Raw genomic sequence first — 111,906 nt, forward strand, 5'->3', positions numbered from 1 at the left:
GCCATGCGGGTGCACGTCCTGATCCGTTTCGGCCGCTGGGCGGACATCCTCGCCCTGCCGCTGCCGGCCGACCCGCGCCTGTACTGCGTGACGACCGCGATGCTGCACTACGCCCGTGGCGTCGCCCTCTCGGCCACCGGGCGGGTGGCCGAGGCGGAGGCCGAACGCGCACTGTTCCGCGAGGCGGTCGCCCGGGTGCCGGAGTCGCGCACGCTGTTCAACAACACCTGCGCGGACCTCCTCGCCATCGCCTCGGCCATGCTCGACGGTGAACTGGAATACCGCCGCGGCGACCACGCCGCCGCCTTCGCCGCCCTGGAGCGCTCGATCGAGCTGGACGACAACCTGCCCTACGACGAACCCTGGGGCTGGATGCAGCCCACCCGGCACGCCTACGGCGCCCTGCTCCTGGAGCGGGGCCGGATCGCCGAGGCCGAGGCGGTCTACCGGGCCGACCTGGGCCTGGACGACACCCTGCCCCGCCCGCTCCAGCACCCGAACAACGTCTGGGCCCTGCACGGACTCCACGAGTGCCTCGTACGGCTCGGCAGGGCGGGGGAGGCGCGGATCGTGGCGCAGCAGCTGAAGCTCGCCGCCGCGCTGGCGGACGTGCCGGTCGAGGCGTCCTGCTTCTGCCGCCTCGGCACCGCCCGCGCCGCCCCGGCCGCCGACGGCGGCACCGGCTGCTGCGCCACGGACCACTGACCCCCGGAGTCCGGGTCAGACGTTGACGCCGAAGTCCGCGGCGATGCCCGCGAGACCCGAGGCGTACCCCTGCCCGACCGCCCGGAACTTCCACTCGGCACCGTGCCGGTACAGCTCGCCGAAGACCATCGCGGTCTCGGTCGAGGCGTCCTCGGACAGGTCGTAGCGGGCGAGCTCCTGGTTGTTCGCCTGGTTGACGACCCGGATGAAGGCGTTGCGGACCTGGCCGAAGCTCTGGCCGCGGTTCTCCGCGTCGTGGATGGAGACCGGGAAGACGATCCGGTCCACCTCGGCCGGGACCGTGGCGAGGTTCACCTTGACCGCCTCGTCGTCGCCCTCGCCCTCACCGGTGAGGTTGTCACCGGTGTGCTCGACCGAGCCGTCGGGGCTGGTCAGGTTGTTGTAGAAGACGAAGTGTCCGTCCGACAGCACCTTGCCCGCCGCGTCGAGGAGCAGCGCGGAGGCGTCGAGGTCGTAGTCGGTGCCCGTCGTGGTCCGCACGTCCCAGCCCAGACCGACCAGCACGGCGGTCAGGCCGGGCGCCTCCTTGCTGAGCGAGACGTTGCCGCCCTTGGCCAGGGAAACTCCCACTGCGTTCTCCTTCGTCGAGTTGGTCGTACTCCGTGTTCCCGGTTTCAATCTACAACACTGTAGAAGAAAGCCTTCTATACGATGTCGCCTCGGAAGACGATCGGCGGCGGAAGGAGGCGGGCGGTGACGGATGACCGGCGTCCGCGGCGACGGGGCCAGGGTGAGCTGGAGGCACTGGTGCTGTCCGCGCTGCGCGGGGCGGACGGGCCCGCGACGGCCGGCTGGGTGCAGGAGCGCCTCGGCGGCGACCTCGCCTACACCACGGTGATCACGATCCTGACCCGGCTGCTCGAGAAGGGCGCCGTCAGCCGTGAGCGCGCGGGCCGGTCCTTCGCCTGGACGCCCGCCTCGGACCAGGCCGGCCTGGCCGCGCGGAAGATGCGCAAGGTCCTGGATGCCGAGAGCGACCGGGAGGCGGTGCTGGCCAGCTTCGTCACGGGCCTCGACCCGGACGACGAGCGCCTGCTGCGCGCGCTGCTCGGGCACGCGCGCGCGGCGGAGGACGGCTGACACCGCATGGGCGTCTTCGTCTTCCTGCCCCTGGTCCTGCCGCTGACGGCGTGGCCGATCGCCAGGCTGGCCGAGCAGCACCTGCACCCGCGGACCGCGACCAGGCTGCTCACCGCCGTCGCCGCCGTGATGGCCCTGTGCAGCACGCTGTGCCTGGCCCTGGTGATGGTGGTCGGCACCGCGCAACTGCCGGGCAACCCGCTGCCCGACGGCTGGTCGGACCCCGAGGTTCGGGCGGCGGTGCCCTACGACGAGGTCGTCGGCAAGGCGGCGATTCCCGCGCTCTGCGCGGTGGTCGCGGCCTCGGCGCGGGCCCTGTGGCGACACGGCAGGGTGCGCCGCCGCGCCCACCGAGCCCTGGCCGGGCTGCCGGGCACCGGGGTGGCCGTACTGCCGGACGACGTGCCCTACGCGTACGCGCTGCCCGGTGGGCGCCGGGACCGCGTGGTGGTGAGCACGGCCCTGCTCGACTGCCTCGAATCCGGCGAACGGCGCGCGCTGTTCGCCCACGAGCGGGCCCATCTCGCCGCCGGGCACCACCGCTTCCTGCTCGCCGTCCGGCTCGCCGCGCTGGCCAACCCGTTCCTGCGCCCCCTGCGGACGGCCGTGTCCTACACGGCGGAGCGGTGGGCGGACGAGGCGGCGGCACGGGCGGTCGGCGACCGCCGCGCGGTGGCGACCGCGATCGGCAAGGCGGCCCTCGTCTCCCGCGGCACCCCCGTCGCCACCCTCGCCGGCCTCGCGGCGCCCGGCCCGGTGCCCCGCCGGGTGGCCGCCCTGCTGGGCCCCGCCCCCGCCGTCCGCACCTGGCCCCCTGCGTTCACGTCGGTGGGGCTGGCGGCGTGGGCCGCGGCCGCCGGAACCGCCGTCTCGGCGATGTCGTCCGCGAACGCCGCCGTCACGATGTTCCTCATCCTGCGGGCCGCGACGCCGTTCTGAGCGGCCCTCACTCCCTGACGGGCGGGATCGGGATTCCAGAAACGTGCAGGTCGCAGAGGTGTTGCCGAAACTTCCTCACTCGATCGGGTGAGGGACCAATCCGGGCCGGTGCCTGCTCCGGATTCCCCGTGTGAGGGAAGAACCGAGACCGTGCCGACAGCGAACCGGCGGCTGACCCCGGACCCGGGTCGGCCGGCCGCCACGTAACGGCACCGCGTACTCGGCGGCCCGCCGCACACCACTTCAGCTCTGTACCACGACTCCGCACCAACGCAGCCTTCGCGCTGCCCGTTTTCAGGGAGATTTTCCATGAACGCCCGTATTCGTCGCTCCACCGTCGCCGTCGTCGCGGCCGCCCTCCTGCCCCTGTCCCTGGCCGCCTGCTCCGACGACGGCGACTCCTCGGACTCCGCGCAGGCCGCCTCCTCGGCCCCCGCGGCGACCGACGACCAGTCGGCCGACGCCTCCGGCGGCATGGCGGACTCCGACGAGCCGTTCGGTCCGGCCTGCTCCACGGTGCCGAAGGAGGGCGCCGGTTCGTTCGACGGCATGGCCAAGGACCCGGTCGCCACGGCCGCCTCGAACAACCCGGCCCTGTCCACGCTGGTGACCGCGGTGAAGAAGGCCGGTCTGGTCGACACGCTCAACAACGCCGAGAACATTACCGTGTTCGCGCCCACCAACGACGCCTTCGCCAAGATTCCGAAGGCCGACCTGGACAAGGTCCTGAACGACAAGGAGATGCTCACCAACATCCTGACCTACCACGTCGTCGGTCAGAAGCTCGCGCCCGAGGACCTGGAGAACGGCTCCTTCGAGACGCTTCAGAAGTCCAAGCTGACCACCTCGGGCTCGGACGAGTCCTACAAGGTCAACGACTCCGCCAAGGTCGTCTGCGGCAACGTGAAGACCGCCAACGCCAACGTGTACATCATCGACACGGTCCTCATGCCCAAGAGCTGACGCGCGGGCCCCGGGAGCGGGTCGGGCAGTGGCCCGCTCCCCGGCGGGGCGGTGGCCCTGTGGTAGCTTGCGGAAGCCAGTCGAACCCACCTGGTGGGTCAGGGAATCCGGTGCGAATCCGGAACTGACGCGCAGCGGTGAGGGGGACGGGCGGAACACGGGCCACTGGGCGGCGCAGGCCGTCCGGGAAGGCGTTCCGTCCGGTCGAACCCGAGTCCGAAGACCTGCTGGCACCCGTGCCGCGTGCGGCGCGGGCCGCATCGTACGGACGGGCTTCGCGCATGAGCCCTCGACGCCAGAGGATTCTCCTTGCCCGCAGCACGCCCCGCCGGCTCCCGGCGACTGCTCCATCCCCGGCTTTCCCGGCTTCCCCGGTTCTCCCGGTTTCCCCGCCGTGCCCTCCGCGGCCCCGTACTGCTACTGACCGGCGCCCTGCTGGCCTCCGGCTGCGGCTCCGGGGCGGCCACCGACGGCGCGGGTGCCGCGTCCGGCGCGGCCGGCTACCCGCGCACCGTCCGGGACTGCGGGCACGACGTCCGGGTCACCGCCCCGCCGCGACGGGCGGTCTCCCTCAACCAGGGCACCACGGAGATCCTGCTGTCGCTCGGCCTCGCCGACCGCATGGCGGGCACCGCCACCTGGACCGACCCGGTCATGAAGGGACTGGAGAAGGCGAACGCCGGTGTCCCCCGGCTCGCCGACGACATGCCGTCCTTCGAGACGGTCCTGGACGCCGAACCCGACTTCGTCGCCGCCTCCTTCGCCTCCACCCTCGGCACCGGCGGCGTGGCCACCCGGGAACGGTTCACGGAACTCGGCGTGCCGGCCTACCTGTCCCCGTCCGACTGCGTGGGCAAGGACAACAGCGGCGACGGCGACGGTGTCCGGGACCAGGCCCTGACCATGGACACCGTCTACGGCGAAGTCCGCGACCTGGCCCGCCTCTTCGGCGTGGAGCGGCGCGGCGACGAACTCGTCGCCGGCCTCGAGTCCCGGATCGACAGGGCCACCTCGGGCATCGACGCCTCCGGTGTCTCCCTCATGTACTGGTTCGCCAACTCCACCTCGCCCTACCTGGCGGGCTGCTGCGGCGCACCCGGCGTCATCACCCGCGCGGTCGGCGCCGAGAACGCCATGGACGACACCCACGAGGAGTGGCCGCAGGTGGGCTGGGAGACCGTCGCCGACCGGGACCCCGACGTCCTGGTCCTCGGCGACCTCACCCGCAAGTCGCAGACGGCCGAGACGGCGGCGAAGAAGATCGAGTTCCTGGAGTCCAACCCCGTGACCAGGAACATGACCGCCGTCCGCGAGAAGCGCTACGTGCTGCTCAGCGGGCAGGCCATGAACCCCACCATCCGTACCGTCGAGGGCGTGGAACAGGTGGCGGCGGCGCTGCGCGAGTTCGGGCTCGCCGAGTGACGTCCGCGAGCGGGGCGGCCCCCGCCTCCGTCCCCGGCGTCCGCGCCCCCCGCCGCGCGCCCCTAGCATGGGCTGCGGCCGGGATCCTGGCGCTGGCCGCATCCGTGGCCGTGGCCGTCACCATCGGCCCGGCGGACATCGGGGTCGCCGACGTGTGGTCCGTGATCGCCGCCCACCTCGGCGCCGGCACCACCGCCGGGGAGGTGTCGCCGATCCGCGACGGCATCGTCTGGGACCTGCGGCTGCCCCGCACCCTCCTCGCCGCGGTGTGCGGTGCCGGACTCGCCGTGTGCGGGGCCGTGCTCCAGTCCCTGCTGCGCAACCCGCTCGCCGACCCCTTCGTCCTGGGCGTCTCCTCCGGCGCCTCGACCGGCGCCGTCCTGGTCGTCGTGCTCGGCGTGGGCGGCGGTGCCCTGTCCGTGCCGGGCGGGGCCTTCGTCGGGGCGGTCTGCTCCTTCGCGCTGGTGCTGCTGCTCAGCCACAGCCTCGGCGGCACCACGGACCGCGTGGTGCTCGCGGGCGTGGCGGCGATGCAGCTCTTCTCCGCGCTCACCTCCTTCGTGATCATGACTGCCGCCGACGCCGAGACCACCCGCGGCGTGCTGTTCTGGCTGCTCGGCTCGCTCGGCGGCGCCGGCTGGAGCGACGTGTGGACGACCGCCGCGGTCCTGACCCTGGTCCTGACCGTGTGCCTCGGTCACGCCAGGACGCTGGACGCCTTCGCCTTCGGCCAGGACGCGGCGGCCGCGCTCGGCGTCCGGGTGGCCCGCACCCGGCTGGTGCTGCTGTGCGCCACCGCCCTGCTCACCGCCGCCCTGGTCGCCTCGGCCGGCGCGATCGGCTTCGTCGGCCTGGTGCTGCCGCACGCGGTACGGGCGCTCACCGGGCCCGGTCACGCCAGGCTGCTGCCGGTCAGCGCACTCGCCGGCGCCGTGTTCCTGGTGTGGGTCGACACCCTGGCCCGTACCGTCCTCGCCCCCCAGGAGGTCCCGGTGGGCGTGGTGACCTCGCTGATCGGCGTGCCGGCCTTCGTGCTCGTCCTGTACCGGGGCCGGAGGACACGGTGACCCTGAACGCCGAGCGGGTCTCCCGCACCACCGGTGGCCGGCTCATCCTGGACGGCGTCGACCTGAGCCCGCGCACCGGCGCCACGACGGGGCTGCTCGGCCCCAACGGCTCCGGCAAGTCCACCCTGTTGCGGCTGCTCGCCGGCGTACTCGCCCCGACCGCGGGCCTGGTCACCCTGGACGGACGCCCCCTGGACCGGGTGGCCCGCCGGGACGTCGCCCGGCGTGTCGCGGTGGTCGAACAGCAGACGGACACCCAGGTGGAACTGACGGTCCGGGACGTCGTCCGGCTCGGCCGCATCCCGCACCGCCGCGCCTGGGCACCGGCGTCGGCGGCCGACGAGGAGGCGGTCCTGGACGCCCTCGACCGCACCGGTCTCACCGACCGGGCCGACCGCCTCTGGCACACCCTCTCCGGCGGCGAACGCCAGCGTGTCCAGATCGCCCGCGCCCTCGCCCAGCAGCCGCGCGAGCTCCTGCTCGACGAGCCGACCAACCACCTCGACATCCAGCACCAGCTGGACGTGCTGGCCCTCGTCGCCGCCCTGCCCGTCACCGGCGTGATCGCCCTGCACGACCTCAACCTCGCCGCGATGTACTGCGACCACCTCGTCGTCCTCTCCGAGGGACGGGTCGTGGCCTGCGGAGAACCGGCGGAGGTGCTGACGACGGACCTGGTCGCGAAGGTCTACCGGGTCGACGCCGAGATCACCGCCACCGGCCCCGGCGGCCGCCCGCACGTACGCTTCCTGGGCACCCTGCCCGGCTAGGGCTCCGCGCGAGCGGTCACCCGGGGCGGTGGCAGAGCACGGGGACCAGTCGTCCATCGGGCCGACGGCAGGGCCCGAGGATCAGTCGTCCATCAGACCGGCGGCGAGCGTGGCACCCAGCTCCCAGCAGGCTTGCAGGTCGGCCTTGCCCGGCTCCCCGGCCACGGTCACCGCGGGCGCCGCACGCTGCCAGCCGAGGCCGGTCGTGACCGACTCGATGCCGCGGACCGCCCCCGTGGTGTCGCTGCCGCCGTGCACGTAGTAGCCGAAGGGGCGGCCACGCGTCTCGTCCAGACAGGGGTAGTAGACCTGGTCGAAGAAGTGCTTGAGCGCACCCGACATGTAGCCCAGGTTGGCCGGGGTGCCGAGCACGAGGCCGTGCGCCTCCAGCACGTCGACGGCCGTGGCCGCCAGGGCCGCCCGCCGGACCACCCGCACCCCCTCGATCTCGGGCGCGGTCGCCCCGGACACGACGGACTCCAGCATCGCCTGGCAGTTCGGCGACGGCGTGTGATGCACGATCAGCAAAGTGGCCACACCGGCAGCCTGCCGCCCGGCACCCTCCGACCGCAAACGGACACCGTGCCACCTGGCAGGTCCGCCCCCGCCGGCGCCCTACTCCTCGGGCGCCCCCGCCTCCGTCAGCTCGCCGCCGGCCAGCCCCAGCCATCGGCCGACACCGATCTCGCGCAGGAACCGCCGGTCGTGGCTGACGACCACGAACGCACCCCGGTAGGAGTTCAGGGCGCTCTCCAACTGGCCCACACCGACCAGGTCGAGGTTGTTCGTCGGCTCGTCCAGGAGCAGCAGGTGCGGCGCCGGTTCCGCGCACAGCACGCAGGCCAGCGTCGCCCGCAGCCGCTCGCCGCCGGAGAGCAGGCCGACCGGCAGATGGGCGCGGGCGCCCCGGAAGAGGAAACGCGCGAGGAGGTTCATCCGCTCGGCCTCCGGCCGCTCGGGCGCGTAGGCGGCGAAGTTCTCGGCGACGGTGCGCTCCTCGTCCAGCAGGTCGAGCCGCTGGGAGAGGTACGCGACCCGCCCGTCGGCGCGCCTGATGTCGCCGCCCTCCGGCTCCAGGTCGCCGTTGAGCAGCCGCAGCAGCGTGCTCTTGCCCGCGCCGTTGGCCCCGGTCAGGGCGATCCGCTCGGGCCCCCGGACCGTCAGGTCGACGCCCTGCGGGGCGAACACGTCGCGCTCGCCGAGCCGGATCCGGAGCCCCTGACCGAGGAAGAGGGTGCGGCCCGCGGGGACACGGGTCTCCGGCAGGTCCAGCGTGATGCGCTGTTCCTCCCGCAGTGACCGCTCCGCCTCGTCCAGCCGCGCCTTCGCCTCACCGACCCGGTTGGCGTGGGTCTGGCCCGCCCGGCCCGCGGACTCCTGCGCCCCGCGCTTCATGTTGCCCGCGAAGATGCGGGGGAGCCCGGCGCTCTTGAGATTGCGGGCGGCGTTGCTCGCGCGGCGGTCGGCCCGCTCACGGGCCTGCTGAAGTTCCCGCTTCTCCCGCTTCAACTCCTGTTCGGCGTTGCGGACGTTCTTCTCCGCGACCTCCTGCCCGGCGCGGACGGCCTCCTCGTAGGCGCTGAAGTTGCCGCCGTGGAAACGCAGTTCGCCGCGGTCCAGTTCGGCGATGCGCTCCATGCGGTCGAGCAGCTCCCGGTCGTGGCTGACCAGGAGCAGGCAGCCGCTGTAGTCCGTGAGCACGTCGTGGAGTCTGCTCCGGGCGGCCATGTCGAGGTTGTTGGTGGGCTCGTCGAGCAGGAGCACGTCGGGCCGCTTCAGCAGTTGGGCCGCGAGTCCCAGGGAGACGACCTGACCGCCGCTGAGCGTGCTCAGCCGCCGGTCCAGGGCCAGGCCGCCCAGGCCCAGGCGGTCGAGCTGGGCGCGGGAGCGCTCCTCGATGTCCCAGTCGTCGCCGATGGCCGTGAAGTGCTCCTCGGCCACGTCCCCGGACTCGACGGCGTCGATGGCCCGGATCACGGCGTCGACGCCGAGGACCTCGGCCACGGTCAGCCCGCCCGTGAGGGGCAGGGTCTGGGGCAGGTGGCCGAGGACACCCGAGACCGCCACGGAACCCGCGGTGGGCCGCAGCTCGCCCGCGATCAGTTTGAGCAGGGTGGACTTGCCCGCCCCGTTGGGAGCCACCAGACCCGTACGGCCCGCGCCCACGGTGAACGACAGGTTCTCGAAGACGGGGGTGTCGTCGGGCCAGGAGAAGGACAGGCCGGAGCAGCGAAGGACGGCGTCGGACATGGAGACGACCTCGTGGAGGTGAGGGGCAGGGAACAGACCTCTGCCCGGGAAGCAGGACAGGAAAAAGGGAACGACGACGGGGCCACTGCGACGGCGCTCGAAAACGCCCGCTGCGGCCTACCGGAACCGGGTCTCACCCGGAGATGTCGTCGTCACCCACCATGTCCGCGACTCCTCGCTGCACGATCAACGTCTCCACCAGCCTAACAGCCGGGCTCCCGCACCGGCCCCGGCGCCTGCGGCCGGTCCGGCGGATCATGCCGTGCCGGGTGGAGAACCGGCGGCTCGGCCGCCGAGAGGGCCCGGACGAACAGCTCGCAGGGTGCCGCTTCCGGCGCGAGCAGGTGGGAGACGGCCGCGGTCGCGGTGCGGTGCCAGCCGGCATGGTGGCGGAGCATGGCGTGGTCGCCGTCGGCCACGAGCAGCATGCCCGCCCGGGCCCCGGCGGCGCGGGCCCGGGAGACGTACGCGACGGACTCGGCGGGGTCCGTGACACGGTCGCGGTCGCCGTGCAGGACGAGTACGTCCCGCCCGCTCAGCTGGGCGACGGGCTCGCCCGGCGGACACCAGGGAGCCAGGGCCACCACCCCGCGCACCCCGTCGGCGCCGGCCGCGCGCAGGGCCGCCCGGCCACCCATGGAGTGGCCGAGCAGCACCACCGGTACGTCACCGACGAGGCCGCGCAACTCCGCGAGGGCACGCCGGGTGTCCCGCAGCGGCTCCGCGGCGGCGCCGTTCCAGCCGCGGCTGCGGTAACGCACCTGGCCGAGGAACACGTCGTCGCGGCCGGTGGCCGCCTCCAGCGCCCGCAGGAACGGGTGCATCCGCAGCGCCGCGAGCTGCCAGGGCCGTGCGGCGCTGCGGCTCTGAGCCCGGCCGCCGTGCAGCACCAGCACGGCGGCCCCGCTCCGGGGCGGCCGGCGCCGCACCCGCAGCGCGCCACCCGTCGACGGCTCGTCCTCAACGCCCATGCCCGTCCCGTTCCCTTCCGCTTCCCACCACGTCCCTGCCCCCGTCCTCCCTGATGATCCGTCGCCGACCCGCCCCCGGACTGGTGATGCGCCGGAAACGGTCCGCAACCTGCTCCAATCCGCCCGGCCCACGGCTCCGGATTACCCACGCAAGCGTTGATCACAGTGGGGTGGAGGAGCAGCGAAATGCCGCGAGCATCAGGGGAGGCCGGGCGCCGCACCGCCGTCGTCGGCAGCGGAGTGGCGGGTCTGACCGCCGCGTACGTACTGGGCCGCGAGCACCGCGTCACCCTCTACGAGGCGGACGACCGCCTTGGCGGGCACGCCCACACCCACGACCTGACGGCGCCCGACGGCCGCGTCCACCGGGTCGACTCGGGGTTCATCGTGCACAACCGCCGCACCTACCCGAACCTGCTGCGCCTCTTCGGCGAACTCGGCGTGGCCACGCAGCAGTCGGAGATGAGCATGTCGGTGCGGTGCGAGGGCTGCGGCCTCGAGTACGCCGGCGCCCGCGGCCCCGCGGGACTGCTCGCCCGCCCCCGCAACGCCCTGCACGGCCCCTACCTGCGGATGCTCGCCCAGGTGCCCCGGTTCCACCGCGCGGCCCGCCGACTGCTCGACGGCGGTGCGCACGACCCGGAGCCCACCCTCGGCGAGTTCCTGGACCGCGAGGGCTTCTCGCCGTACTTCCGCGCCCACTTCATGACGCCCGTGGTCTCGGCGGTCTGGTCCTGCGACGCCGCCACCGCCCTGCGCTACCCGGCCCCCTACCTGTTCCGCTTCCTGCACCACCACGGCATGCTCGCCGTCGGCGGCTCCCCGGTGTGGCGCACGGTCACCGGCGGCTCCCGCTCCTACGTCGACCGGATCGCCGAGCGGCTGCCCGACGTGCGCACCGCCACCCCGGTCCGCTCGGTGGCCCGGCACGCGGACGGCGTGGACGTCACCGCCGCCGACGGCACCACCGACACCTACGACCACCTCGTCGTCGCCGTCCACCCCGACCAGGCACTGGAGTTACTGGCCGACCCCACGCCCGACGAGAAGGAGGTCCTCGGCGCCCTCCGGTACTCCCGCAACGCCACCCTCCTGCACACCGACACCGCCCTGCTGCCGCGTGCGCGCGGCGCCCGTTCCTCCTGGAACTACCTCATGCCCGCCTGCGACGCGGGCGCCGACCGGGTCCGCGTCAGCTACGACATGAACCGGCTGCAGCGCCTCGACGCCGCCGACACCTACGTCGTCACCCTCGGCGGCGAGGACCGCGTCGACCCCGGCCGGGTACTGGCGCGCATGACCTACGAACACCCCGTCTACACCCCCGAGTCGGTCGCCGCCCAGCGCCGCCTGCCCGAACTGCGCACCCCGGTCACGGCCTACGCCGGCGCCTACCACGGCTGGGGGTTCCACGAGGACGGCTGCCGCTCGGGGGTGGAGGCCGCCGCGGCCCTCGGAGTCACCTGGTGACCCCCGCCCCGACGGCACGACCCGGCCTCTACCCGTGCGAGATCGGGCACATACGCCTCGACCCGATCCGGCACACCCTGCGCCACCGCACCTACATGTGGCTCGTCGACCTCGACCGTCTCCCCGAACTGCCGCGCCCCCTGCGCCCGCTCGCGGGCTTCCGCGCCCGCGACCACTTCACCGGTGACGCCCCCTCGCTGCGCGCGGGCCTGGACCGCTTCCTCGCCTCCCACGGCGTCGACCTGGAGGGCGGCCGGGTGCTGATGCTCACGCACGCCCGCGTCCTCGGACACGTCTTCAACCCGCTGACCCTGTACTGGTGTCACGGCCCCGACGGCACCCCGCGCCGCGTGGTCGCCGAGGTGCACAACACCTACGGCGAACGCCACGCCTACCTGCTCGATCCCGACGAGGCGGGCGTCGCACACGTCGACAAGGCGTTCTACGTCTCGCCGTTCAACCCCGTCGACGGTGCCTACCGCATGCGCCTCCCGCTGCCCGCGGACCGCCTCGACCTGACCGTACGCCTGGACCGGCCCGGCACCCGGCCGTTCACCGCGACCGTACGGGGCACCCGGCGCGAGGCGACCCCGGCCGCCCTCCTGGGGCTGGCCCTGCGGCACCCCTGGTCGACCCTCGCGGTGTCGGCCGGCATCCGCAAGCACGGAATCCGTCTCTACCTGCGCGGCCTGCCCGTCCAGCCGCGCCCGAGTCACCGCACCACGGAGAAGGCATCATGACCGCAATCCACCCACGTCCCGCCGCCGCGCCCCAGGTCCCGGGAGTCCGCGGCACCCCGGTCGACCCGCACCGCTGGCCCGACGTGGCCGCCCCGCCCCGGGCCTCCCGGCTCCGCCGCGCCACCGCCGCCGCCGTCGTGCGCCGCGCCCTGCACCGGCTGCCGCTGCGGGTCCGGTTCGCCGACGGCGCCACCGTGGGCCTCGGCGGTCCGCTGGTGGAGGTCCACGACCCCGACGCCTTCCACGGGCGGATCGGCGACCAGGGCCTCATCGGCTTCGGCGAGTCCTACATGGCCGGCGAGTGGGACGCCCCGGACCTGGTCGGCGCCCTCACCGTGCTCGCCGCCCACGCGGCCGACCTGGTCCCCGCCCCGCTCCAGCGGCTGCGCGGCCTGTGGCACCAGCGCCAGCCCGCCGCCCGGCGCAACACCCCCGAGGGTGCCCGGGACAACATCAGCAGCCACTACGACCTGTCCAACGACCTGTTCGCCCTCTTCCTCGACGACACCCTCAGCTACTCCTCCGCCGTCTTCCTCGGCTTCCCGGCCCGCCGCGAGTCCCTCGTCGCCGCCCAGCAGCGCAAGATCGACCGGTTGCTCGACCTCGCCGAGGTCCGCGACGGCACCCGGCTCCTCGAGATCGGCACCGGCTGGGGCGAACTCGCCCTGCGCGCCGCCGCGCGCGGCGCCCACGTCACCTCCCTCACCCTCTCCCGCGAGCAGCGCGACCGCGCCCTGGAACGCGCCCGCGAGGCGGGCCTGGCCGACCGGGTCCGGGTCGAACTCCGCGACTACCGCGAGGAGAAGGGCACCTACGACGCGATCGTCAGCGTCGAGATGATCGAGGCCGTCGGCGCCGAGTTCTGGCCGGTCTACTTCCGCACCCTCGACGAGCGCCTCGCCCCCGGCGGTCGGGCCGCACTCCAGGCCATCACCATGCCGCACGACCGCCTGCTCGCCGCCCGCCACACCCACACCTGGATCCAGAAGTACGTCTTCCCCGGCGGCCTGATCCCGTCCACCGACGCCATCGAGGAGACGGTCCGCGACCACACCGGCCTGCGTCTCGCCCGCCGCGACGGCTTCGGCGCGCACTACGCCGAGACGCTGCGGCTGTGGCGCGAGCGGTTCACCGAGCGCGCCGACGAGGTCGGCGCCCTCGGCTTCGACGCGACCTTCCGGCGCCTGTGGACCTTCTACCTCGCCTACTCCGAGGCCGGCTTCCGCGCCGCCTACCTCGACGTCCAGCAGTACCTGTTCACCAAGGAGGACCCCGCCCGATGAGCACCGTCCGCACCGCCAGGACCGGCGCCGCCCACCGGCTCGCCGCGCTCGTCGAGGACGCGCTCGGCGGTCCGCTCCCCGTCCGGCTGCGCGCCTGGGACGGCTCCGAGACCGGCCCCGCCGACGGTCCCGTGGTCGTCGTCCGCTCCCGGCGCGCCCTGCGCCGCCTGCTGTGGCAGCCCGGCGAACTGGGCCTGGCCCAGGCCTACGTCACCGGCGAACTGGACGTCGACGGCGACCTGGCCGACGGCCTGCGCCGGATGTGGGCGGCCACCCGGGAACGCCGGCTGCACCCGCCCCGGCTCTCCCTCGCCGACCGGGCCCGCGCGGCGGGCACCGCCGTCCGCCTCGGCGCCGTCGGCCCGCGCCCCGCGACACCGGACTCGCAGGCCCGGCTGCGCGGCGGCCTGCACACCAGGTCCCGCGACCGCGCCGCCATCAGCCACCACTACGACCTCTCCAACGACTTCTACCGCCTCCTCCTCGACGAGACCATGGCCTACTCGTGCGGAGTGTGGGCGGACGAGTACACCGACGCGAACGCCGCCGACGCCCAGCGCGCCAAGCTGGAGCTGATCTGCCGCAAGCTGGGCCTCACCGCGGGCTCCCGCCTGCTCGACATCGGCTGCGGCTGGGGTTCGCTCACCCTCCACGCGGCCGAACGGCACAAGGCGAAGGTCACCGCCGTCACCCTCGCCGGGGAGCAGGCGGCGCACGTCCGCGAACAGGTGCGCGAGCGCGGCCTGGAGGACCGGGTGGAGGTCGTCTGCCAGGACTACCGCGACATCACCGGCGGGAGCTACGACGCCGTCTCCACCGTCGAGATGGGCGAGCACGTCGGCGACGCCGAGTACCCGGCCTTCACCGCCTCGCTGCACCGCATGGTCCGCCCCGGGGGACGCGTCCTGGTGCAGCAGATGTCCCGGGGCCACAACGCCCCCGGCGGCGGCGCCTTCATCGAGGCGTACATCGCCCCCGACATGCACATGCGGCCCCTCGGCGAGACGGTGCAGCTCCTGGAGGACGCCGGTCTCGAAGTGCGCCACGTCGAGTCGCTGCGCGAGCACTACGTCCGCACGGTCGCCGCGTGGGAACGCACGCTGGAGGAGCGCTGGGACGAGTTCGTCGCTCTGGTCGGGAAGGAGACCGCGCGAGTGTGGCGGCTCTACCTGGTGGGCGGCGCCCTCGCCTTCGAGCAGCGGCGCATGGGCGTCGACCAGATCCTGAGCGTCCGGCCCACCGCCGAGGGCGTCAGCGGCATGCCCGCGACGCCGGGGGAGTGGTACGAGCGGCTGGACCGCCCGTGAACGGCTTCCCGTGGGGCGCGTTCGCCGCCGGTCTCGGCTGGGCCGCGGCGGCCGCGCTCGCCGTCATGCTGGCCACCTTCGCCGTCGCCGTGCGCAAGGGCGTGCACCGGGTCGTGGACGTGGCCTGGGGTCTCGGCTTCGCCGTCGTCGCCGTCGTGACCTGCGTGGTCGCGGCGGCGGGAGGGGAGGGAGACCCGGGGCGCCAGACGCTGGTGGCGGTCCTGACCGTCGTATGGGGTCTGCGGCTGGCCGCGCACATCGCCCGGCGCGGCCGGGGCCACGGCGAGGACCCGCGCTACGACGCGATGCTCGCCAAGGCCCGCGGAAACCGGAACCTCTACGCCCTGCGCATGGTGTACCTGCTCCAGGGCGCCCTGGTGTGGCTGGTGTCGCTGCCGGTGCAGGCCGCCTCGTACGGGTCCGGGTCGCTGTCGGTCCTGGCCTGGGCCGGGGCGTCCGTGTGGGCGGTCGGGCTGGCCTTCGAGACCGTCGGAGACGCCCAGCTGGCCCGGTTCAAGGCGGACCCGGCCAACCGGGGCCGCCTCATGGACCGCGGACTGTGGAACTGGACCCGGCACCCCAACTACTTCGGCGACTTCTGCGTCTGGTGGGGCCTGTTCCTGATCGCCTGCGACGCCGGCCCCGCCGCCGCGGCGGTGTCCGTCGTCTCCCCGCTGGTGATGACGTACCTGCTGATCGGCGGCAGCGGGAAACGGCTGCTCGAGCGGCACATGGCGGACCGGCCGGGATGGTCCGCGTACGCGGCGCGCACCAGCGGCTTCTTCCCGCGCCCGCCGCGCCGGTCCCCGGCCGCACACAACTCCACCCGTGAATCCCGCCCGTGAACTCCGCCCATGAGGGGTGAGGGCCGCGGCCCTCACCCCCGTCAGGCCGGCACGCTCAGCAGCGCGATCGGATCCGAGGTCGGCTGCTTCGACCCGCCGGCCGGCTCGACCGTGATGCCCACGCCCGCCGCACCGTCGACGGGGCCCTCCATCAGCACCGCCTGACTGGTGCTCCGCGGGTCCATCAGTCCCGCCGGGCGCATCGTGCCGTGGTCGTCGAACCAGAGCTGGTACACCTTGCCGCTCGGCGGCTCGGCCATGCCCGAGGCGAGGAAGACCGCCCGGTCCTGGCGTCCGGAGACGACCAGCGTCCCGCTCGCCCCGCCGGCCAGCCGCGCCGTACGGGACTCGGCGTCCGGGGCGGCCAGCACCCCGGCGAGGGTCTCGGCCCGCTGCTCGGCCCGCGCGGCCCGCTCCCCGGCGTCCTGCGCGCGTTCGTACTGCCATGCCGCCGTACCGCCGAGGCCCGCCGCGGCGGCGAGGCAGGCGGCCAGCGCCCAGCGGGCCAGACCGCCCCCGCGCGGCACGGCACGCCGCGCCTTCTCCACGGTGCCGCCGCCCGGCGGGACCTGGCGCACGGTGGTGATGCGGTGCAGTACCCGGTCCTTGAGCACCGGTCCGGGCACGACCGTCGCGGCCAGCCCCAGCCGGGCCGTCGCGGCGGCGAACTCACGGGTCTCCTGCTCGCAGGTGGCGCAGCCCGCGAGGTGGCGCTCGAAGGCGTCCCGCTCGTCGTCGGGCAGGGCGTGCAGGGCGTAGGCGCCCGTCAAACTGTGCAGGTCCTCGGTGCGCATCACGCGCTCACCCCCAGGCAGTCACGGAGCCGGATGAGACCGTCGCGCAGTCGCGTCTTGACCGTGCCGAGCGGCAGCGCGAGCGCCTCGGCGACCTGCCGGTAGGTCAGGCCGCGGTAGTAGGCGAGGGTCACGGACTGGCGCTGGATGTCGGTGAGGGTGCGCAGACAGCGCCGCACCTGCTCCCGCTCCAGCCGGGTCTCGACCTGCTCGGTCACCTCGTCGTACTCCGGCGTCCGGTCGAGCAGGGCGGCCTTGTGGTCACGGGCCGCGGCGGCCTCCACCGACCGCACCCGGTCCACGGCCCGCCGGTGGGCCAGGGTCAGGATCCAGTTGACCACCGTGCCGCGCTCCGGCCGGTAGCGGGGCGCCGTGCGCCACACCTCCACCAGCACCTCCTGCGCGACCTCCTCCGACTGCGCCTGGTCGCGCAGCACCGCCCGGGCGACCCCGAGCACGGACCCGGCCACCGCGTCGTACACGGCGGCGAAGGAGTCCTGATCGCCCAGGGCCACCTCACGGATCAGCTGCTGCAGATCGGGTTGGGACGATGGATTTCTGCCGATGTGTACGGCTTCCTTCACGACGGTTGCTCCAAAAGAATGTGCGACGGGCGGGGATCTCCCCGCGTAATCCGTGGCCGAGCGGTCCGCGGATTGGTCCCGCGCTCCGGAAGGCCGCGGTGACCTCGCCCGACGCACACCTTCCCACGCGGCAGGGCGGTGTACAGTGGGCGCCGTTCGCGTTCGACAGAGCTCCATGGGAGCGGAGGAAAGGGAGGTGAGGTTGATGACCGTGCTCAACGCTGCCCTTCGCGGCGCCCGGATCTCCCTCGCGTCCCGAGCGGCGGCCTGACCCCGCATCCCACGAACGCAGACCAGAAACGGATCCCAGACCCGTCATGACCCTTTCCTGGAACACCCGCGCCGAGACCGGCGCCGACGTCTCCGCCATCCGCGACATCGTCCGGGCCGCCTTCCCCACCCCGGAGGAGGCCGCCCTCGTCGACGCGCTGCGCGCCGACGCCGAGGCGTGGATCGAGGGCCTGTCCCTCGTCGCGGTGGACGACGCCGACCTCCCGGTCGGCCACGCCCTGCTGACCCGCTGCCACATCGGGGACAGCCCGGCGCTGTGCCTGGCCCCCGTCGCCGTCCGGCCCGAGCACCAGAACAGCGGTGCCGGAACGGCCGCCGTCCGGGCCGGGCTCCTCGCGGCCGAGCGCCTCGGTGAGCACCACGTCGTCGTGCTCGGGCACCCGGAGTACTACCCGCGCTTCGGCTTCGGCCGGGCCTCCGCCCACGGCATCGGGCTGACCATCGACGTCCCGGACGAGGCCCTGATGGCCCTCACCCTGGACGCCGACCACCCGCTGCCCGCGGGCACCGTCCGGTACGCGGCACCGTTCGGCATCTGATCCGACACCCCGTGGGCGGCGGGAGCCTCTCCCGCCGCCCACGGGCACTTTCCTCCGCGCAACCCCTTGACCCGACGTCCCCGGTCCTTCACATTACTGGTTAATGCGCATGAGGTAATGCGCATTAACGGCGTCGGCGCGACGGAGGGAAGCAGTGGTGGCGAAGGAAGCCGCAGGGCGGGCGAGGCCGGGGAGGGCCCCCGCGCCGGCCGGCCGGCGGGCCCGGCCGAGGCAGGCGGAGGTGGCCCGGCTCGCCGGTGTCTCGCAGGCGACGGTGTCCCTGGTGCTCTCCGGGCGCGACCTCGCGACGGGGCGGCCGATCTCGGCCGAGACCCGCGCCAAGGTCCTGGACGCCGCCCACAGCCTCGGTTACGTCCCCGACCCGGCGGCCAGCCGCCTCGCCGCGGCCCGCAACAACCTGCTGGGCGTCTTCAGCTTCACCGCCACCTTCCCGACCGACGTGCGGCACTCCTACTACCCCTTCCTCGTCGGAGTGGAGCAGGAGGCCGCCGCCCAGGGCTACGACCTGGTGCTGTTCACCGGGTCGAGCACCGGGGGAGCGGGTGCGGGCGGAGCCGGCGCCCTCAACCGCGTACGGCTGGCCGACGGCTGCCTCTTCCTGGGCCGCCACGCCCCCGCTGACGAACTGCGCCGACTGGTGGCCGACGACTTCCCGGTCGTCCACGTCGGCCGGCGCGACGAGCCGGAGGGCCTCGCCTGGGTCGGTGCCGACTACGTCAGTGCCAGCCGCGAGGTCGTCACCGCACTCGCCGCGCTCGGCCACCGCCGAGTCCTGCTCGTCCGCGAGGACGACGACGCCCCCGCCTCCACCGACCGTGAACGCGGCTTCCTGGACGGGCTCGCGGCGAGCGGCCTGCCCGCCGGGCCCGAGGCGGTCTTCCGCTCCGGTGACCCGCGTCGCGACCTCACCGCCGACCGGGTCCGGGCCTGGGTGGCCGACGGCGTCACCGCCTTCGTCGCGGAGGAGACCGACACCGGCGCCGCCTGGCGTGCCCTGCGCGCCGCCGTCGACGCGGCGGGCCTGGACTGCCCCGGCCAGGTGTCCCTCGCACTGCTCGGCAGCCCGCCCGCCGACCTCGCGGACGGTCCGGCGCCGATGGGCTTCGACATCCCGCGCCCCGCGCTGGGCGCCGAAGCGGTACGGCTGCTCGCCGCCCGTATCGCGGGCGGTCCCGCCGAGGGCACCCTCGTCGCCTGCGCCTTCCGGCCCGGCGCGACCGCGGGGCCACCGCCCGCCCCCTGAACCGACCGCACCCCACCGCACCGACCGCACCCCACCGCACCGACCGCACCACCTAAGGAGCAGCAGCGTGATACCGGAACCCGACATCCTCGTCGTCGGCGGCGGCCTCGGCGGCGTCGCCGCGGCCCTCGCCGCCTGCCGGGCCGGCCGCAGTGTCGTCCTGACCGAGGAGACGGACTGGATCGGCGGCCAGCTCACCAGCCAGGCCGTGCCGCCCGACGAGCACCCGTGGGTCGAACAGTTCGGCACCACCGCCACCTACCGGCGCCTGCGCGAGGGCATCCGCCAGTACTACCGCCAGTGGTACCCCCTGCGCGCCGAGGCCGCCGCCCTCACCGACCTCAACCCCGGCGCGGGCCGGGTCAGCAAGCTCTGCCACGAGCCGCGCGTCGCCCTCGCCGTCCTGGAGGGCATGCTCGCCCCGCACCGCGCCGCCGGACGGCTCACGGTCCTCACCGAGCACCGTCCGGTGGCCGCCGAGGCCGACAACGATGTCGTACGCGCCGTCACCCTGGAGGACCTCCGCGACGGAACCCTGCGCACCGTCCCGGCCCGCTACGTCCTGGACGCCACCGAGACCGGTGAACTGCTGCACCTCGCGGGCGTCGAGCACGTCAACGGCGCCGAGTCCCGCGCCGAGTTCGACGAACCCCACGCCCCCGACGAGGCACAGCCGGGCAACCAGCAGGGCATCACCGTCTGCTTCGCCCTCTCCCACCACGAGGGCGAGGACCACACCATCGACCGCCCCGCCGACTACGACTTCTGGCGCGACTACAAGCCCGACTTCTGGCCGGGACCGCTGCTCGGCTTCGAGGCCCCCGACCCGCGCACCCTGGAACCGGTGCCGCGCACCTTCGAGCCCAACCCCGACCTCGACCCGCTGGCCGTCAGCGCCGACCAGAGCGCGGACGCGGGCGACAAGGAGCTGTGGGGCTTCCGCCGCATCCTCGCCCGCAAGCTGCACACCGACGGCGCCTTCGACTCCGACATCACCCTCGTCAACTGGCCGCTGAACGACTACTGGCTCAAGCCCTACATCGGCCAGGAGGAAGAAGCCCTGCGCGAGGCACGGCAGTTGTCCCTGTCGGTCCTGTACTGGCTCCAGACCGAGGCGCCCCGCACCGACGGCGGCACCGGCTTCCCCGGGCTGCGCCCGCGCCCCGACGTCACCGGCACCGCCGACGGCCTCGCCAAGGCGGCCTACGTCCGCGAGTCCCGCCGCATCAAGGCCGTCACCACCGTCACCGAGCACGACGTCTCCATCGACCTGCTCGGCCCCTACGGCCGCACCCGGCACCGCGACACCGTGGGCGTCGGCAACTACCGCATCGACCTGCACCCCTCCACCGGCGGCGACGGCTACGTCGACATCGGCTCCGTGCCCTTCGAGATACCGCTCGGCGCGCTCGTCCCGCGCCGGGTGCGCAACCTGCTGCCGGCCGGCAAGAACCTGGGCACCACCCACATCACCAACGGCTGCTACCGCCTGCACCCGGTGGAGTGGAACGTCGGCGAGGTCGCCGGAGCCCTCGCCGCGCACTGCCTCGCCGAGGACGTCGAGCCGCACCAGGTGCAGGCCGAGGACAAACGGTTCGAGGAGTTCGCCAGGGTGCTCGACCGCGACGGCGTACAGCGTCACTGGCCCGACGTCAGGGGCTACTGAACGACCCCGCGCGCCAGGCGAGTTCGGGCGGGGCAGCACCACCTGCCCCGCCCGGTGACCGCCCGCGTGCGGACCGACCCAGCACAAGGAGGTGCCCGGACATGACCACCCACCGCATCCGCGTCGGCATCGACGTGGGCGGAACCTTCACCGACGCCGTGGCGGTCGACGCCACGACGCTCCGGCTCGTGGGCCAGGTGAAGGTCCCCACGAGCCACCATCACGAGGACGGTGTCGCGCACGGCATCGTCGAGGCGCTCGACCGGCTGCTGACGCAGACCGGACACGCACCCGCCGACGTGGCCTTCCTGGCACACGGCACGACCCAGGCTACCAACGCCCTGCTGGAGGGCGACGTCGCCACCGTCGGCCTGCTCGGCATCGGCACCGGCGCGGGGACGTACTTCACCCGCAGGCTCGCCACCCTCGCCAAGCTCGAACTCACCCCCGGCAAACGGCTCCCGCTGCACTACGCGCACGTGCCCGACCCCGAGGACGCCCCCGCCGTACGGGCCGCCGTCGAACAGCTCACGGCCGCCGGTGCCCAGGCACTGGTGGCCAGCGAACCCTTCGGCGTCGACCGCCCCGAGGGCGAGGAGGCGGTCGCCGACGCGGCCCGCACCACCGGCCTGCCGACCACCGCCGCGCACGAGATCACCTCCCTGTACGGGCTGCGCAAGCGCACCCGCACCGCCGTCGTCAACGCGGCGATCCTGCCGCGCATGCTGGCCACCGCCGACCTCGTCGACGCCTCCATCACCAAGGCGGGCGTCACCGCGCCGCTGATGGTGATGCGCTGCGACGGGGGAGTGATGTCCCTGGACGAGATGCGCCGCAGGCCCCTGCTGACCGTGCTGTCCGGCCCGGCCGCCGGGGTCGCGGGCGCGCTGATGCAGGAACGCGTCAGCGAGGGCGTGTTCCTGGAGACCGGCGGCACCTCCACCGACATCAGCGTCGTCAAGCGCGGCAAGGTCGCGGTACGGCACGCCGTGCTGCTCGGCCGGACCTCCTACCTCAACGCCCTCGACGTCCGTACCGTCGGCGTCGGCGGCGGCTCCATGGTCCGCGTCTCCGGCGGCCGGGTCACCGGCACCGGCCCGCGAAGCGCGCACATCGCCGGGCTGCCGTACGCCTGTTACGCCGACCCGGCCGATCTGCGGGACGCGAAGCTGACCACCATCAGCCCGCTGCCCGGCGATCCCGCCGACTACGCCGTCCTCGACGCGGCCGGCGGCCGGTTCGCGCTCACCATGACCTGCGCCGCCAACGCGCTCGGCCGGGTCCCCGAGGGCGACTTCGCCCACGCCGACCCGGACACCGCCCGCGCCGCCCTCGCCCCGCTCGCCGCCGCCCTCGGTACCGACGTGGACACCGCGGCCGCCCGGCTTCTGGACGCCGGCACCGACCAGGTGAAGTCCGTCGTGGACGACCTCGTACGCGAGTACCGCCTCGACACCGACACCGCCGTCCTGGTCGGCGGGGGCGGCGGTGCCGCCTCGGTCACCCCGCACCTGGCCGCCCGCACCGACATGACCGGCCGCATCGCGCAGCACAGCGAAGTCATCAGCCCCATCGGCGTCGCCCTCGCCCTGGTGCGCGAACAGGTCGAGCGGATCGTGCCGGGCGCCACCCAGGAGCAGATCCTCGCCGTCCGCGCCGAGGCCGAGCGCGCCGTGGTCGAACAGGGCGCCGCCGCCGACGGCGTCGAGGTCGAGGTCACCGTCGACCCGCAGACCAACGTCGTACGCGCCGTCGCCACCGGTGCCACCGAACTGCGCACCCAGGACCGGGCCCACCGCGCCGACGACGCCGAACGCCTGCGACTGGCCGCCACCAGCCTCAAGACCGACCCGTCGAAGGTGCACGTCCTCGCGGGCACCCCCGCCCACACCGTGTACGGCACCGACGTCCACCGCCGTTTCCGGCCCGTCCGCCACCCGGTGCGGGTCGTCGACGCCGACGGGGTCGTCCGCCACCACGCGCCCGACGCCCGGGTCGAGGCGACCACCGTCGCCGCCGCCCCCGAGGTGCTGGCCAAGCTGGTCGCCGAGCACACCTCCTACGGCGACGGAGGCGTCCGCGCCCCCGCCGTACGGCTGCTGCTCGGCTCCCGCATCGCCGACCTCTCCGGCGTCCTGGACCCGCAGCCGCTGCTCGCCCTCGCCCGCAGCGAACTGCGCTCGCGCGCTGCCGACGAACCGTTGGTCGCCGTACTGGAGGTGCGGGAATGAGCGCGTCCCGGGCCCCGGTGACGGACGGTCTCGCCGCCACCGACGACATCGGCTGGGCCGTACGGCTGCTGGCCGCCACCCCGACCCACGAGCACCGCGACCCGGAGCTGCTGCGCCGGTGGGCGCGGGCGGCCGACGCGTTCGGCGCCGCGCTCGCGCCCGTCGGATGCGAGGCGAGGGTCGTGGAGCGCGACGGCGGTCTGGAGCTGGGGCTGCTCGCCCGCTACACCTCCAGACCGCCCACGGTGGAGCTCTTCACCGACACCCTCGCGCTCGCCGAACGGGTCGTCGACGCCCGGGGCTGGCGCGACTGGTATCCGCCCGGTTCCGTACGGGCGGCCGCCCTCGCCCACGAGGCGGTGCACGTCCACCTCCACCATGGCCCCGCGAAGGCCGCCCTGAAGCACGCCCTGGGCCACAGTGCCCTGCGCCTGGGCCGCCTGCGCGTACCCGGCCACGTCGCCGGTGCCGAAGAGGTGGCCGCCCACGCCTACGCCCGTACCGTCTGCGGACTCGGCCGCAGCCCCCTGCTGCTGACCGCCGCCCTGGCCGCCGAGGCCGAGGCCCGGTCCGGCTCCGCGAACGGGAGCAACCCACCACCCGCACGTGACGCAAGAAGAGAGAACTGACCCATGGGTGTCGTCATCCTCCTCGTCATGGCGGCCGGCGTCGCCGCGATGCTCACCCGCAAGCTGCCCACCGCCTTCGCGCTGGTGCTGCTGGCCGTGGTCATCGCCTTCCTCTCCGGCGCGCCCCTGACGGGCAAGAACAGCGTCCTGGACACCGTGCTCCAGGAGGGCGCCCCGGCGCTCGCGGCGACGATGGTCGCCATCATCCTCGGCTCCTGGCTCGGCAAGCTGCTCGACGAGACCGGCATCGCCGGCACCCTCGTCCGCAAGATCGTCGAGTTCGGCGGCGACCGGCCCACCGTCGTCGCCCTCGGCGTCCTCGCCGTCTCCGCGCTCGTCGGCACCGTCACCGGCTCCGCGCCCGCCGCGATGCTGGCCGGGATCATCGGCATCCCCGCGATGGTCGCGGTCGGCGTGCCCAAGGTGACCGCCGCGGGCACGGTCCTGATGGGCATCGCGGTCGGCGTCCCCTTCGAACTGCCGGTCTGGCAGTTCTTCTCCACCGCGCTCGACCTGCCCGTCGACACCGTCCGCGGCTTCATGGTGAAGCTCTTCCCGTTCGCCCTGGTCGCCGCCGTCGCCTACGTCGTCATTGAGAACCGGCGCCGCGGCACCGAGCACGCCTGGTCGCTCAAGTCGGTCTCCGCGCGCCCGGCCCCGCGCCGCGAACGCCTCGGCGACGCACCCTGGTACGCGCTGCTCGCCCCCGTGGTCCCGCTGGTCCTGGCCCTCGGCCTGGACGTGGCCATCATCCCCTCGATGCTGGCCGGTGTGCTCTACGCGCTGGTCACCACCACCCGGCCCGGCGAGATGAACAAGCGGCTGCTGCGCACCCTGTACGGCGGCTTCGAGGTGGCCGCGCCGCCGCTCGCCCTGTTCGTGGCGATCGGCATCCTGCTCGCCGCCGTCAAACTCCCCGGCGCGGTGGACGCCCTGGAGCCGCTGATGAAGGCGGTCAGCCCGCAGAACCCGGTGCTGTTCGTCATCGTCTTCACCGTGCTGGTGCCGCTGTGCCTGTACCGCGGCCCGCTCAACGTGTTCGGGCTCGGCGCGGGCATCGCGGGCGTCCTCATCGCCACCGGCATCTACCCGGCCGTCGCCGTCCTCGGCATGGCCACCTCGTACAACCAGGTCTTCGGCGTCGCCGACCCGACCAGCACGCAGACCGTGTGGGCCGCGCAGTACGCGGGTGTCAGCCCGCAGCAGGTCATGGTCCGCACCCTGCCCTACGTGTGGCTGGTCGCCCTGGGCGGCATGTGCGTCACCGCCGCCCTGTACCTGTGACACATCCGTACGTGTGACCTCCCCCCTCACCCAGGAGTCGACATGCACGAGCCGCACCTCGACCGCCGTCTGTTCCTGAAGGGCACGGCCGCCACCGGCGCCGCCCTCGCCCTGGGCGCCACCGCCGCGCCCACCGCCTCCGCGGCGCCCGGCGGATTCCCCGACTACACCTACGTCCGCACCCTGCTGACGCCGTCCAAGCTGGCCTACAACCCCACCGGCGAGATCATCTTCCCGACCGTCCGGGGCGTCTACGACCGGCTGCCCGCGAGCGGCCGGCTCGGCCGCTACTACCTCTACTACGCCCCGCACGACGCGCCCGGCGGCATCTGCCTGGCCTACGGCGACTCACTGGAGGGGCCGTTCACGGAGTACCCGCACAACCCGATCGTCTCCAACAAGTGGTCGCCGCACTACTCCGTCAGCCACGTCTCCTCGCCGCACGTGATGTGGCACGCGGGGCGGAAGGAGATGTGGCTGTACTTCCACGGCGAGAACACCACGACCAGGCTCGCCCGGTCCGCCGACGGTATCCACTTCACCTACGACAAGGTCGTGCTGACCACCTCGATGCTGCCCTCCGGCACCACCGAGACCTCCTACGCTCGGGTCTTCCCGCACGAACTGCCCTCGCGCGGCGCCCACTACGTCATGGTCTTCATGGTCAACAACACCACCAACCACCGTGACATCGGCTGGGGCTGGTCCGCCGACGGCCGTTCCTGGACGTTCGCCCAGGAGCCCCTGGTGCGCCACGGCGACGTCGGCGCGGTCAACGTCGGCGGCCCGCACCTGCTGCACCGGAACGACAGCACGTACGTCGTCTACAACAAGGACAAGGAGAGCGGCGGCGACCTGATGATCACCGAGGTCGGCAACGACTTCTCGCTCCGCAGGCACCTCGGCGTCTTCTACGACTCCCGCGGCTCCGCACCGGAGAACGGCCGCGCGGCGTCGCCGAGTTTCGGCACCGACCACGGGGTCCCGTACATGATCTACGAGGCGGGGGAGCGGCTGGCCGGCTCGATCGCGATGGCCCGGGGCTGACGGGCGCCCGACACGACAGCGGGGCCGCCCGTCCGGACAGGACGGGCGGCCCCACCGCGGTCGGGTGCCTGCTACGCGACGGGCGCCGCCGGGTCCTTGTCGGCCGGTGCGGCCGGGCCCTCGCCGGACTCCTCGGCCAGACGCTCCATGCCGCTGGTGGTCTTCAGCGGCTTCTCCTTGATGAACACCACGGCGACCAGCGCCAGCACCGCGAACGGCGTGGCGATCAGGAACAGGTCGGCCGTGGCGACCGCGTAGGCGTGCTCCACGATCGTCCGCATCGGGGCGGGCAGCGTGGACATGTCCGGGACGCTGCTCCCGCCGGAGCCCTCTCCACCCGGGACGGTGATGCCCGCGTCGCTCAGTCCCTTGGTCGTCTCGCTGGCGACCCGGTTGGCGAGGATCGCGCCGAGGACGCTGACGCCGATCGTGCCGCCCATGCTGCGGAAGAACGACAGCACGGAGGTCGCGGCGCCCAGGTCGGCGGCCGGCACGTCGTTCTGGGCGGCCAGCACCAGGTTCTGCATCAGCATGCCGACGCCGACGCCCAGGATCGCCATGTAGAGGCTGAGCAGGCCGAAGCTGGTCTTCGCGTCGATCGTGGCCAGCAGCGCCAGGCCGACGGCCATGATCACCGCGCCCGCCACCAGGTACCGCTTCCACTTGCCGGTCCGGCTGATCACCTGTCCGGCGACGGTGGAGGACACCAGCAGGCCGAGGATCATCGGCAGGCTCATCAGACCGGCGACGGTCGGCGACTTGCCCAGGGAGATCTGGAAGTACTGCGAGAGGAAGACGGTCCCGCCGAACATGGCGACACCGACCAGGAGGCTGGCGACGGTGGTGAGGGTGACCGTGCGGTTGCGGAAGATGCCGAGCGGGATGACCGGCTCGGCGGTGCGGGCCTCGACGAACACCGCCGCGACCAGCAGCAGGACGCCGCCGACCGTGAGGGCACCCGTCTGCCAGGACGCCCAGTCGAACTCGTTGCCGGCCAGCGACACCCAGATGAGCAGCGCGCAGACACCGGCGACGATCAGGAAGGCGCCGAGCCAGTCGATGCGCGCCTCGCGCTTCACGGTGGGCAGGCGCAGGGTGCGCTGGAGCAGGGCGATGGCGAGCAGCGCGAACGGCACGCCGATGAAGAAGCACCAGCGCCAGCCCAGCCACGAGGTGTCCACCAGGACGCCGCCGACCAGCGGCCCGGCCACGGTGCCCACCGCGAAGACGGCGCCGAAGATACCGGCGTACTTGCCCAGCTGGCGGGGCGGGATGACGGAGGCCATCACGACCTGCGCGAGGGCGGTCAGACCGCCCGCGCCGATGCCCTGCACGACCCGGCTGAAGATCAGCAGCCCGACCCCGTGCGAGAAGCCGGCCAGCAGCGAGCCGACCACGAACATGCTCAGCGACAGCTGGAGCAGCAGCTTCTTGTTGAAGAGGTCGGAGAGCTTGCCCCACAGGGGCACCGTCGCGGTCATCGCGAGCAGCTCGGAGGTGACGACCCACGTGTAGGAGGACTGGCTGGCGCCCAGGTCGGCGATGATCGTGGGCAGCGCGTTCGCCACGACGGTGCCGGCCAGGATCGCGACGAACATGCCGGCCATCAGGCCCGACATCGCCTGGAGTATCTGCCGGTGGTTCATGGAGGTGGGCGGCGCGTCGGCAGGCGCCTGTGCAGCGGTCACGGCTTCTCTTTCGGTGGTGGTCCTGTGGGGTCGCGAGCCCGGCGCGGAGGCTACGCGGAGGGTGCCGGGAGTCCGGCGGCGAGGAGGGTGAACACCTCGTGGAAGACGTCGAGGAAGGCGGCTTCCTCCTGGTGGGCGGACCAGTGGTCCATGCTGGTGCGCACCGCGGCACCCGCCACCGCGGCCAGCAGCCGAGGGTAGAGCCCCGGCCCGTCCCCGCCCGTGTCGCCGTCCCCGCGCAGGCGCAGGGCGATGGCGTCGGCCAGGTCCGCCTCGGCCGCCATGTGGGCCCCGACGCCGCGCGCCAGGAGGTGCGGTGAGGCGTGCAGGACCTCGGCGTGCAGCCGCCACAGCTCGTGCTGCTGTTCCGCCTCGGCCAGCTCCGCCGCCATGGCCTCGCGCAGGGCTGCCAGCGGGGAGAGGTGGGCCGGTGCTTCCAGTACGGCGTGCCGCATGCGCGCGCCCGCGTCCGCGTCGATGACCACGAAGGCCTCGTCGCGGCTGTCGAAGTAGTTGAAGAAGGTACGCACCGACACCCCGGCCGCGGCGCTGATGGCCTCGACGGTGACCTTCTCCGCCCCGTGTTCGGCGGCGAGCCGTACCGCGGCCTCGGACAGGGCGGCCCGCGTGGCCCGCTTCTTCCGCTCCCGCAGACCGCCCCCCGCGGCACCCTTCTCCGACATAAGTTGCATGGTATGCAAAGATGCATGACATGCAAAATTGGCGGGCGCCGACCCCGGAAGGGATCGGCGCCCGCCGTCGTCGGTGCGGCTCAGGCGGCCAGCCGGGCCAGCGTCTCCTCGAAGGAGGTGACGTCCCCGGTGGGCCGGTTGTGGGGCAGCCGGGCCAGTGCCGCGGCCATGCCGCAGGTGTTGGTCACTCCGGAGAACACCAGTCCCGCGCCTATCGCGCCGGACAGCCAGTGGGCGGGCCGCCAGAAGCGTCCGGCCACGAAGCCGGCGGCGACGAGCGTCCCGGCCGCGAGGCGCACCTGCCGGTCCATGGGCCACGGCGTACGCGCCCCGGCCGGACGCTCGACGGGGTGACCGGCCGCCGCCCAGGCGCTCGTGCCGCCCTCGAGGGTGGCCGCCGCGACGTCCCGCGCCGCGAGTTGCGCGCAGCCCTTGGCGGACCGGTTCCCCGAGGCGCACACGAGCAGCAGCGGCCCGCGGGCGGCGGCCGCCGCCAGGGTGCCGGCGGCCTCGTCGAGGCGCTCCAGCGGAACGTTGTGGGCGCCGGGCAGGTGGCCGCCGGAGTACTCGCCGGGGGAGCGGACGTCGACGACGGTGAACTCGGCCAGGCGGGCCGCCGCCTGCCCGGTGGTCAGTGAGGTGGCGGGAGCTTCGGGGGTGTTCACGGAGCGAGACCTTTCTCGTTGTTCGTCCCCCCGCGCGGTAGGATACCCGCGGGGGTATGTGGGGTTCGGTGAGGTATCGGGTGGAGGAGAGGGAGAAGCGTGGAGCTCGACATGTCGGCCGACGAACTGAAATCGGCGCTGAACCGGCTGCGGCGCGCCCAGGGGCAGCTCGCGGGAGTCATCCGGATGATCGAGGAGGGCCGGGACTGCGAGGACGTGGTCACCCAGCTCGCCGCCGTCTCCCGAGCCCTGGACCGGGCCGGGTTCTCGATCATCGCCACGGGGCTGCAACAGTGCATGACCAGTGACGACCCGGAGGTCCGGGACTCGGCGCAGATGCGGGCCCGGCTGGAGAAGCTCTTCCTCTCCCTGGCCTGACGCCGGCAGGCGGGCCGGGCGGTGGGCGGGACGGCGGGTCACAGTGCCGCCGTCACGCCCATCGCCACGGCCACGGCGAGCAGCACGGCACCGAAGACGCGCCGCAGCGTCCCCGGGGAGACCTTCGCGGCCAGCCGCCTGCCGTCCCACGCGCCGAGGACCGCGGCCGCCAGGAACGGCAGGAGCAGTGTGAGGTCCAGGTGCACGGAGGAGTACGCCCGGGCGGCGAGGGCCACCAGCGCGTTCGCCCCGACCACCAGCAGGCTCGTGCCCACCGCCGCGCTCATCGGCACCGCGAGGACGGTCACCAGCGCCGGCACCGCGAGGAAGCCGCCGCCGACCCCGAGGAAGCCGGTCACCGCGCCGAGACCGGCCCCGGCCCCGGCCGCGCGCGCACCCGACACGGTGCCCTTCTCGCGTGGCGTGCGCCGGCCCAGCATGTGCAGGCCGGCCAGCGCGGCCAGCGCCGCGAACAGCAGGGTCAGCACCGTCTCCGGGACCCGTGCCGACAGGGCTCCGGCGCCGGCGGCGGGCAGTACACCCGCCGCCGCGAACAACAGCCCGGCCCGCCACCGCACGGCCCCCGCCCTGGCGTGTGCCAGCAGCGCGGTGACCGACGTGACGATCACGACGACCAGGCTCGCGGTGGTCGCCGCCGCCGGGGTGAAGCCGAGCAGGTAGATGAGCGCGGGCACGGTGAGGATGCTGCCGCCCGCCCCCAGCGCGCCCAGGGACACGCCGGCCGCGGCGCCGGCGAACAGCGCGAGGATCAGCGGCGTCATGCGGCGGCGTCGTCCGAGGGCGTCACGAGCGGCAGACCGGCATCGGCCGCCGCGGCGAAACCGTCGTCGACCGCGACCACCTCCCGGCCGGCGGCGTCCAGCACGGAGGCGGCGACCGCCGCACGCATCCCGCCCGCGCAGTGCACCCACACCGTGCCCGGCGGCACCTCGTCCAGGCGCCGGTGGATCTCGTGGACGGGCAGGTGCACGCTGCCCCCGACCCACCCCTGGGCGCGTTCGGCGTCCCGGCGCACGTCCACGACCACCACGTCCCCGTCGTGCCGCCGCGCCGCGGCCAGCTCGGCGAAGGTGGCGCGGCGGAACGAGGCCGGCCGGTCCCCGTCCGCGACCCAGTCGGCCGGCGAGCCCACCGCCGCCGCGGCCGGCCGGTCGATGCCCACCCGGGCCAGTTCGCGCTGGGCGCGGGCCAGGTCGTCGGCGCTGTGCGCGAGCAGCGTCACCGGCCTGCCCCACGGGACCATCCAGGCCAGATACGTCGCGAGCTGACCGTCGACCTCGAAGTTGAGCGACCCGGCGACGTGCCCGGCGGCGAAGGCCACCCGGGAGCGCAGGTCCACGACCCACTCGCCGGCGGCGAGACGCCGCGCTATGTCGTCCGCGTCGGCGCGCCGGGGTTCGGTGAGGTCCAGCGGGGCGGGGCCGTCGGTGTTCACCGGCGCCATGTGCGCGTAGTACGCCGGCACGTCGTCCAGCCCGGCCAGCAGCTCCCGCACGAAGGTCTCCACGTCCTTGACGAGCGCCGGGTTGGCGGCCCTCTCGGCGCCGATGGTGCTGTGCTCGCCGCCGGAGGCCGAGGAGGAGCAGAAGCTGCCGAAGCCGTGCGTGGGCAGCACGCTCACGCCGTCCTCGAGCTGACCCGCGAGACGGTGTGCGGAGGCGTGCTGCGCGCGGGCCAGCTCCTCGGTGAGCCGCGGCTCCACGAGGTCGGGCCGCCCCACGGTGCCGATCAGCAGCGAACCGCCCGTGAAGGCGGCCACGGCCCGCCCCGCCTCCTGAAGGACGTACGAGGTGTGGTGCGGGGTGTGACCCGGTGTGGCCACCGCCCGCAGCTCCAGCCCGGCGTCGACCGGCTCCACGTCGCCGTCGGCCACCGCCACGCGCGCGTACGCCACCTCGGCCCCGGCCGGCACCAGGTAGCGCGCGCCGGTGAGGCGGGCCAGCTCCAGGCCGCCGGTGACGTAGTCGTTGTGGACGTGGGTCTCGGCGACGGCGGTGATCCGTACCCCGCGCCGGGCGGCCGCCGCGACGACGCGGTCGATGTCCCGCGGCGGGTCCACGACCACGGCCGAGCCGGGGCCGCCCGCCAGGTAGCTGCGGTTGCCCAGGCCCTCGGTCTCCAGGACGTCGACAAAGAACACGGCACGCTCTCCTTCCGTTTCCGAATTACCCCCTGGGGTATCTCCTTCCGGCCACCGTAACAGATATACCCAGGGGGGTATTCTCGGCTGCTCGCGGGGCACGTCACGGGCGCACCGCGCCGCCGGCCCGGGTCCCTGCCGCGAACTCGGGGCAACTCCCGTGTGCGACAGAGAAGTTGGGGTACCCGGTGTGTCGGCACGGTCGACACCGGGGTCGGCGCCGGTGACGGCCGTGCTGCTCTCGTCACGCACCGCCGCCCGCCGCACCGCGGCAACGGCGCTCCGTGACCCGTTCGGAACACCACGTGACCCGAACGGCCTTCTCGGGTACCCGCCCGGTCGGCGCAGGGTTGGGATGTGCACGGGCACCCCGTGCCCGCGCGCCCCGACCGGCTGTCCCGACACGGAAGGACCACCGATGTCCGTCGACACGCAGCAGGCGCCCACCGAACTCACCGACGAGGAGCTCGCCGGCCTGGACGCCCACTGGCGCGCCGCGAACTACCTCGCCGTCGGCCAGATCTACCTCATGGCCAACCCCCTGCTGGCCGAACCCCTGCGCCCCGAGCACGTCAAGCCGCGCCTGCTCGGCCACTGGGGGACCTCACCCGGCCTCAACCTGGTCCACACCCACCTCAACCGGGTGATCAAGGCCCGCGACCTCGACGCCCTCTGCGTCTGGGGCCCCGGCCACGGCGGGCCCGCCGTGCTGGCCAACGCGTGGCTGGAGGGCTCCTACACCGAGACCTACCCGGACATCACCCGGGACGCGGCCGGCATGGCCCGGCTGTTCAAGCAGTTCTCGTTCCCCGGCGGCGTACCGAGCCACGTCGCGCCCGAGACGCCGGGCTCCATCCACGAGGGCGGCGAGCTGGGCTACGCGCTCTCGCACGCCTACGGCGCCGCCTTCGACCACCCGGACCTGGTGGTCGCCTGCGTGATCGGCGACGGCGAGGCGGAGACCGGCCCGCTGGCCACGTCCTGGCACTCGAACAAGTTCCTCGACCCCGTGCACGACGGCGCCGTCCTGCCGATCCTGCACCTCAACGGCTACAAGATCGCCAACCCGACGGTGCTCGCCCGCCTGCCCGAGGCCGAGCTGGACGAACTCCTGCGCGGCTACGGACACGACCCGATCCACGTCACCGGCGACGAACCCGCCGCCGTCCACCGCGCGACCGCCCGCGCCATGGACACCGCCCTCGACCGCATCGCCGCGATCCAGCGCGCCGCCCGCGAGGAGGGAGCCACCGGCCGCCCCCGCTGGCCGGTGATCGTCCTGCGCACCCCGAAGGGCTGGACCGGCCCCGCCGAGGTCGACGGACTGCCCGTGGAGAACACCTGGCGCGCCCACCAGGTGCCCCTGTCCGCCGTACGCACCAACCCCGAGCACCTCGCGCAGCTGGAGCAGTGGCTGCGTTCCTACCGCCCCGAGGAGCTGTTCGACGACGCCGGGGCGCCGCGGCCCGCCGTCCTCGCCGCCGTCCCCGAGGGACCCCGCCGCCTCGGCGCCACCCCGTACGCCAACGGCGGCCTCCTCCTGCGCGAGCTGCCCGTGCCCCCGCTGGAGAATTACGCCGTGCCCGTCGAGGAACCCGGCGCGCGCATGCACGAACCCACCCGCGTCCTCGGCGACCTGCTCCGGGACGTCATGGACGCCACCGCGGACCGGCGCGACTTCCGCCTCGTCGGCCCCGACGAGACCGCCTCCAACCGCCTCCAGGCCGTCTACACCGCCAGCGGCAAGGCCTGGCAGGAGCGGACGCTGCCCGTCGACGAGGACCTGGACCGGCACGGCCGCGTGATGGAGATCCTGTCCGAACACACCTGCCAGGGCTGGCTGGAGGGCTACCTCCTCACCGGCCGGCACGGGCTGTTCTCCTGCTACGAGGCCTTCGTCCACATCGTCGACTCGATGGTCAACCAGCACGTCAAATGGCTGCGCGTCACCCGACGCCTGCCCTGGCGCGCGCCGATCGCCTCCCTCAACTACCTGCTCACCTCCCACGTGTGGCGCCAGGACCACAACGGCTTCTCCCACCAGGACCCCGGCTTCGTCGACCACATCCTCAACAAGAGCCCCGAAGCCGTACGGGTCTACCTGCCGCCGGACGCCAACACCCTGCTCTCCGTCGCCGACCACGCGCTGCGCAGCCGCGACTACGTCAACGTGATCGTGGCCGGCAAACAGCCCTGCTTCGACTGGCTGACCATGGACCAGGCCAAGGCGCACTGCGCGCGCGGTGCCGGCGTCTGGGACTGGGCCGGCACCGAGGACGGCAGCCGCGAACCCGACGTGGTGCTCGCCTGCGCCGGCGACGTACCGACCCAGGAGATCCTGGCCGCCGCCCAACTGATCCGCCGGCACCTGCCGGAACTCGCCGTGCGCGTGGTCAACGTCGTCGACATCGCCCGCCTGCTGCCCAGCGGGGAACACCCGCACGGCATGAGCGACTTCGAGTACGACGGCCTGTTCACCGCCGACAAGCCGGTGATCTTCGCCTACCACGGCTATCCCTGGCTGATCCACCGGCTCGCCTACCGGCGCACCGGCCACGCCCACCTGCACGTGCGCGGCTACAAGGAGATCGGGACCACCACCACGCCGTTCGACATGGTGGTCGGCAACGACCTGGACCGCTACCGCCTCGTCATGGACGTCATCGACCGCGTGCCCGGCCTCGCCGTGCGCGCGGCGGCCGTACGGCAGCGGATGGAGGACGTCCGGCAGCGGCACCACGACTGGATCCGCGAACACGGCGTGGACCTGCCCGAGGTCGCCGACTGGACCTGGGAGGGGGCGCGGTGACCGCGACCCCGTCGACCTGGGACTACGACCACTACGACGCCGCCGAGGAGCGGCTGCGCGAGTCCCTGTGCACCCTCGGCAACGGCTACTTCGCCACCCGCGGCGCGCTGCCCGAGTGCGCCGCGGACGACACGCACTACCCGGGCACCTACGTGGCCGGCTGCTACAACCGGCTCACCTCCACCGTCGCGGGGCGCGAGGTCGAGAACGAGGACATGGTCAACCTCCCGAACTGGCTGCCGCTGCGCTTCAGGACCACCGGGGGCGACTGGCTCACGCCGGACACCGCCGAGGTGCTCGACCACCGCCAGACCGTGCACCTGGACTCGGGCGTCCTGGAACGGCTCACCCGCTTCGCCCTCGACGGAGAGCGCGTGCTGTCCGTGCGCCAACTGCGGCTGGTGCACATGGCCGATCCCCACCTCGCCGCCCTGCGCACCGAGTTCGGCGCCGAGGGCGGACCGGTCGACCTGGAGGTGGAGGCCGCCCTCGACGGCGGCGTCACCAACTCCGGGGTGCCGCGCTACCGGGACCTCGACGGCCACCACCTCACGCACGTGCACACCGGAAGCGCCGACGACGACACGGTGTGGCTGCGCTGCCGGACCCGCACCTCCGACACCCGGATCGGCATGGCCGCCCGCACCACCGCCGGCGCGCCGGTCACCGCCGCGCGCGAGCACCTGTGCGTCACGCAGCGCACCGCCCTGCGCGCCGAACCGGGCCGGACCGTCGCCGTCGACAAGGTCGTCGCCCTGCACACCTCGCGCGACCCGGCGATCAGCGATCCGCTCCAGGCCGCCGTCGACCGGGTGGCCGAAGCCCCCGGCTTCGACGAGCTGCTGGTCAGCCACCGCACCGCCTGGGGACAGCTGTGGCGCCGCGCCGAACTGGAGGTTCCCGGCGAGGCGGGCAGCATCCTGCGTCTGCACCTCTTCCACGTGCTCCAGACCCTCTCCCCGCACACCGCCGACCTCGACGTGGGCGTACCGGCGCGCGGACTGCACGGGGAGGCCTACCGCGGCCACGTCTTCTGGGACGAGCTGTTCGTCCTGCCCTACCTGAACCTGCACTTCCCCGAGGTGTCCCGCGCCCTGCTCCACTACCGGCACCGCCGCCTGGAAAGGGCCCGCTCCGCGGCCCGCGCGATCGGCTGGCGGGGCGCGCTCTACCCCTGGCAGAGCGGCAGCGACGGCCGCGAGGAGACCCAGCAGCTGCACCTCAACCCGCGCTCGGGCCGCTGGCTCCCCGACCACTCGCATCTTCAGCACCACGTGGGCTCCGCCATCGCGTACAACGTGTGGCAGTACTGCGAGGCCAGCGGCGACGCCGAGTTCCTGCACACCAAGGGCGCCGAGATGCTGCTGCAGATCGCGCGTTTCTGGGCCGACTCGGCCACCTGGGACGAACACCTCGGCCGGCACCGCATCCGGGGCGTGGTCGGCCCCGACGAGTACCACGAGGCCTACCCCGGAGCCGACCGGCCGGGCCTCGACGACAACGCGTACACCAACGTCACCGCCGCCTGGGTCCTGTCCCGCACCCTGGAGGTCCTCGACGGCCTGCCCGGCCCCCGCCGCCGCGAACTCGTCGAGCGCACCGCCCTGGACGACACGGAACTGGAGCAGTGGGACAGCGTCTCCCGCACCCTCCACGTGCCCTTCCACGAGGGCGTCGTCAGCCAGTTCGAGGGATACGGCGAACTCGCCGAACTCGACTGGGCGGGCTACCGCGAGCGGTACGGCGACATCCGGCGCCTCGACCGCGTCCTGGAGGCCGAGAACGACAGCGTCAACAACTACCAGGCGTCCAAGCAGGCCGACGTCCTGATGCTGGGCTACCTGTTCTCCCCGGCCGAACTCCGCTCCCTCTTCGGACGCCTGGGACACCGCCTGGACGAGGCGACCTGGCAGCGCACCGTCGACCACTACCTGGCCCGCACCAGTCACGGCTCCACCCTCAGCGGACTCGTCCACGGCTGGATCCTGGCCCGCGCCCGCCGTGCCGAGGCCTGGACCTACTTCCAGGAGGCGCTCAAGGGGGACGTCGCCGACCTCCAGGGCGGCACCACCGGCGAGGGCATCCACCTCGGTGCCATGGCGGGCACCCTCGACCTGGTCCAGCGCGGCCTGACCGGCCTCGAGACCCGCGCGGGCGCGCTGTGGCTGGACCCGGTGCCGCTGCCGGAGCTGTCCTCGTACGGATTCTCCGTGCGCTACCAGGGCCACTGGGGTGTGCGGTTCCGGCTGGAGCACGGCCGGCTGGAGATCGCCGTGCCCGCGGCCGGACCGCTGCCGATCGACGTCCGGCTGCCGGACCGCGAGGTGCGTCTCCAGCCGGGGGACACCTGCCGGCTGGTGCTGCCGGACTGACCCGTCCCGCCCGTCAGCCGGGCAGGGGGTAGGTCACCGTGCGCGGGGACCCGTCCGGCCTGCCGTCGGTGTAGGTGAGGGTGATCCGGGTGAAGTGGCGCTCGCCCGTCCCCTGCTCCCCGCCCGTCGGCATGTCGAGCCGCACGGTCACCGGGTACGAGTGGAACGCGCCCGCGGCGCAGTAGGGATCGCAGTCGTTGACGGCGTTGGTGCCCCGGCCCACCGCGGCCTGCGGATCCCAGCGGAACCAGCGCAGGGCGACCAGACGGCTGTTGCCGTCCCCGCAGGCGAGGATGTACGAATCCGGCCCGATCTGCGGCTGCCCGGAGCAGTCGACCAGCACCGGATCCTGCGTCTGCTGGGTCCGCGCCGCCGGCTGCGCCGACGGTGCGGCGGAGGCCGTGCCCAGGGGTACTGCCAGCGCGGCGGCGGCACAGAGTGTGACCGCTGCCCTCATCGGGTTCCTGCCCATGTCTGCTCCCGGCCGTCTCGGGGTCGCTTGTCTCCGCTTCCCGTTTTCCCCGTTCGACCGTACGACCGAGTCCGTGAACGCACCACTCGTACGGAGCAGCGGCCGGGGTCACGGGGCCGCCGACCTGGGCGTCCGCCCGTCCGGACGGTTCGTGCGACAAGACGCCGATTGCATCCGCCGTGTGGTCCTCGCGGCCGTCCGCAACCGGCGTCGGCGTCGCGGTGTCTCATGCCGTCAAGAACGGTGACCCGACCGGGTCACCCCTCAAGTGGAGGACCGCGGTATGCACACGACGACTGCTCCGACCGCCGCCGCCCCGACGCGCCCGCGCGCCTGCGACACCCGGGGCGACTTCCTGCTCCAGCCGCCCGACCCCGCCGAGCGCGTACCCTGCCGCGTCGACCCCGTGGACCTGCGCCGTCTCGACCTGCTCGCCCTGCTGACCACCGCGGGCATCGCGCCCTCCGCCGGGGACCGGGCCGCCATCGAACAGCTCAGCGTGCTTCCCGGCAGCGTGCACACGGCGCTGCACCGGTGGCTGGAGCAGGCGTACGGGTTCTGCCGCTGAGGCCGCCGGAGTCAGAAGTCCACGGGGTCCCGCACCAGGGGACACGTCATGCAGTGCCCGCCACCGCGCCCCCGGCCCAGCTCCGCGCCCACCACGGTGACGACCTCCACCCGGGCCTCGCGCAGCAGCGCGTTGGTCAGGGTGTTGCGGTCGTAGGTGAACACCACTCCCGGTTCCACCGCGAGGGCGTTGTTGCCGCTGTCCCACTGCTGGCGCTCGGAGGCGTAGGCGTCGCCGCCGGTCTCCACCACCCGCAGCTTCGGCTGCCCGAGGGCCTTGGCGACGACGTCGACGAAGGGCGTCGTCCCCTCGTCGATCACGTCGAAGCCGGGAGCCCGGTCGCCCGGCCGCAGCGAGAAGGTGTGCACCGCGTCCATGATGCGCGGGTAGAGGGTCACCACGTCGCGGTCGGCGAAGGTGAAGACCGTGTCCAGGTGCATGGCGGACCGGAGTTTCGGCAACCCGGCGACGACGACGTGCTCGGCGGCGCCGTTGCGGAACAGCGCGGCGGCGACCTGGGTGACGGCCTGCCGCGAGGTGCGCTCGCTCATGCCCATGAGGACGACGCCGTTGCCCACCGGCATGACGTCACCGCCCTCGAGGGTGGCCTGGCCCCAGTCCCGCTCGGGGTCGCCCCACCACACGGTCGAACCCTTGAAGTCGGGGTGGAAAGTGTAGATCGCCTTCATCAGCAGTGTCTCGTCGTGCCGCGCGGACCAGTACAGCGGATTGAGGGTGAGCCCGCCGTACAGCCAGCAGGTGGTGTCCCGCGGGTACAGGGTGTTGGGCAGCGGCGGCATCAGGTACTCGCGGGCGCCGGTGGCCTCGCGGGCCAGTGCGAGATGCGGGGAACGGAAGTCCTCGGGCAGGTCACCCGTGGCGAGCCCGCCGACGAGGTACTCGGCGAGTTCCCTCGGCGACAGCGACTCGAGGTAGGCCCGGGTCGCGTCGATGAGGCCGGTGCCGACCTGGTTGGCGACGATCTTCCGGTCCAGGAGCCATGCCTTCGCCTCCGGAATCGCCATGATCTGCGCGAGCAGGTCGTGCAGCTCCACCACCTCCACCCCGCGCCGGCGCAGTTCGCCGACGAAGGCGGCGTGGTCGCGCTGGGCGTTCTCCACCCACATGACGTCGTCGAAGAGCAACTCGTCGGAGTTGGTGGGGGTCAGTCTCCGGTGCGCGAGTCCGGGAGAACACACCAGGACCTTGCGCAGCCTGCCGACCTCGGAATGGACGCCGAGCGAGGGCATCGCGGCGCTCATGTTGCTGGTCACACGGCCTCCTTGAAGGATGGTGCCCACTGTGCACCAAGAGGTCGCCGCGGGCATCTCGTCACCCGTGCGGGGCGGGGCTCGGGACACGATCGGCGAACGGCGTCGTGACGAGGCCGTACGTCACTGGGCGGTGCGCAGGTCCGCGCCGCGCCGGGCCAGGGCGAGGACCCCCACGACGACGAGGGCCACCCCGAGAAGCTGCGGCACGACCCACCAGTCGCCGCGCACGTCCTCCTGGTACAGGACCACGCCGAGCAGAAGACTCACCGTCGCGTCGCCCAGCGTGAGCGCGGGCTGGGAGGCGACCAGCGGACCGCCCTGCATCGCGTGCTCCAGCAGGAGCACGGCGCACACCCCGGCCACGGCGAAGCCGTAGGTCTGCCAGGCGGTGAGGAAGCCGACGACGCCGTCGGTGTCCAGGACACGCATGGAGTCCTTCATGAGTGCCGCGGTCAGCGCGTAGCACACCGCGGTGGCCGCGCCGAGGCACCCGGCGCGGGCCTTGCCGACGGGCCGTTTCAGACCCGCCGCCGCCAGCAGTACGGCCGCCCCGGCGCAGGCCGCCAGCGCAGGGGCCCAGCGGTCCAGGGGCACGTCGGCCTTCCCGGCGTCCGGCGCGGCCGAGGCGAGCGCGACACCGAGCCCCACGACCACCCCGCCCACGGCGAGCCACATGGCCTCCGGCATCCGGTTGCCGGTCAGCAGCGAGGCCAGCAGCAGGGCCAGCGGAAGCTCCAGTACGAAGAGGGGCTGTACGAGTGACAGCGGCCCCGTCGCCAGGGCCACCGCCTGCCCGACACCGGCCACCACCACCGCCAGCATGCCGCCGAGCCACACGGGCCGCCGCAGCAGATCGAGGACGAGCCCGGGGCGGAACCCCTGGGACTGCGGCACGCTCAGCGCGGCGCGTCGCTGGAGCACGGTGGCCAGCGCGTTGCTGAACGCGGCGAGGAGTGCGAAGAGCACCGGCAGGACAACACCCATCCACCGATACTCACCCCGTTCCCACCCGGCCGCGCGTCGCGTGCAGCCGGGGTGTGCCGGGTTGCTCAGCCGCCGTTCCGCGCGGACGGGGCCTCCGAGGCGGAGTCCTGCTTCTGCGCGGACTGCTTCTGCGCGGACGCGGACGACGACGCCGGGGCGGAGGAGTCGGTGGCGGTGTAGTAGACCGAGGTGCCCTGCTTGGTGCGCTGGGCCTGGTTCCTGGCGACGAGTCCCTCGAGCGTGGTGCGCACGACCGTGGTCTTGACGGTGCGTCCGGCGTGGGCCTCGCCCAGCGCCGTGGCGACCTCGGCGGCGGAGCGCGGTTCCCGCTGTCCGGCGAGGTGCTCGCGCACCAGCTCCACCAGCGTGGGCTGCGCGGCGGCCCGGGCCGGTGCCTTCTTCGCCGCGGTCTTCCCGGCGGGCTTCTCGGCGGGCTTGGCAGCCGCCTTGGCGGTGGTCCTGCCGGCCGGCTTGGCGGTCGTCTTCGCGGGTGCTTCGGTGGCCGTCTTGGCCGCGGCCGTGGTGGTCGACCTGGTGGCCTTCTTCGTGGCCGGCTTCGAGGCCGGCTTGGCGCCCGGCTTCGCGGCGGCGGCGCGCTTGGGCGCGGTACCGGCCTTCTTGCCCCGCGTCCGCCTGCCCGGGGCCGGCTTCGGGGCGGTGCCGTCACGCGGTGCCGGCACGGTGGCCGCCTCGGCCGCGGGCTCCGGCGCGGGCTCCGGCGCCGGAGACTGGGGCGGCGACGTGATGCCGAGTGCCTGCTGCATGTTCACCAGCAGGGCGTGGTCGTGCTGGAGCGCGGCCAGTTGCTGCTGGAGAGCCGCGATCTCCGTGCTGACACGTTCCTGCTCCTTGATGTTGCGCTCCAGGTCGTCGGTCACCTGGACGCTGTACTGCGAGGCCAGTTCCGTGGCGGACTGCATCGTGCTCTCGGACATGGTGATGACTCTCCTTGGTTCACGGCCGTGAAGGCTGACGCACAGCCCCGGTTGGTGCCCTGTTCACTGCCGAGTCGGTATACCACGTATGGCCGCCGTCGTGGTATGTGCCGCCGCAACCCAGAGCAGGTGTTCGGACCGTGGAGACCGGTGGTCACCCGCCCTCGGGCACCCGCACGATCTTCCCGTTCTCGTCGACGGTGTGCGTCTGCCAGTAGGTGTCCCACTCGTCGCCCACATGTTCCGGGACCTTGCCCTCGGGGTAGCGGGTGTAACCCTCCGGCGGCTCCTCGCCGTTGGGCGCACACGCCGAGCCGGTGCCCCCGACGCTCAGGACCGGGTACTCGCCACCGCCGCAGACGGCCTCCTCCATGGAACAGCCGGTCAGGACAGCCGCGGCGGCGGCACCGGCCAGGACCAGGGCGCCGACCGATCGCGCGGCGCCGACGGCACGCGCGGCCGACGGACGGTGAACCCGGTTGGTCATACGCACGGTTGACTCCTCGTGGGTGGCTGATGCGGCCAGCGTCCCCCGGTGGGGGGAAGCACCTCATGAGTACGGGTACTCAATCGAACGAGTCGTATGACCCGGCCCGGCCGCCCAAACGGTCCACCCGGCGCGCACCGGCCCGCGCCTCGCGCTCGGCCGCGGTCAGCGCGTGCGCGGCCGCACGGTCCCGCTCCTTGGCCTCCCGCCGGTCGCGTTCGGCCCGGTCGCGGTCCTCGCGTGCCGCCCGCAGCCGCTCCTCGGCGGCGGTCACCGTCTCCCGGACGCGGGCGAGTTCGTCGTCGGCCGTACCGAGCGACTCCCGCGCGTCCGCCTGCTCCGCCCGTGCCTCCCGCAGCCGGCGCCCGGCACGCTCGGCCTCCCGCTCGGCCCGGGCCAGTTCCTCCCGCCGTTCGCGTCGCCGCTCGGCGAGTTCGTCCTTCGCCCCGGTTGCGGGCGAGCTGCGGGTGGCCTTCGGGCGCGGTGCCGGCTCCGGTGCGGCCGGGGCGGGGGCCATCGGGGCGGCGTCCGAGGGGAAGGCCGACGGCGGGGTCAGGGAGACCTCCAGACGCCCCCCGGCCCACTGGGCGGCCGCGTCCGGGTCCGCGAGGACCGCGCGCAGGGTCGACTCGACCTCCCGCTGCGCCGCCTGGGACAGCCGCTGACCGGCCTCGCCGGCGAGCTGTGCGGCCTGCCGGGAGAGGGCGGCCACGATGCGCCGGCGCTGCGCCGACAGCTCCTTGAGCCCGGCGGCGTCCAGGGTGCGGTGTGCTTCGCGCAGTGCCTGCCCCAGCTCCAGGAACCGCCGGGTCTCCTCCGGTCGGGAGCGTGCCAGCAGGTTCGCCGCCCAGGCCGCCAGGGTGGGCCGGCGGGCGGCGTGGATGCGGCGGGCGTCCTCCTTGCGGCCGTCGGTCCTGGCCGCCGCCGCGCGTTCCTCGCGGCGGGCGACGAAGGCGGACGGAGGAGTGCCGTACAGCTCGTCCAGGACCCGCTCGACCGCTTCCGCTTCCGCTTCCGCGTTCCGTCCGCCCGTCGCCCCACGACGCCCGCCCTTGCGCTGCATGGTCCTCCGCCTCCGACTCGACCGCTGCGACCGCCCCGACCTCCTGTCTACGGTCACCGCGGCCGTGCCGCGACCCGGACGGGATCCGCCGCCGGGCGTGGTGCGGCCCGGTGGCCGTCAGCCGAAGGCGCGCCGGTAGGCGTGCGGGCTGACCCCCGTGGTGCGTTTGAAGCGGTCGCGGAAGGACGTCGGGGAGCCGAAGCCGACCTGGGAGGCGATGCGTTCCACGGAGTGCTCGGTCGTCTCGAGGAGGTGCTGTGCCTGCCGGATGCGGGCGCGGTGCAGCCATTGCAGCGGGGTGCTGCCGGTCTGCTCCCGGAAGCGGCGGATCAGCGTCCGCGTGCTCACCCCGGCGTGGGCGGCGATGTCGGCGAGGGCGAGGTCGCGGGCCAGGTTCTCCCGCAGCCAGGCCAGCAGGGGCTCGAGGGCGGAGCCGCGGGGCACGGGGGTGTAGTCGTGGACGATGAACTGGGCCTGGCCGCCTTCGCGTTCCAGTGGCATCACCGACAGCCGGGCGGCGTGCGCGGCGACCGCCGAGCCGTAGTCGCGCCGGATCATGTGCAGGCACAGGTCGAGGCCCGCGGCGGCGCCGGCCGAGGTGAGGATCCGGCCGTTGTCGACGTACAGGACGTCCGGGTCGACGTCGATGCCCGGATGGGCCGCGGCCAGGGCGTCGGCCGCGGTCCAGTGGGTGGTGGCCCGCAGACCGTCGAGCAGCCCGGTGGCGGCCAGCGGGAAGGTGCCGGAGCAGATGGACGCGATCCGTGTGCCGCGCTCCGCGGCCCTGCGCAGTGCGTCGCGGACGGCGGGGGAGAGCGGGTCGGTCGCGGCGGCCGTGCCCGGCACGATGATCGTGTCCGCGTCCCGCAGCCCGTCCAGGCCCCAGGGCGCGCGGAGCGTGAAGGCGCCGGCGTCGATGTCGGGGTGCTCGGCGCACACCCGGACCTGGTAGCCGGGTCTGCCGTCGGGGAGCCGGGTCCGGGTGAAGACCTCGAGCGGGGTGGACAGGTCGAACGGGATCACCCGGTCCAGCGCGACAACGGCGACGGTGTGCATGGCCGGAACGTACCTTGCCGTGGAACGGCGAGCGGCGCCTGTGGCGCTTTCCCGTCGGAACCTGTCACTCCTGCCACGCCAAGCCCGTGCCAAGCCCGTGCCAGGCCCATGCCAAGCCCGTGCCAGGCCCACCCGACACCAAGCCGAGCCTGCGCCGCGTTCACGCCAAGCCGCGGGCGCAGTCCCTGCGATGATCAGTAGTTTGCCTAATGGGCTTAGGTTTGTGCATAATCGACGAAGGAATGCGCGACCCAGCAGCACGCACCACCGCCGGAGGCGACATGAACACCACGGACGACTGGATCACCACGCCCATCACCCCGGACCTCCTGCGGGGCGCCCTCGACCTGGAGCGCACCGAGCGCGGTCTGCTGCCCCACCGGCTGCCCGCCCGGGCCCGCGCGCAGAACACCGACGGCCAGCTCGCCATGGCCGAGTCCCAGCCCTCCGGCGTACGCCTCGCCCTGCGCACCCGCGCCACCGCCCTCGAGCTGGACACGGTGCCCACCAAGCGGGTCTACGCCGGCGCCCCGCCGCGCCCGGACGGCGTGTACGACCTGCTCGTCGACGGCCGCCCGGCGGGCCGGGCCAGTGTCGCGGGCGGCAACACCCTGAGCATCGACATGACCACCGGCACGGCGGACCTCGAGCCCGGACCGCCCGGCACCCTCCGCTTCGCGGACCTGCCCCCGGGCAGCAAGGACATCGAGATCTGGCTGCCGCACAACGAGACCACCGAACTCGTCGCCCTGCGCACCAACGCCCCCGTCGAGCCCGCCCCGGACTCCGGCCGACGGGTCTGGCTGCATCACGGCAGCTCCATCAGCCACGGCTCCGACGCCGCGAGCCCCACCACCACCTGGCCCGCCCTCGCCGCCTCCCTCGGCGGCGTCGAGCTGGTCAACCTGGGTCTGGGCGGCGGCGCCCTGCTCGACCCGTTCACGGCACGGGCGATGCGCGACACCCCCGCCGACCTGATCAGCGTCAAGATCGGCATCAACGTGGTCAACGCCGACCTCATGCGGCTGCGTGCCTTCGGCCCCGCCGTGCACGGCTTCCTCGACACCGTCCGGGAGGGCCACCCCGACGCGCCGCTGCTGGTCGTCTCGCCCGTCCTGTGCCCCGTGCACGAGGACACCCCCGGCCCCCTCGCCCCCGACTTCGCCGGGGGACGCGTGCGCTTCGTCGCCACGGGCGACCCGGCGGAACGCGCGAGCGGGAAGCTCACCCTGAACGTCATCCGGGACGAGCTGTCCCGGATCGTCACGGAGCGGGCCGCCGACGACGAGAACCTGTACCACCTCGACGGCCGCGCACTCTACGGAGAGGCCGACGCGGCCGACCTGCCCCTGCCGGACGGCATCCACCCGGACGCCGCCACCCACCGCCTCATCGGGGAACGCTTCGCCAAGCTGGCCTTCACCGACCGAGGCGCCTTCAAGGGCTGATCCCCACCGGCACGGCCGTCCCACGGGCCGGTCCCACGGGCCGGTCTCACGACCCGGCGACGACCGCGGCGAAACGTCTGGCCACCTCGCGCCAGACCGCCCCCGCCGCGGGCTCGTCGAGTTCCGCCCGGCGGGACAGCTCCACCGGATCCAGTCCCCGGGCGCGAAGCCGGCCGGCGTCCCACGACCTGACCCGGTCCGCTCCCGCCTCGGGGTGGAACTGAACGCCCCACGCCCGCTCGCCGACCCGGAAAGCCTGGTACGGGCACCGCTCGCTCGCCATGAGCCAGGTGGCGCCGGGCGGCAGCGCGGTGACGGCGTCCACATGGTGCTCGACCGCCGTCACCCGTTCCGGCAGCCCCCTGAAGAGCGGGTCGTCCCCGGCCTCCGGCCGCAGCGTCAACGGCGTGCTGCCCACCTCCGGCTCGCCGTGTGCGCCCCGCACCGTGCCGCCCGCGACCAGGGCGAGGAGTTGCCCGCCCAGACAGATGCCGAAGACCGGCACACCCCGCTCCACCGCCCGGGCCACCAGCGCCCGGGTGGGGGCGAGCCAGGGCGCGCGCACGTCGTCGTCGGGCAGGTAGCCGCCCCCGAGGACCAGCACGCCGTCGTGCCCCGGACGCCGGGGGAGCGGCGCACCGGCGTAGGCGTGCACCACGTCGGTCGACACCCCGTCCGCGCGCAGCCAGTCGCCGAACCGGCCCGGCCCACCGCCCCGATGGTTCTGCACGACCAGCAGCCGCGACATCTCCCACCCCCTCGCGGCACGCCCCTCAGCGGCGCGCCATGTACAGGGCGACGGCCTTGTGCAGCACCCTGTTCAGCGGATAGTCCCACTCACCGAGGTACTCGACGGCCTGTCCGCCCGCACCGACCTTGAACCGGAGCAGCCCCAGCAGGTGGTTGTTCTCCTCCAGGGTGTCAGTGATGCCGCGGAAGTCGTAGACGGCCGCCCCCAGTTCACGGGCGTCGCACATCATCCGCCACTGGAGGGCGTTGTTGGGCTGCACCTCGCGCCGGCGGCCGGTGGACGCCCCGTACGAGTACCAGACGTGTTCGCCCACCGTCAGCATCGTGGCCGCCGCCAGCACCTCACCGTCGTGATGGGCGAGGTACAGGCGCATGCGGTCCGGGTCCTCGGCCGTCAGCGCGGTCCACATGCGCTGGAAGTAGGCGAGGGGGCGCGGCACGAACCGGTCCCGCTCCGCCGTCTCCACGTACAGCTCGTAGAAGGCGGGCAGGTCCTCCTGATCGCCCCTGACCACCTTGACGCCGGCCTTCTCGGCCTTCTTGACGTTCCGACGCCACTGCTGGTTGAACCCGCTCTGCAGGTCCTCCGGCGAGCGGCCGGCGAGCGGCACCTGACACACGTACCGGGGCTGGCCCGCGGCGAAGCCGTCCTCGCCGCCCGACTCGGTGCGCCGCCAGCCCATCCGGCGCAGCCGTTCGGCGACGTCCTCGGCCCCGGGCTCGCGCACCGTCGGCTCCACGTCGCCCAGCCGCCGGGCCCCGGGGTCGGCGATCGCCGCCTTCACGGCGTCGGCGTTCCACCGCCGCGCCACCACGGGCGGCCCCATCCGCACCGTGAACGCGCCGCGTTCCCTCAGGTGCGCGAGCATCGGCTCCAGCCACCGCTCCAGACCGTCGGCCGCCCAGTCGACGACCGGGCCCTCGGGGAGATAGGCCAGGTAGCGCCTCGTCCTCGGCAGCGGGCGCAGCAGCACCAGCCCGGCGCCCACCAGTTCACCGCCCTCGTCGAACCAGCCCAGGCTCTCCGCCCGCCAGTCCGGCTTCACGTCGCCCCAGGAGGGGACCTGAAGGTGACTCACGGAAGGCCGGGCCGTGACGAAGCGCAGATGCTCCTCGCGGGTGATCGGCTTCAGACGAAAGCTCATGGGGTGTCCCTCGGTTCGGCCGCTGGTGCGGCTCTGCTTCGGCGTCGATCGACGGTCCGACGTGGGAGACGGCCGGGGCACTGGGCGCGGTTGCCGTCCCGCACCTCACAGGGAACAACGGCCGCGGCCGATCCGCGCGCCGTCGCCCGGCCGGCCACCCGTGTGCTCCGTCCGGCGCGCGGGGACGTGAGCCCGATGGCAGCGTGTCAGGACCGGGCGGAGCCGGCCCGACCGGGCGGCGCGGGCACGACACAGGGAGCGGACGCCATGGCACGGGCGATCTGGACGGGCGTGATCACCTTCGGGCTGGTCTCGGTGCCCGTCGGCCTGTACACGGCGACCGAGGACCACACGGTCCACTTCCACCAGTTGCAGCGCGGCACCTCGGACCGGATCCGCAACCGGCGGGTCAACGAGCGCACCGGCAAGGAGGTCGGCCCCGACGACATCGTCAAGGGCTACGAGGTGAGCGAGGGCGAGTACGTCGTCGTGGAACCCGAGGAACTCGACGAGATCGCGCCGGGACGCTCCCGCACCCTCGACGTCACCGACTTCGTGGACCTGGACCGGATCGAGTCGGTCTACTTCGGCCGCACCTACTACCTCGCCCCGCGCGGCAAGGAGTACCTCAAGGTCTACGAACTGCTGCGCACCGCCCTCGCCGAGGCCGGCAAGGTGGGCGTCGCCACGTTCGTCATGCGCAACCGGCAGTACCTGACCGCCCTGCGCGCCGAGGACAGGGTCCTGCTGCTCCAGACGCTGCACTGGGCCGACGAGGTCCGCGACCCCGTCGAGGAACTGCCGGAACTGCCGTCGGAACGGGTGGGGCGCGGCAAGGAGCTGGACATGGCGCTGCGCCTCGTCGACGCCCTCAGCGGCGACTGGGAGCCCGCCCGCTACCACGACACCTTCCAGGAGAAGGTCCGCGAACTGGTCCGGGCCAAGGCCGAGGGCGAGGAGATCGCCGTCGCACAGGAGGCGCCCGCGGCCACCAACGTCGTCGACCTGATGGAGGTCCTGCGCGGCAGCCTGGAGCAGGCGAAGGACGCGGGCGGCAAGCGGTCCTCGTCCTCCGCCTCACGGAAGAAGTCCGCCGCTCCTTCCCGCCCGTCCCGCGAGACCCGGCCGAAGCCGTCGGGGCGGAGCGAGCTGCGGGACCTGAGCAAGGCCGAGCTCTACCGGCGGGCCACCGAACAGGACATCGCCGGCCGGTCGAGGATGAGCCGCAGGCAACTCGTCGACGCGCTCAGTGGCAGTGGCAGTGGCAGCGGCAGCGGTCACGGCAGCGGCGGCCGTCGCAAGAAGAAGACGACCGCCGCCTGAACCGGACCGCCGCCCGAGCCGGACCGGGCTCAGGAGGTGGTGAGCATGCCTTCCCGCAGGCGGGTCAGCAGTCGCGAGATCAGCCGGGAGACGTGCATCTGGGAGACGCCGAGGCGCTCGCCGATGTCCTTCTGGGTGAGTTCCTCGACGAACCGCCAGTGGATGATCTGCCGGTCGCGTTCGTCGAGTTCGGCGATCATCGGTGCCAGGGCGTGGAAGTCGTCGACCAGGGCCAGGGCGGCGTCGTCGGTGCCGATGAAGTCGGCCAGTGCCGACTCGCCGTCCTCGCTGCCGTTGATGGTGGCGTCCAGGGACGCGGAGTTGTAGCCGTTGGCCGCCAGCCGGGCCTCGACGACCTCGTCCTCCGGCAGGCTCATCAGCTCCGACAGCTCCGCGGTGGTGGGGTTGCGGCCGAGCCGGCTGCGCAGCTCCTCGGTGGCACGGGCCAGCTGGACGCGGGCCTCCTGCAGACGCCGGGGCACGTGCACGGCCCAGGAGGTGTCCCGGAAGAACCGCTTGATCTCGCCGACGATGTAGGGCACGGCGAAGGAGGTGAACTCGACCTCGCGGGTCAGCTCGAACCGGTCGATGGCCTTGATCAGGCCGATCATGCCGACCTGGACGATGTCCTCCATCTCCTCCGGACCGCGGCTGCGGAACCGGCCGGCCGCGAAGCGGACCAGGGACATGTTCATCTCGATCAGCGTGTTGCGCGCGTACTGGTGCTCGGGCGTGCCCTCCTCCAGCACCGTCAGCTGCTCGAAGAACAGCTTCGACAACTCCCGCGCGTCCCTGGGCGCCACCTTCGACGGGTCCGCGATCTCCGGCATGCCCGTCGTGGTGAGTTCGGTGGCCTCTGCGGTCGTCGTCGTCATGATGTGCCCTCCCGGTGGATCGGTCGTCGTTGTCACCTTGTCGGCCGACGACCGGTCGCCTACCCCGTGTCAGGCCCCGCACACCTCGCACCACGCCGGCCGGTCGGCGAAGGACCCGCGACGGGCGCGGGGATCCGGGACGCGCGGTGCCCCGGACGCCGAGGTCGGAGGTCGGGGTCAGACGTCGAGGTAGAAGCGGACGGCGGTGCCGTCGTCGGCCGTGTGCACCCGCACGAGATCGGCCACGTAGTGGACGAGCAGCAGCCCGCGGCCACCGATCTGCCCGCGCTCCGGGGGCCGGCGGCCGGCGAGCGGATCCGTCAGCCGCCCCGTGTCGCGGACCTCGCACACCACTTGCCCCGCCTCGGCCCAGACCGCCAGCGTCCCGCCACCGCCGCCGTGGACCACGCTGTTGGTGGTCAGCTCGGCCACCGCCAGTTCCGCGTCCTGAAGCCGCTGCCCGGCCAGCCCCAGCGAGGCGGCCCGGCCGACCGCGAAGCGGCGTACCTCGGGCAGCTCCCCTGCCCCGAAGGCGAGGACACCGGCCTCCGGCGGACGGGTCAGCGCCTCGTTGTAGCGGGCGACCACCGCCTGCCAGTCGTACGCCTCGCTGACCCGCTCACGCCCCCGGGCGATGACCGTCGGGTGGGTGACCAGGGCGTCGGCCAGGACGTCCGGGGCCAGCCGGGTCTCGTCGTACGGGCACAGGATGGTCGCGGGACGGCCCGCGAAGGCCGCGTTGATCAACGCCTCGTGCTGCGCGCACGCCGGGTACTCCGCGGCGCTGCGCCCGGACCAGACCGGCTCGCCCACGATCCGCACCCGCACCCGCACGTGGGCGTCGGCGAACGCCCGCAGCACACCGGGGATGATCCGGCCCGGGTTGCGCCCGGCGTCGGTCATGTCCAGGAAGGTGACGTCCCGGGCGTCGCCGCCAAGACCGGTCCTGACCAGCTCCAAATTGGGGCCGGGCACGGCCACCGCCACCGGCTCGCCCGCGGCCAGCCCCTCCCGTACGAACGCCACCGTCCGGTCGGCGTACTCGTCTTGCGAGCGGTAGAACAGGGCCGGATGGGTGAATGTCCCGTCGGTGGTCGTCATGCTCATCGTGGCGTCACCTCGATCCGGCGCAGGGACGGCCAGAAGAGGTCGAGCAGCCGCGGCAGCTGCGGCGGCGGCCGTTCCACCACCATGCGGCCCTCGGGCAGGTTCATGGCGGTGACGGCCAGCGCCGTCACCCCGGCCACGTCGACGAAGCGCACGCCGGACAACTCCACGTAGGACACCTCGCTGTGCCGCCGGGACAGCTCGGTCAGGGCGTTCTCCCAGGACAACCGGGTGCTCACGCCGATCTCACCGCGGGCCCGGATGCCGGGACGGCCGGCCAGCGGGCCCACGTCCAGCACCGCACCGGTCCGCACGCGGGCCGGACCGTCTGCGCCGTCCACACTCGATCCCCCTCCGGGAACTCCACCGGGCACCCGTCCGCCACCCGGGCGCTCCTTCCGGCCAGGCAGCCTATCCCGGACCGGACTCCGTACGCCGGTGAGGGGACAAACGGGCGACAGCCGGGCGAAGCGGGGAACACGACAGTGAGCGCGTCCCCGGAAGGTCGGAAGGGAAGACTGGGCATGTTTGAAGCCGAAAACATTCGTGACTGGCGCGGCCTCGACGTCGTGGACTACGACGGCCGCAAGATCGGGACCCTGGAGTCCATCTACTTCGACACCCTCACCGACCGGCCCGCGTTCGCCACGGTCACGATCGGTCTGCCGACCCGCCGGCGGCTCGTCTTCGTGCCGGTGGACAAGGCCACCGTGGGGCCGCAGTACCTGAAGGTCACCTACGACAAGTCCCTGGTCAAGGACGCCCCCGGGATCGACCCGGACGGTGAGCTCGCCGCCGAGGACGAGGGCGCGGTCTTCACCCACTACCACCTGCCCTACGAGCAGGGCAGCCGCGGCGAACGCCGCCTCGGCCGGCGCTGAACGGTCCAGGGGCCCGTGTCCCGGCCGCGCGGCCGGGACACGGGCCCCGCACAGCCCGGCGGAACCGGTTACGAGACGTCCGCCCCGCGTGCCGCCGCCTCCGTCTCGGACGTCGCACTGCCTGTCGCAAGGGTGCCGCCCGCGCTCTCGAGATGGGCGCGCACGAACCACTGGAACTGCTCCAGGTCCCTGAGCTGGCCGATCAGCAGGTCCTCCGTGGCCGTGTCGATCTTGCCGGCCTCCTCGACCGCCGCGCGCATGTCCTCGACCACGCCCGTGTACACGACGTCGAGCGCGCCGAGGTGGGCGATGGCGTCGGCCCGGCCGATGGAGTAGTCGTCCCACTTCCGCTCGCTCACCAGCGCCCCGGGCGTGCCCTGGGCCACCCCGCCGAGCGCGGCAATGCGCTCCGCGACGTCGTCGGCCATGTCGCGCACCTGGTCGACCTGGGGGTCGATCATCTCGTGCACGGCGATGAAGTGCGGACCCACCACGTTCCAGTGCACGTGCTTGAGGGTCAGGTGCAGGTCGTTGAGGGCGTGCAGGCGCAGCCGCAGCACACCGATCAGCCGTCCGGCGGCCTCGCGCTCGATCCCGGGGACCGTGTACTTCGGGGTCAGGTCGTGCGTCATGGCGGACCTCAGCTCCTCAATGCGTTTCGTACGTCGTTGCTCGTGCACGAATGCCCCGTATCCGCCCCGGCAGACATGCCGGGCGGCGCCGCGATCAGGACGGCGGAGCCGGCAGGGGCATCGCACCGAGGGCGCGCGCCGCGTGCACGAGGTTGGACGCCATGGCCCGGCCCGTGGACACCGACCAGTCGTGGCCGCGCTCGTCGTCGAGGAAGTCCGGACCGGGACCGGGGCCGAGGTGCCAGTAGGTCCAGGCCTGGCCGGGAATGGTGTAGCCGATGTCCGCGAGCCCGCCGCTGATCTCGCTGATGACGTGGTGGGCGCCGTCCTCGTTCCCGGTGACCAGGACACCGGCGACACGGTTGTAGGCGACGGGGCGGTCCTCGTCGTCGGTCTCGCCGAGCATGGCGTCCATGCGTTCCAGAACCCGCTGGGCGACGGACGAGGGACGGCCGAGCCAGGTCGGCGACGCGATGACGAGGATCTGCGCGGCCAGCAGCTTCTCGTGCACGCCCGGCCAGTCGTCCCCGTCGCCCATGTCGGTCTCGACCCCCGGTTTCAGGTTCAGGTCGACGGCCCGTACGACGTCCACCTCCGCCCCGTGGCCTTTGAGCGCCGCGATGACCGTGGCGGCCAGCGCCTCGGTGTTCGACGGTTGGGGGGAGGGCTTGAGGGTGCAGTTGACGACGAGTGCGCGCATGCCTACCCCTGTTCCCCGGCGGGCCCGGCACTATCGTCGGCCGTATGGCTGACGAGTGCTTCCGGCATCCGCGGCTCGCCGCGCTCTACGACGTGCTCGACACCGACCGCGGCGACCTCGTGCCCTACCTGCGCATGGCCGACGAGTTCGGTGCCCGGAGCGTGCTGGACATCGGCTGCGGAACAGGCGTGTTCGCCCTGCTGCTGGCCGGCCGCGGCCGGGACGTCGTCGGAGTCGACCCCGCCGGGGCCAGTATCGACGTGGCCCGGTCCAAGGCGGGCGCCGCCCGGGTGCGCTGGATCCGGGGCGACGCCACCTCCCTCCCCGCGCTGCGCGTCGACCTGGCGACCATGACGGCGAACGTCGCCCAGGAGATCACCGGCCGGGCCGCGTGGCTGGGAACGCTGCGCGGCGCGTACGAGGCCCTGCGCCCCGGAGGGCACCTGGTGTTCGAGACGCGGGACCCGGCCCGGCGCGCCTGGGAGCGGTGGACCCGCGAGCACACCCACCAAGTGGCGGAGGTCCCCGGCACCGGCACCGTCGAGAGCTGGTGCCGGCTCCTCGACGTGAGCGGACCCCTGGTCACCTTCCGGTGGACCTACGTCTTCGGCGCGGACGGCGCGGTGCTGACCTCCGACTCGACGCTGCGTTTCCGCGAGCGGGACGAGGTGGCGGCCGACCTGACCGGACAGGGGTACGCGGTGCGGGAGGTGCGTGGCGCCCCGGACCGCGAGGGCCGGGAGTTCGTCTTCGTCGCGCGCCGTCCGGAGGCGGACGGACCCTGACACCGCCCCGAGGCGCGCCGACCTCCGGAAACCGGCAGCCAACGCCGCCCCCTCACTGCCCGGCCGCCCCCTGACGCGGCACCCCGCGAGCCGCCATCCTCACCGCATGGCCCGTTTTCAGCACACCGTGACCCTCGCCCCCGTACCGCGCCGCTGGTTCGAGTCGTGCGTGGGCACGCTGCACGACCTGGCCGAGGACACGGACGCCGAGGGAGCGTGCCTGCGACTGCCCGACGGCCGCCCGCTGCCCGGCCTGGTGCTGGCACAGGGACGGCACCTGACGCCGGGCGCGCGGTACCGGCCCGTGAACGAGAAGGACGGAGAACCGGACGCGGACCAGTGCGTCACCGTGCTCGCCTGGAACCGCCGCCGGGAGACCGCGCTGGAGATCGTCACCGTCGACGACGACCCGGACCGCCCCGCCCGGCTGGACTGCGCCCTCGCGCTCACGAGCGCCGAACGGCCGCGCGGGGCGCGGGTGTCGGCGACGCTGCGCCCGAGCGGCGGCAAGGGCGCCAAGTACCTGGGCGGCACCGCACGCGCGGACCTCGACCTCGGCGGATGGTGGCAGGCGACCGGCCACGGCCGCCGCCCCTCCCGCGCACCCCTGAGCGGAACCCTGACGCACGCACTCGCCCGCGTCACCGTCACGGTCGTGCCGCGCCCCGCCCCGGACGGACGCTGGCAGGTGACCGTCAAGGCACGGGTCACGGGCCGCTCCGTCGCCCGCCCGCTCCTGCCCCTCGCCGCGGCCGTGCTGGGACGCCGCGCCCGGCGGGCCGGCGCCGAGGCCCTGGACCGGGCCGCGGCGACGTGGAACGCACAGGTCCCCGAACTGGTCCGCAAGGACCGTGAACGACTGCGAGCCGAACTGGCCGACGCGCTGCTCGGCCCGTGAGACGGCGTACACCGCGCTCCGCCCGGGACCTAGGGTCCCGTGCATGAACTCCACCACCGTGCGCGGCGCCACGCTCCAATACGACGACGTCGGCCCCGGCGACGGGCTTCCCGTCCTCCTGATCCACGGTCACCCCTTCAACCGCACCCTCTGGGCGCCGCAGGCCACGGCACTGGCGGCGGCCGGCCACCGGGTCCTCACCCCCGACCTGCGCGGTTACGGCCGTAGCAGCGTCGGTCCGGACAAGGTGCTGCTCGCCGACTTCGCCGACGACCTCGCCGGGCTCCTGGACCACCTGGGGATCGAACGCGCGGTGGTCGGCGGCGTCTCCATGGGCGGACAGATCAGCATGGAGTTCCAGCTCCGCCACCCCCGGCGGGTACGGGCCCTCGTCCTGTCCGACACCTCCGCCCCCGCCGAGACCCCCGAGGGCAAGGAGTTCCGCAACCGGCTCGCCGACCGGCTCCTGGCCGAGGGCATGGACGGCTACGCGCACGAGGTCCTCGACAAGATGCTCGCCGGCTACAACGTCACCCGGATGCCGGAGGTGGCCGCCCGGGTCCTGGAGATGATGTGCGCCACCGACCCCCGAGGCGCCGCGGCGGCACTGCGCGGGCGGGCCGAACGACCCGACTACCGGGACGTCCTGGCCGCCGTCCGGGCACCCGTCCTCGTCGTGGTCGGCGCCGACGACGCCTACACCCCCGTCGCGGACGCGGAATCCATCCACCGCCTGGTCCCGCATTCCACCCTGGCCGTCGTCGAGGAGGCCGGCCACCTCCCGGGCGCCGAGCAGCCCGACCGGTTCAACGCCGTGCTGCTGGAATTCCTCGGCACGCTCGGGTGACGGAGCGGCGCGTGAAGGGCGCACACGGGAAACGCATGAGCCCTGTACGCGCCCCCTCGGCGGTACGGACAATCCCAGTGACCGTGATCACCCGGCGGAAGACGCGGTGTCGTCCGGCCGCCGACTCCCGGGAAGCAGGTCGATCGCCATGCTGCTGCGTCAGCCCACGTCCGTGTCCGAAGCACAGGAGTGCCTGGCGCAGGGGGCGGTGCCCGTCGGCGGAGCCACGCTCGTGTGGGCCACCTGGCAGCGCGACGGCTTTCCGGACCTGGCCATGTCACTGCGCGGACTGCCCGAGGCGACCGCCGTCGAAGCCGGGTCGCTGGGCGCGGCCGTGGTGCTGAACCGCATAGGCGACCGGGTGCCGGAGGTGCTGCGCCGGGCGGCGGGCTCGGTGGGCACCGGAGCGGTACGCCGGACGGCCACCGTCGGCGGCAACCTCGTCGGCAGCAGCCTGCGCTGTCTGCTGCCCGCGGCCCTCGTGCTGGACGCCCGCGCCAGGGTGCTGGGCCCCGACCGTCCCTACGAGACCGATCTGGCCGAGGTGATGGCGAAGCGTCACCTGCTGCTCGGTCTGCGCTGGCACACCCCGCTGGTCAGCGGCTATCGCAAGCAGCCCGCCGAAGCCGGCGGCCCGCCGCCCCTGGTGGTGGCCACCGCCGTGCACGCCGACGGCGGGGGCCGGCACCGGCTGCGCGTCGCCGTGCGCGAGGGCTACGACGTGCTCAGCGAGAGCACCGCGTGCGACGCGGGAGCCGACGAGGCCCTGGACACCCTGGAACGCACGGACATCGGCGCCCTGCCCGCCGGCACCCGGGACGTGGTGCGCGAGCAGGTCGCCGACATCCTGGCCACCCTCGCCGGCCGCTGAACGGCGGCCGGCGTTCCACCGGTCCGCGTCAGCCGTTGGCCAGGGCCTTGACGCGGTCCAGCGCCCCGTTGAACTTGTCGTGGTCGCCCACGGTCGGCCCGGACGAGGTGTACTGCCACATCGTGTGGAAGTCCCAGCCGGCCGGGAGCGCCCCCACGGTCGAGGCGTACCGCGCGATCCACAACGGGTTGCTCGCGCCGAAACCGCTGTAGTTCCCGGTGCACTGCGTCCACCAGTTGGTGGAGGTGTAGATGGCGGCGTGGCGGCCGGTGCGCTCCTTGTACCGGTCCAGGAAGGCCCGGATCCAGCTCACCATCTGACTGTGCGTCCGCCCGTAGCAGGTCGCCCCGTACGGGTTGTACTCGATGTCGAGGACGCCCGGCAGCGTCCTGCCGTCCTTGGACCAGGCACCGCCGTGATCGACGAAGTAGTCGGCCTGGGCGGCACCGCCGGCGGTGTCCGGGGTCGCGAAGTGGTACGCGCCGCGGACCATGCCCGCGTCGTACGAACCGCCGTACTGCTGGGCGAAGTACGGGTTCCGGTAGGAGGTCCCCTCGGTGGCCTTCACATAGGCCCACTTCACGCCGCTCTTCCAGAGGGTCGACCACGCGACGTTGCCCTGGTGGCTGGAGACGTCCACCCCCTCGGTCTGGGCGACACGGGTGCCGACGGGCCGGCCCTGGACCCCTTCGTGGGCGAGGACACCCTCGCCCATGTGGGCGGTACCGCGAGCGGGCGTCCGGGTGTCGTCGGCCGGGGCCGGGGGCGAGGCCGAGGCCGGGACCGCGGACAGGGTCAGGAGAAGTGACTGGGCGGCGAGGATGACGCCTGAGGTGAGCAGGCGTGAGTGGCGTTTCGCCACGGCTATGGGTCTGCGCATGGCACCCATCCGAACCGGAGTCGGGCCCCACCGCATCCCACGCTCGTCCAGACGGTGTCCCCGGACGGCCCGTCCGGGAACACCCGCCCCGACAAGAACGCCAGTACCACATCGCTGCGTTCGATTGGCGAGATGTCGGGAAAGTTCGCTCCTCGGTGGGGTCTGTGGCCGGTCCGGCATGCGGGGCCGACGCGCTGACTAGCATGAGCCGCAAGCCCGCCGGAGTGATCACCACTCACCCGGTGACACGGCTCCGGCCCGCGGCCGCCGCAGGTCGACCGGCCTTTTTCCCCGCTCTCAAGGACCCGAGGGACCGCGGAATGTCAGTGTCTGCACCCCCCACCCCGCCCCGGACGCAGAAACCCGTCCGCTCGACCCCGGCCGTCCCGCTGCTCGTGCTGCCGGCCACCGCCGCGGCCGCGGGCGCCGCCTGGGCCGCCGCTCCCGAGACCGCCCGGAGCTGGACCGCGACCCTCGCCGTCACGTCCTGGCTGTGCGTCGCCGTGTCCGTCGGCCTCGGCTCCTACCTGGTCGGACGGGCACGCCGGACGGCGGCGGACCGGCGGACGGAGATCAGCGCCCTCAAGGGCCGGCTCGCGCAGGACAACGCCGGCCTCGCCCACCTGGTCAACGTCGCGCTGCCGGGCATCGCGCAGCACGTGCGCGACGGCACCGGCGCGGACGACGCCGTCGCCCGCGCCGCACCCGCCTCCGGCCCCCACCTGCGTCAGGTCGTACAGAGCTTCGCCGTACTGGTGGAGGACGCCGTACGGCACGCGGCGGAGGCCGAGTCCCGGCGGCAGCAGGCGGTTCAGGAGGCACACGGAGTCACCGCCGAGCTGGAACGGCTGACCGAGGGCACTCTGCCCGCCGCCGTGGAGAAGCTGCGGGACGGCACCTCGGCCGAGAACGTGCTCGCCGAGCTGGAGTGGCCGCGCGGAGCAGGGGCGCGTGCCTGCGCCGAGCTGTTCGTCCGGGAACTGGCCCACAGCGAACGGCGCACCGCCGCCGCCCAGGCCGCCTCCGCCAAGTCCCTCGGCCGCGTCCAGGCCAAGGCCGTCAGCATGCTCGCCGACCTGAGGGACATGCAGGATCGTCACGGCGAGGAGGTCCTCGGCGACCTGCTGCGCCTGGACCACAGCACCTCGCAGCTCGGCCTCATCACCGACCGCCTGGCCCTCCTGATGGGCGGGCGCTCCAGCCGGGCCTGGAACAGGCCCATCGTGATGGAGAGCATCCTGCGCGGCGCGGTCGGCCGGATCGCCGCCTACCAGCGGGTCCGCATGCACTGCTCCACCAACGCCGCGATCTCCGGCTACGCGGCCGAGGGCGTCATGCACCTTTTGGCCGAACTCATGGACAACGCCGCCAACTTCTCGCCGCCCATCGACGAGGTCCACGTCTACGTGGAGGAACGTACCGCCGGAATCGTCGTCACCATCGAGGACAGCGGGCTGAAGATGGCCGACGCCGCCATGCGCCACGCCGAACAGGCGGTGTCGGGGCGGACGAACGACCTGGCCTCGCTCCAGGGCACCCGCCTCGGCCTCGCCGTGGTGGGGCGGCTGGCCGCCAAGTACGGCGTCGGCGTGAGCTACCGGCCGTCCTCGCGCGGCGGCACGGGCGTCGTCGTCCTGGTACCGCCCCAGCTGCTCGCCCAGCAACGGGAACCGGGGCCGGCCCTGACCGGCCGCACCTTCGGGGGCGGCGGCGTCTCCGCCGTCCCCGGTCCCGCCCCCGCCGCGGAGGCCACGGGAATCGCGCGGCGCGTCCCGGACGTCCGGCCGGTGGAGCGGACCGGCCTGCCCGGCCAGACGGCGCGATCCGCTCCCGCGGCCGCCACGCCGGGCGGTCTGCCGATGCGTGCCCCCGGCCGCACGATGGCCGAGGCGGAGGCCGAGCGGGAACGCCGCGACCACCACCGGCCGCCCGCCGGCCCGGCCGTGCCGGCCTCTCGCGACGCCGGAGCCAGCTTCGGCGCCTTCCACCGCGGGCGCCGGTCAGGGGCGACCGGCGGCGCGCCGGACTCCGAACCGCCGGTTCCGGGATAGGCGCGCCGGACCGCTTCCCCCTCACACCTCATCGCGGCGCGCCGCACGGCGCGCACCGGTGCCCCTCGCTCCCACCGCTCGTGTCGCTCGTGAGATTGGAGGAACGGGCCGGTGACCCCAGCACCAGCAGCCACCGTCCCCGCACCCAACATGCAGACCACCGACAACAGCCTCACCTGGCTCCTGCAGAACCTCCTGGACCGCACCCCCGGTACCCGCCACGCCCTCGTCCTGTCCCGCGACGGCCTCAAGCTCTGCTGGACCGAACACCTCACCCTGGACCGGGCCGACCAGCTCGCCGCGATCTGCTCGGGCATCCAGGCCCTCGCCCAGGGCGCCTCCGTCGAGTTCGGCAACGGAACCGGCGGCGTACGGCACTCCATGACCGAGTTCCACGGCGGCCTGCTGTTCATCGTGGAGGCGGGTGAGGGCGCCCACCTGGCCGTCGTCGCCGTGGAGGACGCCGATCCCGGCGTGGTCGGCCACCAGATGACCGAGATGGTCGACCAGATCGGCGACCACCTGAGGGCCGAGCCGCGCCACGCCGTTCCCGGGAGCGGCTCGTCGTGACGCGCAGGCCCGTGGACACCGGCGCACCCGACCGGCTCTACACGGTCACCGGCGGGCGCAGCCGCGCCGACGACTCCTTCGACCTCGTCACCCTGGTGGTCGCCGAGTGCGGGCCGTCGGCCGGCATGCAGTCGGAACACGTCCACATCCTCGACCTGTGCCGGCACCCCACGGCCGTGGTCGAGATCGCCGCCGAGCTGGCCCTGCCCATCACGGTGGTCCGCATCCTGCTCGGCGACCTGCTCGCCACCGGAAACATCACCGCCCGCCATCCACGCCTGGGGCAGACCGCCGCGTCGCACCCCGATACCGCCCTTCTCCAGGAGGTGCTCCATGGGCTCCGCAACCTCTAGCGGCCGCAAGCCCCTGACCGACGCCGCGGAGACCGGACTCAAGATCGTCGTCGTGGGCGGCTTCGGAGTCGGCAAGACCACCCTCGTCCGCTCCGTCAGCGAGATCCGGCCGCTCAACACCGAAGAGGTCATGACCCAGGCCGGAGTCGGCGTCGACGAGACCGGCTCGGTCACCGCGAAGACCACCACCACGGTGGCCTTCGACTTCGGCCGCATCAGCCTCAACGACCGCATGGTGCTGTACCTGTTCGGCGCCCCCGGCCAGGAGCGCTTCTGGTTCCTGTGGGACCGGCTGTTCTCCGGCACCCTCGGCGCGGTCGTCCTCGTCGACACCCGCCGGATGGACGACTCCTGGTACGCGATAGACCGGCTGGAACACCACAGGACCCCTTTCGTGGTGGCCGTGAACCGCTTCGACGACGACACCGCCCGGCACTCCCTGGACGAGATCCGGCTGGCCCTCGCGCTGCCCGATCACGTGCCGCTGATCGACTGCGACGCGCGGGTGCGGACGTCGGGCAAGAACGTGCTGGTCACCCTCGTGGACCACCTCTACCAACTGGCCCTGGCCCAGGAGAGCGCATCGTGACCGACCTCGACCCCGCACCCCGCCCCGTCGCCGCACCGGGCTGCCCCGCGCACCCCGACGCCGTGCCGCTGGCCGGCCTGGAGTACCAGCAGACACCGTCGGACCTGTACCGCGGACTGCGCGCCGAACACGGTGCCGTCGCGCCCGTGCTCCTCGACGGCGGCATCCCCGCCTGGCTGGTCCTCGGCTACCCCGAGGTCAGCTATGTGACCAGCCACGACGATCTGTTCGCACGGGACTCGCGCCGCTGGAACCAGTGGGGGAGCATCCCACCCGACTGGCCCCTGCTGCCCTACGTCGGTCATCAGCCGTCCGTCCTGTTCACCGAGGGCGAGGAACACCGGCGGCGGGCCGGCGTCATCACCCAGGCACTGGCCGGCATCGACCAGTTCGAACTGGCCCGGGACTGCCGGCACCTCGCCGACCGGCTCATCTCCGCCTTCGCGGGCAGCGGCCGCGCCGAGCTGATGAGCGGCTACGCACACCCCCTGCCCATGCTCGCCGCCGTACGCGTGTGCGGGATGCCGCACAACGGCGTCGAGACCCGGCAACTCGTCGAGGACCTGCGCATCTCCCTCGACGCGGCCGAGGGCGACGACCCGGTCGCCGCGTACACGCGCGTGGGCGAGCGCATCCACCAACTGGTCCGCCACAAGCGCGACCGGCCGGGACCCGACGTCACCTCCCGGATGCTGACCCACCCGGCGGGGCTGACCGACGAGGAGATCGTCCAGGACCTGATCTCCGTCATCGCCGCCGCCCAGCAGCCCACCGCCAACTGGATCGGCAACACGCTCCGGCTGCTGCTCACCGACGAGCGCTTCGCCCTCAACGTGTCCGGCGGCCGCCTCAGCGTGGGGGAGGCCCTCAACGAGGTGCTGTGGCTGGACACCCCCACGCAGAACTTCATCGGCCGCTGGGCCGTCAACGACACCCAGCTGGGCGGACGGCAGATCCGGGCCGGCGACTGCCTCGTCCTCGGTCTCGCCGCGGCCAACACCGACCCGCAGCTGTGGCCCGAAGCGCACGTCGGCGCCGAGAACTCCGCGCACCTGTCCTTCAGCAACGGAGAGCACCGCTGCCCCTACCCGGCACCCCTGCTCGCCGACGTCATCGCCCGCACCGCGGTCGAGACCCTGCTGGAACGCCTCCCCGACCTCGTCCTCGCGGTCGAACCGGGCGAGCTGACCTGGCGCCCGTCCATCTGGATGCGCGGTCTGACGACGCTGCCCGCCGTCTTCACGCCCGTCGTGGCCTGACCCGTACGGCCCGTCAGGCCGCGGGAGTGAAGCGCACCGGCAGCGACTGGGGCCCACGGGTGAACACGCCCCGCTCCACCACCTCGAACCCGTCCTCCGTCCGCAGGCCGGGCAGGGCGTCCAGGAGCTGCCCGACCCCGGTCTCGACCTCCGCCTTCGCCAGCAGCGCCCCGACGCAGAAGTGCCGGCCGAGCGCGAAGGCGAGATGGTCGGCGGCGGCCGAGAAGGCGGTCGTGGTGGTCAGGTCGTCGCGCATGATGTCGAAGCGGTCCGGATCGCGGTAGCGGCTCTCGTCCCGGTTGGCCGCGCCGATGAGGCAGGTGACGGTGGCGCCGGCGGGTATCGTGCCGCCGCTGAGCGTGACGTCCGTCGCCGTCTGACGCATGATCATGTGGACCGGCGGCGTGTAGCGGAGCGTCTCGGCGAAGGCACGCGGGATCAGACTGCGGTCCTCGCGCACGGCCGCCAACTGGTCCGGGTGGGCCAGCAGGTTGGCGAAGATGCCGGCGATCGCCTTGTCGGTGGTCTCGCCGCCCGCCGCGAGCAGCAGGCTGCAGAACGCCTTGATGTCCTCGTCGCTCATCCGCACGCCGTCCACCTCGGCGGCGCACAGGGTGGACAGCAGGTCGTCGCCCGGCTTCTCGCGGCGCTCCCGGATGATCGGGAACATGTACTCGGCGAACTCCACCCGGGTGCGCGCACCGGCGGCGGCGACCTGCTGGTCCCCCGAGAGGTTGCCGAGGAAGGCGATGACCGACGTGTACCAGCCGTGGAACCGGTCGTGGTCGGCCTTGTCCAGGCCCAGCATGTCCGCGATGACGTTGACGGGGAACCGGGTGGCGTAGTCGGCGACCAGGTCGGCGCGGCCGGTGTGCCGGAACGCGTCGATCAGCTCACGGGAGTTGCGCTCGATCACCGGCAGGAACCGCTCCTGGAGATCGGCGCCGCGGAAGGCCGGGGCGACCAGCGCACGCCGGACCGCGTGCTCCCGGCCGCTGAGCTGGAGGATCGTCCGGCCGTGCACCGGCTCGATCTGCCAGTCGTAGTTCTCGGTCGTGAACTGCCCGCCCCGGTCCTTGAAGACGCGCTCCACGTCCTCGTAGCGCGAGACGATCCAGCTCTGGGTCGCCTCGTGCCGGATGAGGGGAGCGCTGTCCCGCATCGTCCGGTAGGCGGGATACGGGTTCGCCGCGAACTCGGGGGAGAGGATGTCGGGGACCTGCTGCGCGGTGGACATGAGGCTCCTCGGTCGACAACGGCCTTGTCCCGCCAGGTTATTGACGACGCGACGAGTCCGACAGACCGCGCGCGGCCGGGGCGGGAACCCGTCAGGCCTCGCCGTCCGCGGAGCCGTCCACGGAGCCGTCAGGCCTCGCCGTCCACCGAGGCGCGCAGCCGTGCGCTGGCCATCCGCATGTGCTCGGCCATCGCCCGGTCCGCCGCCTCCGGATCGCGGGCGCGGATCGCTTGGAGCACCGCGTCGTGCTCGCACAGCGTGCCACTGACCGTCCCCTCGATGTCGCTGACGCGCTCCATCCAGACCTGGAGCAGCGCCCGGATGCTGTGCAGGATGTCGCTGAGCACGGTGTTGCCGGCGATGCGGGCCGTCTCCAGGTGGAAGGCGATGTCCGCGTCGATGAACGCCGTGACGTCGTCGCCCGCGTCGCGCATGTGCTGGAGGTGCCGCTCCAGCAGGGCCACGTCCTCGTCGCTCGCGCGTTCCGCCGCCAGCCGGGCCGAGACACCCTCCATGTACGTACGGACCTCGACCAGGTCCTGCGTGCGCCGCTGGCCCAGCATCAGGCCCCAGTTGATCGCCCGGGGCAGGAACTCCGAGGTGCCCTCGCGCACGTAGGACCCGGAGCCGGGGCGGATCTCGATGATCCCGAGGACGTCCAGCGCCGAGAGCGCGCCGCGCACGCTGGACCGCGCGACGCCGAGCGCCTCCGCGAGCTGCCGCTCGGCGGGAAGCCTCGTGCCGGGCCGGATGTCGCCGGCCGAGAGGTGGTCGAGGAGGCGCTTGGCGACCTCGCTGACGGACGACTCGCGCACCACGGGACGCAGCAGCTGCGCGAGGTCGGGCGCGGCGGCGGAGCTGTGCTGATCAGGCTGACTGGTCACGGTCACCAGTCAACCAGATGCCGCGCGTGCACGGCTGACCAGGCAGTTCGTCGCGATTTCGGGTGTGGTTTGTCAAGGGTTGGGTCATGGGAAGATCTATGACCCTCGCCACACTGGTAAATTGGTGACCAATTTGGTTCCGGAGGCTTAGCGTGAACACGAACCGGTCGGCCGCCCCCGTGGCGGACCACCCGGAGTGACCCACCCCGGACGGAGTTGTCCGGGCGAGCCGAGGAGTCGCCCATGGGTGCCCAAGCGCCATCCACGGCAGTCGAGAGAACTGCCATCAAGAAGGTCTCAGTCCGCCTCGTGCCGTTCGTGGCGCTGATGTTCTTCGTGAACTACCTGGACCGCACGGCCGTCTCGTTCGCCGAACCGAACGGCATGGGCCAGGACCTCGCCCTGACCGCCGCCCAGTTCGGCTTCGCGTCCGGGATCTTCTTCCTCGGCTACATCGTGCTCGAAGTCCCCAGCAACATGGCCCTGCACCGCTTCGGAGCCCGCCGCTGGCTGGCCCGGATCATGGTGACCTGGGGCATCGTCTCCCTGCTGTTCACCTGGGTGAGCAGCAGCGAGCAGCTCTACACGCTGCGCTTCCTGCTCGGCGTCGCCGAGGCCGGGTTCTTCCCCGGCGCCATCCTCTTCCTCAGCCAGTGGGTGCCCTCCCGCCACCGGACCAAGATCCTGGGCCTGTTCTACCTGGCCCAGCCGCTGACCACGGTGTTCGGCGCCCCGCTCGCGGGCTGGCTGATCGGCCGGCACGGGCTGTTCGGTCTCGAGGGCTGGCGGGTGATGTTCCTGTTCGTGTCGCTGCCCGCGATCATCCTGGGCGTCGTCGCCTGGTTCTACCTGATCGACAAGCCCGCCGACGCCAAGTGGCTCACCCCCGCCGAGCGCGACTGGCTCACCACCGAACTGGCCGCCGAGAACGCCCGGAAGACCGGACACGAGAGCAAGCACGCCAAGGGCGACCTCAAGAAGGCCTTCGGCAGCGGACGCGTGTGGACCCTCGCCGCCGTCTACTTCGGTTTCGTCTACGGCCTGTACGCCCTCGCCTTCTTCCTGCCGACCATCATCAACGGCTTCCAGGACCAGTACGACACCACGTTCAGCGTCATGGACAAGGCCTGGATCACCGCCATCCCGTACCTGCCGGCCGCCGTCGTCCTCTTCTTCTGGACCCGGCACGCCACCCGCCACGGCACCCGCACCTGGCACGTGGCCGGACCGGCCGTCGTCGGCGGCGTGTCCATCCCGCTCGCCCTCTACATGGGCTCCCCGGCGGCCACGGTCGCCGTCATCACCGTCACCGCCTGCGCCATCTTCGCGGCCCTGCCGGTCTTCTGGTCGGTGCCCTCCCGCTTCCTGACCGGAGCCGCCGCCGCGGCCGGCATCGCCCTGATCAACACCGCGGGCAACATCGCCGGGTTCGCCTCCAGCTACATCACCGGCTGGCTCAAGGACTGGACCGGCGGCTACTACGCACCGCTCTACCTCGTCGGCTTCTTCATGCTGCTCTCCGCCGCACTGATGATCGTGCTCGCCGCCCGCCACCGCACCGACGAACCGGCCGTCGCCGAGCACCAGGCCAAGGAGGCCATAGGATGACCCGCCTGTTCAACGACCCCGCCGCCTTCGCCGACGAGGCGCTCGAGGGCTTCGCCGCCGCGCACCGGCGCTGGGTGCGACCGGTCACCGGCGGAGTCGTCCGGGCCGCGGCCACCCCGGCGGGCCAGGTCGCCGTGGTCGTCGGCGGCGGCTCCGGCCACTACCCCGCCTTCTCCGGCCTGGTCGGCCGCGGCCTCGCCCACGGCGCGGCCGTCGGCAACGTCTTCGCCTCGCCCTCTGCCCGGCAGATCCACTCGGTGGCCCGGGCCGCGGACGGCGGCGCCGGAGTCCTGCTGATGTACGGCAACTACGCGGGTGACGTCCTGCACTTCGGGCAGGCCGCCGAGCGACTGGCCGCCGACGGCATCGAGGCCCGGACGTTCGCCGTCGCCGACGACATCTCGAGCGCGGGCCCCGACGAGTCCGCCAAGCGGCGCGGCATAGCCGGTGACCTGCCCGTCTTCAAGGCGGCGGCCGTGGCGGCCGAGCAGGGCCTGCCCCTGGGCGAGGTGCTCCGCGTCGCCGAACGGGCCGGCGCCCGCACCCGCTCCTTCGGCATCGCCTTCTCCGGCTGCACCCTGCCCGGCGCCGACCACCCCCTGTTCACCGTCCCCGAGGCTCGCATGGCCGTCGGCCTCGGCATCCACGGCGAGCCCGGCATCGGCGAGGAGGCGCTGCCCACCGCCGACGAGGCGGCCCGGCTGCTGGTCGAGACCCTGCTCGAGGAACTCCCCGAGGACGTCGCCGCCCCGGCCGGACAGCGTGCCGCCGTGATCCTCAACGGCCTCGGCTCGGTCAAGTACGAGGAGCTGTTCGTCGTCTACCGCGAGGTCGCGGCGCTGCTCGGCGAGGCGGGCGTGGAGATCGTCGACCCCGAGGTCGGCGAACTGGTCACCAGCTTCGACATGGCCGGCGTCTCGCTGACCCTGACCTGGCTGGACGACCGGCTGGAGGAGCTGTGGCGGGCCCCGGCCGACACGCCCGCCTACCGCAAGGGCGCCCTCGCCGCCCCGGAGCCCGACCAGGACCGGGCGGCCTCGACCGCCGGGGCCCGGGACACCGCCGCATCCGACGCGGCCGCCTCCGGAGCCACCGCCGTACCTCCCGCTTCCGACGCCTCCCGCGAGGCCGCCGCCACCGTCCTGGCCGCCCTGGACGCGGTGGCCCGCGTCGTCGACACCCACGCCGACGAACTCGGCCGCATCGACGCCGTCGCCGGCGACGGCGACCACGGCATCGGCATGCGGCGCGGATCCACCGCCGCCCGGCGGGCCGCCACCGACGCCCACGGGCTCGGCGGGGGAGCGGGCACCGTCCTGGCCCGGGCCGCCGACGCCTGGGCCGACAAGGCGGGCGGCACCTCCGGTGCCCTGTGGGGCACGATCCTGCGCTCGCTCGGCACGGCCCTCGGCGACCGGGACGTCCCCGACGCCCGGCGGGTCGCCGACGGGGTCACGGAGGCCTCCGCCGCCGTACGCAGGCTGGGCGGGGCCGAGGTCGGCGACAAGACCATGGTGGACGTCCTGGTCCCCTTCGCCGACGCGCTGGCCGCCGCCACCGCCGAGGGCCTGCCCCTCACCGATGCCTGGGACCGCGCCGCAGGCACCGCCACCGCGGCGGCCGCCGCGACCGCCGGCCTGCTGCCCCGCCGGGGCCGGGCCCGCCCGCACGCCGAGAAGTCCCTCGGCACCCCCGACGCGGGCGCCCACTCACTCGCCCTGATCACCCGCGCCGTCCACGGCGCACTGCTCGACCACCACTGAGGAAAGCCGCCATGACCGACAAGCTCCGCATCGTCGTCGGCTCCGACGACGCCGGCCACCAGTACAAGGAAGCCCTCAAGCAGGACCTGCGCGGCAGCGCCCTGGTCGCCGAGGTCACCGACGTCGGCGTCGACGCCGACGGGCACACCGCCTACCCGAAGGTGGCCATCGCCGCCGCCGAGATGGTCGCCCGCGGCGACGCCGACCGCGCCCTGCTGGTGTGCGGCACCGGCCTCGGTGTCGCCATCGCCGCCAACAAGGTCAGGGGCATCAGGGCCGTCACCGCCCACGACTCCTTCTCCGTCGAGCGGGCGGTCCTCTCCAACAACGCGCAGGTCCTCACCTTCGGCCAGCGCGTCGTCGGCCTGGAACTCGCCCGCCGCCTGGCCGCCGAGTGGCTCACCTACCGCTTCGACGAGAGTTCGGCGTCGGCCGCAAAGGTCCAGCTGATGAGCGACTACGAGACCGCCGACGGCGAGAGCGGCCAGGACGGGACCGCCGGAGACGGGGCGGCCGCCTGATGCCCGCCCCCGCACCGTCACCCGTGCTGCTGGGGGTGAGCCTGAAGATGTACTTCGGCCACCACCAGACGCTCAACTGGTCCCGCAGGATCGCGGCCCTCGCCGAACACCACCCCGCCGTCACCTCCGGCGCCGCCCGCCTCTTCGTCCTCCCCGCCTTCCCGTCCCTGGTCCCCGCCACCGGCATCCTCGCCCCCTACGGCGTGGCGCTGGGCGCCCAGGACATCGCCACCGAGGACGGCGGCCCCTACACCGGCGAGGTCGGCGGCCCCCTCCTCAAGGAGATCGGCTGCCGCTACGCCGAGGTCGGCCACGCCGAGCGCCGCCGCCTGTACGGCGAGGGCGACACCGTCGTCGCCGCGAAGACCGCCGCCGCCCTGCGCAACGGCCTCACCCCCGTCCTGTGCGTCGGCGAACGGGACGAGGCCGATCCGGCCGACGCCGCCGCCCGCACGGTCGCCGAGGCCGAACGGCTGCTCGCCGGCCTGGAGGGCACCGTCGTCCTCGCCTACGAGCCGCAGTGGGCCATCGGCGCCCCCGAGCCCGCCTCCGCCGACCACATCGCCACCGTCTGCACCGCCCTGCGCGGCTGGCTCGACTCCCGCCCCCGGCACGCCGGTTCCGCCGTCATCTACGGCGGCAGCGCGGGTCCCGGCCTGCTGACCCGCCTGGCCGGCACCGCCGAGGGCCTCTTCCTGGGCCGTTTCGCCCACGACCCGGCGAACGTCGCGGCGATCCTCGACGAGATCCCCTCACCGGCCACGGCCACGGCTCCGGCGGCGGTGGCGTGATGGCGTACGGCATCAGCACCTACGCCTACTTCTGGCGCGTCTCGTCCCGGGCCCCCGAGCCGATGAGCCTGCCGGACATGCTCCGCGACGTGGCGGAACTGGGCGGCGAGGTCTTCCAGATCTGCGACTACGCGCCGATCGAGTCCTACGACCGCGCACGCCTCGCCGACCTCCGCGCCACCGCCGACGACCTCGGCCTGACCCTGGAACTCGGCACCCGCGGCATCCGCCCCGACCACCTGCTCACCTACCTCGACCTGGCGGACGAGCTGGGCGCGACCCTGGTCCGCTCCATGCTCAACACGGCCGGCCACCGGCCGGACACCGCCGAGGCGGTGACCCTCCTGAAGGAGACCGTGCCCCGCTACGCCGCCGCGGGCGTCACGCTCGGCCTGGAGACCTACGAGCAGGTCGCCACCGACGACCTGGTGAGCGTCGTACGCGCCGTCGACGACCCGCACCTCGGCATCGTCCTCGACCCAGGCAACAGCGTCGCCCGGCTGGAACGCCCCGCCGACGTGGTGGCCGCCACCGCGCCGTACGTGGTCAACATCCACGTCAAGGACTTCGCCTTCACCCGCCGCGACGGCTGGGTCGGCTTCACCTACGCCGGCTGCCCGCTCGGCGAGGGCCTCCTCGACTACCGGGCCATGGTCGCCGCGGTGGGCGACGCCCGGCCGGGGGACCGCGGCATCAACCAGATCGTGGAGCACTGGCTCCCGTGGCAGGACGAGGGCTACGACGCCACCGCCCGGCTCGAACACCAGTGGACGCAGCACAGCATCAACACCCTCCTGAGGAGCGAGTAATGGCCACCGAGATCCAGACCCGGGCCGACGTCACGACCGTCGCCGTCATCGGGGCCGCCGGCAAGATGGGCCAGCGTGTCTCCAACAACCTGGTCGAGAGCGACTTCCGGGTCCTCTTCAGCGAGGCGTCGCCCAAGGGGCAGGAGCTGATCCGCGACCTCGGCCGCGAACTGACCGAGTCCGCCGCCGCCGCGGCCGAGGCCGACGTCGTGATCCTCGCGGTGCCCGACGTGGTCCTCGGCAAGGTCTCCGAGGAACTCGTGCCGCTGATGAAGCCGGGCACCGTCGTCCTCACCCTCGACCCGGCGGCCGCCTACGCCGGTCTGCTCTTCGCCCGCGAGGACATCCACTACGCCTGCGCCCACCCCTGCCACCCCTCGGTGTTCCTGGAGCGCACCACCAAGGAGGAGTGGCAGGACACCTTCGGCGGCATCGCCGCCCCGCAGGAGGTCGTCGCCGCCTACGAGGGAGGGGACGCCGCCAAGCGGGAACTCGCCGACTCCGTCATCCGCGTCATGTACGCCCCGGTCGTCGACGTCCGCTGGGTCACCGTCAAGCAGCTCGCGGTGCTGGAGCCGACCCTCGTCGAGACCATCGCCTGCATGGTCGGCGCCCTGCTGACCGAGGCCCTGCACGAGACCGTGCACACCGTCGGCGTCCCCGAGAAGGCCGCCCGCGCGATGCTGCTCGGCCACACCCAGGTCGCCCTGGCCAACACCCTGAAGGGCTCCAACCCGTTCTCGGACGCCTGCCTGATCGCCATGGACTACGGCCGTGAGTCCATCGTGCGCGAGGACTGGAAGAAGGTCTTCGAGGACGAGGAGCTGGACAAGGTCATCACGCGCATGCTGAAGATCAAGGAAATCAAGCGCTGACCCCCTCGTACGGGCGACGCCGGAGACCCGCACGGGCCTCCGGCGTCGTCGCGTGCGCTCAGGAACGGGAGTCGAACCCGCCCCGCACGCCGAGCAGTTCGGACAGGTCCGAGCCCACCGCCAGCTCCCGCGGCGCCGCGCCCCGGCGGAACAGCCGGGCGTCGCGCTCGCCGCCGAGCACGGCCCGCTCGCCCTCGACCCGCAGCCAGGAACCCTCGCGCAGGCCGAGCACGGGCACGTCGTTCTCCTCCAGGAACTCCCTCAGCCGCTCCTCACGGGTCTCGCCCTTGTGCGTCGATCCCGGGTCCGGGTCGAGGTAGTGCGGATTGATCTGGAACGGGACCAGGCCGAGCGCCTCGAAGGACGGCGGCTCGACGATCGGCATGTCGTTGGTGGTCCGCAGTGAGGGCGCGGCCATGTTGGTCCCGGCGCTGGCCCCCATGTAGGGCAGCCCGCCGCGCACAGCCTTGACCAGCGCCTCCCGCAGCCCCGTGCGGTACAGCGCGGAGAGCAGCCGGAAGGAGTTGCCGCCGCCGACGAACACGGCGTCCGCCTCCCCGAGCCGCGCGAGCGGGTCGCCGCCCTCGTGCACGCCCCGCACGTCGATCCCGGCGCCGGTGAGCGCGTCCCGCACCCGGGCGGTGTAGACGTCGTGGTCGGCGAGCGCGTACGGGACGAAGGCCAGCCGTGCCCCGGAGGGCAGGAAGCCGGTCACGGTGTCGAGGGCGTGTTCCAGGTAGCCGCGGCCGTGCTGGGTGGAGTTGGACAGGAGCAGGAGGTTCACGGGGTCGGTCCTCGCAGACGGGTGGATCGGCGGATCGGTGGATCAATGCATCGGCGGAGCCGCGGGTCAGGTGGCGGGGGCGGTACGGGGTGAACGCGGGCGCCGCTGGTGCTGGGGCGGGTGCGTCAGGCGCTGCTCCAGCAGCCGGGCGGCGCGGCGCAGTACCTCCAGCCGGTCCTCGGGGCCGTCGGGGAAGCGTTCCTTGGCGGCGCCGAGGCTGAGGCTGCCGTAGGGCTCCGAGCCGAGGAAGACCGGCATGGCGACCGTGCCGATGCCGGCGTCGTACTCGCCGACCGTCCAGGCGTGGCCCTGTGCGCGGACGGTGCGGAACTCGCGCTCCAGCTGGTCCGGGTCGGTGACCGTGCGCTCGGTGAAGCGGGCCATCGGGCGCCCCCGGAAGAGCCGGTGGCGCTGCTCGTCGGGCAGGAAGGCGTAGAACGACTTGCTGGTGGCGCCCGCGTGCGCCGGGTACAGCTCGCCGACCAGCGGGTAGTAGCGCAGCGGCCCCTCCTCGCCCTCGACGGCCGCGACGCAGCGCATGTGGAAGCTGTCGGGCAGGCAGAAGAGCACCGTGTCCCCGGTCGCCGCCCGCAGCTCCTGAAGGACCGGTTCCGCGAGCAGTTCCAGCGAGCCCGAACGCTCCCAGAGGCGGCCCAGGCGCAGGGCGGCCGGGCCGATCCGGTATCGGCGGGTGGCGGGGTCGGAGACCAGGAAGCCGCGGCCCGCGAGCGTGGACAGCAGGCGCTGGGCGACCGAGGTGTCCCAGCCGAACTCGGCGGCGATCTCGGTGACGCCCCAGTCCGGGCGCGTGCGCTCGAACGCCAGCAGCACCAGCAGGGCGCGGTCGACGGTCTGGAGCGCCCCGGCGGGCGTCTTGCGGTCCGCGGGCTGAACGGGGCGACCGGTCACGGCAGCTCCCCTCCCTCACATCTCACCATGCAGACTCGTATTGCAGATAACGGGAAACAGTTGCGGACAACGCTAGTCGATCCCGAACCTGCTGTCAGCACCGCCCCCGGTGCGGATCAGGAGAACTGCCCATGTTGAAGTACGTCCTGGACCTCGTGGATCTGCTCGACGATCCCGACGTCGACGGCAAGCGCGTCGCCGCCCACCTCGACTCCGTGGCGGGCCCCGAGGGCTCCGGCGCCGAGGTCACCACCGTCACCGGCGAGCGCGGCTCGACGGACTTCGTGCTCGTGCGGATACCGGGCCGGGCCGGCCGTACCCAGGGCGGTTCCGCGCGCACGCTCGGCGTGGTGGGGCGGCTCGGCGGCGTCGGGGCGCGCCCGGAGGCGGTCGGCCTGGTCTCCGACGCGGACGGCGCGGTCGCGGCGCTCGCCACCGCCGCCAAGCTGCTCGACATGCGGCGCCGGGGCGACGTGCTCGACGGCGACGTGATCGTGGCCACCCACATCTGCCCGAACGCCCCGACCGCGCCGCACGACCCGGTGCCCTTCATGGACTCGCCCGTCGACATCGCGACCATGAACCGGCACGAGGTCACCGGCGAGATGGAGGCCGTGCTCTCCGTCGACACCACCAAGGGCAACCGGATCATCAACCACAAGGGCCTCGCCCTCTCGCCCACCGTCAAGGAGGGCTGGGTGCTCAAGGTGAGCGAGCGGCTCGGCGAACTGCTGGCCGTGGTGACCGGTGAGCCCTTGGTCACGTACCCCGTGACCACCCAGGACATCACCCCGTACGGTAACGGTGTACACCACATCAATTCGATCCTGCAGCCCGCCACGGCGACGGCCGCACCGGTGGTCGGCCTCGCGATCACCTCCGCGGCCGCGGTGCCCGGCTGCCAGACGGGCGCGAGCCACGAGACCGACATCGCGGCCGCCGCCCGGTTCGCCGTCGAGACCGCGAAGGCCTACGGCGGCGGACTGCTCGACTTCCACGACGACCAGGAGTTCGACGCGCTCGTGTCCCGCTACGGCTCTCTCACCCGGCTGCAGACCCTCGGCCGCGAACCCGGGGGGTCGTGATCATGACCATGGACAAGAACACCGCGGCGGAAGCGGCCACGGACGCCGCCACGGGAGCCGTGGGCAGCGACGACTACGCCCTCTCCCGCGTCCCGCGCGACAAGCGGCTCGGCTTCTGGACCATGCTGCTGCAGTGGCTCGCGCAGTCGGGCTCCATCTCGCAGTTCACCCTCGGCGCCACCATCGGCGTCGGCATGACCTTCGGCGACGCCTTCCTCGCGTTCACCCTCGGCGCGGTGATCCTGGAAGTCGTGATCTTCGCGATCGGCCTCGCCGGCATGCGCGAGGGTCTGGCCACCCCGCTGCTCACCCGCTGGGCGGGCTTCGGCCGCAACGGCTCCGCGCTGGTCAGCCTGGTCATCTCGGTCAGCCTCGTCGGCTGGTTCGGCGTACAGAACACCATCTTCGGCGACAGCGTCTCCGCGCTCGTCGGCGGTCCCTCCTGGCTGTGGTGCACGGCCGCCGGTGTCGCCATCACCGTGCTGGTCATCTTCGGCTTCCGGTACATGGCCGTCTTCGCGAAGATCGTCACCCCGCTGTTCTTCGCCATGGTCGCCTGGTCGGTCACCGACGCGCTCAGCGACCACTCCTTCTCCGAGCTGATCCACTCCCCGCCGCCCGGCGAGACCATCCCGCTCGCCGTCGCCGCGACCGCCATCGCGGGCGGCTTCATGACCGGCGCGATCGTCTCCCCGGAGATGACCCGTTACAACCGCAAGGGCAGCCACGTCTTCCTGCAGAGCGCCTCGTCGATGATCCTCTCCGAGTACATCGTCGGCCTGACCGGCGTCCTGCTCGGCCACATGGTCGGCAGCGGCCAGGTCTCCCAGATCGTGCTCTCCACCTCCGGCGTCTTCGGTGTGCTCGTCGTCCTGATGTCCACCGCGAAGATCAACGACTGGAACCTGTACGGCTCCTCGCTCGGCGTCGTCAACTTCTTCCAGGTCGTCTTCGGCAAGCGCGTGCACCGGGGCGCGGTCACCATCGTCCTCGGCATCGCGGGCACCCTGCTCTCCGCCGTCGGCATCATGACCCACTTCACCGACTTCCTGTCCGTGCTGGGCGTCGCCATCCCGCCGGTGGGCGGCATCATCGTCGCCGAGTACTGGGTGGTGCGCCGCATGCGGGCACCCCTGGACGCCACCCGCGACGCGGAGACCCTGCCGGCCACCTCGCCGACCTGGGTGCCGATGTCCCTGGTCATCTGGGCCGCCGCGTTCTGCGTCGGCAAGTTCTACGACGGCGGCATCCCCGCACTGAACTCCCTGCTGACCGCCTTCGTCCTGTACTGCGTCCTCGGCCTCGCCGGCTGGATCAGGACGTACGGCACCACGGCCCTGGACGACACCACCGAACCCACCCCGGCCGCCTCCGGCACGGCCACCGTAGGAGCACCGTGAGCACCACCCCAGTCCCCGCCCCCGTCCGGGCCTCCGAGGAGGCGCAGCAGGAAGTCGTCGACCTGTGCGCGGAGCTGATCCGCTTCGACACCTCCAACCCCACCAGCGACGAGCGGGCCTGCGCCGACTGGGTCGTGGCCCGCCTCGCCGAGGCCGGCATCGCCTCCGAGCTGGTGGAGAGTGCCCCGGGCCGCGCCAACGTCGTCGCCCGCATCCCCGGCACCGACACCTCCCGCGGCGCGCTGCTGGTCCACGGCCACCTGGACGTCGTACCGGCCGACGCGGCCGAGTGGCGGGTGCCGCCGTTCTCCGGGGAGATCCGCGACGGCTACCTGTGGGGCCGCGGCGCGATCGACATGAAGGACACGGTGGCCGTCATGCTGGCCACCGCCCGCCACTTCGCCCGCACCGGCACCCGGCCCGCCCGCGAGATCGTCCTCGCCTTCCTCGCCGACGAGGAGGCCGGCGGCAGGTTCGGCGCCCACTGGCTGGTCGAGCACCGGCCCGAGCTGTTCGCGGGCGTCACCGAGGCGATCGGCGAGGGCGGCGGCTTCAGCTACGCCCTCGACGACACCCGGCGCCTCTACCCGATCGAGAACGCCCAGCGCGGCATGGCCTGGATGGAACTGACGGCCGCCGGACGTGCCGGGCACGGCTCCTCCCCGAACGACGAGAACGCCGTCACCGACCTGGCCGAGTCCCTCACCCGCATCGGGCGCCACACCTTCCCCGTCCGGCTGATCGAGCCGGTGCGCGCGCTGCTCGCCGAGGCGGCCCGCCTCCAGGGGGTCGACCTCGACCTCGACGCCGAGGACCTGGACGCCGAACTGGCCAAGCTGGGACACGTGGCCGACTTCATGCAGGTCGTGCTGCGCAACTCGGCCAACCCCACCATGTTCACGGCCGGATACCAGACCAACGTCATCCCCGGCCGGGCCACCGCCCGCGTCGACGGCCGCTTCCTGCCGGGCCACGAGCAGGAGCTGATCGACACGATCGACGCCCTGCTCCTGCCCTCGGTGTCCCGGGAGTGGGTCAACCACGACATCGCCATGGAGACCTCCTTCGACGGCCCCCTCGTCGACGCCATGTGCGCCGCCGTGCGCGCCGAGGACCCCGACGGCCACCCGGTGCCGTACTGCAATCCGGGCGGCACCGACGCCAAGGCCTTCACCAAGCTCGACATCCGCTGCTTCGGCTTCAAGGGGCTCAAGCTGCCCCACGACCTCGACTACGGCCGTCTCTTCCACGGCGTCGACGAACGCGTGCCGCTGGAGGGCCTGCGCTTCGGGGTGCGGGTGATGACCCGGCTGTGGCAGGAGTGCTGACGGACCCGGCCGCGGGGAATGTCCCCGCGGCCGTCGGCGTTGTGCCGCGTGACTGACATGCGCGGGACAGAACCGCAGCCCGCGTCGCGGTCGGAAGGAGCACCATGGCACGCAGCACCGCACGCCCGGTCGTCAGGCTGAAGTCGTCCGCCGGGACCGGCGTCACCTACGTCACCCGCAAGAACCGCCTCAACGACCCCGACCGGCTCGTCCTGCGCAAGTACGACCCGGTGGCGGGGGAGCACGTGCCGTTCCGCGAGGAACGCTGAACGGCCCCGACGAGCGAGGAGGCAGTCGTGAAGGTCCGCAACTCTCTGCGCGCCCTCAAGGCCAGGCCCGGCGCCCAGGTGGTGCGCCGCCGGGGCGTGACCTACGTCATCAACAAGAAGGACCCGCGCTTCAAGGCCCGCCAGGGCTGAGCGGACGCGCGCTTCCCGGCCCGGCCCCGCGATCGGCGGGGCCGGGCCGCGGCGTGTACGGGTGGGGGCGCGGCCGGGATCAGTCGGTCACGTCGACGCCGTAGCTCCGGGCGAGGGCGTCGAGGCCGTGGTCGTAGCCCTGGCCGACCGCCCGCAGGCGCCAGCTCTCCCCGCGCCGGTAGATCTCCGCCAGGAGCATCGTGCGCTCGGTGGTGGCGGCGTCCAGCGTGGCCTGGGCGAGGGCGGCCGCGCTGGTGCCGGGGCCCGAGACGATGTGCAGCGCGCCCACGTTCCCGAAGGCCGGGGAGCCGTCGATCGCGGCGGCGACGACGACCTTGCGGGCCGAGGGCGGCAGCGTGGAGAGGTCCAGGCTGACGGTCTGCTCGGTCGGGCCGTCGCCCAGCAGCCGCACCGTGCCGCCCGGGTTCTCCGGGGCGCCGTAGAAGACGAAGTCCTCGTCGAAGGAGACCTGCTCGTCCTCGTCCAGCACGAACGCCACCACGTCGATCTCGCACTCCGTCTGCTGGGCCCAGGAGGCGGTGACGGTCCAGCGGTCCGCCGGTCCCCGCCCCTTCGGCAGGGGGAGGTCGACGACGCCGCCGCGCGGCAGCACATGGGCGGCCGCGCGCCCGCCGCCCGCCCCGGACGCCTCCGTGACCACCGGTGCGACCAGCCATGCGGCGTCGTGGACGGGCAGGAGCAGCGCGGTGATCCTGGCCAGCCGACGGTCCGCGTGACCGCCCTCGAGGACGACCACGTCGGTGACGCCGGCGGACAGGTTGATGGCCGCGGCCCCGCCGAGTTCGACGACACGGGTGCGGGCGGCGACCGCCTCGGGGTGGGGGCCGCCGAGCACGAGAACCCGCCGCCCGGAGAGCGGCCCGCGCGGCTTCGGGGCCCGCTTCGTTCCGGGATTCGGACCGGCGGCCTCGCCCGGCTCCGGTGCGCGTGGCGTCGGTACGGCGGGCAGCGCGGAGGAGGGCGCGGACTGCGGGACCTGCACGGCCTCCGGGGCCGATCCGGCTTCCGCGGCCGATCCGGCTTCCGGGGCGGGCACGGCCCGGGCGGGTCCGGGCAGCGCCGTGCCCTCGTGCGAGGTGCCGGGGCGGACGTCGCCCAGCAGCCGCAGGAAGGCCGCCTCGTCGATCACCGGGACGCCCTCGGCCCGTGCCCGGCGGGCCTTGGCCGAGTCCGCGGCGGCGTCGTTGGTGACCAGGACACTGGTGTGCCTGCTGACCGAGCCCATCATGTTGAGCCCCGCCGCGACGCCCCGCAGCACCAGGTCGGAGCGGGCGGTCCGGGTCTCCCCGGTGACGGCGACCTTCATGCCCTGCACCAGCGGCCCGCCCGGAGTGAGCCGGCCCGGGTTGCGGAAGGCGCACGGCGTCTTCGGCGGCTTCGGCGCGAACTGCGGGTCCTGCCGCGGCGGGCAGGCGACCAGCGGCAGCGGCAGGTCGAGGCGCGCCGCCTGACGCAGCGAGGCGCGCAGCACCCCCGCCAGTACCCGCGTGTCGTCCAGCGCGTCGTGCGCCTTGAGCTGGGGCACGCCGTAGTGCGCGGCGAGCGTGCCGAGCCTCAGGTCGTCGGTCGGCGGGTCGACGCGCCGGTTCAGGGCCAGGGTGCACAGCCGCCTGGCCACGGGCAGCCGCAGCCGGGCCCGCGCGAACTCGTGGGCGAGGAAGTCGTAGTCGAACTGGGCGTTGTGGGCGACCAGCACCCGGCCCTCCAGCAGCGCGCCGATCCGCTCGGCCACCTGGTCGAAGGCCGGTGCTCCGCGCAGCCGCTCGGCCGTCAGGCCGTGCACATGCACCGGCCCCGGATCGCAGCCGGGATCCAGCAGGGTCGAGAACTCCCCGGTCTGCGCACCGTCCGGACCCAGGGTCACCACGGCCACGGACAGGACCCGGTCGCGGCGCGGTACGAGACCGGAGGTCTCCACGTCGACCAGCGCCCATTCGAAGGCGTAGTCGCGGAGGTCGGACAGATCGGGGGCGGCAGGCGCGAGAGACATGGAGGAAGGATGGAGGTGTATCCACATCTCCTTCAACTCGAACGACCATTGATCCCGTTTTGCGGTGCCCTCGACCCGTGTCGCTCGACGCTCCGGACCTCCTGACACACTGCTGGGCGCGCCACCCGTCCAGAAACCAGGAGGACTTCGCCATGACCGAGCAGCCGCCGGACCGCGTCGCCCGGACCGAGCGCCGGTTCAACACGCTCTTCGCGGAGTACTTCGACACGCTGGGCGCGACCCTGGACGCCCCGTCCTTCAGCCGCTTCACCCCGGAGTGCGTCGGGCTGCTGCGCGACCTGTCGCTGCGCGGCGGCAAACGGATGCGGGTCGTGCTGCTGCACGAGGCCGCGCGCCTGGTGACCGCCGAGCCGGTCGACGGGCTGGACGCGGCGGCGCTGAGCGTCGAACTCCTCCAGACCCACGGCCTGGTGCACGACGACCTCATCGACGACAGCGCCACCCGCCGGGGCGGCCCCACCACGTACTACGCCTACCGGGAGAAGTTCCCCGGGCACCCGCGGGCCGCGCTCGCCCTCACCGTGCTCGCCGGCGACCTCGCACTGGCCCTCTCCCTGCGCGTGCTCCTGGAAGCCGGGCTGCCCCTCGACGTGCGCCAGGCCATGGTCGAGGTGCAGACCCGGGCCGCGGCCGACACGTTCGTGGGCCAGATCGTCGACCTGGAACGCGACTTCACCACCGCCGCCCCGGACGACGACGTCCTCCATGCCGTCGCCGACCACAAGTCCGCCCGTTACTCCGTCCTGGCCCCCCTGCGCCTCGGACTCCTGGCCGCGGGCGGGCAACCGGAGGCGTACGACGATGAGTTGAGCGGCTACGCCCGCCTGCTGGGCATCTGCGGACAGATGCGCGACGACTATCTGGACCTGTTCGGTGACGCGGAGACGATGGGCAAGCCGACCGGCACCGACATCCGCGAGGGCCGGCGCACGTACACCGTGGCCCGGCTGCTCTCCGCCGTGAGCGGCGCGGAGCGGGACTTCGTGAACCAGGCCCTGGGCGACCCCGCCTGCACCGCCGAGACCGTCGCCGAGATCCGCGCGATCGGCGAGCGCGCCGGCGTCGCCGACCGCATGCGCGCCGACATGCGGCAGTACGCCGAGCGGGCCCGCCTGGTGGCGGCGGGCTGGCGTCCGCGGTGGCGCGAGGACGCCGTCGCCTTCTTCGAGCGGCTGCCGCGATGGAGCGTCGAGCGGACCGGGTGATCCGCTCACACCCCGGCCGGCCGGAGGGCGGCGGGCTCGTGCGTGCCGGTCAGCAGACGGGCCGCGGCGTCGTCGAGCCGGTGCCGCAGGGTGGCCGTGTCGGGGGCGAGGGCGCTGAGCAGCCTCGCCCCGCCGCCCAGCTCCATGAGGGCGGTGTCGGGGGCGCGGAACGCGTCGGCCGCGCCGTCGCCGGCCGCCGCGGCGGGATCCACGACCAGCAGCGTGCCGGCCGCCGGGCGCCCGGCGGTGACGGCCGGACCGTCCCATCCGGGCGCCGTCGGCCCCGTGGCGAGTTCCTGGTCGTAGAGCGGGCCCTGCCCGGTCTCGACACGTACCCGCTGGCGGTATCCGCCGCAGGGCTCGCCGTACCGGCCGAACAGCACCTCCTCCCGTAGGACGAGCCGGGCACCCGGCTCCAGCACGACCCGGGTGTCCGCCGCCATCGTGGACGCCCGAGGAAGGAGGAGATGATCGCCGTGGCCTCCGGAAGATTGAGCCTGAGGCCGCGGTCCCGGCGTTCCTGGGCGAGTCTGGCCGCCGTGTAGATCATCAGCCGCTCCCGCTCCCGCTCCTGAAGACTGAGCAGCATGACGGTCTCCGCTCCGTCCGTGCCGGCCGGCACGGACCGGCTGTTGCCTGTACCGGGAGCCGGCCTGACACGGGGTCGGGCGGAGGGCGGGGTGATGTTGCGCCAGTAGAGGACCCCACGACGTCCGGGCCGCCCACCACGGCCGATTGTCAGTGGGGCCTTCTACGGTTCTGTCAGTGGAACCCGCGGAACACGCCGCGGGACCGACCGGGGAGAGGTCTGCCATGTCGAGGACGTACCTGGAGCTGTCGCAGGACGACGGGAGCGCGCACAAGTTCTACGAAGTCACCGTCCAGGGACAGGTCGTGTCGGTGCGCTACGGCCGGATCGGCGCCGCCGGGCAGACCCAGACGTCCACCTTCCCCACCGTCCAGAAGGCCGAGGCCGCGGCGGCCAAGAAGATAGGCGAGAAGATCCGCAAGGGCTACGAGCCCGCCGTGCAGGGACAGCGCGCGCCCCGCGCCGTCACCCGCCGGCAGGTGGCCTCCGCACCCTCCACGGCCCGCGCGGTCGCCCCGGTCCTGTGGCGGTTCCGCACCGGCTCCGCCGCGTTCGGCATCCACATCGACGAGGACAAGTGCTGGGTGGGCAACCAGGCGGGCGATGTCTACACCCTCGCCCACGGCGGCGAGGTCCTCGCCCGCTACCAGCTGCCGGACGGCGTCAAGTGCCTGGTCGCAGACGACTTCTGGATCTACGCGGGCTGCGACGACGGCCGGGTCTACGACCTGTCGTCCAAACTGCCCTTCGCCGCCTACGACATCGCCGCCGACGTGGACATCTTCTGGCTCGACATCCACGAAGGCGTGCTCAACGTCGCGGACCGCGCCGGGCGGCTCACCGTCATCGACCACGAGGACGAGCACCAGTGGTCGCGCGGCGGGCGTGGCGAGCACGCCTGGATGGTGCGCGCCGACGACCGCGCCGTCTACCACGGCCACACCCGCGGCGTGACGGCCCACGCCCCCGACGGCGGCACCGAGCTGTGGCACACGCCCACCCAGGGGGCCGTGCTCTTCGGCTGGCAGGAGGACGACGCGGTGTACGCGGGCACCGCGCGCCACACCGTTCAGCGGCTGTCCAAGGCCACCGGAGCCGTCGAGGCGACGTACCACTGCGACAGCCCGGTCTACTCGTGCGCCACCTCGCCCGGCGGCCGGTACGTCTTCGCAGGGGACTCCGCGTCCTCGGTGTACTGCTTCGACCGGGACGGCACCCGCCTGTGGAAGCTCGGCTCGGGCGGCGGCTCCGCACTGTCCATGCAGTACCGCGACGAGCGGCTCTTCCTCGTCACCACGGACGGCTCCCTGGTGTGCGTCGACGCGAGCGAGACGGCGGTCGCCGCCGCGCAGCAGGGCTCGGTGCCCGTCGCCCGCGACATCAAGCTCGCGGCCACCCTTCCGACGTACGCGCCGGCCACCGCGGCCGCCGCCGTCGCGACCGTGACCGCGGCGCCCGCGGGCTCGGTGGTGGTCGAGTGCGTCCAGGAGAACGGCCGCACCCGGATCCACGTGGTGTCGGAAGGGTACGACCACGGGTGGAACGTCCAGTTCCCGAGGGCGATCAGGGAACCCGGCGCGCGGTACGTGGTCGACGCGCTGCACGCCGCCTCGGGCGGCTTCTACCGGGTGCGCGGGGACATCAGGCGCCTCCAGTGACGTGCGGTGACGGGGGAGAGCGGCGTCAGGCGGCGGTCCGCAGGGCGCGGTTGCGGCGCACGGACGACCAGAACGACGCACCGATCAGGACTACGCCGACGAGGCCGGTGACGACCTCGTTGATCTGGTACTGGATGGTGACCAGCAGGATCAGCGACAGTGCGCCGATGGCGTAGTGGGCGCCGTGCTCCAGGTAGACGTAGTCGTCGAGGGTGCCCTGGCGGACGAGGTAGACCGTCAGGGACCGGACGTACATGGCGCCGATGCCGAGGCCGAGGGCCATCAGGACGATGTCGTTGGTGATGGCGAAGGCGCCGATGACGCCGTCGAAGGAGAACGACGCGTCCAGGACCTCCAGGTAGAGGAACATGAAGAACGCGGCCTTGCCCGCCAGCTTGACCGGCGCGTCGCGCCGCCCCGCGCGCCGCGCCTCCTCCTCCGCCTCCTGCTCCCGCTCCTCCTCGTCCTCCAGTTTCTGCTCGAAGAATCCGGAGAGGCCACCGACGACCATGTAGGTGATCAGGCCGGCGACGCCCGCGAGCAGGACGGTCTCCGCCTTGTCGGCGTGCGTGCCCCCGTGCTGGTGGGCGTGGGCGCCGAAGGTGACGGCGGAGACCAGCAGCACGATCAGGGCGATGCAGACCGACAGCATGTCGACGCGGCCCAGCCTGGCCAGCGGGCGCTCCAGCCACCCCAGCCACTTGATCTCCCGGTCCTCGAAGACGAAGTCGAGGAAGATCATCAGAAGGAACATGCCACCGAAGGCGGCGATCGACGGATGCGCGTCCGTCACCAGCTCCTGGTAGCGGTCCTTGTCGGTGAGCGCCAGGTGCACCGCGCTCCAGGGGCTCAGCCGGGCACTGACCGCCACGATCACGACCGGGAAGACCAGCCGCATCCCGAACACCGCGATCACGATCCCGACGGTGAGGAAGATCTTCTGCCAGAAGGCGTTCATCTTCTTCAGGATCCCGGCGTTGATCACCGCGTTGTCGAACGACAGCGAGATCTCCAGGACGGAGAGGATCGCCACGATGCCCAGCGCGGTCCAGCCGTCGTAGAGCACGCCCGCGGCCAGGCCGAGGGCGGTGACGGCGAAGGCCCAGCGGAACGTCTTCCAAAGCACCGGCAACTCCTTCCTGTCGTCGCACCGTACGGGGCGGCATCCCATGCCGGTGCCCGCCACGCACGTTGTCTACCACGTTCGTCCCGCGGCGCCCGGACAGGCGTTCCGGACGACGCCCGGGAGCGGCGATCTTCCAGAGTGGAGTCGCTCGTTTCCTTGAGTCGTTCGTGTTCCAGAGAGTAGGTTCGCCCCCATGACGGCATCCCGGCACTCCCGGAATCCGGCCACCGCCGACGAGCTGCGCCGGGCGGGACTGCGGGTGACCGCCGCCCGCGTCGCGCTGCTCGAGACCGTCCGGGAGGGCGACCACCTCGACGCCGACGCCCTCACCTCGGGGGTGCGCCGACGGGTCGGGCACGTCTCCCTCCAGGCCGTGTACGACGCCCTGCACGCCCTCACCGCGGCACGGCTCGTGCGCCGTATCGAACCGCCCGGAAGCCCGGCGCGGTTCGAGGGACGGGTCGGTGACAACCACCACCACGTCCTGTGCCGGTCCTGCGGCGCCCTCGCCGACGTCGACTGCGCCGTCGGCGACGCGCCGTGTCTGACCGCCTCCGGCGACCACGGCTTCGTGATAGACGAGGCCGAGGTCATCTACCGGGGCCTGTGCCCCGGTTGCTCCACCCCCGGCAGTTCCCCCGCACCGTGATCCGCCCGTTCGGAAGGATTCCCATGTCCGAGAACCACGACGCCATCGTGACCGACGCCAAAACCGAGGAGACGGGCGGCTGCCCGGTGGCCCACGGACGCGCCCCGCACCCCACGCAGGGCGGCGGGAACCGCCAGTGGTGGCCGGAGCGGCTCAACCTGAGGATCCTCGCCAAGAACCCGGCCGTCGCCAACCCGCTGGGTGAGGAGTTCGACTACGCCGCGGCCTTCGAGGCCCTCGACCTGCCCGCCGTGAAACGGGACATCGCCGAGGTGCTGACCACCTCGCAGGACTGGTGGCCCGCCGACTTCGGCAACTACGGCCCGCTGATGATCCGGATGGCCTGGCACAGCGCGGGCACCTATCGCATCAGCGACGGCCGCGGCGGCGCGGGCGCCGGCCAGCAGCGATTCGCCCCGCTCAACAGCTGGCCCGACAACGGCAACCTCGACAAGGCCCGCCGCCTGCTGTGGCCGGTCAAGAAGAAGTACGGCAAGAACCTCTCCTGGGCCGACCTGCTGGTCCTCACCGGCAACGTCGCGCTGGAGACGATGGGCTTCGAGACCTTCGGCTTCGCCGGCGGCCGCGCCGACGTCTGGGAGGCCGAGGAGGACGTCTACTGGGGCCCCGAGACCACCTGGCTCGACGACCGGCGCTACACCGGCGACCGCGAGCTGGAGAACCCGCTCGGCGCCGTCCAGATGGGCCTGATCTACGTCAACCCGGAAGGCCCCAACGGCAACCCGGACCCCATCGCCGCCGCCCGCGACATCCGTGAGACCTTCCGCCGCATGGCGATGAACGACGAGGAGACCGTCGCGCTCATCGCCGGCGGCCACACCTTCGGCAAGACCCACGGCGCCGGCCCGGCCGACGCCGTCGGCGACGACCCCGAGGCCGCCGCCATGGAGCAGATGGGCCTCGGCTGGAAGAGCACGCACGGCACGGGCAAGGGCGGCGACGCCATCACCTCCGGCCTGGAGGTCACCTGGACCAGCACGCCCACCCAGTGGGGCAACGGCTTCTTCAAGAACCTCTTCGAGTTCGAGTACGAGCTGGAGCAGAGCCCGGCCGGCGCCAACCAGTGGGTGGCCAAGGACGCCCCGGAGATCATCCCCGACGCGCACGACCCGTCCAGGAAGCACCGCCCGAGGATGCTCACCACGGACCTGTCGCTGCGCCTCGACCCGATCTACGGGCCGATCTCCCGCCGGTTCTACGAGAACCCGGAGGAGTTCGCGGACGTCTTCGCCCGCGCCTGGTTCAAGCTGACCCACCGTGACATGGGCCCCAAGTCCCTGTACCTCGGCCCCGAGGTGCCCGAGGAGACCCTCATCTGGCAGGACCCGCTGCCCGAGCCCGAGGGCGAGGCCGTCGACGCCGAGGACGTCGCGACCCTCAAGACCAAGCTCCTGGAGTCCGGCCTCTCCGTGGCGCAGTTGGTGTCCACCGCCTGGGCCTCGGCGTCCACCTTCCGCGGCAGCGACAAGCGCGGCGGTGCCGACGGTGCCCGTATCCGCCTCGAGCCGCAGCGGGGCTGGGAGGTCAACGAACCCGACGAGCTGGCGCAGGTCCTGCGCGTCCTGGAAGGCGTCCGACGGGAGTTCAACTCCGGCGCGGGGGCCAAGCGCGTCTCCCTGGCCGACCTGATCGTCCTCGGCGGCTCCGCCGCCGTCGAGAAGGCCGCCAAGGAGGCCGGATTCGAGGTGGAGGTCCCCTTCGCCGCGGGCCGCGTGGACGCGACGGAGGAGCACACCGACGCCGAGTCCTTCGAGGCGCTCGAGCCGACCGCCGACGGGTTCCGCAACTACCTCGGCAAGGGCAACCGGCTGCCGGCCGAGTTCCTCCTCCTGGACCGGGCCAACCTGCTCACCCTGAGCGCGCCCGAGATGACCGTCCTGGTCGGTGGCCTGCGCGTGCTGGGCGCGAACCACCAGCAGTCCCAGCTCGGTGCCTTCACCCGGACGCCCGGCTCGCTGACCAACGACTTCTTCGTCAACCTGCTCGACCTCGGCACCACGTGGAAGGCGACGTCCGAGGACCAGACGACGTTCGAGGGCCGCGACGCCGCCACGGGCGAGGTCAGGTGGGCCGGCAGCCGTGCCGACCTGGTCTTCGGGTCGAACGCCGAACTGCGGGCGCTCGCCGAGGTCTACGCGAGCGACGACGCCAAGGAGAAGTTCGTGCACGACTTCGTCGCCGCCTGGGTCAAGGTCATGAACCTCGACCGCTTCGACCTGGCCTGATCCGCCTCGTCCGCCCCACGGCCGCAGGGCCGGCCGGAACCGGCACCATCCGGTACCGGCCGGCTCCATCCGGTACCGGCCGGCACCAGCCGGTACGGCCGGCCCGGGCGGCCTTCGCGGGCCGAAATCCGGTGGCCCCGCACGGCGCACGATGGTGGGATGGCCCGATGCTCAGTGATGCGCCGGTGGCCGTGGACCGGGGGCGGTACCAGGACACCGTCACCCCCTGGGAGGAACCGGCCTGGCGCGCCGAGGCACTCGACTGGGTGCGGGCCGGGCTCACCGCCCACGGCATGCGGCCGACGGGACGGTGGCGGGTACGGCTGCGGCCCTGGTCCGTCGTGCTGCGGCTGTGCGTGGCCGGACAGGACGCGGTCTGGTTCAAGGCGAACCCGCCGGCCAGTGCCTTCGAGGGCGCGCTGACCGAGGCACTGGCCCGCTGGGTCCCCGGGCACGTCCTGCGGCCGTTGGCGGTGGACACCGAGCGGGGCTGGTCGCTGCTGCCCGACGGGGGACCGCTCTTCCGGGACGTCCTCGCACGGGAGACGGTCGCCGCCGGCGCCTGGGAAGAACTCGTGCGCCAGTACGCGGCCGTGCAGCACGCCCTGACCCCGCGCGCGAACGCGATCGCACGCCTGGGCGTACCCGCCGTGCCCACGGGCGCGCTGCCCGGCGTCCTCGACCGGTTCGACGCCACCACGCTGCCGCCGCGTGAACGGAACGCGCTGCGGGAATTGCGCCCCCGCCTGCTCGACTGGTGCGCGGAACTCGCCGCCCTGGACGTGCCCGACTCCCTCGACCACGCGGACCTGCACGACGGTCAGCTGTTCCGCCCCGAGCCCGGCAGGTTCACCTTCTTCGACTGGGGCGACGCCGTCGTGGCCCACCCCTTCGCCGGCTTCGCCGTCCCCGCCCGCCGGGCCGTCGAGCACCACGGACCGCGGGTGCTGCCGCGCCTGCGGGACGCCTACCTCGAGCCCTGGACGGGCGCCGGGCGTTCGACCGCCCAGCTGCGGCGTGCGGTGAGCCTCGCCTGGCGGCTCGGCGCCCTGAACCGGGCCGCCGCCTACGGCAGGCTCTTTCCCACCGCGTCCGGTGCCGCCGGCGCCGCCACGGCCGCGGCGGGCGCACGCTGCCTCCTCGAACTGCTGGACGAACCCCCGGTCTGACGGCGGCCCGCTTCTTCGCGCGGGCCGTTGTCAGTGGCGGGTGCGAGGCTTCACCTCATGGATGAGGTGGAGTTCATGCGCGGCAGGGTCTACGGCGCCGACCACGACAACCCCGGACCGCGCGCCGGACGCGTCTACGCGCATCTGGTGGGCGGCCCCCTGGACGGCCTGCTGCTGGACGTCACGGACCTCACGGAACAGGAGCGCGGCCGCGGAGTGGCACTGGCGACGGAGATAGGCCGTTACGGCCCGGGCGGCCGTGCCTCCTACACCCCGAGGCCGGGCGACGCGCACCGCTTCGACTGGAGGGGCGACGTGCCCTGACTCCGCACCGCGCCCGTCCCGGCGCCCGCCCGTGCGCGGACCGGGTACGGCGCCGCGTCGTCGCGGTCACCAATCCGCGTGCCGCGCGGCCCCGGATTACCGACGTGAGTGACGAAGACAAGACCCCACGGAACGCGTCGGCCGGAACCTGGAGCCGCCTGGGGCTGGGGGCGCTGAGCGGTCTCCTGGCCGGTGGCGCCGCGCTCGCCGTCGCCGAGTTGACGGCTGCGGCCCTGCGCCCGCAGGCGAGCCCGGTCGTCGCGGTGGGCGGAGCCGCGATCGACCGTACGCCGATCGCCGTCAAGGACTGGGCGATTCGCACGTTCGGCACCAACGACAAGCTGGTGCTCCAGCTCGGCATTCTCGCCGTGCTGACCCTGTTCGCCCTGGCCCTCGGTGCGTTCGCGGTACGCCGTCGGCGCACCGGCGCCGCGGGAGTCCTCGTCTTCGGAGTCGTCGGCGCCGCGGCGGCCCTCGGCAGGCCCGACTCCGCCGGCGTCTCGGACGCCTTCCCCTCCGTCCTGGGGGCGATCGCCGGCGCGGTGCTCCTGTACTTCCTCGTGGGGCTCCTTCCGGCCCCGCACCGCCAGGCACCGGCGGAGCGGGGCGAGGGGTGGGACCGGCGCCGCTTCGTGATCGCGGCCGGCGCCGCGGCCGCGGCCTCGGCGGGGGCGGGCGTCCTGGGCCGGGCCCTGAGTGGTGCGGGCGGCCGGGAGGCGGTCGCCTCCCGCGAGAACGTCACCCTGCCGCAGCCTGGCTCACCGGCCCCGGCGGTGCCCCGCCGAGCACAGGTCAGGGTGGCGGGCGTCAGCCCCTTCGTCACGCCCAACAGCGACTTCTACCGGGTCGACACCGCCCTGGTGGTCCCCAAGGTGGACGCCACGGCCTGGCGGCTGCGCGTCCACGGCGACGGGGTCGCCCGGGAGAGGACACTGACCTTCGACGACCTCCTGCGGCGGGAGCTGATCGAGCGGGACATCACCCTCACCTGTGTGTCGAACGAGGTGGGCGGCCCGTACGTCGGCAACGCCCGCTGGATCGGCGTCCGCCTCGCCGACCTGCTGGAGGAGTGCGGTGTCCGGCCGCCGTCCGGGGGCGGCCCGGCGGACCAGCTCGTGGCCCGCTCCGTGGACGGCATGACCATCGGCAGTCCCGTCGAGGACGTCATGGACGGCCGCGACGCCATGCTCGCCGTCGGCATGAACGGCGAGCCCCTGCCCTTCGACCACGGATTCCCCGTCCGCATGCTCGTGCCCGGACTCTACGGCTACGTCTCGGCCTGCAAATGGATCGAGGACATCGAGCTGACCACCTTCGACGCCTACGACTCGTACTGGGTCAAGCGCGACTGGGCCCGCGAGGCACCGATCAAGACCCAGTCCCGGATCGACACCCCGAAGCCGTTCGCCCGGCCGAAGGCGGGCACGGTGATGGTCGCCGGGGTCGCCTGGGCCCAGCACCGCGGCATCGACAGGGTCGAGATCCGCGTCGACGACGGCCCCTGGCAGGAGGCCACCCTGGCCGCCGAGGACTCGCGCGACACCTGGCGGCAGTGGTCGTACGCCTGGCGGGCCACCAGGGGCGGCCACAACCTCACCGTGCGGGCGACCGACCGCACCGGCGAGGTGCAGACCGAGAAGCGCACCCGCACCGTGCCCGACGGCGCGAGTGGATGGCACTCGGTCGTGGTGACGGTGGACTGACGGCCGGACCGCCGCTCAGCGGGCCGACGAGTCCGCGTAGGCGGACAGCTTGGCCGGGCTCATCACCCACATGATCCGGTCGATGCCCTCCGGCGAGACGTCCACGGACAGCAGGGCCACCGCGTCCTCGCCGACCTGGACGAGGGCCGCGGGACGGCCGTTGGCCTCGACCGGGCGGACCCGCGAACCCGGCCAGAATCGGGGCGCGAAGGCCACCAGGTACCTGGCGACGCGCGACCGGCCGACGACCGGAATCCTGGACGCGCCCCGCATTCCGCCACCGTCGGTGTAGCTCACCACGTCCGCGGCGAGGACGTCCTCGAGCGCCCGGAGATCACCGGTGCGCGCCGCGGTGAGGAACACGTCCAGCAGACGCCGGTGTTCGGACGCGCCGACCCGCTCGCCGCGCTCGGCGGCCAGGTGCTTGCGGGCCCGGCTCACCAGCTGGCGGGTGTTGGCGGGACTCGTCTCCAGCATCTCGGCGATCTGTCCGTAGGGGTAGTCGAACGCCTCCCGCAGTACGTACGCGGCCCGCTCCACCGGGTTGAGCCTCTCCAGGAGGTGGAGCACCGCCAGCTCGACCGCCTCCGCCCGCTCGGCTCCCATCTGCGGGTCCGCGCTCGTGTCGACCGGTTCGGGAAGCCAGGGCCCGACGTACGTCTCCCGCCGCACCCGGGCGGACCGGGCCGTGTTGATCGAGAGCCGGGTCGTCATGGTGGTCAGGAAGGCCGCCGGCTCCACCACCCCGGCGCGGTCGGCCTGCTGCCACCGCAGCCATGTCTCCTGGAGGACGTCCTCGGCCTCCACCGTGCTGCCGAGCACGCGGTAGGCGATGCCGAAGAGCCGCGGACGCGCCTCGACGAAGTCCTCGGTCGCCTTCTCGAGGGCGTCGACGTCGTCCCCGGCGTGCATGGACGTTCCTTCCGGCCTGGAGGCCTCCCACACTACAACCGGCACGAAGGCCGTCCTGTTCTCCCGAGCGAACCCCGGGGCGTCTCGTACACGGACCGGGTGCGGGCCCGGCCGGACGGGCCGGCCGGGCGGTGCGGTCAGCCGAACTGCCCGGGGCGGTAGCCGCCGGCGGGCTGCTGGTTGATCACGTTGATGCGGTTGTACGCGTTGATGATCGCGACGAGGGAGAGCAGCGCGACGAGCTGGTCCTCGTCGTAGTACTTGGCGGCGCCGGCCCAGGCCTCGTCCGTGACGCCGCCCGCCGCGTCAGCGATACGGGTGCCCTGCTCCGACAGCTCCAGCGCGGCACGCTCGGCCTCGGTGAACACCGTGGCCTCCCGCCACGTGGCGACCAGATTGAGCCGGTGCTGGGTCTCACCGGCGGCGGTGGCGTCCTTGGTGTGCATGTCCGTGCAGAAGCCGCAGCCGTTGATCTGGCTGGCGCGGATCTTCACGAGCTCCTGGGTCGCCGTGGGCACGCCGGACTCGGAGGCGGCCCTGGCCGCCGAGTTGATGTGCTTCAGGATCTTGCCCGCGAAGGGGTTGCCGAAGAAGTCGAGACGCGGTTCCATCAGGTTCTCCCGGTCGTTCGAGTGGTCGTTACGCCCTACTGACAGCGCAGCCCGGGGATGTGTGACAGGAGCCTCCTCCCTCCCCGCCCCGCGCCCCCGCGCGCCGCGAGAGAATGCGCGTATGACCCCTCCCCGTTCGCTCGCCACCGCCGAGGAGATACACGCCCACCTCGTCGACCAGTTGAACCAGGCGCTCCGCAAGACCGGCATGTTCGGGGGCGAGTTGGCCCTCCGGATCCTGCTGGAGCACCTGCTGTTCGTCGAAGGCCGGCCGGAGGAGTTCACTCGGCAGCGGCAGGACTGGGAGGACCGTGGTCTCTGGTCCGCCACCGGTGTCACCGGGGCCTTCCGCGAGGTGATACCGGGCGGAACTACGAGTGCGGCACGGCCTCGGTGTACGCGGAGTTCGCGCAGCGAAGCGGCTGGCTCGAGCCGGACCGGGTCCTCGGACAGGAGGAGTACGCGTCCCTCACGGCCCGGGTCCGGCAGTGGGCCCGGGAGGACCGCACGTGGGCGGACGTGACGGCGGAGTTCGGTGCTCCCTCGGTGCTCTTCGGGAGCCCCAACCCGCGGTACGGCAAGACGCTCGGGTACCTCGGCGGGGATCCGGAGCGGCCGATGGTGCTGTTCCACCTGTGGAACGGCAGCGACTCCGAGCCGGGCGGGTGGCCGCCCGACCACGAGCAACCGCTGCTCCTCGCGGTGCGCTTCGGCGAGGGCCCGTTGCACGGCTCCCTCACCTTCACACCCGAGGGCGAGCGCAGGAAACCACCGGCCGAGCAGTGCCTGCCGTACTAGCCGGACCGGCCCGGGCAAGCGTTTTCTGCCGGACGTCTTGACGTGTACGCGGCGCAATGAGTTTCATGGTGTGCCGCGTGGGAGCGCTCCCACGCCCCCACGCGTCTTTTCTCGTCGTCGCCCGTGTCCGCACTACCCCTTCTGGAGTCGCCGTGCGCACAGCAAGACGCGATACACCAGTCCCGAAGACGCTCTTCTCCCGCCTCCTGACCGGCCTGGCCGCGCTGTGCGGGCTGGTCGTCGTCGGCGCCCTCGTCCCGGGGGCGGCCGTGGCCCAGTCGCCCGGGGCCGGTCCCGGGACCGCCGGAGAGCGGTCGACCGCCGCGGCCGGCCTGCACATCGGTGCGGGCCGGCTCCTCGAGGGCAACGGCAACGACTTCGTCATGCGCGGGGTCAACCACGCCCACACCTGGTACCCCGGCGAGACGCAGTCGCTGGCGGACGTCAAGGCACTGGGCGCCAACAGCGTCCGGGTCGTCCTCTCCGACGGACACCGCTGGAGCGAGAACGGTCCCGAGGACGTCGCCGCCGTCATCGAGCAGTGCAAGGCCAACCGGCTGATCTGCGTCCTGGAGGTGCACGACACCACCGGGTACGGCGAGGACGCCGCGGCCGGCACCCTCGACCACGCGGCCGACTACTGGATCGGCCTCAAGGACGTGCTGGCCGGCCAGGAGGACTACGTCGTCGTCAACATCGGCAACGAGCCCTGGGGCAACACCGACCCCGCCGGCTGGACCGAGCCGACCGTCGCCGCGATCGGGAAGCTGCGCGCCGCCGGACTCCGGCACACCATCATGGTGGACGCGCCCAACTGGGGTCAGGACTGGCAGGGCGTCATGCGTGCCAACGCGCGGACCGTCTACGACGCCGACCCCACCGGCAACCTGATCTTCTCCATCCACATGTACAGCGTCTTCGACACCGCTCAGGAGATTACCGACTACCTGAACGCCTTCGTCGACGCGGGGCTTCCCCTCCTCATAGGCGAGTTCGGCGGCCCCGCCGACCAGTACGGCGACCCCGACGAGGACACCATGATGGCCGCCGCCGAACAGCTCGGACTCGGCTACCTGGCCTGGTCGTGGAGCGGCAACACCGACCCGGTCCTCGACCTGGCGACCGACTTCGACCCCAGCAGGCTCAGCGACTGGGGCGAACGCATCTTCCACGGCGTCAACGGCATCGCCCAGACCTCGAAGGAGGCCACCGTCTACGCCGACGGCGCCCCCGACGACACGCAGGCCCCGACGGCTCCCGGCACACCGGCCGCCACCGCGGTCACGGACACCTCCGTCACGCTCGGCTGGCCCGCCGCCACCGACGACACCGCGGTCACCGGCTACGACGTCGTCCGGGTCGGCGACGGCACCGAGACCCGGGCCGCCGCCTCGACGACCACCACCGCCACCGTGACCGGCCTCACCGCCGGCACCGCGTACACCTTCGCCGTCTACGCCCGCGACGCGGCCGGCAACCGGTCCGCCCGGTCCGCCGCCGTGGAGGTCACCACCGACGAGGGCGGCGGCACCCCGGACGGTGCCTGCTCCGTCGGATACCGTGTCGTGGGCGAGTGGCCCGGCGGCTTCCAGGGCGAGATCGCCGTCCGCAACACCGGGAGCACCGCCATCACCCCCTGGACGCTCGCCTTCGCCTTCGCGGACGGCCAGACCATCACCCACATGTGGGGCGGTACCGCCACCCAGAACGCCGGCGCGGTGAGCGTCGCCCCCGCCTCATACACCGCCACCATCCCGGCCGGCGCCACGGTCACCCTCGGCTTCACCGCGCAGAAGGGCGCCACCAACACCGCACCGGCCGCGTTCAGTCTCGACGGGGCGGCCTGCGCCGCGTCCTGACCGGGCGGAGGGGGCGGGTGAGGAACGTCACCACGACACCTCGCGGACGTCGGCCCGGCTCTGCGGCTGTGTCGTGGCGGTGATCTCCGAGCGGTGACGGCTCGCCGTGAACGTCACCTTCAGCGTCTGCGGCGCACTCTGCTCCGTGCTCACCGTGAAGCCCCGGTCCGGCACCGCCGAGATCAGGCACACCCCGCCGTCACCGAACCGTACGGTCGCCTTGCCGCCCTCGGACGGCACCGTGTACACGCCGGCCCCGCCCTGCTCGCATCCCGGGTCGGCCCCGCCCGTGGGAGACCGCGGGGGAGTGGTGCTGGGGCTCGGCGTCGGCGTCGGCGTGGGTGTCCGGGTGGGCTCCGGCGGCTCCTCGCCGGTGCGGGACGGCGTCGGGCTGGGCCGACGGCTGGTCGGCGACGGGGACGGAGAGGGCTTCACGGTCCGGGAGGCGGTCGGCCGGGGCGAGGCCGGGAGCTCCTTCGGCGCCGTCTGCGCGACCGGCGCCGTCGGCCGCGTCGAGCCCACCACGAAGTGGATCGTGATGATGACGGCCGTGACACTGGCCGCCGTGCAGGACAGCCAGATGATCAGGTAGCGCAGGAGGCGGGACACGACACCATAGTGACGGACCGGCTAACGTGCCTGCCCATGGCCTCCGTACTTGTCGTCGAGGACGACCCTGTGATCCGGGCCGCGCTGATCGAGGTCCTCACCGGACACGGCTACGCGGTGAAGACCGCACACCAGGGTTTCGAGGCGCTGCGCGACATCACCCAGAGCCCGCCGGACATCGTCGTGCTCGACCTCGGGCTGCCCGACCTCGACGGTCTCGACGTGCTGCGGATGATCCGGGGCATATCCCGCGTCCCGGTGCTGGTCGCCACCGCCCGGGACGAGGAGTCCGAGATCATCCGGCTGCTCAACGCCGGGGCCGACGACTACATGGTCAAGCCCTTCTCCGGCGGCCAGCTCGCGGCCCGGCTCGCCGCCGTGCTGCGCCGCTCGACGCCCGACGACCTCAGGGCCGTACGGCGGCCCGTCCTCCAGGTCGCCGACCTGCGCATCGACCCCACCGCCCGCACCGCCCACCTCGCCGGCCGGGAACTCCCCCTCACCCGGCGCGAGTTCGACCTGCTCGCCTACCTGGCCGCCAACGCCGACCAGGTCATCTCGCGACAGCGCATCCTCGCCGAGGTGTGGCAGCAGCCGTACGTCGAGGACCAGACGGTGGACGTCCATCTCTCCGCGCTCCGTCGCAAAATGGGCGAGAAGGCGCGAAAGCCCTGCTATCTCCACACCGTGCGGGGCATAGGCATCAAGCTGGTCAGCGCGCCATGAGACGTGCTCTCGCCGGGATCGCCCTGGCCGTCACCTCGATGGTGGCGCTGTCCTTCCTCATCCCGCTCGCCCTCCTCGTCCGCGAGCAGGCCCGGGACCGGGTCACCACCGCCGCCGAGCAGCGTGCCGCGGCCCTCTCGCCGGTGCTCGCCCTCACCACCCGGCGCGCCGACGTCCAGCAGGCCGTCGCGGAACTCGGCTCCGCAGACCAGCTGGTCGTACGGCTGCCCGACGGCGGCTTCGTCGGGACCCCGCACGCGCCCGAGGAGGCGCTCGACCGGGCCGTACGGGGGCGCGAGACGCTCGCCGTGGACACCCCGGACGGCTGGGCGTACCTCCAGCCCGTCGTCCTTCGGGGCGAGCGGGTCGCGGTCGTCGAGGCCTACGTGCCGGCCGCGGACCTCACCCGGGGCGTCGCGGCCTCATGGGGCGTGATGGCCCTGCTCGCCGTCGGCCTGGTGGGCGGCTCGGTGCTGGTCGCCGACCGGCTGGGCGCCCGCGTGGTCCGCTCCTCCCGAGGTCTCAAGCGGGCCTCGCTCGCCCTAGGCTCCGGCGACCTCGGCGTACGGGTGGAACCGGACGGCCCGCCGGAGCTCCAGGAGGCGGGCGTGGCGTTCAACACCATGGCCGACCGGGTCGTCGACCTGCTCGCCGTCGAACGCGAACTGGTCGCGGACCTCTCGCACCGGCTGCGCACCCCGCTGACCGCCCTTTACCTGGAGGCCGACCGGATGGGTGCGTCGCCGAGCGCGCGGCGGGTCACGGAGGCGGCGGGGCAGCTCGAGCGCGAGCTGGACTCGATCATCGCGGCGGCCCGCACCCCCTTGGCCTCGGCGCAGGCCGCCGGGGCCGGTGCGGGCGTGTCCAAACCGTGCGACGTGGCCGAGGTGGTCGCGATGCGCCTGGACTTCTGGTCGGTGCTCGCCACCCAGCAGGAGCGGCCGTTCGAGCGCTCCCTCACCCCGCGTCCGGCGCCCGTGGCCTTTCCCGAGGACGACCTCGCCGCCGTCGTCGACGCCCTGATCGGCAACGTCTTCCGGCACACCCCGCAGGGCACCCGCTTCCTGGTGCGCGTGGAACGGCACGACCGGCACGTGCACCTCACGGTCGACGACGCCGGACCGGGCGTGGCGGATCCCGGGGCGGCACTCACCCGGGGCGTCAGCGTCGGCGGTTCCACCGGGCTCGGCCTGGACATCGTGGCCCGGGCGGCCCGTACGGCGGACGGCGAACTGACGATCACCCGCGCGCCGCTCGGGGGCGCGCGGGTGCGGGTGTCGTTCGCGCTGGCGGACGCGGCTGCGGGCGGCAGCGGGCACCGTTAGGCGTGCCGGAGGGGCAGCGAGGGTTTCGGCGTGCCGTGGGGTGACCGGCGTCAGCGGCCGGTGCCGAAGTCCTGGGTCCACCAGGGGCCGCCGTCGCCGAAGTGGACGCCGACGCCGAGCTCCTTGAAGGAGCAGTTGAGTATGTTCGCCCGGTGGCCGGGGCTGTTCATCCAGGAGTCCATCACCGAGGCGGCGTCCGCCTGGCCCCGGGCTATGTTCTCGCCCAGCGTCGACCACTGGTAGCCGGCGGCCTCGACCCGGCTCGCCATGGTGGAGCCGTCGGGGCCCGTGTGGGACATCACGCCGCTGCTCGCCATGACGTCGCTGTAGTCGTCCGCCGCCCGGGTCAGCCTGTCGTTCGCGGTGACCGGGGAGCAGCCCGCCGCGGCCCGCTCCTCGTTCACCAGCGCGAGGACCTGGGCCTCGGCTCCACCGGTCGCGCCGGAGCCGGAGCCGGAGCCCGAGCCCGAGCCGGAGCCCGATCCGTTGCCCGCCGCCGGCCCGCTGCCGCCGCCGGACGACCCGTTGCCGCCCGACCCGTCGCCGCCGCTCTTCTTGGTGGCCCTGACGGGCGTCTTGGACGCGGGTGCGGGAGCCTCGGCGGCGCTGGTCGTCGGGCTCGCCGTCTTCTTCGGCTTCTTCTCCGGCTCCGCGCTCCCGCTCGGGGAGCCGCTCGCCGTGACGCCCGGGCTCGCCGACGCGGACGCGAGCGGCGCCGCACCGCCCGCCGCGTCCTCGGCGTTCGGCGCCCGGTCCGCGGCGTTCGCCGTGACCCGGTCCGAGGCCCCGCCGTCGTCGCCGTCGGTGACGGCCAGCGTGATGCCGACGCCGGCGGTCAGGGTGACGGCGCCGAGGGCCAGCGCGGTACCGCGGGTCCTGAGCCCGCCGCGGGGACGGGCGTGGGAGCGGGACGGGCGAGCGGCTCGGCGGGAACCCATGCGCAGGACACCTCGGCTTGTCGGTCGGCTGACGGAGCCCCCGTACCCGGTGGACGCGACCGCGCCCACCGGGACTGTGGGGGGTGTTCGAGAGCCTAGGACGCGACCGGCGTGGAAACGGCCGTTCGAAGGTCATCTTCAGAAAGCCTTAAAGGAGCCGCCAAAGTCCGTTGAGGAACCGCGGCGCCACCACCCGCCCCTTACGCGCCCGCTGCCCGGCACCCTCGGTCCGCGGCGGGGCGCTTCACAGTGAAAGAAGGACACGGGGGCCCGCACGACCCCCTGGTGTGCCCCCGACGCCCCGCCGTCACCCCCGACCCGGCGCTTGCCGCGCCGGACGTCCGGACAGCCTGTCGGCGTGCGACCGGCAGATCGCCGGACACCGCCGGCGCACCCGAGGGGACCGGGTCCTCCCGCCCACCGCCTCCGGGTGCGCCGTGCACGGACCGAGGAGGAACCGGACATGCCGCCCACCGCCGACGAACGACAGCTGCTCGACGAAGTACGGGACCTGCTGGCCGCCACGGTCGAGGACCTCACCGTGGAGGAGATCGGACCCGACTCCTCCCTCCAGGACGACCTGGGGGTCGACTCGCTGGCCAGACTGGAACTGGTCGCCGCGATCGAGGACCGCTGGCAGATCGAGGTGCCGCAGGAGCAGGCGGAACGGCTCACGACGGTGCGGCAGATCGCCGCGCACCTCGCCGAAGCCGTCGCCGCCCCCACGGGCGGCACCGCGTGAGCCCACGGCACGCGGCCGACCCGGCCCCGGAGGACCGGGCCGCCGTTGTCACGGGGCTGGGGCTGACGACCGCGCTGGGCGGTGACGTCCCGGCCACCTGGCGGGCCCTCCTCGACGGTGTGTGCGGCGTCGAGCGCGTCGACTTCGCGGAGCCGGAGGGGCCCGCGCAGGTGTACCTCGCGGCCCCGGCCGCGGTCGACCCCCGGGCGGCTCTGCCGTCCGCCAAGGCGGCGCACTGCGACCGGGCGGCGCAGTTCGCCCTCGTCGCCGCCCGGGAGGCCGTCCGCGACGCCGGGTTCCCGGACATGTCGGCGCTCGCCGCGGAGGGATCGCGGGTGGCCGCGGTCGTCGGGGTGGGGCTGGGCGGGCTCACCAGCATCCTGGAGCAGAACCGCCGCCTCCAGGACCAGGGCCCGGGGCGGGTGAGCCCGCGCACCATCCCGGTCATGCTGCCCAACCACCCGGCCGCCGAAGTCGGGCTGATGGTGGGCGCCAAGGGAGGGGTGCACGCCCCGGTCAGTGCCTGCGCCTCCGGGGCCGAGGCCCTCGCCCAGGCGCTCGGCATGATCCGGGACGGCCGGGCCGACGTCGTGGTCGCGGGCGGTGCCGAGGCCGCGCTGCACCCGCTCGCCCTGGCCGGGTTCGCGCGACTGCGGGCGCTCTCCCGGCGCCACGACGACCCCAAGGGGGCGTCCAGACCCTTCGACGCCGACCGGGACGGCTTCGTGATGGGGGAGGGGGCCGGCATGCTCGTCGTCGAGAGCGCCCGGCACGCCGCCGCCCGCGGCGCCCGCGTCCACGGCCGGCTGACCGGAGCGGGCATCACCAACGACAGCCACCACGTCGCCCAGCCCGCGCCCGGCGGAACGGGCTGCGCGGCCGCCGTCGACGCCGCGCTGCGCGACGCCGGGCTCCTCCCGGAGCAGATCCGGCACGTCAACGCCCACGCCACCTCCACACCGCTCGGCGACCTCGGCGAGGCCCAGGCGCTGCACAGCGTCTTCGCCGGGAAGACGGACGCCGTCGCGGTCAGTGCCACCAAGGGCGCCTTCGGACACACCCTCGGTGCCGCCGGCGCCATCGAGGCGGTCCTCACCGTCCTCGCCCTCCGGGACAGAACCGCACCGCCCGCGTGCAGCCTCGAACGGGTGGACCCCGAGATCCGCCTGAACGTCGTCGGCCGCGACCCCGTCGCCCTGCCCGCGGGGCCCCTCGCGGCCGTCACCACGAGCATGGGTTTCGGCGGGCACAACGTCGCGCTCGCCTTCGCCGACGCCTCATGAGGAACGACGTCCCGGCCCCCACCGGCGGCACACCGCGCACCGTGCTGATGTGCCCCGGCCAGGGGGCCTACCTCCCCGGCGCCCTGCGTCACCTGACCGGGGTCCCGTCGGTCTCGCGGGTGCTGCGGACGGTCGACGCCCGCAGCACCGCACTCGGCTGCACCCGCACCCCCGTCGGCCGCCTCCTCAGCGACAGCGCCGCACCCGACCCCGACCTGCTCGTGCGCACCGACCCCCTCGCCTTCGACCTGGCCACCTACGCCGCGGTGGTCGCCTGCGCCACCGTCCTGCTCGACCTCGCGGCCCCGCCCGTCCACGCCGTGCTCGGCCACAGCGTGGGCGACCTCGCGGCGCTCACCGTGGCCGGGGTCGTCACCCTCGAACAGGGCGTCCGGCTGCTGCACGTCCGCGACCGGCTGCTGCGCGACGCCGCGCTGCCGGCGGCGGGCCTCCTGGCCACCGACCTGACCGCGGAACAGGCGGCGGACCTGCTGCGCGCCGAGGGCCTGCCGCAGGTGCGGATCGCCGCCCGCAACGCCCCCGGCCAGACCGTCCTGGCCGGGCCCGACGACCAGTTGGCCGCCGTCCGGAGCGCGGTCCGGGCACTCGGCCGTCGCGCCACCCCGCTGACCAGCCGCACCGCCTACCACCACCCCCTGCTCGCCGAGGTGCAGCGGGCCTTCCGGCGCCTCCTGCGCGCCCAGCCCGTCACCCCGCCCACGCTCCCCGTGTACACGGCCGCCGCGCCGGGGCCCGCCCGCACCCCGGCCCAGCTGCGCACGGTGGCGGCCGCCCACCTCTCCGAGCCGCTCGCCCTCCACCGGACGCTGCGCGCGCTGCGCCTGGCCGGCTTCACCACCTACCTCGACAGCGGCCCCAGGGCGCTGCTGAGCACCCTGGCCAGGGCCGGCCTGCCCGACTGCACTACTGCCGCCCCCTCCCGCACACCGGCCGGACTCGACCGCATCCGCCTGCGCCTGACCGCCGTCCCGAGGTGAGGAAGTCGGTCGACACGCCCGGCACGGCACCGGTACTTGACAACGCCGGGAGTGGCCCGGCTCACATGGCGTACCGAGGGCGGCGCCGACACCATGGTCTCGTCACCCGGCAGGCTGAAGGGATCAAGAATGTTCCGCAAGGTGCTGGTCGCCAACCGCGGTGAGATCGCGATCCGTGCGTTCCGTGCGGGCTACGAGCTCGGCGCGCGCACCGTCGCCGTCTTCCCGCACGAGGACCGCAACTCGCTGCACCGGCTGAAGGCCGACGAGGCCTACGAGATCGGGGAGCAGGGGCATCCGGTGCGCGCGTACCTCTCCGTGGAGGAGATCGTCCGTGCCGCCCGCCGTGCGGGGGCCGACGCCGTCTACCCGGGCTACGGGTTCCTGTCCGAGAACCCCGAACTCGCCCGCGCCTGCGAGGAGGCCGGGATCACCTTCGTCGGACCCAGCGCCCACATCCTCGAACTGACCGGCAACAAGGCCCGTGCCGTGGCCGCCGCCCGCGAGGCGGGCGTACCGGTGCTCGGCTCCTCCGCGCCCTCCACCGACGTGGACGAACTCGTGCGCGCCGCCGACGACGTCGGCTTCCCCGTGTTCGTCAAGGCGGTCGCGGGCGGCGGCGGTCGCGGCATGCGCCGGGTCGAGGAGCCCGCCCAGCTGCGCGAGGCCATCGAGGCCGCCTCCCGCGAGGCCGCGTCCGCCTTCGGCGACTCCACCGTCTTCCTGGAGAAGGCGGTCGTCGAACCCCGCCACATCGAGGTGCAGATCCTCGCCGACGGCGAGGGCGACGTCATCCACCTCTTCGAGCGGGACTGCTCCGTGCAGCGCCGCCACCAGAAGGTCATCGAGCTGGCGCCCGCGCCCAACCTCGACCCGGCCCTGCGGGAGCGGATCTGCGCCGACGCCGTGAACTTCGCCCGGCAGATCGGCTACCGCAACGCCGGCACCGTCGAGTTCCTCGTCGACCGGGACGGCAACCACGTCTTCATCGAGATGAACCCGCGCATCCAGGTCGAGCACACGGTCACCGAGGAGGTCACCGACGTCGACCTGGTCCAGTCCCAGCTGCGCATCGCCGCCGGCCAGACGCTGACCGACCTCGGCCTCGCCCAGGAGAACATCACCCTGCGCGGCGCCGCCCTCCAGTGCCGGATCACCACCGAGGACCCGGCCAACGGCTTCCGCCCGGACACCGGGCAGATCAGCGCCTACCGCTCGCCGGGCGGCTCCGGCATCCGCCTCGACGGCGGCACCACCCACGCCGGTACGGAGATCAGCGCCCACTTCGACTCGATGCTGGTCAAGCTCTCCTGCCGGGGACGGGACTTCACCACCGCCGTGAACCGGGCCCGGCGCGCGGTCGCCGAGTTCCGCATCCGCGGCGTCGCCACCAACATCCCCTTCCTCCAGGCGGTCCTGGACGACCCCGACTTCCAGGCCGGCCGGGTCACCACCTCCTTCATCGAGCAGCGCCCGCACCTGCTCACCGCCCGGCACTCCGCCGACCGCGGCACCAAGCTGCTGACCTACCTCGCCGACGTCACGGTGAACAAGCCGCACGGCGAGCGCCCCGAGCTGATCGACCCGCTGACCAAGCTGCCGGCCGTACCCGCCGGTGAACCCCCGTCCGGCTCCCGTCAGTTGCTGGCCGAGCTGGGCCCCGAGGGCTTCGCCCGCCGACTGCGCGAGTCGTCCACCATCGGCGTCACCGACACCACCTTCCGCGACGCCCACCAGTCGCTGCTCGCCACCCGGGTGCGCACCAAGGACATGCTCGCCGTGGCGCCCGTCGTCGCCCGCACCCTGCCCCAACTGCTGTCCCTGGAGTGCTGGGGCGGCGCCACCTACGACGTCGCCCTGCGCTTCCTGGCCGAGGACCCGTGGGAGCGGCTGGCCGCCCTGCGCGAGGCGGTGCCCAACATCTGCCTCCAGATGCTGCTGCGCGGCCGCAACACCGTGGGCTACACCCCGTACCCCACCGAGGTGACCGACGCCTTCGTGCAGGAGGCCGCCGCCACCGGCATCGACATCTTCCGCATCTTCGACGCCCTCAACGACGTCGAGCAGATGCGGCCCGCCATCGAGGCCGTACGGCAGACCGGCACCGCCGTCGCCGAGGTCGCCCTGTGCTACACCGCCGACCTGTCCGACCCCTCCGAGCGGCTCTACACCCTCGACTACTACCTGCGGCTCGCCGAGCAGATCGTCGACGCCGGTGCCCATGTGCTGGCGGTCAAGGACATGGCCGGACTGCTGCGCGCCCCGGCCGCCGCGACCCTGGTCTCCGCGCTGCGCCGGGAGTTCGACCTGCCGGTGCACCTGCACACCCACGACACCACGGGCGGTCAGCTCGCCACCTACCTGGCCGCGATCCAGGCGGGCGCCGACGCCGTCGACGGAGCCGTGGCGTCCATGGCGGGCACCACCTCGCAGCCGTCGCTGTCGGCGATCGTGGCCGCCACCGACCACACCGACCGGCCGACCGGACTCGATCTCCAGGCCGTCGGCGACCTGGAGCCGTACTGGGAGAGCGTCCGCAAGGTCTACGCCCCCTTCGAGGCGGGCCTCGCCTCCCCGACCGGCCGCGTCTACCACCACGAGATCCCCGGCGGCCAGCTCTCCAACCTGCGCACCCAGGCCGTCGCGCTCGGCCTCGGCGACCGCTTCGAGGACATCGAGGGCATGTACGCCGCCGCCGACCGGATGCTGGGCCGCCTGGTGAAGGTCACCCCGTCCTCCAAGGTCGTCGGTGACCTCGCCCTGCACCTGGTCGGCGCCGGCGTCTCCCCGGCCGACTTCGAGCAGGACCCCGACCGGTTCGACATCCCCGACTCGGTCGTCGGCTTCCTCCGCGGCGAACTGGGCACCCCGCCCGGCGGCTGGCCCGAGCCCTTCCGCACCAAGGCGCTGCGGGGCCGCGCCGAGGCCAGGCCGCTCGCCGAGCTGTCCGAGGACGACCGCGACGGTCTCGAGAAGGACCGGCGGGCGACGCTCAACCGGCTGCTGTTCCCCGGCCCGGCCCGGGAGTTCGACACCCACCGGGCCTCGTTCGGCGACACCAGCGTCCTCGACAGCAAGGACTTCTTCTACGGACTGCGTCCGGGCAAGGAGTACACGGTCGACCTCGACCCCGGCGTCCGGCTGCTCATCGAACTCCAGGCGGTCGGCGACGCCGACGAGCGCGGCATGCGCACCGTGATGTCCACCCTGAACGGACAGCTCCGCCCCATCCAGGTCCGCGACCGCTCGGCCGCCACCGACGTCCCGGTGACGGAGAAGGCCGACCGGGCGAACCCCGGCCACGTCGCGGCGCCGTTCGCCGGCGTGGTGACCCTCGCCGTCGCCGAGGGCGACGAGGTGGAGGCCGGAGCCACCGTGGCCACCATCGAGGCCATGAAGATGGAGGCGTCCATCACCGCGCCGAAGTCCGGCCGGGTGACCCGGCTCGCCATCAACCCCATCCAGCAGGTCGAGGGCGGCGACCTCCTCGTCCAACTCGCCTGACGGACGCGGACTTCCGGCCCGGACGGGTGACGCGCCCCGCACCACTGCGGGGCGCGTCGTCCCTCACGGGAACTGGACGACCTTGGACGGCACGGTGTCCGTCCCCGACGTGGCCGCGCCGGTGTCGTTGACGACATGGCGGTACTGGCCCATGCCGCCCAGCGAGATCACCTGGAGGTTGCGCATCCTGACCCCCGGCTTGACCGGCACCTGGAACCCGTGGTGCTGCACGATGCCCGGGTCGGCGGTGAAGTTGCAGTAGCTGCCCAGCGCCACCGCGTCGTGCTCGTTCACCGAGTCGGCGACCTTGTAGGCCGCGTAGCCGACGATGCCGTCGTGGGTGATGGCGGCCTCGTTCGGGGCGTCGTAGGCCTTCTCGTTCTGGAAGAAAATGGTCCGGCCGCGCTCACCGTTCCAGTAGACGTCGTACTTGTTGAAGTGCTCGACGAACAGTCCCGTCGCGAGGACGTCGTCGCCGTTGACCCTGAGGCCGTAGTCGGCGCGGTTGGTCTCCCAGCCGACGCCCTCGCCGTGGTCGGCACGCCAGATCCAGGTGTGGTCGATGATCACGTCGTCGCTCTCGACCACGACGGAGTCGGTGGCCTTGCCCGGTCCCGCGCCGCCGATGCGGACGAACACGTCCTGCATGGTCGTGGGGTTGGCGGCGTGGTCGGCGTTCCCGCCGGGGGTTCCGATGCGCAGCAGCGTGTCGGAGTTCTCCGGACCCGCGTCGATGAGGAAGCCCGCGAGCCGCACGCCGTCGACGTCCGCCACGTGCATGGCGTCGACGCCGCCGTCCGGAATGATCGTGGCCAGTCCGAGGCCGAGCACGACGGTGTTGGCACGGTCGACCTCGATGGTCTGGTCGATGTGGTAAACGCCCGGCGTGAACAGCAGGTTGAGGCCCTGGTCGAGCGCGGCGTTGATGGTCGCCGCCGTCGCGCCCGGCTTGACGACGTAGAACTGGCTGAGCGGCAGCGAGGTGCCACCGGCGTTGGCGGGCCACGACACACCGCGCGCGTTGGTCCGCTTGGCCGGGACCCGCACCTTGTACTCGTCGCCGTCCAGGTACAGGAACGGCTTCTCGCGGGAGATCGGCGTGGTGTCGAGCGTGGTGTACGGGCCGGTCTCGAAGTTGCCCGCCGGCGCGCCCTCGACGCCCGTGAACGTCATGTTCCAGACGCCGTTGGTCCAGCCGCCGACCGAGCTGTCCCGGGTGTACCACTGCTGCTGGGAGTAGGGGCCGACGGTGCCGTCGATCTTCGAGTCGGCGATGTAGCCGCCGGAGGCCCAGCCGTAGCCGTTGGGGGCGAGGTTCAGACCGCCCTTGACGTGGATCCGCCGGAACGGGGCCGCCTGGGCGACCGCCCACCGGTCGGTGCCGTTGGACGGCGTGATGGCGAGGTTCTCGGCCGAACGCCAGAAGTTCTGCGTCGCGTTGCCGTTGAACCAGCCCGCGTCCACGGTGATGTCACCGTTGATCTGCGTGTCGTCCGGGTTGAGGCCGAGACCGGAGATCGAGGTGTAGAAGCCCAGTTGGGCGTTGATCCCGTTGTAGGTGCCCGGCTTCAGCAGGAACTGGTAGCGCCCGCTGCCGAACTGGCTGGACTCCTGCTGGGCGAAGACCTGGTCGAACTTCTGCTGGAGGTTCGGCGTGGAGGGGTCCACGACGATGACGTTCGGCCCCAGGTCGCCGCCGCCCTCGACCGGGGGAGTGCCGGTGGTGCCGGTGTGCACGGCGACCTCCCACAGCGAGTAGCCGTAGCCCGTCGCGCGGGCCGTGCCGTGGATGCGGACGTAGCGGCCCGAACCGCTGACGTCGTAGGAGGCCTTGCCGCCGGTGGCGCCCGTGACGCTCTTCAGCGTCTGCCAGCTCTGCCCGTCGGAGGACGCCTCGATCCGGAAGTCCTTGGCGTAGGCGGCCTCCCAGTTCAGGTCCACCTTGCACAGGTCCTTCACGGCGCCCAGGTCGACCCGTACCCACTGCGGGTCGGCGGCCTGGCTGGACCAGCGGGTGCCGGGGTTGCCGTCGAAGGCCGCCGCGGCCGGTGTCCCGGCGTTCTCCACCGAGGAGGCCGAGGCGGGCCTGCCCTGCGCGGCGTTGGCGGTGTCGCACGAGCCGCCCGGTGCGGTGCCGCCGGTGGTGCCGAAGACCTGGAACTCCCACAGGGAGTAGCCCCACGGGGTGGCCCGGTGCACGCCCTGCATGCGGACGTAGCGCCCCTGGCCCGAGACGTCGAGGGTGTCGGTGCCGCCGTCGCCGCCGGTGACGGTCTTCGCGTCGGTCCAGGTGCTCCCGTCCGGCGAGAGCTGAATCTTGTAGTCCTTGCCGTAGGCCGCCTCCCAGTCGAGCACGACCCGGGTGACGGAGGCGGTGGCGCCGAGGTCGACCTGGAGCCACTGGTCGTCGCTCGCGGCCGACGACCACCGGGTTCCGGTGTCGCCGTCGACGGCGTTCGCGGACGGTGTGCCGGCGTTCTCGGCCGACGACGACGTGGCCGTCCGGCCCTGGGAGAGGGGTGTGTCGGCCGCGGTGGCCGTCATCGGGGCGGGCAGGGTGACGAGCGCCGCCGTGGCGACGAGCGCGACACCCAAGGATCTGAGTCTCATACGAGAGCCTTCCGGGGATGCGGACAGGACCGGCCAACCGCTCGACGCGGAGGCTTAGTTCAAGGTGTGATTTAAGTGGTGAGTCATCGATCCGGCAAGACTCCGGACAGGAGTTGTCAGTGCCGTGCTGAAGAATGCGGCCCATCGAGATCAACTCCGGCCGGACCGGGTAGGCGTTCTCGAGTCACTGACCTGGAAAGGCCACCGCCGATGCCGCTCACCGCCGCCGCCCGACCGCAGACCGCCGACCTCCGTGGGGCCCGGCGCCCCGACCGGCTCGGTGCCGCCGAGGCCGAGATACTGCGCATCGTCACCGACGCGCGTACCCCCGTCTTCGTCACCGTGCGGCCGGACGGGCGACGCAGGTACAGCTACTGGCGCCCCCTGGACTCCGCCACCGGCCGGGGCGGCTGCTACGTCGCGCTGCCGACCGCCGCGTGCGACGCGCTGCACGCCGCGGGCCGGACGGCGCTCGGCGAGCCGCTCGCCGACCCGAACCGGATCATCCACCGGGTCAGCGCCACCCGCACCCCGGCCGCGCCGCTGCGCGCGCTGCCCGAGCGGGCCCGCGCGGCGTGAGTCCGGCCCGTCCCGCACACACGTGAACGGCCGTCGCGCGAGGGTGATTCAGGGTTCGAGCGGTGCCCGCAGCGCGGGATCCGACGCCGCCCGCCACACCTCGGGCAGCTCCCGCTGCCGGGCCTCGGCCCCCGCCCCTTCCCGGCCGTGCAGCAGTCCCCAGGTGAACGCGGACTCGCCCGCCCCGTGGGCGGCCACCGCCAGCCCTCGCAGGGTGTCCTGGGCGACCACGGCGTCCTGGTGCTCACCGAGCAGCTGCTGCACCGCCTTGGCGTGCTTGCCGAGCCGGGCGGCCGGCTTGCCCAGCGCGGGACGCGCGACCTCGGCCGCGTAGCGGAGCTTCTTGGCGGCCTTGCGCGCCTCGTGCAGCCCCGCCTCCCGCGGCCGGCCGGCCGGCTGTGCGGCCGCCCGCTCCATCCGCCCGGCGAGACGGCCGTACTCCTTGAGCACCGCCCGGGACATCGCACGGGCGGGCTTGCCCGCGGCCCGGGCGCGCAGGGGCGGCTGCCGGACCAGGGCGTCCAGCGCGTCCAGGAGGCGCAGATAACGAGGTGTGGCCAGGGCCTGACGCGTGCGGGACCGCGCCTCGACGCCGCGGGACACCTCCCAGACCCGCAGCCGGGCGGCGACGGGACCCAGCACCAGGTCGTCCGGCAGCTCCGCCAGCGCGGCCCCGATCCGCTCGCCCAGCACCTCCTGGTCACGCGCCACGCCCAACTCTCCCGACAGCCACCGCAGTTCCGCGCGCAGCGGATCGGTGACCCGCCGGTCGAGCACGGAGCGGTAGGAGCGCAGGCAGGCGCGCAGCCGCCGGCACGTGACGCGCATCTGGTGCACGGCGTCGGGCAGGTCACGGCGGACCGCCGGATCCAGTGACACCAGCCGGCCGGCCTGCTCGTCCACGTACGCGAGCACATACGCGCCGGGAGACCCTGCCCCCACCCCCGAAGGGTGCGCCCGCTCCACCGCCGCCCCCGTGTCCCGCAGCGCGCGGGCCAGCTTGGACGGGCTGTCCGCGCGCACGATCCCCTTCTTCCGGAGCTTCTTCTCGACGACGTCCAGCAGCCCGGCGTGCACACCGTCGGCCAGTTCGACCTCCAGCTCGCTCCACCGGGCCCGGCCACCGCCGGAGGCCGCCGCGTCGGCGCGCACCTCGTCGAGGCTCAGCTCGGCGAGCAACCCGCCCTCCGCGTCGCGCAACTGCCGCACGGTCCGGGCGGACCGGATGCGTACGACCGGACGCAGCTCGGCGCCCCGTGTGCGGGACAGGACCAGCTCGCGCAGCGACTCGGGCACGTCGTCCGACAGGGGAGCCCACACCTCCTCCCGGGTGTCCCCGGTCAGTGGCAGCTTCAGGTGCCAGCCCGCGTCCGGACCGCCCGTACGGCGGCGCAACGTGGCCGAGGAACCGGCGAGCCGCTGATCCTCGGTGTCGTGGTACACCGCGTCGAGCTTCTCGGGCCCGGTCGCGGTGACCGAGGCGACGGGCCCGACGCCGGTGAGGTCGGGCAGCCCGGCGGCGCCGCCGGGGGACGGTTCGTACTTCCGCTCTGTCTCGCGCTTCGACTGGGTCATGTCGATTGCTTCGACAGGATCCGCCGGATCAAACCCCGTCCGGCACGACCCAGGGGCGCGGATCGGTGTAGTACCCGTCGAGGACGACCTCGAAATGCAGGTGGGGGCCGGTGGACAGGCCGGTGGAGCCGACCCGCCCGATCGGGGCCCCGGCCTCCACCGTCTGTCCGACCGCCGTCCCCAGGGAGGAGAGGTGACTGTAGGTCGTCTCCACCCGCTTGCCCTGGATGGTCCCGTGGTCGATCACGATTCGGTTGCCGTACGCGTTGGTGAGCGCGGCGAACACGACCCGGCCCCGCCGGGCCGCCACGACCTGCGCGCCCTGCGGCGCGGCGAAGTCCACGCCGGTGTGCAGTTTGGTCACCCCGGTCAGCGGGTGCTCCCGGGACCCGAAGGGCGAGGTGATGGTGAGCGGGCTCACCGGCGCGGTCAGCAGGGCGCCGGCCGTCCCGCCCGCGCTGCCGGAGTCCTCCCGGTCGAGTGCCTCGTAACGGGGCAGCAGGGCCTGGACCTCGTCGAGGTACGTCCTGGCCGTCGAGGGGACGCGTCCCGCCTCGGTCACGGCGTCCGGTCCCGCGGCGTAGGCGGCGAGGGTCAGCTCCACGAGGTCGCCGTTGATCCGCCCCTCGGTGCGCAGTTCGGTCACCTTTCCGGCCAGCGAGCAGTCCCGCCGGCCCAGCGCCATGATGGCGTCCGCCGGATCGCGGGGCGAGGACCGCCCGTTGCCGTCGTCGTCCTTGCCCCAGGTCCGCCACTCGTCGTCGGTGAAGGCGGCGATGCCCTTCTGACCCGAGAGTTCGTCCGAGTCGTCGCTCCAGCCCGAGAGCTGGTCGATCTGCGCGGCCAGCACGGACGGTTCGAGGACGGCACAGCCCGAGGCCGCCTTGCGCAGCCAGGGGATGTACGACGGGTCGATGTCGACCGCCGTGGACGGGTCGGCGGCGGAGCCGTCGTCGGTCCCCGCGCCCGGCAGTCCGCCCAGCGCGAGGAAGGCGGCCACGCCGGTGACGGTCACGAAGGCCGGCAGCAGCAACAGGGTGACCGGCCCGGGGCCACGGCGCTTTCGCTTGCGGGGCGGCTCCGGTTGCTCCGGCTGTTCCGGCGGGAGCCGCCGGTCCGCTCGTCCGGGTTCGGACGTGTCCGCCTGTGGGGCGTCCGTGCCGTCGGCCGCCTGCGCCAGGGTCAGCCGCTCGTCGTTCACCTGGCCGCTCGCCGGGACGTGATGCTCACGAGGGGACGGTATCTCCGCCCCGTCACCGGCGTCAGGAGCCGCCGAGGCAGAAGGAGGTGCCCGAACGGGCAGGGCGGGCGGAACCCGGTGCCCGGTCGTCACCCCCCGGCCGGTCCCGGCCGCGGCGACGGGGGCGGCGTGGGACGGACGGCGAGGACCGCGATGTCGTCCGTACTGTCCGCGCCCAGGCCGATCAACAACTCGTCGCAGAACGTGTCGAGTGGCTCGTGGGCCAGGTCGGCGGCGTGCCGGCGCAGTCGCTCCAGGGCGTCGTCGATGGGCTCGTCGCGACGCTCGACGAGGCCGTCGGTGTACAGCACGAGCGTCGAGTGGGCCGGCAGCTCGTGCCGCGCCGTGCGCCGGGCCATGGCGGGATCCATGCCCAGCAGCAGGCCCGCGCCGCCACCGAGGTAGCGGGCCCGGCCGTCCCGCGTGGTGAGCAGCGGCGGCGGATGTCCCGCGGAGGAGTGCTTCAGCTCCCACGGGCCGTGCGCGGAGCCCTTCAGCAGACCGTAGACACAGGTGGCGGTCGCCTCCTGGCGGAGACTGTGGTTCGCCACATCCAGCCGGCGCAGCACCTCGGCGGGCGGCTCCTCGCGGTCCACGGCGATCCCGCGGAGCATGCTGCGCAACTGGCTCATCGCGATGGCCGCGTCCAGGTCGTGCCCCGTGACGTCGCCGATGACCAGCGCGGTGCCCCCGTGCGGCAGGACGAAGCTGTCGTACCAGTCCCCGCCGACCTGCGCGGTGGTCGAGGAGGCGGCGTAGCGGGCGGCCATCCGCAGCCCCTCGACCTCCGGCAGAGCCGGCAGCAGCGAGCGCTGGAGCCGCTCGGCGATGGAGCGGGTGTCCTGGTAGAGACGGGCGTTGTCCACCCCCAGCGCGAGGCTGTGGACCAGGTCGTCGACGAGCGTCAGGTCCTCTTCCGTGAACGGCCGTGCGCCGGGCGTACGAGCCAGGGTCAGGGCGCCGGAGATCCGGCGGCGCGCCCGCAGCGGAGCGACGACCGCGCTGCCCGCCCCCAGCTCCCGGAACAGTCCGACGTACTCCCTGTCCAGCGCGCTCTCGGTCTGACCGGGCTGCGGGGCGTCGACGAGCAGCAGCGGACCGGCGCCGCGCAGTACCCGGGCCAGCGGGCCGCGCGAGTCCTCGGAGACCCCCGGGAGCGCGCCCTCGTACGCCCCCGGGCGCAGGGCCCGGGGATCCCGGTGGACGACACAGGCCCGGTCCAGCCGGCTGTCGTCGGTGAACAGGTCCACCGCGCACCAGTCGGCCAGCCGCCGCGTCAGCAGCCGGCCGGCGCGTTGCAGTCCCTCCCGCAGGTCCAGGGTGTTGTTGAGCTGGGCGCCGAGTTCGGCCAGAAGAGTGAGCCGGTCCAGCGGCGACATGCCGCCCTGGGCCCTGGCCCTCCTGGTGCCGCTCTCCGGGACGGCGGGCGACCGGCCTCCGTCGGGCTCCCCGACGGCCGCCTCCCTGACCCGGCCGGAAGTCCTCGGCGCGTCGAGGAACGTGGTCGCCCGCGGGACGAGCTGGGCGACGAACACGGTGCGGCCGTCGGCCGTCTCCTGGGTCTGGATGTACAGCCGGACCGGGACCAGCCGGCCGTCACGGTGCAGTGCCGGAAGCGGCACGGAGCGGCCCACGATGCGTGTGCGGCCGGTGAGCAGCATCGAGGTGAACGCCGCCGTGTGCCGCGCGCGCAGGTGCTCGGGCACGAGGGTGGTGAGGCGGCGTCCGACGAGATCCTCCGGTGCCCAGCCCAGCAGGTCCGCCGCCGCCCCGTTGGCCGCGACGATCCGGTTGCCCTCGTCCGCGGCGATGGTCGGCATCCTGCTGGCCCGCACCTGGCCGACGTCCCACGGCACGAGCTCGGCGGAGCTGATCTCCGGCTCCCGGGGGACCACGGTCCACGCGGTGGGCCGCCCCCCGGCCAGCTGTCCCGCGATCTCGTCGAAGAGCCATTCCTGGAAGGCACGGCCGCGGGGCAGGGCCGGCAGGGTGAGCAGCCGCTCCTGGCGCGCCCGCTCCTCGGCCAGGCCGAGTACGCGGCGCAGGGTCTCCACCGCCGGTACGGCGTCGACGGGCAGCGCGAGGGGCAGGGTGCCCAGCCCGGAATCGGCGGCCGGTTCCTCCAGCGCCGCGGTCACACCGGCACTGATGACGTTGTTGACGTCGTTGGCCGTCGCGAGGTCCTCGGGTGCCGCTCCGAGGAGGTCTCCCGCGGACGCGGCGAGGGTGAGTTCGCGCAGCATCCCGTGCCGGTGCTGCCGGCACGACGCCTCCAGGGCGGTCGGCACGTCGACGAGCGTCACCGTCCGTTCGTCGGGCCGCGGCGGCCCGGCGGTCTCCCACCCGGAGGACGGCGGCGGCGGACCGTCGTGCCACAGCTCGAACCACACCGTCTTGCCCAAGTCGTCGCCGTCCGCCCCGTACCGCGAGGCCAGCCGCTCCACCAGGGCCAGTCCCTGACCCGTCCCGGCGTACGGCGAACAGCGCTGCGGTACCAGTCCGCGGCCCGGCCGCCCGTCCCCGACCCGTACCCGCACCCGGCCGTCGAGGCGTGCCACGCTCACCTCCACCTCGGTGCGCGCGTGCAGCACCGCGTTGGTGACCAGCTCGCTCACCAGCAGCTCGGCCGTGCCCACCCGGTCCGAGGGGGACCCGTCCAGCGCGGCACGCACGAACCGGCGGGCCGCCGCCACGCTCCGCGGCCCGTCGGGAAAGCGCCGTGACACCGCCGTCGGCGGATCGGAACCACCCAT

Annotated in this window: 104 protein-coding genes, 1 pseudogene and 1 riboswitch (1 of these 106 only partly in view); of the genes and pseudogenes, 63 read left to right on the plus strand and 42 right to left on the minus strand. The window is 73.3% G+C overall.

The window, feature by feature from the left end:
- Positions 1-705, plus strand: the end of a protein-coding gene (locus tag Sco07f_RS18630; protein ID WP_108988493.1) for a tetratricopeptide repeat protein. It extends 993 nt beyond the left edge of the window; 705 of the gene's 1,698 nt are visible here — the last part of the coding sequence; its start codon lies off the left edge, out of view; its stop codon occupies positions 703-705.
- A 15-nt stretch (positions 706-720) separates the two neighbouring features.
- On the opposite strand, the gene Sco07f_RS18635 is transcribed toward Sco07f_RS18630, so the two are convergent.
- Positions 721-1,296, minus strand: a complete 576-nt coding sequence (locus Sco07f_RS18635; RefSeq protein WP_087788390.1) for a TerD family protein — start codon at positions 1,294-1,296, stop codon at positions 721-723.
- 81 nt (positions 1,297-1,377) lie between these two features.
- On the opposite strand from Sco07f_RS18635, the gene Sco07f_RS18640 reads away from it, so the two are divergent.
- The 6 genes from Sco07f_RS18640 to Sco07f_RS18665 all read left to right on the plus strand — a co-directional run bounded on the left by Sco07f_RS18640 (position 1,378) and on the right by Sco07f_RS18665 (position 6,967).
- Positions 1,378-1,806 carry a BlaI/MecI/CopY family transcriptional regulator gene (locus Sco07f_RS18640; protein WP_051005786.1) on the plus strand — a complete coding sequence of 143 codons (429 nt, stop codon included), beginning with the start codon at positions 1,378-1,380 and terminating at the stop codon, positions 1,804-1,806.
- Between the two features lie 6 nt (positions 1,807-1,812).
- The gene (locus Sco07f_RS18645; protein ID WP_054101140.1) at positions 1,813-2,745 is read left to right on the plus strand and encodes a M56 family metallopeptidase; all 933 of its coding nucleotides are present in this window, start codon (positions 1,813-1,815) and stop codon (positions 2,743-2,745) included.
- 309 nt (positions 2,746-3,054) lie between these two features.
- Positions 3,055-3,708 (plus strand): fasciclin domain-containing protein, encoded by a 654-nt coding sequence (locus tag Sco07f_RS18650; protein WP_108988495.1) that lies wholly within the window; start codon positions 3,055-3,057, stop codon positions 3,706-3,708.
- A gap of 60 nt (positions 3,709-3,768) precedes the next feature.
- A riboswitch (cobalamin riboswitch) is annotated at positions 3,769-3,954 on the plus strand.
- A gap of 96 nt (positions 3,955-4,050) precedes the next feature.
- Entirely contained in the window at positions 4,051-5,130 is a 1,080-nt protein-coding gene (locus tag Sco07f_RS18655) for an ABC transporter substrate-binding protein (RefSeq protein ID WP_167468155.1), read from the plus strand.
- Entirely contained in the window at positions 5,127-6,197 is a 1,071-nt protein-coding gene (locus tag Sco07f_RS18660; protein ID WP_087788388.1) for a FecCD family ABC transporter permease, read from the plus strand. Before Sco07f_RS18655 ends, Sco07f_RS18660 begins: the two co-directional genes overlap by 4 nt.
- Complete coding sequence (locus Sco07f_RS18665; protein ID WP_108988497.1) at positions 6,194-6,967, plus strand: ABC transporter ATP-binding protein; 774 nt, start codon at positions 6,194-6,196, stop codon at positions 6,965-6,967. The genes Sco07f_RS18660 and Sco07f_RS18665 overlap by 4 nt, the downstream gene beginning before the upstream one ends.
- 81 nt (positions 6,968-7,048) lie before the next feature.
- On the opposite strand, the gene Sco07f_RS18670 is transcribed toward Sco07f_RS18665, so the two are convergent.
- The 3 genes from Sco07f_RS18670 to Sco07f_RS18685 form a co-directional block, all read right to left on the minus strand.
- Complete coding sequence (locus Sco07f_RS18670) at positions 7,049-7,504, minus strand: flavodoxin family protein (RefSeq protein ID WP_087788387.1); 456 nt, start codon at positions 7,502-7,504, stop codon at positions 7,049-7,051.
- A 78-nt stretch (positions 7,505-7,582) separates the two neighbouring features.
- Positions 7,583-9,217 (minus strand): ribosomal protection-like ABC-F family protein, encoded by a 1,635-nt coding sequence (gene abc-f, locus Sco07f_RS18675; protein WP_087788386.1) that lies wholly within the window; start codon positions 9,215-9,217, stop codon positions 7,583-7,585.
- A 203-nt stretch (positions 9,218-9,420) separates the two neighbouring features.
- A complete protein-coding gene (locus Sco07f_RS18685) occupies positions 9,421-10,188 on the minus strand; it encodes an alpha/beta family hydrolase (RefSeq protein ID WP_087788385.1) in 768 nt (255 codons plus the stop codon).
- A gap of 186 nt (positions 10,189-10,374) precedes the next feature.
- On the opposite strand from Sco07f_RS18685, the gene Sco07f_RS18690 reads away from it, so the two are divergent.
- The 5 genes from Sco07f_RS18690 to Sco07f_RS18710 are packed head-to-tail and all read left to right on the plus strand — an operon-like array spanning position 10,375 to position 15,833.
- Positions 10,375-11,658, plus strand: a complete 1,284-nt coding sequence (locus tag Sco07f_RS18690; protein ID WP_108988499.1) for an NAD(P)/FAD-dependent oxidoreductase — start codon at positions 10,375-10,377, stop codon at positions 11,656-11,658.
- Positions 11,655-12,398 (plus strand): DUF1365 domain-containing protein, encoded by a 744-nt coding sequence (locus Sco07f_RS18695; protein ID WP_087788383.1) that lies wholly within the window; start codon positions 11,655-11,657, stop codon positions 12,396-12,398. The genes Sco07f_RS18690 and Sco07f_RS18695 overlap by 4 nt, the downstream gene beginning before the upstream one ends.
- On the plus strand, positions 12,395-13,681 hold the full coding sequence (locus Sco07f_RS18700) for an SAM-dependent methyltransferase (protein WP_108988501.1): 1,287 nt from the start codon (positions 12,395-12,397) through the stop codon (positions 13,679-13,681). The genes Sco07f_RS18695 and Sco07f_RS18700 overlap by 4 nt, the downstream gene beginning before the upstream one ends.
- Positions 13,678-14,988, plus strand: coding sequence for an SAM-dependent methyltransferase (locus tag Sco07f_RS18705; RefSeq protein WP_108988502.1), 1,311 nt, complete (start codon positions 13,678-13,680; stop codon positions 14,986-14,988). Before Sco07f_RS18700 ends, Sco07f_RS18705 begins: the two co-directional genes overlap by 4 nt.
- Positions 14,985-15,833, plus strand: coding sequence for a DUF1295 domain-containing protein (locus Sco07f_RS18710; protein ID WP_108988504.1), 849 nt, complete (start codon positions 14,985-14,987; stop codon positions 15,831-15,833). Before Sco07f_RS18705 ends, Sco07f_RS18710 begins: the two co-directional genes overlap by 4 nt.
- A 41-nt stretch (positions 15,834-15,874) precedes the next feature.
- On the opposite strand, the gene Sco07f_RS18715 is transcribed toward Sco07f_RS18710, so the two are convergent.
- Both Sco07f_RS18715 and Sco07f_RS18720 read right to left on the minus strand, forming a co-directional pair.
- Positions 15,875-16,627, minus strand: coding sequence for an anti-sigma factor (locus tag Sco07f_RS18715; RefSeq protein WP_108988506.1), 753 nt, complete (start codon positions 16,625-16,627; stop codon positions 15,875-15,877).
- A complete protein-coding gene (locus Sco07f_RS18720) occupies positions 16,627-17,211 on the minus strand; it encodes a sigma-70 family RNA polymerase sigma factor (RefSeq protein ID WP_007442114.1) in 585 nt (194 codons plus the stop codon). The genes Sco07f_RS18715 and Sco07f_RS18720 overlap by 1 nt, the downstream gene beginning before the upstream one ends.
- Positions 17,212-17,528: 317 nt before the next feature.
- Between Sco07f_RS18720 and Sco07f_RS18725 the strand changes: the two genes are divergently transcribed.
- The 7 genes from Sco07f_RS18725 to Sco07f_RS18755 all read left to right on the plus strand — a co-directional run bounded on the left by Sco07f_RS18725 (position 17,529) and on the right by Sco07f_RS18755 (position 26,162).
- A complete protein-coding gene (locus tag Sco07f_RS18725; protein WP_087788378.1) occupies positions 17,529-18,041 on the plus strand; it encodes a GNAT family N-acetyltransferase in 513 nt (170 codons plus the stop codon).
- Between the two features lie 154 nt (positions 18,042-18,195).
- Positions 18,196-19,305, plus strand: coding sequence for a LacI family DNA-binding transcriptional regulator (locus tag Sco07f_RS18730; protein WP_087788377.1), 1,110 nt, complete (start codon positions 18,196-18,198; stop codon positions 19,303-19,305).
- Between the two features lie 67 nt (positions 19,306-19,372).
- Positions 19,373-20,971, plus strand: coding sequence for an FAD-dependent oxidoreductase (locus tag Sco07f_RS18735; protein ID WP_108988508.1), 1,599 nt, complete (start codon positions 19,373-19,375; stop codon positions 20,969-20,971).
- Between the two features lie 101 nt (positions 20,972-21,072).
- A complete protein-coding gene (locus Sco07f_RS18740; protein ID WP_108988510.1) occupies positions 21,073-23,202 on the plus strand; it encodes a hydantoinase/oxoprolinase family protein in 2,130 nt (709 codons plus the stop codon).
- Complete coding sequence (locus Sco07f_RS18745; protein ID WP_108988512.1) at positions 23,199-23,831, plus strand: hypothetical protein; 633 nt, start codon at positions 23,199-23,201, stop codon at positions 23,829-23,831. The genes Sco07f_RS18740 and Sco07f_RS18745 overlap by 4 nt, the downstream gene beginning before the upstream one ends.
- A gap of 3 nt (positions 23,832-23,834) precedes the next feature.
- Positions 23,835-25,115, plus strand: a complete 1,281-nt coding sequence (locus Sco07f_RS18750; protein WP_054101126.1) for a TRAP transporter large permease subunit — start codon at positions 23,835-23,837, stop codon at positions 25,113-25,115.
- 42 nt (positions 25,116-25,157) lie between these two features.
- Positions 25,158-26,162 carry a twin-arginine translocation signal domain-containing protein gene (locus Sco07f_RS18755; protein ID WP_108988514.1) on the plus strand — a complete coding sequence of 335 codons (1,005 nt, stop codon included), beginning with the start codon at positions 25,158-25,160 and terminating at the stop codon, positions 26,160-26,162.
- Positions 26,163-26,233: 71 nt separating this feature from the next.
- Here the strand turns inward: Sco07f_RS18755 and Sco07f_RS18760 are convergent, their stop codons facing one another.
- The 3 genes from Sco07f_RS18760 to Sco07f_RS18770 all read right to left on the minus strand — a co-directional run bounded on the left by Sco07f_RS18760 (position 26,234) and on the right by Sco07f_RS18770 (position 29,207).
- Positions 26,234-27,808: an MDR family MFS transporter gene (locus tag Sco07f_RS18760; protein ID WP_174855393.1), complete on the minus strand. Its 1,575-nt coding sequence runs from the start codon at positions 27,806-27,808 to the stop codon at positions 26,234-26,236.
- Between the two features lie 92 nt (positions 27,809-27,900).
- Entirely contained in the window at positions 27,901-28,542 is a 642-nt protein-coding gene (locus Sco07f_RS18765; protein ID WP_087788372.1) for a TetR/AcrR family transcriptional regulator, read from the minus strand.
- An 80-nt stretch (positions 28,543-28,622) separates the two neighbouring features.
- The gene (locus tag Sco07f_RS18770; RefSeq protein ID WP_087788371.1) at positions 28,623-29,207 is read right to left on the minus strand and encodes a rhodanese-like domain-containing protein; all 585 of its coding nucleotides are present in this window, start codon (positions 29,205-29,207) and stop codon (positions 28,623-28,625) included.
- 99 nt (positions 29,208-29,306) lie between these two features.
- Here Sco07f_RS18770 and Sco07f_RS18775 point away from each other — a divergent pair, with 99 nt between their 5' ends.
- A complete protein-coding gene (locus Sco07f_RS18775) occupies positions 29,307-29,585 on the plus strand; it encodes a metal-sensitive transcriptional regulator (RefSeq protein ID WP_003978241.1) in 279 nt (92 codons plus the stop codon).
- A gap of 38 nt (positions 29,586-29,623) precedes the next feature.
- Here Sco07f_RS18775 and Sco07f_RS18780 read toward each other — a convergent pair whose 3' ends face one another.
- Together Sco07f_RS18780 and Sco07f_RS18785 are read right to left on the minus strand one after the other, a co-directional pair.
- Positions 29,624-30,367 (minus strand): sulfite exporter TauE/SafE family protein, encoded by a 744-nt coding sequence (locus Sco07f_RS18780; protein ID WP_007443288.1) that lies wholly within the window; start codon positions 30,365-30,367, stop codon positions 29,624-29,626.
- A complete protein-coding gene (locus Sco07f_RS18785) occupies positions 30,364-31,746 on the minus strand; it encodes an MBL fold metallo-hydrolase (protein ID WP_087788370.1) in 1,383 nt (460 codons plus the stop codon). The genes Sco07f_RS18780 and Sco07f_RS18785 overlap by 4 nt, the downstream gene beginning before the upstream one ends.
- Before the next feature lie 418 nt (positions 31,747-32,164).
- On the opposite strand from Sco07f_RS18785, the gene Sco07f_RS18790 reads away from it, so the two are divergent.
- Together Sco07f_RS18790 and Sco07f_RS18795 are read left to right on the plus strand one after the other, a co-directional pair.
- A complete protein-coding gene (locus Sco07f_RS18790) occupies positions 32,165-34,555 on the plus strand; it encodes a phosphoketolase family protein (protein ID WP_108988515.1) in 2,391 nt (796 codons plus the stop codon).
- Positions 34,552-36,927, plus strand: coding sequence for a glycoside hydrolase family 65 protein (locus tag Sco07f_RS18795; RefSeq protein ID WP_087788368.1), 2,376 nt, complete (start codon positions 34,552-34,554; stop codon positions 36,925-36,927). Before Sco07f_RS18790 ends, Sco07f_RS18795 begins: the two co-directional genes overlap by 4 nt.
- Positions 36,928-36,940: 13 nt before the next feature.
- On the opposite strand, the gene Sco07f_RS18800 is transcribed toward Sco07f_RS18795, so the two are convergent.
- Positions 36,941-37,399 (minus strand): hypothetical protein, encoded by a 459-nt coding sequence (locus tag Sco07f_RS18800; RefSeq protein WP_042822928.1) that lies wholly within the window; start codon positions 37,397-37,399, stop codon positions 36,941-36,943.
- Between the two features lie 283 nt (positions 37,400-37,682).
- Here Sco07f_RS18800 and Sco07f_RS18805 point away from each other — a divergent pair, with 283 nt between their 5' ends.
- Positions 37,683-37,967, plus strand: coding sequence for a hypothetical protein (locus tag Sco07f_RS18805; protein WP_007389535.1), 285 nt, complete (start codon positions 37,683-37,685; stop codon positions 37,965-37,967).
- 11 nt (positions 37,968-37,978) lie between these two features.
- Here the strand turns inward: Sco07f_RS18805 and Sco07f_RS18810 are convergent, their stop codons facing one another.
- From Sco07f_RS18810 to Sco07f_RS18835, 6 genes are all read right to left on the minus strand, one after another.
- Positions 37,979-39,241 carry an arginine deiminase gene (locus Sco07f_RS18810; RefSeq protein WP_087788367.1) on the minus strand — a complete coding sequence of 421 codons (1,263 nt, stop codon included), beginning with the start codon at positions 39,239-39,241 and terminating at the stop codon, positions 37,979-37,981.
- 120 nt (positions 39,242-39,361) lie between these two features.
- Positions 39,362-40,225 (minus strand): DMT family transporter, encoded by an 864-nt coding sequence (locus Sco07f_RS18815; protein WP_108988516.1) that lies wholly within the window; start codon positions 40,223-40,225, stop codon positions 39,362-39,364.
- Between the two features lie 65 nt (positions 40,226-40,290).
- Complete coding sequence (locus Sco07f_RS18820; protein ID WP_108988517.1) at positions 40,291-41,160, minus strand: hypothetical protein; 870 nt, start codon at positions 41,158-41,160, stop codon at positions 40,291-40,293.
- 154 nt (positions 41,161-41,314) lie between these two features.
- Positions 41,315-41,647, minus strand: a complete 333-nt coding sequence (locus tag Sco07f_RS18825) for an SCO0607 family lipoprotein (RefSeq protein ID WP_108988518.1) — start codon at positions 41,645-41,647, stop codon at positions 41,315-41,317.
- A 79-nt stretch (positions 41,648-41,726) separates the two neighbouring features.
- Entirely contained in the window at positions 41,727-42,710 is a 984-nt protein-coding gene (locus Sco07f_RS18830; RefSeq protein WP_108988519.1) for a hypothetical protein, read from the minus strand.
- A gap of 117 nt (positions 42,711-42,827) precedes the next feature.
- Entirely contained in the window at positions 42,828-43,766 is a 939-nt protein-coding gene (locus Sco07f_RS18835; RefSeq protein WP_054101116.1) for a GlxA family transcriptional regulator, read from the minus strand.
- Positions 43,767-44,047: 281 nt separating this feature from the next.
- Here Sco07f_RS18835 and Sco07f_RS18840 point away from each other — a divergent pair, with 281 nt between their 5' ends.
- The gene (locus tag Sco07f_RS18840) at positions 44,048-45,214 is read left to right on the plus strand and encodes a GDSL-type esterase/lipase family protein (protein WP_108988520.1); all 1,167 of its coding nucleotides are present in this window, start codon (positions 44,048-44,050) and stop codon (positions 45,212-45,214) included.
- A 46-nt stretch (positions 45,215-45,260) separates the two neighbouring features.
- Here the strand turns inward: Sco07f_RS18840 and Sco07f_RS18845 are convergent, their stop codons facing one another.
- Both Sco07f_RS18845 and Sco07f_RS18850 read right to left on the minus strand, forming a co-directional pair.
- Entirely contained in the window at positions 45,261-45,962 is a 702-nt protein-coding gene (locus tag Sco07f_RS18845; protein WP_007389539.1) for a type 1 glutamine amidotransferase, read from the minus strand.
- A gap of 25 nt (positions 45,963-45,987) precedes the next feature.
- Entirely contained in the window at positions 45,988-47,109 is a 1,122-nt protein-coding gene (locus tag Sco07f_RS18850; RefSeq protein ID WP_087788360.1) for a lipid II:glycine glycyltransferase FemX, read from the minus strand.
- A 267-nt stretch (positions 47,110-47,376) separates the two neighbouring features.
- Between Sco07f_RS18850 and ku the strand changes: the two genes are divergently transcribed.
- Entirely contained in the window at positions 47,377-48,432 is a 1,056-nt protein-coding gene (ku, locus tag Sco07f_RS18855) for a non-homologous end joining protein Ku (protein ID WP_108988521.1), read from the plus strand.
- A gap of 29 nt (positions 48,433-48,461) precedes the next feature.
- On the opposite strand, the gene Sco07f_RS18860 is transcribed toward ku, so the two are convergent.
- From Sco07f_RS18860 to Sco07f_RS18870, 3 genes are all read right to left on the minus strand, one after another.
- On the minus strand, positions 48,462-49,307 hold the full coding sequence (locus Sco07f_RS18860; RefSeq protein WP_087788358.1) for an RNA polymerase sigma factor SigF: 846 nt from the start codon (positions 49,305-49,307) through the stop codon (positions 48,462-48,464).
- Between the two features lie 177 nt (positions 49,308-49,484).
- The gene (locus tag Sco07f_RS18865; RefSeq protein WP_108988522.1) at positions 49,485-50,414 is read right to left on the minus strand and encodes an anti-sigma factor RsbA family regulatory protein; all 930 of its coding nucleotides are present in this window, start codon (positions 50,412-50,414) and stop codon (positions 49,485-49,487) included.
- On the minus strand, positions 50,411-50,755 hold the full coding sequence (locus Sco07f_RS18870; protein ID WP_007389543.1) for an STAS domain-containing protein: 345 nt from the start codon (positions 50,753-50,755) through the stop codon (positions 50,411-50,413). The genes Sco07f_RS18865 and Sco07f_RS18870 overlap by 4 nt, the downstream gene beginning before the upstream one ends.
- 183 nt (positions 50,756-50,938) lie before the next feature.
- On the opposite strand from Sco07f_RS18870, the gene Sco07f_RS18875 reads away from it, so the two are divergent.
- Entirely contained in the window at positions 50,939-51,295 is a 357-nt protein-coding gene (locus Sco07f_RS18875; protein WP_164141569.1) for a PRC-barrel domain-containing protein, read from the plus strand.
- Between the two features lie 68 nt (positions 51,296-51,363).
- Here the strand turns inward: Sco07f_RS18875 and Sco07f_RS18880 are convergent, their stop codons facing one another.
- Positions 51,364-51,927 carry a Dps family protein gene (locus tag Sco07f_RS18880; RefSeq protein ID WP_007389544.1) on the minus strand — a complete coding sequence of 188 codons (564 nt, stop codon included), beginning with the start codon at positions 51,925-51,927 and terminating at the stop codon, positions 51,364-51,366.
- Positions 51,928-52,021: 94 nt separating this feature from the next.
- Complete coding sequence (locus tag Sco07f_RS18885) at positions 52,022-52,627, minus strand: flavodoxin family protein (protein WP_007389545.1); 606 nt, start codon at positions 52,625-52,627, stop codon at positions 52,022-52,024.
- A gap of 44 nt (positions 52,628-52,671) precedes the next feature.
- On the opposite strand from Sco07f_RS18885, the gene Sco07f_RS18890 reads away from it, so the two are divergent.
- The 4 genes from Sco07f_RS18890 to Sco07f_RS18905 all read left to right on the plus strand — a co-directional run bounded on the left by Sco07f_RS18890 (position 52,672) and on the right by Sco07f_RS18905 (position 56,028).
- Positions 52,672-53,412 carry a class I SAM-dependent methyltransferase gene (locus Sco07f_RS18890; RefSeq protein ID WP_108988523.1) on the plus strand — a complete coding sequence of 247 codons (741 nt, stop codon included), beginning with the start codon at positions 52,672-52,674 and terminating at the stop codon, positions 53,410-53,412.
- A gap of 106 nt (positions 53,413-53,518) precedes the next feature.
- Complete coding sequence (locus tag Sco07f_RS18895) at positions 53,519-54,310, plus strand: hypothetical protein (RefSeq protein ID WP_244942071.1); 792 nt, start codon at positions 53,519-53,521, stop codon at positions 54,308-54,310.
- Between the two features lie 43 nt (positions 54,311-54,353).
- Complete coding sequence (locus tag Sco07f_RS18900; RefSeq protein ID WP_108988524.1) at positions 54,354-55,157, plus strand: alpha/beta fold hydrolase; 804 nt, start codon at positions 54,354-54,356, stop codon at positions 55,155-55,157.
- Between the two features lie 148 nt (positions 55,158-55,305).
- Entirely contained in the window at positions 55,306-56,028 is a 723-nt protein-coding gene (locus Sco07f_RS18905; protein WP_087788352.1) for an FAD binding domain-containing protein, read from the plus strand.
- A gap of 28 nt (positions 56,029-56,056) precedes the next feature.
- Here the strand turns inward: Sco07f_RS18905 and Sco07f_RS18910 are convergent, their stop codons facing one another.
- A complete protein-coding gene (locus tag Sco07f_RS18910) occupies positions 56,057-56,908 on the minus strand; it encodes a lysozyme (RefSeq protein WP_007389552.1) in 852 nt (283 codons plus the stop codon).
- A gap of 320 nt (positions 56,909-57,228) precedes the next feature.
- On the opposite strand from Sco07f_RS18910, the gene Sco07f_RS18915 reads away from it, so the two are divergent.
- From Sco07f_RS18915 to Sco07f_RS18935, 5 genes are all read left to right on the plus strand, one after another.
- Positions 57,229-58,959 (plus strand): ATP-binding protein, encoded by a 1,731-nt coding sequence (locus Sco07f_RS18915; RefSeq protein ID WP_108988526.1) that lies wholly within the window; start codon positions 57,229-57,231, stop codon positions 58,957-58,959.
- A 150-nt stretch (positions 58,960-59,109) separates the two neighbouring features.
- Entirely contained in the window at positions 59,110-59,529 is a 420-nt protein-coding gene (locus Sco07f_RS18920; RefSeq protein WP_007389558.1) for a roadblock/LC7 domain-containing protein, read from the plus strand.
- Positions 59,526-59,882, plus strand: coding sequence for a DUF742 domain-containing protein (locus Sco07f_RS18925; RefSeq protein ID WP_007389559.1), 357 nt, complete (start codon positions 59,526-59,528; stop codon positions 59,880-59,882). Before Sco07f_RS18920 ends, Sco07f_RS18925 begins: the two co-directional genes overlap by 4 nt.
- Positions 59,863-60,471: a GTP-binding protein gene (locus tag Sco07f_RS18930; RefSeq protein WP_007389560.1), complete on the plus strand. Its 609-nt coding sequence runs from the start codon at positions 59,863-59,865 to the stop codon at positions 60,469-60,471. Before Sco07f_RS18925 ends, Sco07f_RS18930 begins: the two co-directional genes overlap by 20 nt.
- Positions 60,468-61,730, plus strand: coding sequence for a cytochrome P450 (locus Sco07f_RS18935; protein ID WP_087788350.1), 1,263 nt, complete (start codon positions 60,468-60,470; stop codon positions 61,728-61,730). The genes Sco07f_RS18930 and Sco07f_RS18935 overlap by 4 nt, the downstream gene beginning before the upstream one ends.
- Before the next feature lie 13 nt (positions 61,731-61,743).
- Here Sco07f_RS18935 and Sco07f_RS18940 read toward each other — a convergent pair whose 3' ends face one another.
- Positions 61,744-62,967 carry a cytochrome P450 gene (locus Sco07f_RS18940; protein ID WP_007389556.1) on the minus strand — a complete coding sequence of 408 codons (1,224 nt, stop codon included), beginning with the start codon at positions 62,965-62,967 and terminating at the stop codon, positions 61,744-61,746.
- A gap of 128 nt (positions 62,968-63,095) precedes the next feature.
- Entirely contained in the window at positions 63,096-63,857 is a 762-nt protein-coding gene (locus Sco07f_RS18945; RefSeq protein WP_087788349.1) for a FadR/GntR family transcriptional regulator, read from the minus strand.
- Positions 63,858-64,094: 237 nt separating this feature from the next.
- Here Sco07f_RS18945 and Sco07f_RS18950 point away from each other — a divergent pair, with 237 nt between their 5' ends.
- Genes Sco07f_RS18950 through Sco07f_RS18975 form a run of 6 tightly spaced genes read left to right on the plus strand, consistent with a single transcriptional unit; the run spans position 64,095 to position 70,218 of the window.
- Positions 64,095-65,459, plus strand: a complete 1,365-nt coding sequence (locus tag Sco07f_RS18950; RefSeq protein ID WP_007389562.1) for an MFS transporter — start codon at positions 64,095-64,097, stop codon at positions 65,457-65,459.
- On the plus strand, positions 65,456-67,222 hold the full coding sequence (locus Sco07f_RS18955; protein ID WP_108988528.1) for a dihydroxyacetone kinase family protein: 1,767 nt from the start codon (positions 65,456-65,458) through the stop codon (positions 67,220-67,222). Before Sco07f_RS18950 ends, Sco07f_RS18955 begins: the two co-directional genes overlap by 4 nt.
- An 11-nt stretch (positions 67,223-67,233) precedes the next feature.
- The gene (locus Sco07f_RS18960; RefSeq protein ID WP_108988529.1) at positions 67,234-67,743 is read left to right on the plus strand and encodes a ribose-5-phosphate isomerase; all 510 of its coding nucleotides are present in this window, start codon (positions 67,234-67,236) and stop codon (positions 67,741-67,743) included.
- The gene (locus Sco07f_RS18965) at positions 67,743-68,534 is read left to right on the plus strand and encodes a triose-phosphate isomerase (protein WP_108988530.1); all 792 of its coding nucleotides are present in this window, start codon (positions 67,743-67,745) and stop codon (positions 68,532-68,534) included. The genes Sco07f_RS18960 and Sco07f_RS18965 overlap by 1 nt, the downstream gene beginning before the upstream one ends.
- Positions 68,534-69,343 carry a sugar phosphate isomerase/epimerase family protein gene (locus Sco07f_RS18970; protein ID WP_108988531.1) on the plus strand — a complete coding sequence of 270 codons (810 nt, stop codon included), beginning with the start codon at positions 68,534-68,536 and terminating at the stop codon, positions 69,341-69,343. The genes Sco07f_RS18965 and Sco07f_RS18970 overlap by 1 nt, the downstream gene beginning before the upstream one ends.
- A complete protein-coding gene (locus Sco07f_RS18975) occupies positions 69,343-70,218 on the plus strand; it encodes a phosphogluconate dehydrogenase C-terminal domain-containing protein (RefSeq protein ID WP_108988532.1) in 876 nt (291 codons plus the stop codon). Before Sco07f_RS18970 ends, Sco07f_RS18975 begins: the two co-directional genes overlap by 1 nt.
- A 58-nt stretch (positions 70,219-70,276) precedes the next feature.
- Here Sco07f_RS18975 and pepE read toward each other — a convergent pair whose 3' ends face one another.
- Together pepE and Sco07f_RS18985 are read right to left on the minus strand one after the other, a co-directional pair.
- A complete protein-coding gene (gene pepE / locus Sco07f_RS18980; protein ID WP_108988533.1) occupies positions 70,277-71,002 on the minus strand; it encodes a dipeptidase PepE in 726 nt (241 codons plus the stop codon).
- 66 nt (positions 71,003-71,068) lie between these two features.
- Positions 71,069-71,911, minus strand: a complete 843-nt coding sequence (locus tag Sco07f_RS18985; protein ID WP_054101105.1) for an IclR family transcriptional regulator — start codon at positions 71,909-71,911, stop codon at positions 71,069-71,071.
- 131 nt (positions 71,912-72,042) lie between these two features.
- On the opposite strand from Sco07f_RS18985, the gene Sco07f_RS18990 reads away from it, so the two are divergent.
- The 5 genes from Sco07f_RS18990 to ykgO all read left to right on the plus strand — a co-directional run bounded on the left by Sco07f_RS18990 (position 72,043) and on the right by ykgO (position 76,143).
- Entirely contained in the window at positions 72,043-72,996 is a 954-nt protein-coding gene (locus Sco07f_RS18990; protein WP_054101104.1) for a DUF1177 domain-containing protein, read from the plus strand.
- A 2-nt stretch (positions 72,997-72,998) separates the two neighbouring features.
- Complete coding sequence (locus Sco07f_RS18995) at positions 72,999-74,396, plus strand: cytosine permease (RefSeq protein WP_174855387.1); 1,398 nt, start codon at positions 72,999-73,001, stop codon at positions 74,394-74,396.
- On the plus strand, positions 74,393-75,724 hold the full coding sequence (locus Sco07f_RS19000) for a M20/M25/M40 family metallo-hydrolase (RefSeq protein ID WP_108988534.1): 1,332 nt from the start codon (positions 74,393-74,395) through the stop codon (positions 75,722-75,724). Before Sco07f_RS18995 ends, Sco07f_RS19000 begins: the two co-directional genes overlap by 4 nt.
- A 104-nt stretch (positions 75,725-75,828) precedes the next feature.
- Positions 75,829-75,993: a 50S ribosomal protein L33 gene (gene rpmG / locus Sco07f_RS19005; protein WP_007389579.1), complete on the plus strand. Its 165-nt coding sequence runs from the start codon at positions 75,829-75,831 to the stop codon at positions 75,991-75,993.
- A 27-nt stretch (positions 75,994-76,020) separates the two neighbouring features.
- Positions 76,021-76,143, plus strand: a complete 123-nt coding sequence (gene ykgO / locus Sco07f_RS19010) for a type B 50S ribosomal protein L36 (RefSeq protein ID WP_003978293.1) — start codon at positions 76,021-76,023, stop codon at positions 76,141-76,143.
- Positions 76,144-76,222: 79 nt separating this feature from the next.
- Here ykgO and Sco07f_RS19015 read toward each other — a convergent pair whose 3' ends face one another.
- The gene (locus Sco07f_RS19015; RefSeq protein WP_108988535.1) at positions 76,223-78,154 is read right to left on the minus strand and encodes a DEDDh family exonuclease; all 1,932 of its coding nucleotides are present in this window, start codon (positions 78,152-78,154) and stop codon (positions 76,223-76,225) included.
- Positions 78,155-78,306: 152 nt separating this feature from the next.
- Here Sco07f_RS19015 and Sco07f_RS19020 point away from each other — a divergent pair, with 152 nt between their 5' ends.
- Positions 78,307-79,380 (plus strand): polyprenyl synthetase family protein, encoded by a 1,074-nt coding sequence (locus Sco07f_RS19020; protein WP_054101101.1) that lies wholly within the window; start codon positions 78,307-78,309, stop codon positions 79,378-79,380.
- A gap of 5 nt (positions 79,381-79,385) precedes the next feature.
- Here Sco07f_RS19020 and Sco07f_RS19025 read toward each other — a convergent pair whose 3' ends face one another.
- Both Sco07f_RS19025 and Sco07f_RS41345 read right to left on the minus strand, forming a co-directional pair.
- Positions 79,386-79,823 (minus strand): urease accessory protein UreD, encoded by a 438-nt coding sequence (locus Sco07f_RS19025; protein ID WP_244942072.1) that lies wholly within the window; start codon positions 79,821-79,823, stop codon positions 79,386-79,388.
- Positions 79,824-79,894: 71 nt separating this feature from the next.
- A pseudogene (locus Sco07f_RS41345) lies at positions 79,895-79,969 on the minus strand (urease subunit gamma); the annotation flags it as partial.
- Positions 79,970-80,193: 224 nt separating this feature from the next.
- On the opposite strand from Sco07f_RS41345, the gene Sco07f_RS19035 reads away from it, so the two are divergent.
- On the plus strand, positions 80,194-81,627 hold the full coding sequence (locus Sco07f_RS19035) for a WGR domain-containing protein (RefSeq protein WP_007389586.1): 1,434 nt from the start codon (positions 80,194-80,196) through the stop codon (positions 81,625-81,627).
- 25 nt (positions 81,628-81,652) lie between these two features.
- Here the strand turns inward: Sco07f_RS19035 and Sco07f_RS19040 are convergent, their stop codons facing one another.
- Positions 81,653-82,753, minus strand: a complete 1,101-nt coding sequence (locus Sco07f_RS19040; RefSeq protein ID WP_108988536.1) for a DUF475 domain-containing protein — start codon at positions 82,751-82,753, stop codon at positions 81,653-81,655.
- A 193-nt stretch (positions 82,754-82,946) separates the two neighbouring features.
- Between Sco07f_RS19040 and Sco07f_RS19045 the strand changes: the two genes are divergently transcribed.
- The 5 genes from Sco07f_RS19045 to Sco07f_RS19065 all read left to right on the plus strand — a co-directional run bounded on the left by Sco07f_RS19045 (position 82,947) and on the right by Sco07f_RS19065 (position 88,844).
- Positions 82,947-83,402, plus strand: a complete 456-nt coding sequence (locus Sco07f_RS19045; RefSeq protein ID WP_087788337.1) for a Fur family transcriptional regulator — start codon at positions 82,947-82,949, stop codon at positions 83,400-83,402.
- 23 nt (positions 83,403-83,425) lie between these two features.
- Positions 83,426-85,648 (plus strand): catalase/peroxidase HPI, encoded by a 2,223-nt coding sequence (gene katG / locus Sco07f_RS19050; protein WP_108988537.1) that lies wholly within the window; start codon positions 83,426-83,428, stop codon positions 85,646-85,648.
- Between the two features lie 167 nt (positions 85,649-85,815).
- On the plus strand, positions 85,816-86,817 hold the full coding sequence (locus Sco07f_RS19055) for a phosphotransferase (protein ID WP_108988538.1): 1,002 nt from the start codon (positions 85,816-85,818) through the stop codon (positions 86,815-86,817).
- 57 nt (positions 86,818-86,874) lie between these two features.
- A complete protein-coding gene (locus Sco07f_RS19060; protein WP_007389590.1) occupies positions 86,875-87,141 on the plus strand; it encodes a hypothetical protein in 267 nt (88 codons plus the stop codon).
- Positions 87,142-87,245: 104 nt separating this feature from the next.
- Complete coding sequence (locus Sco07f_RS19065; protein WP_108988539.1) at positions 87,246-88,844, plus strand: sulfite oxidase; 1,599 nt, start codon at positions 87,246-87,248, stop codon at positions 88,842-88,844.
- A gap of 15 nt (positions 88,845-88,859) precedes the next feature.
- Here Sco07f_RS19065 and Sco07f_RS19070 read toward each other — a convergent pair whose 3' ends face one another.
- Both Sco07f_RS19070 and Sco07f_RS19075 read right to left on the minus strand, forming a co-directional pair.
- Positions 88,860-89,756 (minus strand): RNA polymerase sigma-70 factor, encoded by an 897-nt coding sequence (locus tag Sco07f_RS19070; RefSeq protein ID WP_108988540.1) that lies wholly within the window; start codon positions 89,754-89,756, stop codon positions 88,860-88,862.
- Between the two features lie 137 nt (positions 89,757-89,893).
- Positions 89,894-90,367, minus strand: coding sequence for a carboxymuconolactone decarboxylase family protein (locus tag Sco07f_RS19075; protein WP_087788332.1), 474 nt, complete (start codon positions 90,365-90,367; stop codon positions 89,894-89,896).
- Positions 90,368-90,760: 393 nt separating this feature from the next.
- On the opposite strand from Sco07f_RS19075, the gene Sco07f_RS40615 reads away from it, so the two are divergent.
- Positions 90,761-91,165 carry a hypothetical protein gene (locus tag Sco07f_RS40615; protein ID WP_244942073.1) on the plus strand — a complete coding sequence of 135 codons (405 nt, stop codon included), beginning with the start codon at positions 90,761-90,763 and terminating at the stop codon, positions 91,163-91,165.
- 152 nt (positions 91,166-91,317) lie between these two features.
- Positions 91,318-93,024 (plus strand): cellulase family glycosylhydrolase, encoded by a 1,707-nt coding sequence (locus tag Sco07f_RS19085; protein ID WP_108988541.1) that lies wholly within the window; start codon positions 91,318-91,320, stop codon positions 93,022-93,024.
- Between the two features lie 27 nt (positions 93,025-93,051).
- On the opposite strand, the gene Sco07f_RS19090 is transcribed toward Sco07f_RS19085, so the two are convergent.
- The gene (locus Sco07f_RS19090) at positions 93,052-93,273 is read right to left on the minus strand and encodes a hypothetical protein (protein WP_042822969.1); all 222 of its coding nucleotides are present in this window, start codon (positions 93,271-93,273) and stop codon (positions 93,052-93,054) included.
- A 40-nt stretch (positions 93,274-93,313) separates the two neighbouring features.
- On the opposite strand from Sco07f_RS19090, the gene Sco07f_RS19095 reads away from it, so the two are divergent.
- From Sco07f_RS19095 to Sco07f_RS19105, 3 genes are read left to right on the plus strand one after another with little or no spacing between them, the layout of a single operon-like run.
- Positions 93,314-93,616, plus strand: a complete 303-nt coding sequence (locus Sco07f_RS19095) for a hypothetical protein (RefSeq protein WP_244942074.1) — start codon at positions 93,314-93,316, stop codon at positions 93,614-93,616.
- 53 nt (positions 93,617-93,669) lie between these two features.
- Positions 93,670-94,359, plus strand: a complete 690-nt coding sequence (locus Sco07f_RS19100) for a response regulator transcription factor (RefSeq protein ID WP_167468142.1) — start codon at positions 93,670-93,672, stop codon at positions 94,357-94,359.
- Positions 94,356-95,684 (plus strand): sensor histidine kinase, encoded by a 1,329-nt coding sequence (locus tag Sco07f_RS19105; RefSeq protein WP_087788327.1) that lies wholly within the window; start codon positions 94,356-94,358, stop codon positions 95,682-95,684. The genes Sco07f_RS19100 and Sco07f_RS19105 overlap by 4 nt, the downstream gene beginning before the upstream one ends.
- A gap of 50 nt (positions 95,685-95,734) precedes the next feature.
- Here Sco07f_RS19105 and Sco07f_RS19110 read toward each other — a convergent pair whose 3' ends face one another.
- Positions 95,735-96,622 (minus strand): CAP domain-containing protein, encoded by an 888-nt coding sequence (locus Sco07f_RS19110; protein WP_108988543.1) that lies wholly within the window; start codon positions 96,620-96,622, stop codon positions 95,735-95,737.
- A gap of 463 nt (positions 96,623-97,085) precedes the next feature.
- Between Sco07f_RS19110 and Sco07f_RS19115 the strand changes: the two genes are divergently transcribed.
- The 4 genes from Sco07f_RS19115 to Sco07f_RS19130 all read left to right on the plus strand — a co-directional run bounded on the left by Sco07f_RS19115 (position 97,086) and on the right by Sco07f_RS19130 (position 103,149).
- Positions 97,086-97,364: an acyl carrier protein gene (locus tag Sco07f_RS19115; protein WP_007389605.1), complete on the plus strand. Its 279-nt coding sequence runs from the start codon at positions 97,086-97,088 to the stop codon at positions 97,362-97,364.
- Positions 97,361-98,647 (plus strand): beta-ketoacyl-[acyl-carrier-protein] synthase family protein, encoded by a 1,287-nt coding sequence (locus tag Sco07f_RS19120; protein WP_108988544.1) that lies wholly within the window; start codon positions 97,361-97,363, stop codon positions 98,645-98,647. Before Sco07f_RS19115 ends, Sco07f_RS19120 begins: the two co-directional genes overlap by 4 nt.
- The gene (locus Sco07f_RS19125; protein ID WP_108988545.1) at positions 98,644-99,645 is read left to right on the plus strand and encodes an ACP S-malonyltransferase; all 1,002 of its coding nucleotides are present in this window, start codon (positions 98,644-98,646) and stop codon (positions 99,643-99,645) included. The genes Sco07f_RS19120 and Sco07f_RS19125 overlap by 4 nt, the downstream gene beginning before the upstream one ends.
- A 129-nt stretch (positions 99,646-99,774) precedes the next feature.
- The gene (locus Sco07f_RS19130; protein ID WP_108988546.1) at positions 99,775-103,149 is read left to right on the plus strand and encodes a pyruvate carboxylase; all 3,375 of its coding nucleotides are present in this window, start codon (positions 99,775-99,777) and stop codon (positions 103,147-103,149) included.
- Between the two features lie 63 nt (positions 103,150-103,212).
- On the opposite strand, the gene Sco07f_RS19135 is transcribed toward Sco07f_RS19130, so the two are convergent.
- Positions 103,213-105,759: a discoidin domain-containing protein gene (locus tag Sco07f_RS19135; protein WP_108988547.1), complete on the minus strand. Its 2,547-nt coding sequence runs from the start codon at positions 105,757-105,759 to the stop codon at positions 103,213-103,215.
- A gap of 210 nt (positions 105,760-105,969) precedes the next feature.
- Here Sco07f_RS19135 and Sco07f_RS19140 point away from each other — a divergent pair, with 210 nt between their 5' ends.
- Positions 105,970-106,338, plus strand: coding sequence for a hypothetical protein (locus tag Sco07f_RS19140; protein WP_087788320.1), 369 nt, complete (start codon positions 105,970-105,972; stop codon positions 106,336-106,338).
- A 48-nt stretch (positions 106,339-106,386) separates the two neighbouring features.
- Here Sco07f_RS19140 and Sco07f_RS19145 read toward each other — a convergent pair whose 3' ends face one another.
- The 3 genes from Sco07f_RS19145 to Sco07f_RS19155 all read right to left on the minus strand — a co-directional run bounded on the left by Sco07f_RS19145 (position 106,387) and on the right by Sco07f_RS19155 (position 111,906).
- On the minus strand, positions 106,387-107,913 hold the full coding sequence (locus tag Sco07f_RS19145) for a CYTH and CHAD domain-containing protein (RefSeq protein ID WP_108988548.1): 1,527 nt from the start codon (positions 107,911-107,913) through the stop codon (positions 106,387-106,389).
- A 28-nt stretch (positions 107,914-107,941) separates the two neighbouring features.
- Positions 107,942-109,114 carry a M23 family metallopeptidase gene (locus tag Sco07f_RS19150; protein WP_108988549.1) on the minus strand — a complete coding sequence of 391 codons (1,173 nt, stop codon included), beginning with the start codon at positions 109,112-109,114 and terminating at the stop codon, positions 107,942-107,944.
- A 128-nt stretch (positions 109,115-109,242) separates the two neighbouring features.
- A complete protein-coding gene (locus Sco07f_RS19155; protein ID WP_108988550.1) occupies positions 109,243-111,906 on the minus strand; it encodes a SpoIIE family protein phosphatase in 2,664 nt (887 codons plus the stop codon).

It is taken from the genome of Streptomyces coelicoflavus, from assembly GCF_003112555.1.
Lineage (GTDB): Bacteria > Actinomycetota > Actinomycetes > Streptomycetales > Streptomycetaceae > Streptomyces > Streptomyces coelicoflavus.

Bases quoted from the DNA above. Each gene is read 5' to 3' on its own strand.
- Sco07f_RS18690 (WP_108988499.1), top strand. From the start codon at position 10,375: ATGCCGCGAGCATCAGGGGAGGCCGGGCGCCGCACCGCCGTCGTCGGC.
- Sco07f_RS18790 (WP_108988515.1), top strand. From the start codon at position 32,165: ATGTCCGTCGACACGCAGCAGGCGCCCACCGAACTCACCGACGAGGAG.
- Sco07f_RS18910 (WP_007389552.1), bottom strand. From the start codon at position 56,908: ATGCGCAGACCCATAGCCGTGGCGAAACGCCACTCACGCCTGCTCACC.
- Sco07f_RS18645 (WP_054101140.1), top strand. From the start codon at position 1,813: ATGGGCGTCTTCGTCTTCCTGCCCCTGGTCCTGCCGCTGACGGCGTGG.
- Sco07f_RS18900 (WP_108988524.1), top strand. From the start codon at position 54,354: ATGAACTCCACCACCGTGCGCGGCGCCACGCTCCAATACGACGACGTC.
- Sco07f_RS18940 (WP_007389556.1), bottom strand. From the start codon at position 62,967: ATGTCCACCGCGCAGCAGGTCCCCGACATCCTCTCCCCCGAGTTCGCG.
- Sco07f_RS18815 (WP_108988516.1), bottom strand. From the start codon at position 40,225: ATGGGTGTTGTCCTGCCGGTGCTCTTCGCACTCCTCGCCGCGTTCAGC.
- katG (WP_108988537.1), top strand. From the start codon at position 83,426: ATGTCCGAGAACCACGACGCCATCGTGACCGACGCCAAAACCGAGGAG.
- Sco07f_RS18640 (WP_051005786.1), top strand. From the start codon at position 1,378: ATGTCGCCTCGGAAGACGATCGGCGGCGGAAGGAGGCGGGCGGTGACG.
- Sco07f_RS18715 (WP_108988506.1), bottom strand. From the start codon at position 16,627: ATGCGCACCGAGGACCTGCACAGTTTGACGGGCGCCTACGCCCTGCAC.
- Sco07f_RS18800 (WP_042822928.1), bottom strand. From the start codon at position 37,399: ATGGGCAGGAACCCGATGAGGGCAGCGGTCACACTCTGTGCCGCCGCC.
- Sco07f_RS19045 (WP_087788337.1), top strand. From the start codon at position 82,947: ATGACGGCATCCCGGCACTCCCGGAATCCGGCCACCGCCGACGAGCTG.
- abc-f (WP_087788386.1), bottom strand. From the start codon at position 9,217: ATGTCCGACGCCGTCCTTCGCTGCTCCGGCCTGTCCTTCTCCTGGCCC.
- Sco07f_RS19125 (WP_108988545.1), top strand. From the start codon at position 98,644: ATGAGGAACGACGTCCCGGCCCCCACCGGCGGCACACCGCGCACCGTG.
- Sco07f_RS18905 (WP_087788352.1), top strand. From the start codon at position 55,306: ATGCTGCTGCGTCAGCCCACGTCCGTGTCCGAAGCACAGGAGTGCCTG.
- Sco07f_RS18700 (WP_108988501.1), top strand. From the start codon at position 12,395: ATGACCGCAATCCACCCACGTCCCGCCGCCGCGCCCCAGGTCCCGGGA.
- Sco07f_RS18755 (WP_108988514.1), top strand. From the start codon at position 25,158: ATGCACGAGCCGCACCTCGACCGCCGTCTGTTCCTGAAGGGCACGGCC.
- Sco07f_RS19015 (WP_108988535.1), bottom strand. From the start codon at position 78,154: ATGTCTCTCGCGCCTGCCGCCCCCGATCTGTCCGACCTCCGCGACTAC.
- Sco07f_RS19105 (WP_087788327.1), top strand. From the start codon at position 94,356: ATGAGACGTGCTCTCGCCGGGATCGCCCTGGCCGTCACCTCGATGGTG.
- Sco07f_RS19020 (WP_054101101.1), top strand. From the start codon at position 78,307: ATGACCGAGCAGCCGCCGGACCGCGTCGCCCGGACCGAGCGCCGGTTC.
- Sco07f_RS18955 (WP_108988528.1), top strand. From the start codon at position 65,456: ATGACCCGCCTGTTCAACGACCCCGCCGCCTTCGCCGACGAGGCGCTC.
- Sco07f_RS18825 (WP_108988518.1), bottom strand. From the start codon at position 41,647: ATGACCAACCGGGTTCACCGTCCGTCGGCCGCGCGTGCCGTCGGCGCC.
- Sco07f_RS18990 (WP_054101104.1), top strand. From the start codon at position 72,043: ATGTTGAAGTACGTCCTGGACCTCGTGGATCTGCTCGACGATCCCGAC.
- Sco07f_RS18890 (WP_108988523.1), top strand. From the start codon at position 52,672: ATGGCTGACGAGTGCTTCCGGCATCCGCGGCTCGCCGCGCTCTACGAC.
- Sco07f_RS19060 (WP_007389590.1), top strand. From the start codon at position 86,875: ATGGATGAGGTGGAGTTCATGCGCGGCAGGGTCTACGGCGCCGACCAC.
- Sco07f_RS18915 (WP_108988526.1), top strand. From the start codon at position 57,229: ATGTCAGTGTCTGCACCCCCCACCCCGCCCCGGACGCAGAAACCCGTC.
- Sco07f_RS18740 (WP_108988510.1), top strand. From the start codon at position 21,073: ATGACCACCCACCGCATCCGCGTCGGCATCGACGTGGGCGGAACCTTC.
- Sco07f_RS19145 (WP_108988548.1), bottom strand. From the start codon at position 107,913: ATGACCCAGTCGAAGCGCGAGACAGAGCGGAAGTACGAACCGTCCCCC.
- Sco07f_RS18835 (WP_054101116.1), bottom strand. From the start codon at position 43,766: ATGCACACCGTCGCCGTTGTCGCGCTGGACCGGGTGATCCCGTTCGAC.
- Sco07f_RS18765 (WP_087788372.1), bottom strand. From the start codon at position 28,542: ATGCAACTTATGTCGGAGAAGGGTGCCGCGGGGGGCGGTCTGCGGGAG.
- Sco07f_RS18760 (WP_174855393.1), bottom strand. From the start codon at position 27,808: ATGAACCACCGGCAGATACTCCAGGCGATGTCGGGCCTGATGGCCGGC.
- Sco07f_RS18780 (WP_007443288.1), bottom strand. From the start codon at position 30,367: ATGACGCCGCTGATCCTCGCGCTGTTCGCCGGCGCCGCGGCCGGCGTG.
- Sco07f_RS18850 (WP_087788360.1), bottom strand. From the start codon at position 47,109: ATGAGCTTTCGTCTGAAGCCGATCACCCGCGAGGAGCATCTGCGCTTC.
- Sco07f_RS18845 (WP_007389539.1), bottom strand. From the start codon at position 45,962: ATGTCGCGGCTGCTGGTCGTGCAGAACCATCGGGGCGGTGGGCCGGGC.
- Sco07f_RS18805 (WP_007389535.1), top strand. From the start codon at position 37,683: ATGCACACGACGACTGCTCCGACCGCCGCCGCCCCGACGCGCCCGCGC.
- Sco07f_RS19025 (WP_244942072.1), bottom strand. From the start codon at position 79,823: ATGGCGGCGGACACCCGGGTCGTGCTGGAGCCGGGTGCCCGGCTCGTC.
- Sco07f_RS19075 (WP_087788332.1), bottom strand. From the start codon at position 90,367: ATGGAACCGCGTCTCGACTTCTTCGGCAACCCCTTCGCGGGCAAGATC.
- Sco07f_RS18880 (WP_007389544.1), bottom strand. From the start codon at position 51,927: ATGACGCACGACCTGACCCCGAAGTACACGGTCCCCGGGATCGAGCGC.
- Sco07f_RS18820 (WP_108988517.1), bottom strand. From the start codon at position 41,160: ATGTCCGAGAGCACGATGCAGTCCGCCACGGAACTGGCCTCGCAGTAC.
- Sco07f_RS18970 (WP_108988531.1), top strand. From the start codon at position 68,534: ATGGCGTACGGCATCAGCACCTACGCCTACTTCTGGCGCGTCTCGTCC.
- Sco07f_RS18830 (WP_108988519.1), bottom strand. From the start codon at position 42,710: ATGCAGCGCAAGGGCGGGCGTCGTGGGGCGACGGGCGGACGGAACGCG.
- Sco07f_RS18705 (WP_108988502.1), top strand. From the start codon at position 13,678: ATGAGCACCGTCCGCACCGCCAGGACCGGCGCCGCCCACCGGCTCGCC.
- Sco07f_RS18840 (WP_108988520.1), top strand. From the start codon at position 44,048: ATGAACACCACGGACGACTGGATCACCACGCCCATCACCCCGGACCTC.
- Sco07f_RS18965 (WP_108988530.1), top strand. From the start codon at position 67,743: ATGCCCGCCCCCGCACCGTCACCCGTGCTGCTGGGGGTGAGCCTGAAG.
- Sco07f_RS18920 (WP_007389558.1), top strand. From the start codon at position 59,110: ATGCAGACCACCGACAACAGCCTCACCTGGCTCCTGCAGAACCTCCTG.
- Sco07f_RS18865 (WP_108988522.1), bottom strand. From the start codon at position 50,414: ATGAGCATGACGACCACCGACGGGACATTCACCCATCCGGCCCTGTTC.
- Sco07f_RS18960 (WP_108988529.1), top strand. From the start codon at position 67,234: ATGACCGACAAGCTCCGCATCGTCGTCGGCTCCGACGACGCCGGCCAC.
- Sco07f_RS18875 (WP_164141569.1), top strand. From the start codon at position 50,939: ATGTTTGAAGCCGAAAACATTCGTGACTGGCGCGGCCTCGACGTCGTG.
- Sco07f_RS18995 (WP_174855387.1), top strand. From the start codon at position 72,999: ATGACCATGGACAAGAACACCGCGGCGGAAGCGGCCACGGACGCCGCC.
- Sco07f_RS18725 (WP_087788378.1), top strand. From the start codon at position 17,529: ATGACCCTTTCCTGGAACACCCGCGCCGAGACCGGCGCCGACGTCTCC.
- Sco07f_RS18860 (WP_087788358.1), bottom strand. From the start codon at position 49,307: ATGACGACGACGACCGCAGAGGCCACCGAACTCACCACGACGGGCATG.
- Sco07f_RS18750 (WP_054101126.1), top strand. From the start codon at position 23,835: ATGGGTGTCGTCATCCTCCTCGTCATGGCGGCCGGCGTCGCCGCGATG.
- Sco07f_RS19155 (WP_108988550.1), bottom strand. From the start codon at position 111,906: ATGGGTGGTTCCGATCCGCCGACGGCGGTGTCACGGCGCTTTCCCGAC.
- Sco07f_RS18685 (WP_087788385.1), bottom strand. From the start codon at position 10,188: ATGGGCGTTGAGGACGAGCCGTCGACGGGTGGCGCGCTGCGGGTGCGG.
- Sco07f_RS19140 (WP_087788320.1), top strand. From the start codon at position 105,970: ATGCCGCTCACCGCCGCCGCCCGACCGCAGACCGCCGACCTCCGTGGG.
- ku (WP_108988521.1), top strand. From the start codon at position 47,377: ATGGCACGGGCGATCTGGACGGGCGTGATCACCTTCGGGCTGGTCTCG.
- Sco07f_RS18950 (WP_007389562.1), top strand. From the start codon at position 64,095: ATGGGTGCCCAAGCGCCATCCACGGCAGTCGAGAGAACTGCCATCAAG.
- Sco07f_RS19115 (WP_007389605.1), top strand. From the start codon at position 97,086: ATGCCGCCCACCGCCGACGAACGACAGCTGCTCGACGAAGTACGGGAC.
- rpmG (WP_007389579.1), top strand. From the start codon at position 75,829: ATGGCACGCAGCACCGCACGCCCGGTCGTCAGGCTGAAGTCGTCCGCC.
- Sco07f_RS18975 (WP_108988532.1), top strand. From the start codon at position 69,343: ATGGCCACCGAGATCCAGACCCGGGCCGACGTCACGACCGTCGCCGTC.
- Sco07f_RS18650 (WP_108988495.1), top strand. From the start codon at position 3,055: ATGAACGCCCGTATTCGTCGCTCCACCGTCGCCGTCGTCGCGGCCGCC.
- Sco07f_RS19055 (WP_108988538.1), top strand. From the start codon at position 85,816: ATGCTCAGTGATGCGCCGGTGGCCGTGGACCGGGGGCGGTACCAGGAC.
- Sco07f_RS19100 (WP_167468142.1), top strand. From the start codon at position 93,670: ATGGCCTCCGTACTTGTCGTCGAGGACGACCCTGTGATCCGGGCCGCG.
- Sco07f_RS19110 (WP_108988543.1), bottom strand. From the start codon at position 96,622: ATGGGTTCCCGCCGAGCCGCTCGCCCGTCCCGCTCCCACGCCCGTCCC.
- Sco07f_RS19035 (WP_007389586.1), top strand. From the start codon at position 80,194: ATGTCGAGGACGTACCTGGAGCTGTCGCAGGACGACGGGAGCGCGCAC.
- Sco07f_RS19130 (WP_108988546.1), top strand. From the start codon at position 99,775: ATGTTCCGCAAGGTGCTGGTCGCCAACCGCGGTGAGATCGCGATCCGT.
- Sco07f_RS18745 (WP_108988512.1), top strand. From the start codon at position 23,199: ATGAGCGCGTCCCGGGCCCCGGTGACGGACGGTCTCGCCGCCACCGAC.
- Sco07f_RS19070 (WP_108988540.1), bottom strand. From the start codon at position 89,756: ATGCACGCCGGGGACGACGTCGACGCCCTCGAGAAGGCGACCGAGGAC.
- Sco07f_RS19135 (WP_108988547.1), bottom strand. From the start codon at position 105,759: ATGAGACTCAGATCCTTGGGTGTCGCGCTCGTCGCCACGGCGGCGCTC.
- Sco07f_RS18885 (WP_007389545.1), bottom strand. From the start codon at position 52,627: ATGCGCGCACTCGTCGTCAACTGCACCCTCAAGCCCTCCCCCCAACCG.
- Sco07f_RS18930 (WP_007389560.1), top strand. From the start codon at position 59,863: ATGGGCTCCGCAACCTCTAGCGGCCGCAAGCCCCTGACCGACGCCGCG.
- Sco07f_RS18895 (WP_244942071.1), top strand. From the start codon at position 53,519: ATGGCCCGTTTTCAGCACACCGTGACCCTCGCCCCCGTACCGCGCCGC.